The sequence below is a fragment of the Kitasatospora sp. NPDC051705 genome, assembly GCF_044453265.1.
Taxonomy (GTDB): Bacteria; Actinomycetota; Actinomycetes; order Streptomycetales; family Streptomycetaceae; genus Kitasatospora.
This window is the reverse complement of sequence record NZ_JBITCO010000022.1, coordinates 1-111,488: the sequence shown is the minus strand read 5'-3', so window position 1 is coordinate 111,488 and position 111,488 is coordinate 1. Positions and strand designations below refer to the sequence as shown.

Annotated in this window: 103 protein-coding genes (1 of these 103 running past the window's edge); 55 read left to right on the top strand and 48 right to left on the bottom strand. The window is 76.2% G+C overall.

The features are described from left to right. The 4 genes in view from ACIA8Q_RS25110 to ACIA8Q_RS25095 are tightly spaced (at most 14 nt apart) and all read left to right on the top strand, a layout consistent with a single transcriptional unit that may run on beyond the window. On the top strand, positions 1-682 hold the 3' portion of the coding sequence (locus ACIA8Q_RS25110) for a 3-oxoacyl-[acyl-carrier-protein] synthase III C-terminal domain-containing protein (protein WP_387905446.1). Its footprint begins 1,958 nt before the window's first position; only the last 682 of its 2,640 coding nucleotides appear in the window; its start codon lies beyond the left edge, outside the window; it ends in the stop codon at positions 680-682. 14 nt (positions 683-696) lie between these two features. Then, positions 697-2,583 carry an HAD-IIIC family phosphatase gene (locus ACIA8Q_RS25105; RefSeq protein WP_387905448.1) on the top strand — a complete coding sequence of 629 codons (1,887 nt, stop codon included), beginning with the start codon at positions 697-699 and terminating at the stop codon, positions 2,581-2,583. Next, on the top strand, positions 2,576-2,878 hold the full coding sequence (locus tag ACIA8Q_RS25100; RefSeq protein WP_396317712.1) for an acyl carrier protein: 303 nt from the start codon (positions 2,576-2,578) through the stop codon (positions 2,876-2,878). The genes ACIA8Q_RS25105 and ACIA8Q_RS25100 overlap by 8 nt, the downstream gene beginning before the upstream one ends. Next, positions 2,875-3,303: a VOC family protein gene (locus ACIA8Q_RS25095; protein ID WP_396317711.1), complete on the top strand. Its 429-nt coding sequence runs from the start codon at positions 2,875-2,877 to the stop codon at positions 3,301-3,303. The genes ACIA8Q_RS25100 and ACIA8Q_RS25095 overlap by 4 nt, the downstream gene beginning before the upstream one ends. A 9-nt stretch (positions 3,304-3,312) precedes the next feature. On the opposite strand, the gene ACIA8Q_RS25090 is transcribed toward ACIA8Q_RS25095, so the two are convergent. From ACIA8Q_RS25090 to ACIA8Q_RS25080, 3 genes are all read right to left on the bottom strand, one after another. Continuing rightward, entirely contained in the window at positions 3,313-4,917 is a 1,605-nt protein-coding gene (locus ACIA8Q_RS25090) for a phytoene desaturase family protein (protein WP_387905453.1), read from the bottom strand. A gap of 121 nt (positions 4,918-5,038) precedes the next feature. Beyond that, positions 5,039-7,699, bottom strand: a complete 2,661-nt coding sequence (locus ACIA8Q_RS25085) for a TIM-barrel domain-containing protein (protein WP_396317710.1) — start codon at positions 7,697-7,699, stop codon at positions 5,039-5,041. A 176-nt stretch (positions 7,700-7,875) separates the two neighbouring features. Beyond that, positions 7,876-8,511, bottom strand: coding sequence for an NAD(P)-dependent oxidoreductase (locus tag ACIA8Q_RS25080; protein ID WP_396317709.1), 636 nt, complete (start codon positions 8,509-8,511; stop codon positions 7,876-7,878). A 173-nt stretch (positions 8,512-8,684) separates the two neighbouring features. On the opposite strand from ACIA8Q_RS25080, the gene ACIA8Q_RS25075 reads away from it, so the two are divergent. Beyond that, positions 8,685-9,389 (top strand): TetR/AcrR family transcriptional regulator, encoded by a 705-nt coding sequence (locus tag ACIA8Q_RS25075; protein ID WP_360209774.1) that lies wholly within the window; start codon positions 8,685-8,687, stop codon positions 9,387-9,389. A gap of 52 nt (positions 9,390-9,441) precedes the next feature. Here ACIA8Q_RS25075 and ACIA8Q_RS25070 read toward each other — a convergent pair whose 3' ends face one another. Together ACIA8Q_RS25070 and ACIA8Q_RS25065 are read right to left on the bottom strand one after the other, a co-directional pair. After that, entirely contained in the window at positions 9,442-10,341 is a 900-nt protein-coding gene (locus ACIA8Q_RS25070) for a hypothetical protein (RefSeq protein ID WP_360209582.1), read from the bottom strand. Continuing rightward, entirely contained in the window at positions 10,338-11,351 is a 1,014-nt protein-coding gene (locus ACIA8Q_RS25065; protein WP_360209585.1) for an SPFH domain-containing protein, read from the bottom strand. Before ACIA8Q_RS25065 ends, ACIA8Q_RS25070 begins: the two co-directional genes overlap by 4 nt. Before the next feature lie 177 nt (positions 11,352-11,528). On the opposite strand from ACIA8Q_RS25065, the gene ACIA8Q_RS25060 reads away from it, so the two are divergent. The 4 genes from ACIA8Q_RS25060 to ACIA8Q_RS25045 all read left to right on the top strand — a co-directional run bounded on the left by ACIA8Q_RS25060 (position 11,529) and on the right by ACIA8Q_RS25045 (position 17,885). Continuing rightward, the gene (locus ACIA8Q_RS25060) at positions 11,529-14,294 is read left to right on the top strand and encodes an AAA family ATPase (RefSeq protein ID WP_396317708.1); all 2,766 of its coding nucleotides are present in this window, start codon (positions 11,529-11,531) and stop codon (positions 14,292-14,294) included. Positions 14,295-14,433: 139 nt separating this feature from the next. After that, a complete protein-coding gene (locus tag ACIA8Q_RS25055; RefSeq protein WP_396317707.1) occupies positions 14,434-15,399 on the top strand; it encodes a helix-turn-helix domain-containing protein in 966 nt (321 codons plus the stop codon). Between the two features lie 211 nt (positions 15,400-15,610). Next, positions 15,611-16,663 carry an alpha/beta hydrolase gene (locus ACIA8Q_RS25050; protein ID WP_396317706.1) on the top strand — a complete coding sequence of 351 codons (1,053 nt, stop codon included), beginning with the start codon at positions 15,611-15,613 and terminating at the stop codon, positions 16,661-16,663. 196 nt (positions 16,664-16,859) lie between these two features. Further along, positions 16,860-17,885, top strand: coding sequence for a helix-turn-helix domain-containing protein (locus ACIA8Q_RS25045; RefSeq protein ID WP_360209597.1), 1,026 nt, complete (start codon positions 16,860-16,862; stop codon positions 17,883-17,885). Here the strand turns inward: ACIA8Q_RS25045 and ACIA8Q_RS25040 are convergent. The 6 genes from ACIA8Q_RS25040 to ACIA8Q_RS25015 form a co-directional block, all read right to left on the bottom strand. Continuing rightward, positions 17,882-20,167: a helix-turn-helix domain-containing protein gene (locus ACIA8Q_RS25040; RefSeq protein ID WP_360209599.1), complete on the bottom strand. Its 2,286-nt coding sequence runs from the start codon at positions 20,165-20,167 to the stop codon at positions 17,882-17,884. The two genes, ACIA8Q_RS25045 and ACIA8Q_RS25040, sit on opposite strands and share 4 nt — an antisense overlap. A gap of 124 nt (positions 20,168-20,291) precedes the next feature. After that, positions 20,292-21,035: a YoaK family protein gene (locus ACIA8Q_RS25035; protein ID WP_360209602.1), complete on the bottom strand. Its 744-nt coding sequence runs from the start codon at positions 21,033-21,035 to the stop codon at positions 20,292-20,294. After that, positions 21,016-21,540: a DoxX family protein gene (locus ACIA8Q_RS25030; RefSeq protein ID WP_360209604.1), complete on the bottom strand. Its 525-nt coding sequence runs from the start codon at positions 21,538-21,540 to the stop codon at positions 21,016-21,018. Before ACIA8Q_RS25030 ends, ACIA8Q_RS25035 begins: the two co-directional genes overlap by 20 nt. Before the next feature lie 59 nt (positions 21,541-21,599). Further along, on the bottom strand, positions 21,600-22,262 hold the full coding sequence (locus ACIA8Q_RS25025; protein ID WP_396317705.1) for a hydrolase: 663 nt from the start codon (positions 22,260-22,262) through the stop codon (positions 21,600-21,602). An 84-nt stretch (positions 22,263-22,346) separates the two neighbouring features. Next, complete coding sequence (locus tag ACIA8Q_RS25020) at positions 22,347-24,224, bottom strand: amidohydrolase (RefSeq protein ID WP_360209776.1); 1,878 nt, start codon at positions 24,222-24,224, stop codon at positions 22,347-22,349. 374 nt (positions 24,225-24,598) lie between these two features. Next, complete coding sequence (locus tag ACIA8Q_RS25015) at positions 24,599-25,435, bottom strand: alpha/beta hydrolase (RefSeq protein ID WP_360209610.1); 837 nt, start codon at positions 25,433-25,435, stop codon at positions 24,599-24,601. 233 nt (positions 25,436-25,668) lie between these two features. Here ACIA8Q_RS25015 and ACIA8Q_RS25010 point away from each other — a divergent pair, with 233 nt between their 5' ends. Further along, positions 25,669-26,658, top strand: coding sequence for a hypothetical protein (locus ACIA8Q_RS25010; RefSeq protein ID WP_387905474.1), 990 nt, complete (start codon positions 25,669-25,671; stop codon positions 26,656-26,658). 46 nt (positions 26,659-26,704) lie between these two features. On the opposite strand, the gene ACIA8Q_RS25005 is transcribed toward ACIA8Q_RS25010, so the two are convergent. From ACIA8Q_RS25005 to ACIA8Q_RS24995, 3 genes are all read right to left on the bottom strand, one after another. After that, positions 26,705-27,451, bottom strand: coding sequence for an FAD:protein FMN transferase (locus ACIA8Q_RS25005; protein WP_387905651.1), 747 nt, complete (start codon positions 27,449-27,451; stop codon positions 26,705-26,707). A gap of 31 nt (positions 27,452-27,482) precedes the next feature. Continuing rightward, positions 27,483-27,989, bottom strand: coding sequence for an FMN-binding protein (locus ACIA8Q_RS25000; RefSeq protein WP_387905477.1), 507 nt, complete (start codon positions 27,987-27,989; stop codon positions 27,483-27,485). Between the two features lie 147 nt (positions 27,990-28,136). After that, on the bottom strand, positions 28,137-29,492 hold the full coding sequence (locus ACIA8Q_RS24995) for a ferredoxin reductase family protein (RefSeq protein ID WP_360209621.1): 1,356 nt from the start codon (positions 29,490-29,492) through the stop codon (positions 28,137-28,139). A 229-nt stretch (positions 29,493-29,721) separates the two neighbouring features. Between ACIA8Q_RS24995 and ACIA8Q_RS24990 the strand changes: the two genes are divergently transcribed. After that, positions 29,722-30,438 carry a response regulator transcription factor gene (locus ACIA8Q_RS24990; protein WP_360209623.1) on the top strand — a complete coding sequence of 239 codons (717 nt, stop codon included), beginning with the start codon at positions 29,722-29,724 and terminating at the stop codon, positions 30,436-30,438. Then, positions 30,435-31,934, top strand: a complete 1,500-nt coding sequence (locus ACIA8Q_RS24985; RefSeq protein WP_360209625.1) for a HAMP domain-containing sensor histidine kinase — start codon at positions 30,435-30,437, stop codon at positions 31,932-31,934. The genes ACIA8Q_RS24990 and ACIA8Q_RS24985 overlap by 4 nt, the downstream gene beginning before the upstream one ends. Here ACIA8Q_RS24985 and ACIA8Q_RS24980 read toward each other — a convergent pair. Next, entirely contained in the window at positions 31,906-32,931 is a 1,026-nt protein-coding gene (locus ACIA8Q_RS24980) for a GlxA family transcriptional regulator (RefSeq protein WP_396317704.1), read from the bottom strand. The genes ACIA8Q_RS24985 and ACIA8Q_RS24980 overlap by 29 nt on opposite strands. Positions 32,932-33,092: 161 nt before the next feature. Between ACIA8Q_RS24980 and ACIA8Q_RS24975 the strand changes: the two genes are divergently transcribed. The 3 genes from ACIA8Q_RS24975 to ACIA8Q_RS24965 all read left to right on the top strand — a co-directional run bounded on the left by ACIA8Q_RS24975 (position 33,093) and on the right by ACIA8Q_RS24965 (position 34,709). Next, on the top strand, positions 33,093-33,683 hold the full coding sequence (locus tag ACIA8Q_RS24975; RefSeq protein WP_360209629.1) for an isochorismatase family protein: 591 nt from the start codon (positions 33,093-33,095) through the stop codon (positions 33,681-33,683). A 205-nt stretch (positions 33,684-33,888) separates the two neighbouring features. After that, on the top strand, positions 33,889-34,356 hold the full coding sequence (locus ACIA8Q_RS24970; protein WP_360209631.1) for a DUF6325 family protein: 468 nt from the start codon (positions 33,889-33,891) through the stop codon (positions 34,354-34,356). A gap of 74 nt (positions 34,357-34,430) precedes the next feature. Continuing rightward, the gene (locus tag ACIA8Q_RS24965; RefSeq protein WP_387905487.1) at positions 34,431-34,709 is read left to right on the top strand and encodes an SHOCT domain-containing protein; all 279 of its coding nucleotides are present in this window, start codon (positions 34,431-34,433) and stop codon (positions 34,707-34,709) included. An 80-nt stretch (positions 34,710-34,789) separates the two neighbouring features. On the opposite strand, the gene ACIA8Q_RS24960 is transcribed toward ACIA8Q_RS24965, so the two are convergent. Both ACIA8Q_RS24960 and ACIA8Q_RS24955 read right to left on the bottom strand, forming a co-directional pair. Further along, a complete protein-coding gene (locus ACIA8Q_RS24960; protein ID WP_387905490.1) occupies positions 34,790-35,290 on the bottom strand; it encodes a hypothetical protein in 501 nt (166 codons plus the stop codon). An 88-nt stretch (positions 35,291-35,378) separates the two neighbouring features. Further along, complete coding sequence (locus ACIA8Q_RS24955; protein ID WP_360209637.1) at positions 35,379-35,900, bottom strand: hypothetical protein; 522 nt, start codon at positions 35,898-35,900, stop codon at positions 35,379-35,381. 436 nt (positions 35,901-36,336) lie between these two features. Between ACIA8Q_RS24955 and ACIA8Q_RS24950 the strand changes: the two genes are divergently transcribed. Beyond that, complete coding sequence (locus tag ACIA8Q_RS24950) at positions 36,337-39,012, top strand: LuxR C-terminal-related transcriptional regulator (RefSeq protein ID WP_396317703.1); 2,676 nt, start codon at positions 36,337-36,339, stop codon at positions 39,010-39,012. An 87-nt stretch (positions 39,013-39,099) separates the two neighbouring features. On the opposite strand, the gene ACIA8Q_RS24945 is transcribed toward ACIA8Q_RS24950, so the two are convergent. Continuing rightward, positions 39,100-39,300 carry a hypothetical protein gene (locus ACIA8Q_RS24945; RefSeq protein ID WP_387905495.1) on the bottom strand — a complete coding sequence of 67 codons (201 nt, stop codon included), beginning with the start codon at positions 39,298-39,300 and terminating at the stop codon, positions 39,100-39,102. Positions 39,301-39,542: 242 nt separating this feature from the next. Between ACIA8Q_RS24945 and ACIA8Q_RS24940 the strand changes: the two genes are divergently transcribed. The 8 genes from ACIA8Q_RS24940 (at position 39,543) to ACIA8Q_RS24905 (ending at position 48,563) form a co-directional block, all read left to right on the top strand. Further along, on the top strand, positions 39,543-41,372 hold the full coding sequence (locus tag ACIA8Q_RS24940; protein WP_360209643.1) for a glycoside hydrolase family 15 protein: 1,830 nt from the start codon (positions 39,543-39,545) through the stop codon (positions 41,370-41,372). A 7-nt stretch (positions 41,373-41,379) separates the two neighbouring features. Next, entirely contained in the window at positions 41,380-42,804 is a 1,425-nt protein-coding gene (locus ACIA8Q_RS24935; RefSeq protein WP_360209645.1) for an MFS transporter, read from the top strand. A 303-nt stretch (positions 42,805-43,107) separates the two neighbouring features. Continuing rightward, positions 43,108-43,509, top strand: coding sequence for a DoxX-like family protein (locus ACIA8Q_RS24930; protein ID WP_360209647.1), 402 nt, complete (start codon positions 43,108-43,110; stop codon positions 43,507-43,509). Next, positions 43,506-44,468 (top strand): DUF3419 family protein, encoded by a 963-nt coding sequence (locus ACIA8Q_RS24925; RefSeq protein WP_387905498.1) that lies wholly within the window; start codon positions 43,506-43,508, stop codon positions 44,466-44,468. The genes ACIA8Q_RS24930 and ACIA8Q_RS24925 overlap by 4 nt, the downstream gene beginning before the upstream one ends. Positions 44,469-44,581: 113 nt before the next feature. Further along, a complete protein-coding gene (locus ACIA8Q_RS24920) occupies positions 44,582-45,361 on the top strand; it encodes a DUF2071 domain-containing protein (RefSeq protein WP_360209651.1) in 780 nt (259 codons plus the stop codon). After that, positions 45,358-46,122: a class I SAM-dependent methyltransferase gene (locus tag ACIA8Q_RS24915; RefSeq protein WP_360209653.1), complete on the top strand. Its 765-nt coding sequence runs from the start codon at positions 45,358-45,360 to the stop codon at positions 46,120-46,122. The genes ACIA8Q_RS24920 and ACIA8Q_RS24915 overlap by 4 nt, the downstream gene beginning before the upstream one ends. After that, positions 46,119-46,541 (top strand): hypothetical protein, encoded by a 423-nt coding sequence (locus ACIA8Q_RS24910; RefSeq protein ID WP_360209655.1) that lies wholly within the window; start codon positions 46,119-46,121, stop codon positions 46,539-46,541. The genes ACIA8Q_RS24915 and ACIA8Q_RS24910 overlap by 4 nt, the downstream gene beginning before the upstream one ends. Positions 46,542-46,745: 204 nt before the next feature. Further along, positions 46,746-48,563 (top strand): serine/threonine-protein kinase, encoded by a 1,818-nt coding sequence (locus ACIA8Q_RS24905; protein ID WP_396317702.1) that lies wholly within the window; start codon positions 46,746-46,748, stop codon positions 48,561-48,563. 16 nt (positions 48,564-48,579) lie between these two features. On the opposite strand, the gene ACIA8Q_RS24900 is transcribed toward ACIA8Q_RS24905, so the two are convergent. Both ACIA8Q_RS24900 and ACIA8Q_RS24895 read right to left on the bottom strand, forming a co-directional pair. Further along, positions 48,580-49,353 carry an alpha/beta hydrolase gene (locus tag ACIA8Q_RS24900; protein WP_396317701.1) on the bottom strand — a complete coding sequence of 258 codons (774 nt, stop codon included), beginning with the start codon at positions 49,351-49,353 and terminating at the stop codon, positions 48,580-48,582. A gap of 145 nt (positions 49,354-49,498) precedes the next feature. Next, the gene (locus ACIA8Q_RS24895; RefSeq protein ID WP_360209661.1) at positions 49,499-49,852 is read right to left on the bottom strand and encodes a DUF6401 family natural product biosynthesis protein; all 354 of its coding nucleotides are present in this window, start codon (positions 49,850-49,852) and stop codon (positions 49,499-49,501) included. Positions 49,853-49,993: 141 nt separating this feature from the next. Between ACIA8Q_RS24895 and ACIA8Q_RS24890 the strand changes: the two genes are divergently transcribed. The 5 genes from ACIA8Q_RS24890 to ACIA8Q_RS24870 all read left to right on the top strand — a co-directional run bounded on the left by ACIA8Q_RS24890 (position 49,994) and on the right by ACIA8Q_RS24870 (position 54,152). Then, the gene (locus ACIA8Q_RS24890) at positions 49,994-50,920 is read left to right on the top strand and encodes an LLM class F420-dependent oxidoreductase (RefSeq protein WP_387905505.1); all 927 of its coding nucleotides are present in this window, start codon (positions 49,994-49,996) and stop codon (positions 50,918-50,920) included. Positions 50,921-50,991: 71 nt separating this feature from the next. Beyond that, positions 50,992-51,690 (top strand): AAA family ATPase, encoded by a 699-nt coding sequence (locus tag ACIA8Q_RS24885; protein WP_396317700.1) that lies wholly within the window; start codon positions 50,992-50,994, stop codon positions 51,688-51,690. A 70-nt stretch (positions 51,691-51,760) separates the two neighbouring features. After that, positions 51,761-52,732, top strand: coding sequence for a zinc metalloprotease (locus ACIA8Q_RS24880; protein WP_360209667.1), 972 nt, complete (start codon positions 51,761-51,763; stop codon positions 52,730-52,732). Positions 52,733-52,801: 69 nt separating this feature from the next. Continuing rightward, entirely contained in the window at positions 52,802-53,257 is a 456-nt protein-coding gene (locus ACIA8Q_RS24875) for a universal stress protein (protein WP_360209669.1), read from the top strand. A 37-nt stretch (positions 53,258-53,294) separates the two neighbouring features. Then, entirely contained in the window at positions 53,295-54,152 is an 858-nt protein-coding gene (locus tag ACIA8Q_RS24870) for a DNA-formamidopyrimidine glycosylase family protein (protein ID WP_396317699.1), read from the top strand. Here ACIA8Q_RS24870 and ACIA8Q_RS24865 read toward each other — a convergent pair. From ACIA8Q_RS24865 to ACIA8Q_RS24855, 3 genes are all read right to left on the bottom strand, one after another. After that, positions 54,100-54,735, bottom strand: a complete 636-nt coding sequence (locus tag ACIA8Q_RS24865) for a uridine kinase (protein WP_360209673.1) — start codon at positions 54,733-54,735, stop codon at positions 54,100-54,102. The two genes, ACIA8Q_RS24870 and ACIA8Q_RS24865, sit on opposite strands and share 53 nt — an antisense overlap. Positions 54,736-54,764: 29 nt before the next feature. Continuing rightward, complete coding sequence (locus ACIA8Q_RS24860; protein ID WP_360209675.1) at positions 54,765-56,084, bottom strand: PQQ-binding-like beta-propeller repeat protein; 1,320 nt, start codon at positions 56,082-56,084, stop codon at positions 54,765-54,767. 108 nt (positions 56,085-56,192) lie between these two features. Beyond that, positions 56,193-56,513: a DUF4326 domain-containing protein gene (locus tag ACIA8Q_RS24855; protein ID WP_360209677.1), complete on the bottom strand. Its 321-nt coding sequence runs from the start codon at positions 56,511-56,513 to the stop codon at positions 56,193-56,195. An 83-nt stretch (positions 56,514-56,596) separates the two neighbouring features. Between ACIA8Q_RS24855 and ACIA8Q_RS24850 the strand changes: the two genes are divergently transcribed. The 6 genes from ACIA8Q_RS24850 (at position 56,597) to ACIA8Q_RS24825 (ending at position 64,790) form a co-directional block, all read left to right on the top strand. Then, positions 56,597-59,104: a SpoIIE family protein phosphatase gene (locus ACIA8Q_RS24850; protein ID WP_360209679.1), complete on the top strand. Its 2,508-nt coding sequence runs from the start codon at positions 56,597-56,599 to the stop codon at positions 59,102-59,104. Positions 59,105-59,197: 93 nt separating this feature from the next. Next, the gene (locus ACIA8Q_RS24845; protein WP_360209778.1) at positions 59,198-60,844 is read left to right on the top strand and encodes a histidine kinase; all 1,647 of its coding nucleotides are present in this window, start codon (positions 59,198-59,200) and stop codon (positions 60,842-60,844) included. Between the two features lie 72 nt (positions 60,845-60,916). Further along, a complete protein-coding gene (locus ACIA8Q_RS24840; RefSeq protein WP_360209681.1) occupies positions 60,917-61,585 on the top strand; it encodes a response regulator transcription factor in 669 nt (222 codons plus the stop codon). Between the two features lie 554 nt (positions 61,586-62,139). Further along, positions 62,140-62,904, top strand: coding sequence for a transglycosylase family protein (locus ACIA8Q_RS24835; RefSeq protein WP_360209683.1), 765 nt, complete (start codon positions 62,140-62,142; stop codon positions 62,902-62,904). Positions 62,905-63,201: 297 nt separating this feature from the next. Further along, complete coding sequence (locus tag ACIA8Q_RS24830; protein WP_396317698.1) at positions 63,202-63,957, top strand: SDR family NAD(P)-dependent oxidoreductase; 756 nt, start codon at positions 63,202-63,204, stop codon at positions 63,955-63,957. A gap of 236 nt (positions 63,958-64,193) precedes the next feature. Further along, positions 64,194-64,790, top strand: a complete 597-nt coding sequence (locus ACIA8Q_RS24825; RefSeq protein WP_360209685.1) for a TIGR03086 family metal-binding protein — start codon at positions 64,194-64,196, stop codon at positions 64,788-64,790. A gap of 105 nt (positions 64,791-64,895) precedes the next feature. Here the strand turns inward: ACIA8Q_RS24825 and ACIA8Q_RS24820 are convergent, their stop codons facing one another. After that, positions 64,896-66,200 carry a hypothetical protein gene (locus tag ACIA8Q_RS24820; RefSeq protein ID WP_360209687.1) on the bottom strand — a complete coding sequence of 435 codons (1,305 nt, stop codon included), beginning with the start codon at positions 66,198-66,200 and terminating at the stop codon, positions 64,896-64,898. A 268-nt stretch (positions 66,201-66,468) separates the two neighbouring features. Between ACIA8Q_RS24820 and ACIA8Q_RS24815 the strand changes: the two genes are divergently transcribed. Further along, positions 66,469-66,903: a hypothetical protein gene (locus tag ACIA8Q_RS24815; RefSeq protein ID WP_360209689.1), complete on the top strand. Its 435-nt coding sequence runs from the start codon at positions 66,469-66,471 to the stop codon at positions 66,901-66,903. 45 nt (positions 66,904-66,948) lie between these two features. Here the strand turns inward: ACIA8Q_RS24815 and ACIA8Q_RS24810 are convergent, their stop codons facing one another. Then, positions 66,949-67,413: a (2Fe-2S)-binding protein gene (locus tag ACIA8Q_RS24810; RefSeq protein WP_360209691.1), complete on the bottom strand. Its 465-nt coding sequence runs from the start codon at positions 67,411-67,413 to the stop codon at positions 66,949-66,951. 53 nt (positions 67,414-67,466) lie between these two features. Then, entirely contained in the window at positions 67,467-69,902 is a 2,436-nt protein-coding gene (locus ACIA8Q_RS24805) for a molybdopterin cofactor-binding domain-containing protein (protein WP_360209693.1), read from the bottom strand. A 332-nt stretch (positions 69,903-70,234) separates the two neighbouring features. On the opposite strand from ACIA8Q_RS24805, the gene ACIA8Q_RS24800 reads away from it, so the two are divergent. Further along, positions 70,235-71,524: an MFS transporter gene (locus ACIA8Q_RS24800; RefSeq protein ID WP_360209695.1), complete on the top strand. Its 1,290-nt coding sequence runs from the start codon at positions 70,235-70,237 to the stop codon at positions 71,522-71,524. On the opposite strand, the gene ACIA8Q_RS24795 is transcribed toward ACIA8Q_RS24800, so the two are convergent. Beyond that, positions 71,455-71,673 (bottom strand): hypothetical protein, encoded by a 219-nt coding sequence (locus tag ACIA8Q_RS24795; protein WP_360209700.1) that lies wholly within the window; start codon positions 71,671-71,673, stop codon positions 71,455-71,457. The two genes, ACIA8Q_RS24800 and ACIA8Q_RS24795, sit on opposite strands and share 70 nt — an antisense overlap. A 114-nt stretch (positions 71,674-71,787) precedes the next feature. Between ACIA8Q_RS24795 and ACIA8Q_RS24790 the strand changes: the two genes are divergently transcribed. The 3 genes from ACIA8Q_RS24790 (at position 71,788) to ACIA8Q_RS24780 (ending at position 73,711) form a co-directional block, all read left to right on the top strand. Further along, positions 71,788-72,522 (top strand): Mut7-C RNAse domain-containing protein, encoded by a 735-nt coding sequence (locus ACIA8Q_RS24790; RefSeq protein ID WP_360209702.1) that lies wholly within the window; start codon positions 71,788-71,790, stop codon positions 72,520-72,522. A 134-nt stretch (positions 72,523-72,656) separates the two neighbouring features. After that, a complete protein-coding gene (locus ACIA8Q_RS24785) occupies positions 72,657-73,082 on the top strand; it encodes a hypothetical protein (protein WP_360209704.1) in 426 nt (141 codons plus the stop codon). 128 nt (positions 73,083-73,210) lie between these two features. Further along, on the top strand, positions 73,211-73,711 hold the full coding sequence (locus ACIA8Q_RS24780) for an inorganic diphosphatase (protein ID WP_360209782.1): 501 nt from the start codon (positions 73,211-73,213) through the stop codon (positions 73,709-73,711). A 39-nt stretch (positions 73,712-73,750) separates the two neighbouring features. On the opposite strand, the gene ACIA8Q_RS24775 is transcribed toward ACIA8Q_RS24780, so the two are convergent. After that, the gene (locus tag ACIA8Q_RS24775) at positions 73,751-75,010 is read right to left on the bottom strand and encodes a pyroglutamyl peptidase (RefSeq protein WP_360209706.1); all 1,260 of its coding nucleotides are present in this window, start codon (positions 75,008-75,010) and stop codon (positions 73,751-73,753) included. Positions 75,011-75,208: 198 nt separating this feature from the next. Here ACIA8Q_RS24775 and ACIA8Q_RS24770 point away from each other — a divergent pair, with 198 nt between their 5' ends. Next, positions 75,209-76,279, top strand: coding sequence for a TerD family protein (locus ACIA8Q_RS24770; protein ID WP_396317697.1), 1,071 nt, complete (start codon positions 75,209-75,211; stop codon positions 76,277-76,279). A gap of 116 nt (positions 76,280-76,395) precedes the next feature. Here ACIA8Q_RS24770 and ACIA8Q_RS24765 read toward each other — a convergent pair whose 3' ends face one another. After that, on the bottom strand, positions 76,396-77,025 hold the full coding sequence (locus ACIA8Q_RS24765; protein WP_360209710.1) for a TetR/AcrR family transcriptional regulator: 630 nt from the start codon (positions 77,023-77,025) through the stop codon (positions 76,396-76,398). A gap of 124 nt (positions 77,026-77,149) precedes the next feature. Here ACIA8Q_RS24765 and ACIA8Q_RS24760 point away from each other — a divergent pair, with 124 nt between their 5' ends. Then, positions 77,150-78,187, top strand: a complete 1,038-nt coding sequence (locus ACIA8Q_RS24760; protein ID WP_360209784.1) for an aldo/keto reductase — start codon at positions 77,150-77,152, stop codon at positions 78,185-78,187. Between the two features lie 239 nt (positions 78,188-78,426). Here ACIA8Q_RS24760 and ACIA8Q_RS24755 read toward each other — a convergent pair whose 3' ends face one another. From ACIA8Q_RS24755 to ACIA8Q_RS24745, 3 genes are all read right to left on the bottom strand, one after another. After that, positions 78,427-79,137: a phosphatase PAP2 family protein gene (locus tag ACIA8Q_RS24755; protein WP_360209712.1), complete on the bottom strand. Its 711-nt coding sequence runs from the start codon at positions 79,135-79,137 to the stop codon at positions 78,427-78,429. A 46-nt stretch (positions 79,138-79,183) separates the two neighbouring features. Beyond that, on the bottom strand, positions 79,184-79,849 hold the full coding sequence (locus tag ACIA8Q_RS24750; protein ID WP_360209714.1) for a DedA family protein: 666 nt from the start codon (positions 79,847-79,849) through the stop codon (positions 79,184-79,186). Between the two features lie 61 nt (positions 79,850-79,910). Continuing rightward, positions 79,911-80,711, bottom strand: a complete 801-nt coding sequence (locus ACIA8Q_RS24745) for a hypothetical protein (protein ID WP_396317696.1) — start codon at positions 80,709-80,711, stop codon at positions 79,911-79,913. 192 nt (positions 80,712-80,903) lie between these two features. On the opposite strand from ACIA8Q_RS24745, the gene ACIA8Q_RS24740 reads away from it, so the two are divergent. Beyond that, on the top strand, positions 80,904-81,581 hold the full coding sequence (locus ACIA8Q_RS24740) for a response regulator transcription factor (protein ID WP_360209718.1): 678 nt from the start codon (positions 80,904-80,906) through the stop codon (positions 81,579-81,581). Between the two features lie 54 nt (positions 81,582-81,635). Here ACIA8Q_RS24740 and ACIA8Q_RS24735 read toward each other — a convergent pair whose 3' ends face one another. From ACIA8Q_RS24735 to ACIA8Q_RS24725, 3 genes are all read right to left on the bottom strand, one after another. After that, positions 81,636-83,087 (bottom strand): sensor histidine kinase, encoded by a 1,452-nt coding sequence (locus ACIA8Q_RS24735; protein WP_396317695.1) that lies wholly within the window; start codon positions 83,085-83,087, stop codon positions 81,636-81,638. A gap of 121 nt (positions 83,088-83,208) precedes the next feature. Continuing rightward, positions 83,209-83,475: a helix-turn-helix transcriptional regulator gene (locus tag ACIA8Q_RS24730; RefSeq protein ID WP_360209722.1), complete on the bottom strand. Its 267-nt coding sequence runs from the start codon at positions 83,473-83,475 to the stop codon at positions 83,209-83,211. Then, the gene (locus tag ACIA8Q_RS24725) at positions 83,475-83,960 is read right to left on the bottom strand and encodes a DUF2975 domain-containing protein (protein WP_387905656.1); all 486 of its coding nucleotides are present in this window, start codon (positions 83,958-83,960) and stop codon (positions 83,475-83,477) included. The genes ACIA8Q_RS24730 and ACIA8Q_RS24725 overlap by 1 nt, the downstream gene beginning before the upstream one ends. A 180-nt stretch (positions 83,961-84,140) precedes the next feature. Between ACIA8Q_RS24725 and ACIA8Q_RS24720 the strand changes: the two genes are divergently transcribed. Further along, on the top strand, positions 84,141-84,641 hold the full coding sequence (locus tag ACIA8Q_RS24720) for a GNAT family N-acetyltransferase (RefSeq protein WP_396317694.1): 501 nt from the start codon (positions 84,141-84,143) through the stop codon (positions 84,639-84,641). Positions 84,642-84,723: 82 nt separating this feature from the next. On the opposite strand, the gene ACIA8Q_RS24715 is transcribed toward ACIA8Q_RS24720, so the two are convergent. Beyond that, positions 84,724-86,799, bottom strand: a complete 2,076-nt coding sequence (locus ACIA8Q_RS24715; RefSeq protein ID WP_396317693.1) for an MDR family MFS transporter — start codon at positions 86,797-86,799, stop codon at positions 84,724-84,726. A gap of 182 nt (positions 86,800-86,981) precedes the next feature. Between ACIA8Q_RS24715 and ACIA8Q_RS24710 the strand changes: the two genes are divergently transcribed. Continuing rightward, complete coding sequence (locus ACIA8Q_RS24710) at positions 86,982-88,451, top strand: MFS transporter (protein WP_387905554.1); 1,470 nt, start codon at positions 86,982-86,984, stop codon at positions 88,449-88,451. 12 nt (positions 88,452-88,463) lie between these two features. On the opposite strand, the gene ACIA8Q_RS24705 is transcribed toward ACIA8Q_RS24710, so the two are convergent. Both ACIA8Q_RS24705 and ACIA8Q_RS24700 read right to left on the bottom strand, forming a co-directional pair. Continuing rightward, a complete protein-coding gene (locus tag ACIA8Q_RS24705) occupies positions 88,464-89,312 on the bottom strand; it encodes an ABC transporter permease (protein ID WP_360209732.1) in 849 nt (282 codons plus the stop codon). Beyond that, complete coding sequence (locus ACIA8Q_RS24700; RefSeq protein ID WP_396317692.1) at positions 89,312-90,220, bottom strand: ABC transporter ATP-binding protein; 909 nt, start codon at positions 90,218-90,220, stop codon at positions 89,312-89,314. Before ACIA8Q_RS24700 ends, ACIA8Q_RS24705 begins: the two co-directional genes overlap by 1 nt. Before the next feature lie 133 nt (positions 90,221-90,353). Between ACIA8Q_RS24700 and ACIA8Q_RS24695 the strand changes: the two genes are divergently transcribed. Both ACIA8Q_RS24695 and ACIA8Q_RS24690 read left to right on the top strand, forming a co-directional pair. After that, complete coding sequence (locus ACIA8Q_RS24695; protein ID WP_360209736.1) at positions 90,354-91,550, top strand: histidine kinase; 1,197 nt, start codon at positions 90,354-90,356, stop codon at positions 91,548-91,550. Next, on the top strand, positions 91,547-92,257 hold the full coding sequence (locus ACIA8Q_RS24690) for a response regulator transcription factor (RefSeq protein ID WP_360209738.1): 711 nt from the start codon (positions 91,547-91,549) through the stop codon (positions 92,255-92,257). The genes ACIA8Q_RS24695 and ACIA8Q_RS24690 overlap by 4 nt, the downstream gene beginning before the upstream one ends. A gap of 15 nt (positions 92,258-92,272) precedes the next feature. Here ACIA8Q_RS24690 and ACIA8Q_RS24685 read toward each other — a convergent pair whose 3' ends face one another. The 6 genes from ACIA8Q_RS24685 to ACIA8Q_RS24660 form a co-directional block, all read right to left on the bottom strand. Continuing rightward, positions 92,273-93,112, bottom strand: a complete 840-nt coding sequence (locus tag ACIA8Q_RS24685) for an SAM-dependent methyltransferase (RefSeq protein ID WP_396317691.1) — start codon at positions 93,110-93,112, stop codon at positions 92,273-92,275. Positions 93,113-93,301: 189 nt separating this feature from the next. Then, entirely contained in the window at positions 93,302-94,066 is a 765-nt protein-coding gene (locus ACIA8Q_RS24680; protein WP_387905566.1) for a hypothetical protein, read from the bottom strand. Between the two features lie 116 nt (positions 94,067-94,182). Continuing rightward, positions 94,183-94,809, bottom strand: coding sequence for a hypothetical protein (locus ACIA8Q_RS24675; RefSeq protein WP_387905569.1), 627 nt, complete (start codon positions 94,807-94,809; stop codon positions 94,183-94,185). After that, positions 94,806-95,846, bottom strand: coding sequence for a DUF1648 domain-containing protein (locus ACIA8Q_RS24670; protein ID WP_360209746.1), 1,041 nt, complete (start codon positions 95,844-95,846; stop codon positions 94,806-94,808). Before ACIA8Q_RS24670 ends, ACIA8Q_RS24675 begins: the two co-directional genes overlap by 4 nt. Continuing rightward, positions 95,843-96,190 carry a GntR family transcriptional regulator gene (locus tag ACIA8Q_RS24665; RefSeq protein WP_360209748.1) on the bottom strand — a complete coding sequence of 116 codons (348 nt, stop codon included), beginning with the start codon at positions 96,188-96,190 and terminating at the stop codon, positions 95,843-95,845. The genes ACIA8Q_RS24670 and ACIA8Q_RS24665 overlap by 4 nt, the downstream gene beginning before the upstream one ends. Positions 96,191-96,339: 149 nt before the next feature. Further along, on the bottom strand, positions 96,340-97,854 hold the full coding sequence (locus ACIA8Q_RS24660) for a cytosine permease (RefSeq protein WP_360209750.1): 1,515 nt from the start codon (positions 97,852-97,854) through the stop codon (positions 96,340-96,342). Between the two features lie 358 nt (positions 97,855-98,212). Here ACIA8Q_RS24660 and ACIA8Q_RS24655 point away from each other — a divergent pair, with 358 nt between their 5' ends. The 5 genes from ACIA8Q_RS24655 (at position 98,213) to ACIA8Q_RS24635 (ending at position 103,512) form a co-directional block, all read left to right on the top strand. After that, a complete protein-coding gene (locus ACIA8Q_RS24655) occupies positions 98,213-98,767 on the top strand; it encodes a universal stress protein (protein ID WP_360209752.1) in 555 nt (184 codons plus the stop codon). Between the two features lie 179 nt (positions 98,768-98,946). Beyond that, positions 98,947-100,512: an APC family permease gene (locus ACIA8Q_RS24650; protein WP_360209754.1), complete on the top strand. Its 1,566-nt coding sequence runs from the start codon at positions 98,947-98,949 to the stop codon at positions 100,510-100,512. A 147-nt stretch (positions 100,513-100,659) separates the two neighbouring features. Beyond that, complete coding sequence (locus ACIA8Q_RS24645; protein WP_360209756.1) at positions 100,660-101,685, top strand: Clp protease N-terminal domain-containing protein; 1,026 nt, start codon at positions 100,660-100,662, stop codon at positions 101,683-101,685. A 3-nt stretch (positions 101,686-101,688) separates the two neighbouring features. Continuing rightward, a complete protein-coding gene (locus ACIA8Q_RS24640) occupies positions 101,689-102,369 on the top strand; it encodes a GPP34 family phosphoprotein (RefSeq protein ID WP_360209758.1) in 681 nt (226 codons plus the stop codon). 177 nt (positions 102,370-102,546) lie between these two features. Further along, the gene (locus ACIA8Q_RS24635; protein ID WP_387905658.1) at positions 102,547-103,512 is read left to right on the top strand and encodes a right-handed parallel beta-helix repeat-containing protein; all 966 of its coding nucleotides are present in this window, start codon (positions 102,547-102,549) and stop codon (positions 103,510-103,512) included. Positions 103,513-103,533: 21 nt separating this feature from the next. Here the strand turns inward: ACIA8Q_RS24635 and ACIA8Q_RS24630 are convergent, their stop codons facing one another. From ACIA8Q_RS24630 to ACIA8Q_RS24615, 4 genes are all read right to left on the bottom strand, one after another. After that, on the bottom strand, positions 103,534-104,796 hold the full coding sequence (locus tag ACIA8Q_RS24630; protein ID WP_396317690.1) for an NAD(P)/FAD-dependent oxidoreductase: 1,263 nt from the start codon (positions 104,794-104,796) through the stop codon (positions 103,534-103,536). Positions 104,797-104,943: 147 nt separating this feature from the next. Continuing rightward, positions 104,944-105,375: a nuclear transport factor 2 family protein gene (locus tag ACIA8Q_RS24625; protein WP_360209762.1), complete on the bottom strand. Its 432-nt coding sequence runs from the start codon at positions 105,373-105,375 to the stop codon at positions 104,944-104,946. 6 nt (positions 105,376-105,381) lie between these two features. Next, entirely contained in the window at positions 105,382-106,185 is an 804-nt protein-coding gene (locus ACIA8Q_RS24620) for an MBL fold metallo-hydrolase (RefSeq protein WP_396317689.1), read from the bottom strand. 146 nt (positions 106,186-106,331) lie between these two features. After that, the gene (locus ACIA8Q_RS24615) at positions 106,332-107,612 is read right to left on the bottom strand and encodes an MFS transporter (RefSeq protein WP_396317688.1); all 1,281 of its coding nucleotides are present in this window, start codon (positions 107,610-107,612) and stop codon (positions 106,332-106,334) included. A gap of 244 nt (positions 107,613-107,856) precedes the next feature. On the opposite strand from ACIA8Q_RS24615, the gene ACIA8Q_RS24610 reads away from it, so the two are divergent. From ACIA8Q_RS24610 to ACIA8Q_RS24600, 3 genes are all read left to right on the top strand, one after another. Next, positions 107,857-108,954 (top strand): DUF5937 family protein, encoded by a 1,098-nt coding sequence (locus ACIA8Q_RS24610; RefSeq protein WP_360209768.1) that lies wholly within the window; start codon positions 107,857-107,859, stop codon positions 108,952-108,954. A 136-nt stretch (positions 108,955-109,090) separates the two neighbouring features. Next, positions 109,091-109,948, top strand: coding sequence for a PhzF family phenazine biosynthesis protein (locus ACIA8Q_RS24605; RefSeq protein WP_396317687.1), 858 nt, complete (start codon positions 109,091-109,093; stop codon positions 109,946-109,948). A 142-nt stretch (positions 109,949-110,090) separates the two neighbouring features. Beyond that, on the top strand, positions 110,091-111,335 hold the full coding sequence (locus tag ACIA8Q_RS24600) for an aminoglycoside phosphotransferase family protein (protein WP_396317686.1): 1,245 nt from the start codon (positions 110,091-110,093) through the stop codon (positions 111,333-111,335). The last annotated feature ends 153 nt before the right edge of the window (positions 111,336-111,488 follow it).

The window sequence follows — 111,488 nt, the reverse complement described above, 5'->3', positions numbered from 1 at the left end:
CGGCGGCGTCGCCGCCTTCGACCTGGTCGCCGGCCGGTTCGCCGTCCACCCGGACTACCGGACGGCCCTGCTGATCGGCGCCAACCGGGTCTGCGAGCCGTACTGGAACCGGATGGAGATCAACACCAGCGTCTACTCCGACGGCGCGGCCGCGGCCGTGCTCCGCCGCGACCACGGCGGCTGCCGCTGGCTGGCCACCGAGACCATCACCGACGGCGACTACGCGGACTTCATGCGGATGGACGTCGGCGGCGCGGCCGAGCCGTTCCGCGCCGGGGCCGCCGAGCAGCCGGGCGTGCGCAACCCGCAGGACCGGCTGGACGACTTCTTCCGGGGCGACGTGCGCGCCATGTACCGGTTCGTGTCGATGATCCGCAGCCGCGGCCGCGAGGTCGTCGACCGGGCCTGCGCGAGGGCCGGCGTCGACCGCCGGGACCTGCGCCGGGTGATCCACTTCAACGACAACGGCCGGCAGCTCGCCGACCTCGCCAGGGACCTCGGCGTCCCCGTCGAGCGGACCAACGTGGACTCCGCCCTGGACCACGGCCACATCGGCTGCGCCGACCAGCTGGTGACGCTGCGCCGGCTGCTCGCCGCGGGCGAACTCGCCACCGGGGACCTGGTGGCCCTGACCAGCACGAGCAGCGGCATGCACTGGGTGTGCACGCTGCTCCAGGTGTGAGAGACGGAGACGACATGGACACCGACGAGACCGTCCTGGCCCGGATCCGCGCGCTCCGGGACGAGGACGCGCCGCCCGACCCCGGGCTGCCCGCCGCCCTGGCCGCGCTGAGCGCGCCCACGGCACTGCGCGACGCCGGCCGCCTGCTGGCCGGTGTCGCCCCGGAACGGGTCGTGCCGCCCGGCCGGGCGCCACGGCCGCTGCGGATCGCGATCGCCGCCACCTTCACCGCCGAGAACGTCGAACCGCTGCTGCGGGTCGAACTGCTGCGGGCCGGCATCGCGCCGGAGATCCACGTCAGCGGCTACGACCAACTGCTCGTCCAGCTCACCGACCCGGGCTCCGAGCTGGCCCGCTTCGCCCCCGACGTCACCCTGTGCCTGCTGCACGACGAGGCGCTGCTTCCCGCCGACTGGGACCCGTCCGACCTCGCCACGCTGACCGGTCCGGCCGGCGAGCGGCTGGCCATGCTGGAACAGGCGGTGACCGGCTTCGCCGAGTCCTCCGGCGGCGCCGTGGTGCTGCACACCGTGCCCCTCGCCCGCTCCCGGCAGCGGCGCGTGATCGGCTACTCCGCCCGGGCCGGACTGGGCGCGGCCTGGCGGGACGTCAACCGCCGCCTGCTGGAGCTGGCCGGGCGCCACCCGGCCGTCCACGTCCTGGACTTCGAGGCGCTGCTGGTCGACCACCCCGGCCCGGTGCGGGACGAGCGGCTGCACCGCTTCGCCGGCATGGCCTGGACCTTCGGGGTGGAGGCGGAGTACGCCCGGGAGGCCGCCGCGCTGTGCCGGGCGGCGGCCGGCCTCGGCCGCAAGCTGCTCGTGGTCGACCTCGACAACACGCTGTGGGGCGGCGTCCTGGGGGACGACGGCCCCGAGGGCCTGCAGATCGGCGGCGGCTACCCCGGGAACTGCTACACCGAGCTGCAGCGCGGCCTGCTGGCGCTGCGGCGCCAGGGCGTGCTGCTCGCCGTGTGCAGCAAGAACGAGCGGTCCGCGGTGGACGAGGTGCTCGCCACGCACCCCGAACTCCTGCTGCGGCCGGACGACTTCGTGGCCAGGGCCGCCAACTGGGGCCGCAAGGACCACAACATCCGGCAGATCGTGCAGACCCTCAACCTGGGCCTGGACAGCGTCGTCTTCGTCGACGACAGCCCGTTCGAGTGCGACCTCGTCGCCCGGGAGATCCCGGAGGCCCGGGTGGTCCGGCTGGGCGGGGATCCGGCGGGGCACCTCGCGGCCGTCCTGGAGCCGCAGTTCTTCGGCGCGCTGACGACGACCGCGACCGACCGGGAGCGCACCGGCCTGTACCGGGCCCGTGCCGAGCGGGAGGAGTTCGCGGAGTCCTTCGCCTCCGCCCACGACTACCTGGCCGGCCTCGGACTGCGGGTCACCGTCACCCCGGCCGACGAGTTCGACCTGCCCAGGATCATCCAACTCGCCGCCCGGACAAACCAGTTCAACCTCAACCCGGGAGCGCACGGCGAGCGCGGCACCCGGGCGGCGGCCGCCTCGCCCGACCACCTGCTGCTCGGCTTCGAGGTCGCGGACCGGTTCGGCCGCGAGGGGCTGGTCGGCGCGGCCTGGATCGCCACGGGGCCGGACGCCTGGCTCGTCGAGAACTTCGTGATGAGCTGCCGGGTCTTCTCCCGCGGGGTCGAGCACGCCGTCCTCGCCCACCTGGCCGGCCTCGCCCGGGCCGGCGGCGCCACCACCCTGCACGCCGACTACCGCCGCGGCGACCGGAACGGACCGGCCGCCTCGCTGCTGGAGTCCTTCACCCCGATCGGCGGCCCCGCGGCCCCCGGTGACGCGACCCGCTACGCGCTCGACCTCACCGCGGCCGACGTGGCCGCACCCGACTGGATCGTCCTGGACGGAAGGGAGCCCTCCCATGTCTGAAACCACCGGAACCACCGGAACCACCGGCACGGCCGGCAGCACCGCCGGCACCACCCGCACCACCGACGTCACCGGCGCGCTCGTCGGCCTCGTCGAACGGGTCACCGGGCTGCCCGGCCTCTCCCCGGCCTCGCGCTTCCAGCAGCTCGAGAACTGGACCAGCCTGGCCGCACTGCGGCTGCTCACCGACGTCGAGGACGCCTTCGGGGTCCAGCTCGACCTGCGCACCTACTTCGCGGTCGCCGACGTCGCCGGACTCGGGGGCCTCGTGACCGCCGCGCTGGCGGACCGGTGATCCGCCGCATCGACCACGTCGGGATGGTGGCGGCGGACCTCGGGTCCGCGGCCACCGGCCTGCGGATGCTCACCATGAGCCCGGACGCCACCGACGCGGTCGCCACCTACGACGTCACCTGCCAGTTCTGGCGCCGCGCGGGCGACCCGACCGCGATCGAGATCGTCACCCCGTCCGGCCCGGCCAGCCAGGTCACCGGCCACCTGGCCCGTAGCGGGCCGGGCCTGCACCACGTGGCCTTCGAGGTCGACGACATCACCGCCGAACTGGCTGCGCTGAGCGCCCGCGGCGCGGTGCTGGTCGACGACGAGCCCCGCCCGGGCGGCCGGCCCGGGCTGCGCATCGCCTTCGTCCACCTCGGCCCGGCCACCGGCCTGCTGGTCGAGCTGGTGGAGTACGCGGACCGCCGGGAGGTGCGGCCGTAGGGCCCGCCGTCACCGCGAGGGGCGGCCGCCGCCGGCCAGGTCCTCCAGGACGGCCCGGGCCGCGTTGTGGCCCGGGATGCCGCTGACGCCCCCGCCGCGCACCGCCCCCGCCCCGCAGAGCAGCACGTCGGGGCGGGCGGTCGCCACGCCCCAGCGGGCGGCGGCGGTGCCGGCGGTGTCGGCGGTCTCGGTGCGGTACGGGAAGGCGAGGTCCCGGTGGAAGATGTGGCCGCCGGGCAGGCCGAGCTCCCGCTCCAGCTCGGGCGGCGTCCTGGCCTCCAGGCAGGGGCGGCCGGCGGAGTCGGTGGCCAGGCAGTCGGCGAGCGGTTCGGCGAGCACCTCGTCCACCTGGGCCAGCGCGGCGGCCAGGGCACGGTCCTTGGCGGCCGGGTCGGTGAACAGCCGGGCGGGCAGGTGCAGGCCGAACAGGGTCAGGGTGTGCAGGCCCTGGCGGAGCGCCTCGGGGCCGAGGACGGAGGGGTCGGTCAGGGTGTGGCAGTAGATCTCCGAGGGCGGTGCGCCGGGCATCCGGCCGGCCGCCGCCTCGGTGTGGGCGGTCTCCAACTGCCGGTAGCCCTCGGCGATGTGGAAGGTGCCCGCGAAGGCCTCCCGGGGGTCCGCGGCGGGGTCGCGCAGCCGGGGCAGCCGGCGGAGCACCATGTTGACCTTCAGCTGGGCACCCTCGGGGGCGGGCCCGGGGTGTTCGCCGAGCAGCCGGGCGAGCGTCGCCGGGGCGGCGTTGACCAGCACCCGGCGGCCCACCGCGACCGCCTCGCCGCCCTGGTGGCGGTAGCCGACCTCGGCGTCGCCGCGGCCGTCGGTGGCGATGCCGGTGACCTCGCAGCCGGTGCGGATCGTGGCGCCGGCCGCCAGCGCCGCCCCGGCCAGCGCCCCGGTGACGGCGCCCATCCCGCCGACCGGGACGTCCCAGTCGCCGGTCCCGTTGCCGATCACGTGGTAGAGGAAGCACCGGTTCTGGCGCAGTGACGGGTCGTGGGCGTGGGTGAAGGTGCCGATCAGCGCGTCGGTGAGGACGACGCCGCGCACCAGGTCGTCGGCGAAGGTCCGCTCGATCGTCTCGCCGAGCGGCCGTTCGAACACGGAGGTCCAGGCGTCCTCGTCGGCGACCCGCCGGCGCAGTTCGGCGCGGGTGGGCAGCGGCTCGGTGAGGGTGGGGAACACCCGCCGGGCGAGCCGCCCGGTCGTCTCCTGGAAGCGCTGCCAGGCCTCCCACTCCCGGTCCGTGCCGGTCAGGGCCCGGAACGAGTCCCGGGTGCGCCCGGGGTCGGACGCGTCCACCAGCAGCCCGGTGGGCTTGCCGTCCCGGACGGCGGGCGTGTACGAGGAGATCCGCCGCCGCCGCAGCTCCAGCCGCAGCCCCAGGTCGGTGACCACCTTCCGGGGCAGCAGGCTCACCAGGTACGAGTAGCGCGACAAGCGGGCGTCCACGCCCGCGAAGGCGCGGGTGGAGACCGCGGCCCCGCCCACCCGCGGCAGCCGTTCCAGCACGAGCACCCGCAGCCCGGCGCGGGCCAGGTAGGCCGCCGAGACCAGTCCGTTGTGCCCACCGCCGACGATCACGACGTCGTACCGGGGTGACGCGTTCGTGTTCATCCGGCCACGCTACGCCACCCCGGCGGCCGCGGACAGGGTGCCCGGCGACGCGACCGGGCTCCCCCGCGGAGGTGCGCGGGGGAGCCCGGTCGGCGGGGGGAGCCCGGTGCGGGCCGGCCGGTCAGCGGCCGCCGCGGACGATCTCCACCGAGAACCCGCGGTCGGTGGGCAGGGAGGGCGTGCGGATGTGCGTCACCCCGGTCGCCGGGTCGTGGTACCAGCCCGAGGGGGCGGCGTCGAGCGCGGCCGCCGAGTCCAGCCGGGGCAGCGGGCCGCCCCGGGTGACGACCAGGCGCGGGGCGTCCTGGCCGTGCACGGTGAAGCGGTAGGAGCGGGCGGCCGGCTTGCCGGCGTACGTCCCCGTGCTGGCGCCGACCCGGACGCTGGTGACGGCGCGGTCGGCGTGCACGTCGACCCGCTGCGTCGCCGAGGAGCCGGCGGCGAACTGCCGGGTGACGCCGTCGTCCTCGTACAGCGTGTACGAGGAGTCGCCCTTCGGGTAGAGGTCGTAGTCGAGCTCGCCGCGGTCGCGGTCCTGCCAGGAGAGCGTGCCCTTGGGCCACATCGGGACGATGGCGCCCCCGCGGACGAACAGCGGCAGGGTGTCCAGCGGGGCGGCGTAGCCGTCGATCGTGGTGGGGCCCTGGTAGGTGCGTCCGGTCCAGTAGTCGGTCCAGGTGCCCTCGGGCAGGTAGATGCCGTTGCGCACCGAGGTGTCGGAGTAGACCGGGGCGACCAGGAAGTCCGGCCCGGCGAGGAACTCGTAGGTGGCGTTCGGGCCGAGGGCGGCCGGGTCGTGCGGGTACTCGAGGGCGAGCGGGCGCACGGCGCCGACGCCGGTCCGGGTGGCCTCCGCGGACAGGGTGTACATGTAGGGCAGCAGCCGCTCCTTCAGCTGCAGGTACTTGCGGTTGATCGAGGTGTAGGGCTCGCCGTCCAGCCAGGGCTGCTGGTCGCGCTGCTCCTTGCCGGTCATGTCGCGGGCCCAGCCGTCCATGGTCATGACGGTGGGCAGGAAGGCCTTCCACTGCAGGTCGCGGGTGTACATCTGCGGGTCGCGCCGGAAGATGGAGCCGATGTCGCCGGTGTTGTAGGCGATGCCGGACATGGTGGCGCCGGCGTAGGTGGGGATCTGCCAGCGGATGTAGTCCCAGGACAGGCTCTGGTCGCCGCTCCAGAGCACCCCGCAGCGCTGGGCGCCGGCCCAGGAGACCGGCAGCCAGACGAAGCCCCGGGCGTCGCTGCTGTCCTCGATGCCGGCCTTGGCCTGGTCGCAGGCGTTCAGGGCGAAGTCGTAGCCGTTGCCGACCCAGGCGACGTCGAGCTTGCGCACCCGGACGCCGGCCTTGACCTCGGCGGCCTGGTCGGGAAGGCCGTTCTGGGTCCAGAGGCCGAGCTGGGCGTGGTCCTTGCGCAGGCCCTCGCCGGTCCTGGCGAGGTCCTCGTAGCCGCAGCCGTAGCCGTCGTTGACGAGCATCCAGCCGAGCGGCATGCCGTGCTGGACGTAGCCGTCGGCGACCTTGAGCGCGTCCAGGGTGTGGCGCTCGCCGCGGTTGGCGTTGTGCAGGTAGCAGTCGGAGTCGCCGGGTTCCAGGCCGTAGACGGGCGGCATGAAGGGCTTGCCGACGAGGGCGGTGTAGCGGCCGATCACCGACTTGATGTCACCGGTGAAGTAGTAGGCGTCCAGGCGGCGTTCCTGCTGCCCGGTGTGCACGGGGGAGCCGAAGTCGTAGGTGCCGGGGGCGAAGGTGTTGCGGAAGACGCCGTAGCCGGCGGTGGAGACGTAGAACGGCTGGGAGTTGTTGTAGCCGCCCTCGTTCCAGTTCGAGCTGTTGGCGACGTGGATCGTCCGGTCGCGGTGGGAGAAGGAGCCGTTCTGCTCGCCGCCGCCGAAGAACTGCTCGTCGGGGCCGCGGACGAGGCTCTGCCGCAGCCCGCCGGTGCTCCAGCGCAGCGGGGCGGCCTCCTGCCAGAGGGCGGTGCGGTCGTCGGCCTTGTACAGGCCGAAGCGCAGCGGGTGCTTGTAGACCCGCAGCACCAGGCCGGGGGAGCGGATGCCGTAGTACGCGCCGGCGTCGAAGGTGCTCGTGTTCCGCTGGGGTGCGGGCTGGGTGCGGACGATGGTGCGGCCGGCCGGGTCGGTGAGGACGCCGTCGGGGGCGGCCTGCAGCCGGAGCTGGTCGTCGGCGAGGAAGTCCACCCGGGCCCTGAGCGCGCCGGCGGCGATGTCGTAGCCGCCCTGGGAGCCGGTGAGGGAGGTGAGGTCGCCGGCGTCGGCGGTCTGCGGCAGGTAGGCCCGGCCGGTGAAGGAGCCGCCGTGCACGTCGTAGGGGACGACCAGGACGTGGTAGGTGCCGGAGGCCTTCGGGATGACGGTGGCCTCGGGGTCGGCGGTGCCGGCGCTCTGGGCGACCTCCTTGCCGGCGTCGTCGTAGACGTACAGGTCGAAGTCGTCGGTGGGGTTCTGCCACTGCACGGAGACCGGGACGCCGCCCTCCGGGTTGTCGTCCCAGTAGCCGGCGGGGACGGTCACGGTCAGGTCGAAGCGGTCGCAGACGGCCCCGCCCGGGTCCTGGCCGGCGGGCGGGCAGGTGCCCGGGCCGCCGAGCGTCCCCTTGGCGTACTGGGCGCTCTGCCAGGTGACGCTCTGGTGGTCCTGGTCGAGGACGGCGGAGCCGGGGGTCGCGGCGCGGGCCGGCAGGGCGGGCCCGGCCACGGCGGCGATGCTGGTCAGGGCCACGCCGAGGGCGGCCCGGCGTAAGCGCTGGCGAACCTGGCGCACGGTGGGTTCTCCCGTCGATTGCGCAAGAGATGTTCACTTGCTGCGCGAAGTTGCTTGAAAGTAGGCAGTTTCAAGCAGCTTCACAGCTATCGCCGGGACATGTCAATGGCGGCGCCGCCCGTCGGCCCCGGGTCTGACCGGGGTCGGCGGACGGCGTCCGGGGCCGGGCGGGTCCGTCAGGCGCTCACGCCCACGGTGTGGCCGAAGGTCTCCGGGGCGGCGACGAGGTCGAGCATCGCCCGCGCGACGTCGGACCGGCTGACGGAGCTGGTGGGCGGGCCGGAGTCGACGCTCCGGCGGTAGTGGCCCCGGCCGGGTCCGTCGGTCAGTCGCGGCGGCCGGACGGCCGTCCAGTCCAGACCGCTCGCCCGCAGGACGCGCTCCATCGCCTCCAGGTCGGTGTAGACGTCCCGCAGGAACGCCCGGAGCAGTGGCGAGAGGATCCGGCCGGCGAGCACGGACTGGCCGGCCCCGGTGCGGTTGAGCGGCGCCGCGCTCACCGTGAGGATCCGGCGCACCCCGACCTCGGTCATCGCCGCCACCACCGCCCGGGCGGAGGTCGAGGCGGGCTTCAGCGGGTCCGAGCGGCCGTTCGCGCCGATGCCGGAGAGCACCGCGTCGGCCCCCTCGACCACGGGCTTCAGGGACGCGGGGTCGAGGGCGTCCGTCCGGACGACGGTCAGCCGCTCGTGGCGGAGCGGCAGTCGCGCCGGATCGCGGACCGCCGCCACGACCTGGTGCCCGTCGGCCAGGGCGTGGCCGACCAGATGGCGTCCGACGCCTCCGGTGGCGCCGAGAACAGTGAGTCGCATGACTGCTCCCAGGGGGTGAGTGAATGCTTACTTCGATGGTGGGTGAGTGCTCACCCACCTGTCAAGGTAGGCTGGCGCCCGTGAACCGAGACGGCGCGGATCGAGACGGCGGCAAGCGGGGCGACGGGGGCCCGGGCGACGCGGGCCCGGGCGGGCCGGCGGCCGCCGCGCCGCTGACCGGCGGGGCCCTCACCCGGGCGCGGGTGCTCGACGCCGCGGCCCGCCTGATCGCCACCGTGGGGCTCACCCGCACCACCACCAAGGAGATCGCCCGGGCCGCCGGCTGCTCCGAGGCGGCGCTGTACAAGCACTTCCGCGACAAGGAGGAGATCTTCGTCCGGGTGCTGCGCGAGCGCGCCCCGCGCCTCGCCGACGCGGTGGCCGACCTGCCGGGCCGGGCCGGCCTGGGCTCGGTCGGCGAGCACCTGGAGGAGGTGGTCCGGGTCGCCGTCCCGTTCTACCGGCAGTCCTTCCCGATGGCCGGATCGCTGTTCGCGAGCCCCGAGCTGCTCGCCGCCCACCGCGGCAAGCTGGGCGACGCCGGCCCGCACAACGTCAGTGCCCGGCTCGCCGACTACCTGCGCGCCGAACAGCGGCTGGGCCGGGTCTCCTCCGCCGTCGACCCGGACGCCGCCGCCATGCTGCTGATCGGGGCCTGCTTCCACCGGGCCTTCCTGGAGCTCTTCTACGCCGCCGAGGCCCCCGCCGAGGCGCTCCGGCCGGCCGGGGCCGAGGAGTTCGCGAGGGCGACCGTCCGGGCCCTGCTCGGCGGGGTGCTCCCGCCCGGCCCGTCCGGCCTCGCGGACGCGTCCGGCCCGTCCGGCCCGTCCGACCCCGGCGAGGCGCCCGGCCCGTCGGGCGCCTCCGACGCGCCGTAGGCCCTGCGGACCGCCGGCACCCGCCTGTGGGCCGGGATCCGCCGACGGGCCGTCAGACCACCAGCCGCAGCCGGTTCTCCGCCACGCCGACCCGGACGCTCTGCCCCCAGGTCAGCTCTAGGGCGTCCGACTCGACGCCGTCGCCGAAGGCCACCAGCCGGTCCGACTCGACGGTCAGCACCAGCCCGCGGCCGTCGTCGAGCACGCCGTGCACCCGGCTGGTGCCGGTGGTGGGCGAGGGCCAGGCCTCGCGGACGAACCAGGCGAGCGACGGCGCCACCGCCTCCGGCAGCGGCACGGGGCCGCCGCGCTCCAGCCAGGCGGAGCGGCACCAGCCGGTGGCCCCGGTCCCGGTGCCGATCAGGACGCCCGAGGAGGCCTGCGGCTCGGCCTCCTCCCCGTCCACCGCCAGCCGGTACCGCGCGGTCTGGTGGCCGGGCTGACCGAGGTACACCTCGTTGAGCGCGAGCAGCCGCTGGGTGTCGTCCGCGACGGCCTCGACCATGGTGCGCTCCTCGACGTGCCGGTCGCCGCCGCGGGAGACGGCGGCCGCCAGCAGGACGGGCAGTGCGGAGGCGCGGTGGCGGACCAGGATGCCGGGGTTGCGGCCGGGATCGGCGTCGACCCCGATCACCGGCTGCCCGTCGAGGTACTTGGCGGCGTTGGCGACCAGCCCGTCCTGGCCGACCACGACCACCACGTCCCCCGGTTCGAACAGGAAGCGCGGCAGGTCGGCGCGCTCGACCCGGGTGCGCCGCCAGTCCAGCGGGACGGCGGCGGCGGCCCGGGCCAGCGCGGCGGCCTGCCGGTGGTGGCGCTGCTCCACCTCCTCGACCGAGCGGCCGCGGGAGGAGAGGAAGAATGCGGCCTGCCCGGGCGTGCCGTGGTGGGCGAGCAGCTCCTCGTACTCCGTCCGGCGGTGCACCAGCACCGCCCGGGGGGCGAGGCTCACCGGTCCGTCCCGCCCGCGGGGCCGCCGAGCTTGGCCAGCAGCCCGGTCAGCACGTCGGGGGTGAGCGTGATGCTGTCGATCTGCGGCAGGTGCTCGGCCAGCCGCATCAGGGCGAGGGCCCGCAGCACGGCCGGGTCGGCCTGCTGGTGGGCGGTGAGCCAGGCCGCCTCGGCGGCGGCGCGGGCGTCGCCGAGGGCGCGGGCGGCGTCCGCCTCGGCGCCGGCGAGCCGGATGCGGCGTTCGGCCTCGGCGTCGGTGCGGACCCGCCCGGCGACGGCCTCCTCCTCGGCCTGGAGCCGGCTGTTGGCGCCCTGCTGGGCGAGCAGCTGTTCCTCCCGGCGGGCGAGTTCGATCCGGTTGGCGAGCTCGTTCTCGGCGATGCCGCGCTCGTGCTCGACGGCGACGGCGCGCCGTTCGAAGGTGGCCCGGTCGGCCTCCTGCTGGACCAGCTCCCGGGCGGGCGTGCGCAGGGCCCGCTCCACCTCGGGTTCGGGGCGCAGGGCGACGACCCGGACGGCGATCACGGCGAGGCCGGTCTCGGCGATCCGGGGTTCGGCGGCGAGCCCCTCGGCCATCCGGTCCCGCACGGCGCTGACGCCGTCGACCAGGGCGGCGGCGAGGGTGGTGCGGGCGAGCAGTCCGAGCGCGTGCTGCTGGGCGGTCTCGGTGAGCAGGGTGGCGAGCTGGTCGAGCGGGGCGGCGCGCCAGGCGCCGGTGTCCGGGTCGATGCCGAAGTCGACGCGGCTCGCGGCGACGGCGGGTTCGGTGATCCGGTAGGTCAGCGTGGCCTGCACGGTGACGTCCTGGAAGTCGGAGGTGCGGGCGTGGAAGAGCATGGCGAGCTCGCGGTCGTCCACGGGCACCTCGGAGAGGGCGGCGGTGAGCGGCCGGAACCAGAACGCCAGGCCGGTGCCGTCGTGGACGACCTTGCCGCGGTTCAGGTGGCGGATGTGGGCGGTGGGGACGGCGCGCAGGTGGCGCAGTCCGAAGCGTCTGGTGATGTCGGCCATGGGGAGGAGCACCTCTTCTCGTCATGAGGACGATAAAGGTCCCGGGTGCATCTCGTCAAGATGACGAGAAGGGGTGGTGAGGGCCCGTCGCGCACGTCCGCCAGGCCCGCTGACGAGCGATAACCTGGGGAGGCCGGGGCAGCGAGCAGGCCGGCCGACCCGGGAGGAACGAGAGTGGTGGACGAGACGCGGGGCCCCGCCCTGATCGGCCGGCGGCGGGAGACCGGGCTCCTGGAGGCCGCCCTGGTCCGGGCGGCCGGCGGCGCCGGCGGCACCGCCGTGCCGCTGCGCGGCGAGGCCGGGGTCGGCAAGAGCACCCTGCTGGCCTGGACCGAGCGGCAGGCGCGCGGACGCGGCTTCACCGTCCTGCGGGCCGTCGGCGCCGAAGCGGAGACCGACTTCGCGTTCGGCGCGCTGCACCAGGCCGTCTGGGCCCTCCTGCGGCGCTCGGACGGCCTGTCACCCCACCAGCGGGACACCCTGGAGAGCGCGCTCGGCGTCCGGGCCGGCACCCCGAGCGGCTTCGCCGTCGGCGCCGCCACCCTCGCGCTGCTGGGCGACGCGGCGCGCACCGCCCCGGTCCTGCTCCTCCTGGACGACCTGCACTGGGTGGACTCCTCCAGCGCGGCCGTCTTCGCCTTCCTGCGCCGCCGCTGCGCCGAACTGCCCCTGGTGATCGTCGGGGCCGGCCGCCCGGCGGGTTCGGCGGCCTCGAGCTGGTCGGACGAGCCGGTCGACGTGCGCGCGCTCGACCGGGCCGACGCGGCGGCACTGCTGGCCGACCGGCACCCGGGGCTGGCCGCGACCACGGCCGACCGGGTGCTGGCCGAGGCCGTCGGCAACCCGCTGGCACTGGTCGAACTGCCCCGGCAGCTGGCCGGCGCCCAGCAGCGCGGCGCCGCCCCGCTGCCGGACCACCTGCCGCTCGGGCGCACGCTGGAGCGGATGTTCGCCGAGCGGCTCGGCGGGACGACCCCGGAGGCCGGCCGCCTGCTGCTGCTCGGCGCGCTGGCCACCGGCGCGGACGCCGGTAGTGGGTGGCTGAGCGCCCTCGCGGACGAGGACGCCCGCCGCAGCCTGGAGCGGATCGAGGCCGACGGGCTCGCCCGGCTCGACCCGGCCGGCCGGCTGGTGTTCCGCCACCCGCTGGTGCGCAGCGCGGTGGTCGCGGGCGCCTCCGACGCCGACCGGCGCGCGGCCCACCGCACGCTCGCCGCCGCCCTCGCCCCGGACGACCCGCGTCGGCTGGTCCACGAGGCCTCGGCGGCCCTGTTCCCGGACGCCGCCCTCGCCGACCGCCTCCAGGAGGTCGGCCGCCGGCTGGCCCGCCGCGGCGGCGACGCGGAGGGCGCGCTGCTGCTGGAGCGCGCCGCGGCCCTCAGCCCGGACCCGGCCGACCGCGCCCGCAGGCTCACCTGGGCCGCCGTGATGGCGGCCCGCGGCGGGCAGCTGCGGCACAGCGCCGAGCTGGTCGCCGGGCTGTCCGGCGCACCCGTCCCGGCGGACGTCGCCCCGCTGTTCGCCTACGCCCGGGTGTACGTCGACCAGAGCCACCGGGTCGACTTCGCGTCCTCCGCGGCGCTGCTGCCCGCAGCCCTCGACGCGATGACCGCGCCGGGCGCCGACACCTTCGGCGGGCTGGTCGAGCAGGTCTACTTCAAGCTGCTGCTGTCCGCCACCCACACCGACGACCCCTGCGCCTGGCGGGCCCTGGAACGCCACCGGGGGAGCGTCTCCGAGGCGGGCCGGCTCTGCCTGCGGGCCTGGACCGACCCGGACCCGGCGGTGGCCGGGGAACTGCGCGCCGTCGCCGACGGGATGACCGAGGAGCAGGAGGCGGGCGCCTCCTGGCTGCTGCTGTGGACCGCGTCGGCGCTCGACTGCCCCGGCGGCGACCTCTGGCAGCGGCTCACCGGCCTGCACGGCTTCGCCACCCAGGGCTCGGTGGCGAAGGCCAAGTGCCACGAGGACTTCCTGCTCGGCCGCTGGGAGCAGGCCGCCGTCTGCCTGCGCGAGGCGGCGGTCGCGGACGAACTCGGCTACCACGCCAACGCGCTGATGTTCCGCTACTACCACGCCCAGTTCCTGGCCGGCCGCGGTGACGAAGAGGGGCTGCGGGAGGTCGAGCGGGCGATCGGGCCGACCGCCACCCGGGCCAGGATGCGTTTCGTCCTCGACCGGCTCGCCCACCTGCGGGGCCTCGCCGCCCTCGCCCACGGGCGGTACGAGGAGGCGTACGCGCAGCTCGCCCCGGTCGCCCCGGGCTCCGCAGTCCCCCCGGCGGCTCCGGCCGAGCGGCCGCCCGTCGGGCCGCCCTGGCGGCACGCGCTGGTCCTCGACCTGGTGACGGCCGCCGTGCACACCGGCCGCCACGCCCAGGCGCGGGCGCACCTGGCGGCCGCGCGGGCCGTCGGCGCGGCCGGGATCTCCGGCCACCACGCCTTCCTGGTCGCGGCCGCCGCCGCGGTGGCCGCCGACGACGCCGGTGCCGACGAGGCGTACCGGGCGGCCTTCGCCGTACCCGACGCCGAGCGGTGGGTGTTCGACGCCGCCCGGCTGCGGCTCGCGCACGGCTCCTGGCTGCGCCGGCGGCACCGGCCGGGCGCCCGCGAGGTGCTGCGCGCGGCGTACCACGCCTTCCGCCGGCTGCGGGCCGACCCCTGGGCGCGGCGCTGCCAGGAGGAGCTCCGGGCCGCGGGCGAGCAGGTGGCGCCCGAGCCGGGCGGCCCCGCCGCGGCCGCCGAGGAGGGCGCAGGCCCCGCGGCCCTGACCGGGCAGGAGCTGCGGATCGCCCGGCTGGCGGCGACCGGCCTGACCAACAAGGAGATCGGCGGGCTGCTGCAGCTGTCGCCGCGCACCGTCGCCGCGCACCTCTACAAGGTCTTCCCGAAGCTCGGCATCACCTCGCGGGCCGCGCTCGCGCACGCCCTCGGCCCCGGCTGACCGGCCCGGTCCTGTCCTCCCCGTGCACCGTGCCCGGCCCCGGGGCGCACCGCCGCGACGGGGCAGTCAGATGACCTAACCCGGCGTCCGACCCGCGGAGCAGGCTGGCCGCGCAGGGCTTCGGGGAAAGGGCGGCCGGGTGGGCTGGCAGGTGACGACCGCGTCGGTGGCGGACGGTGAGAAGGCGGCGTTCTGGGGCGAGGCGGTGTCACGGACGGTGGTGCCGGTGGAGGTGGTCCCGCTCGCCGCGCGGCCGTTCGACGGCCGTCTGGCGTCGCACCGGCTCGGGTACGTCCGGGTCTCCACGCTGGAGGCGGACGCGGCGCGGGTGTCCCGGACCGCCGGCCTGATCGCCCGGTCGCGGACCGAACCGCAGGTGGGCGTCGGGGTGCAGGTGTCCGGGCGGGCCGTGCTGGAACAGGACGGCCGACGGGCCGAGGTGGCCGGGGGCGGGCTGGTGCTGTACGACACCGCGCGGCCCTACTCGCTCGACTATCCGGAACGCTTCCGCACCCACCTGTTCCACCTGCCGCGCCGGCTGCTGGGGGTGTCGGAGGGGGAGCTGCGGCAGGTGGCGGGCACGGCCGTCACGCCCGGCGAGGGGTGCGGCTCCGTCCTGCTGCCCTTCCTGGGCACGCTGGCGGCGTCCGCCCACTCCTACCCCGCGCCGATCGGCGACCGGCTGGCCGGCAGCGTGGCGGACCTGCTCAGCACGCTCGTCGGGCAGCTGACCGGCCGGGCGGTGGAGGAGCCGGAAGCCCCGAACGACCACCTGGTCCGCCGGATCCGCGCGCACATCGACCGCCACCTGCAGGACCCGGGGCTGTCGCCGGAGAGCGTCGCGGGCGCCCACCACATCTCGGTGCGCTACCTGCACCGGCTCTTCGAGGGCGAGGGGCTGACGGTGAGCAGGTTCGTCCAGCGGCGCCGGCTGGAGGCCTGTGCCGAGGAGCTGGCCCGCCGCGGGCGCACCGCGCCGACCGTCTCCTCCGTGGCCCAGCGCTGGGGCTTCGTCAACCCGGCGCACTTCAGCCGGGCCTTCCGCGCCGCCTACGGGGTGTCGCCGCGCGAGTGGCGGGCGACCGGGGGCGGCACGGCCGGCTGACCGGTCGCACGCCGACGGCCGCCCCCCGGTCCGCCCCGGCGGGAAATCCGTGCGCGGACAGACCAGGCGGGGCGGCCCGCCCGCAGTACGGTCGAGCGGCGCGTCGGCGGCGGGGGCCGCGGGCCGACGCCCCGCCCGGTGCGCACCGGGCTCCGGCCGTGGCGCCCGTCGGGCGCGGCGGCGTCCATCCGTCCACGCCAGGAGATCAGCGTTGTCCGACACCACCACCCCCTCGCACGGCGGCCGACCGGTGCTCGACCGGGCGCTCCAGGAGTTCCTGGACGCCCGGGCCGGGCGCCCGGCGGCGGAGCTCCCGGACCTCGGATTCCTGGCCGTGGCGGACGGCCCGGCCCCGACGCCCGGTCCGACGGCGGGGCCGGCGTCATGGCCGGGGGAGCCGGCCGGGCGGCTGCCGGGGGACGGCGGAGCGGACGACCCGTACGGCACCACCACCCGCTGGTTCGAGCTGCCCTGCGGGCCGACCGGGCGGGTGCGCGTCCAGGTCACCAGACCGGCCGGCACCGTCGAACCGAGCCCGGTGGTGCTCCTCCTGCCCGGCCTCGGCTGGGCGCTCGGGGACGCCGCCTCCTACCGCCGGCTGATCACCGAGTTCGCCCTGGGCGCCGACGCCGCGGTGGTCTACGTCGACTACGCCGCCGCCCCGCTCGCCCGCTACCCGGTGGCCGTCGAGCAGTGCCACGCCGTCGTCCGCTGGATCCACGCGCACGGCGACCTGCTCGGCCTGGACGGGCGGCGGATCGCCGCGGTGGGGGACTCGGCCGGCGCCAACCTGGTGGCGGCGCTGACCCTGCTCGCCCGCCGGCACGGCGACGCCCCGCTGCTGCACCAGGTGCTGGTCTGCCCGGTGACCGACGCCGACCTGGACACCCCGTCCTACCACCGCTACGCGACGGGCTACTTCCTGCACCGCGACCACATGCGCCGCTTCTGGGACGCCTACGTCCCGGAGCCGGAGCGGCGGCTGGAGCCCACCGCCGCCCCGCTGCGGGCCGGGCTGGACCAGCTCGCCGGGCTGCCCCCGGCGCTGGTGCTCACCGCCGAGGCCGACGTCCTGCGGGACGAGGGGGAGGCGTACGCGGCCAGGCTGCGCGCGGCGGGCGTCCCGGTGGTGGCGACCCGCTACCAGGGCGCGGTGCACGGCTTCCTGCTGCTCGCCGGCCACTGCCCCACCGGGACGGCCCGCGCGGCGCTGATCCAGGCCGTCGACACGGTGCACGTCGCCCTGCACCGGCACTCCTGGTGACGACCCGCCGGGCCGGCGGGGGCGTTCCGGTCCGGGCGGCGGGCGAAGTTCCTCCTGTTGTTCCTCCTGGTCCGGGGCACCGCTGCGGGGTGTGATGGAGGAGCCGGCGGGCGCGGTCCCCGCGCCCGCCGCCCTCCCCGCCCGTGCCGCCGGACCGGCTGGTCCGACGTGCCCGACAGCCGTCGTAGGAGCGTTGATGACTGTCGTCCTCGACACCGCCCCGATCCCGCCCGCCGAACGCGCCGAGTACTGGCACGAGGCGGTCTCCCGCACCTTCATCCCGCTGGACGTGTCCCTGCTCGAGGCCGAGCCCGCGGCCGCGACCATCACCAGCCGGCGGCTGGGCGCACTGCAGGTCTCCCGGGTGCGGGGCGGCCCGCAGCGGGTGGTGCGCAGCGCCGGCCTGATCGCCCGGGGCGGTGAGGACCACATCACGCTGGCCCTGCAGCACCGCGGCCGGGCCCGGCTGCTCCAGAACGACCGCCAGGTGCCGCTGGACCCGGGCACCTTCGCGATCTCCGACGCCGGCCGGCCGTTCGTCAAGGAGCTCCCGGAGCACTTCGAGTTCACCGCCTTCCACTGGCCGAGGACGGCGGTCGGCGTCTCCGACGAGGACCTGCGGGTGCTCACCGCGACGGCCTTCGACGGCTCCGCCGGCACCGCCGGGCTGGTGGCCGCCTACCTGGAACGGCTGGCCCGCTCGGCCGGGGAGCTGGAGCCGGCGGTGGCCGGCCGGCTCGCCACCACGGCGCTGGACCTGCTGGCCGTGCTGGCCCAGGAACGCCGCGGCCGGTCGGCCCCGCCGGCCCCGGAGGCGGCGCTGGCCACCCTGGCGCGGATCAAGGACCACATCCTGCGCCACCTGGGGGACCGCGACCTCGGGCCGGAGCGGATCGCGGCCGCCCACCACGTGTCGGTGCGCTACCTGCACAAGCTCTTCCGCTTCGAGGGCGTCACGGTGGTCCGCTGGATCCAGCGCCAGCGGCTCGACATGTGCCGGCGCGACCTGGCCCGCCCGGCCGCGGGGCGGCCCACCGTGGCGGCGGTCGCGGGCCGCTGGGGGTTCGTCAGCGCCAGTCACTTCAGCCGGGCGTTCCGGGCCGCCTACGGCGTCTCGCCGAGCGAGTGGTCGGCGAGTACGGCGGCGGAACCCGCCCTGCGGGCCGGGCTGCCCCGCCCGGTGGCCGGGCCCGGCGCGCCCACCCGCCGGGACGGCGCTTAGGGACGGTCGGTCCAGTCGGCGAGCAGGGCCGTGGCCTCGGCCTGCCGGACGGTGTCGCCGGCGGTTTCCGCGGCCGCCCGGGCCTCGCGCGCCGCGGCGACCGCGCGGTCCCGCTCGCCGAGGGCGTCCAGGGCCCGGGCCTGCCCGACCGCGGCGATGCCGGTCAGCATCGGGACGCCGACGCGGTCGCTCACCCGGCGGGCCTGCGTGAAGGCGGCCTCGGCCTCGGCCGGTCGGTCGAGGCCGAGCAGCGCCCGCCCCTTGCCGATCAGCGCGTTGGCCGTGGTGAAGTCGACGATGTGCGCCGCGCCCGGCGCGGTGGCGGGGTCGGCCAGCAGCCCGAGGATGGTGTCGGCGGTGGCCAGCGAGTCCGCCTCCGCGCCCTGCCGGTGCTGGGCGGCGGAGAGCGCCATCAGCGCCTGCGGGTGGCCCTCGCGGTCGCCGGCCGCGGCGAACAGCTCGGCGGAGTGCCGGGCCCGCCGGACCGCGGTGTCGAGGTCCCCGAGCCGGTTGGCGGCGCTGGCCGCGTAGAAGCGCGCCCAGGCCTGCTGGACGGTGTCCCCCGCCCGGTCGGCGAGGTCCGCGGCCTGGCCGGCGGTGGCGAGCGCCTCGCGGGGGCGGCCCAGGCAGGAGAGTTGCGCCCAGGCGAGGTAGTTGGTGTGGGTCGCCTCCGCGGCGGTGTCGCCGAGCGCGCGGGCGGCGGTGCGGGAGAGACCGAACACCTCGGGCCAGTGCCCCCAGTACGTCCAGCGGTCGGAGAACCAGTGCATGGACTCGGCGGTCCGCACCACCTCGGGGTGCCGGCCCTCCACCGCGGCCCGCCGCAGTGCGGCGAGCCAGTTGGCGCTCTCCGCCTCCAGCCACAGCTGGGCGGCCCGCGGCGTGGCGAAGGCGCTGCCGGGCCGGGGGCCGTCGGGCTGGAAGCACTGGCCCGCGGCGGCGGCGGTGTCGAGCAGCCAGCGGTGCAGGGCGGTGTCGGCGGCCAGGCGCTCCTGCGCGCCCTCCTCCTCGTCGAGCCGCTCGCGCGCGTAGAGGCGGAGGAGGTCGTGGAACAGCATCCGGTCGCCGGCGGTGGTGCCGAGCAGGCCGAGTTCGAGCAGTTCGTCCAGCATCTCCTCCACCGGGCCGGGGCGCAGACCGGTGAGCACGGCGCCGGCGGCGGCGTCGAAGTCCGGGCCGGGGACGAGGGCCAGGCGGCGGAACAGACGGCGCTCGGGCTCCCCGAGCTGCTCGTAGGAGAGCCGGAAGGCGGAGCGGATCCGCAGGTCGCCGGCGGCGAGGCGGTGGAGCCGCAGGTCCTCGTCGTCGAGGCGGTCGGCGAGGTCGCGGGCGTCCCAGGCGGGCCGGCTGAGCAGCCGGTTGCCGGCGATGCGCAGGGCCAGCGGCAGGTGTCCGCACAGGTCGGCGACCCGGGCCAGGGCGGCGGGGTCGGCCGGGTGGCCGCCGCCGGCCGGCCGGTCGTCCCGGGCCGGGTGGTCGTCGCGTTGGGCGAGGATCGCGCCGAGCAGGGTGGTGGCGGACTCGGCGGGCAGCGGCTCCAGGACGAGGCGCCGGGCGTGTTCGATGCCGGTGAGCGAGCGGCGGCTGGTGACCCAGACGGTGCCCCGGCCGGGCCCGGGCAGCAGGGCGCGCAGCTGGCCCTCGTGCGCGGCGTTGTCCAGGACGACGAGGGCGTCCCGCTCCCGCAGCAGGCCGCGGTAGAGCGTCTGGCGTTCGGCGGTGTCGACCGGGAGGTCGCGTTCGCGCACCCCCAGGGCCCGGAGCAGGCTCGCCAGGGCGTCGTGCGGGGGGACCGGGTCGGTGTCCAGTCCGCGCAGGTCGAGGAAGAGGCAGCCGTCGGCGAAGCGCTCGCCGAGGGCCCGGCCGGCGTGCAGGACGAGTGCGGTCTTGCCGAGGCCGGGGGCGCCGGAGACGATCGACACCCGGTGCGCCCGGGGGTCGGTGGTGGTCCGGGCGAGCCAGTCGGTCTCGGTCGCACGGCCGGTGAAGTCGGGTACGGCGGGCGGGAGTTCGCAGGGCCGGGCGGTGACGGCCGGCTGCCGCCGGCGGCCGGAGCGGGCGGCGGCGAGCAGGGCCGCGGCGTCGTCCGGGGGGAGGCCGAGGGCGGTGGCGAGGGCGTCGACGGTGCGGGGCTGGGGGCCCCGGCTGTGGCCGCGTTCCATGTCGCCGATGGCTCGCGCACTGACGCCGGAGCGCTCCGAGAGCTCCTCCAGGGTCAGCGTGGCGGCGTGCCGGTGGGCGCGCAGCAGCGGCCCCAGGGCCTGCGGCGCCTGCTGGTCCATGAACCCCCCAACTGTTGAAAGATCATCATACAGAGGGGTATGGGCGGTTGTGCCGCGGCGACGACGGGGGCACACCGCTGAAGGACCGCCGCCTGGCGGCCCTTCAGCGGTACCGACCCGCGGCTCAGGCCACCGGCGGCGCCCACGGGGCGTCGGGGGCCGAGACTCGGTGGGCCGTCACGGCGGTGGCCAGCAGCAGCGCCGAGGCGAGTCCGAGGGCCGCCACCAGCAGCCCGTGCAGGACGAGGACCCCGCCCGCGACGCCGCCGAGCATCATCGCCAGCGCGGAGAGGATCCGCCGGCCCGGGCGGGGCGCGCCGCCCCCGGCCGGAGCCGAGTCGGCGGCGAGCCCGGTCAGCGTCAGGGTGAGCACCGTGGTCGTCAGGTCGGGCACGCCCAGCCGCCGGGCCACCGCGTTCTGCAGCCCCATGCCCAGCCCCAGCAGCACGATCAGCGCGTACCCGGCGCCGCCGGACGCGGTGGCCCCGGTGCCGGAGGCGGCCGCCGTGGCGGTGGCGGCGGCGGCCAGGACGGCCTGGACGGCGGCGGCCCGGGCCAGCAGGCGCCCGCGGTGCGCCGCCAGCCGGGTGCCGAGCCGGCCGCCGGTGAGCGCACCGGTCAGGAACGCCGCCAGCGAGACCAGCGAGGCCGGGACGGACAGCCCGGAGGCCCCCGCCAGGGCGAACCCCAGGAAGACCACGTTGCCCGTCATGTTCGCCACGAAGACGTGCCCGAGGCCGAGGTAGCTCACCGCGTCGACCAGACCGGTGGCCACCGTCAGCAGCAGCATCAGCGGCGGCAGCGGGCCGTGCCGGTCCGCCCGGGGCGGCCGCACCGTCCGCAGCGCGTCAGCCAGCAGGGCGCGCACCGGCGGCCGCCTCCTCCCCGGTCGGGGGGCGGTGCAGCACAGCCCGGGTCAGCAGGCCGCTGGCGAGGCCGAGGGCGACGGCCAGGGCGGGCAGCCAGAGCGGCCACCCGGGCAGGCCGAGCGCGTGGTCGGCGGACCACCGGCCCGGGCCGGTGAGCGCCAGCGAGCCCGTGACCACGACCAGCACCAGCGGGTACTCGTAGCCGTCGTCCTGCACCCAGAGCCCGTTCGGGCGCTTGACGGTGATCGCCACCGTCATCACGCCGATGGCGACCATGGCCGCCAGGGGCGTGAGCGCCCCCAGGGCCAGGAACAGGCCCGAGCCGATCTGGCCGGCCCCCGCGGCGAGCGCGGTGAGCGGGCCGCCGAGGAAGCCGTCGTGCCGGAACTCCTCCGTCCCGCCCGCCAGGCCGTGGCCGCCGAGGCGGTGGCTCACCTTCTGTACCCCGTGCCCGGCGATGAGCAGGCCCACCACCAGCCGGAGGACCAGCAGTCCGGTATCCATCGTGTCCGCTTCCTGTTCCTGTCCCTGGTTCCTGATCGGGTGTCGCGCGCCGGCGGGGCTCAGCCCGCCGCGTGCGCCCCGATGACGGTCTGCGCGTAGACGACGCCCAGGCCGTACGCGCCGGCGTGCTCCTTGACGACCTCCATGACGGCGCCGTACGTCTCCGCCCGGGCCCAGTCGCGCTGCAGTTCCAGCAGCACCTGCACCCAGGTCACCGGGACGGCGCCGCCCTGCGTCATGCGCTGCACGGCGTGCTCGTGGGCCTGCGGGGAGACGCCGCCCGAGGCGTCGGTGACGACGTACACCTCGTAGCCCTGGGCGAGCATGGAGAGCACCGGCAGCACCAGGCAGACCTCGGTCCACAGGCCGGCGATGACGACCTTCCCGCGGCCGGTGGCCTTGACGGCGTCGACGACGGCCTGGTCCTCCCAGGCGTTCATCGAGGTGCGGTCGAGGACCTCCGCGTCGGGGAAGACGGCGGCCAGCTGCGGCAGCAGCGGGCCGGAGAAGGACTCGGCGGCGACGGTGGTCAGCACCACCGGCACGTCGAAGGCCCTGGCGGCCTTGGCGAGGCCGACCGTGGCGTTGATGATCGCGGTCCGGTCGCCGCTGCCGGTGCCGAAGAACATCTGCGGCTGGTGGTCCACGAAGAGGACGACGGCGTTGTCGGGGGTCAGCAGGTCCGGGCTCGGGGTGGCGCTGACCTGGTTCGCGTCGAACATGGGGGTTTCCCTTCGGTCGGGGGAGCCTCCACGCCGGTGGGGTGGAGGAGGTCGGGGTGGGGCGGTCCGGGGAGCCGGACGGCGTCAGAGCAGGAAGCAGGGGTCGAACGGCTGGGCGTGCTCCGTCAGGTCGCCGCGGTCCGCGCGCCACCGGCGCTGCAGCTCCGACTCGGCGACGACCTGTCCGAGCAGCTCCGCCTGGCGGGCGCCCGCGCCGCTGGTGCCCGGGTGGTGGGCCTGGTAGCCGCCGAAGCGGGCGACCGGGCTCCAGTCGGGGCTGACCGGCGGGAGCTCCTCCGCCATGCCCTCGTACTCGGCGGCGGCGTGGACGATCCGGCCGCCGACGACGGTCAGCACGGACTCGATGTGCGGGATGTCCGGCTCGGGGACGGTGAAGTAGTCCGCGGAGAGCACCGCGAGGTCGGCGTAGCAGCCCTCCCGGAGCACGCCCTTGACGTCCTGCTCGCCGGTCAGTTCGGCGCCGGCCCTGGTGTACAGGGCGAGCGCGGTCGCACGGTCCACCCGGTTCCGCGGCGGGCGCGTCGCCTGCCCGCCGACGGTGCGCCCGGAGACCAGCCAGTGCAGGGCGACCCAGGGGTTGTAGGAGGACACCCGGGTCGCGTCCGTCCCGGCGGCCACGGTCAGGCCGCGCTCCAGCATGGCTCGCAGCGGCGGGGCCCCGGCGGCGGCGTCGGCGCCGTACCGGCGGGCGAACGCCCCGCCCTGGAAGGACAGCCGGTTCTGCACGGAGAGCGAGCCGCCGAGCGCCGCGATGCGGTCGAGGCTGTCCGGGGAGACGGTCTCGGCGTGGTCGAAGAGCCACCGGTTGCCGGCGGGGAAGAGCCCCTCCGCGGCGAGCCGTTCGAACACCGCGAGGTCGCGCCGGATCGTCTCGTCGTAGGTGGCGTGCAGCCGGAAGCCCCAGCCGTGCTCCATGAGCAGGCGGACGGCCTTCTCGAACTCGGCTTCGTAGGGGCCGAGTTCGGGCCGCGGCTCGGCGAAGTTCTCGAAGTCCGCGGCGGCCCAGGTGAGGTTCTCGCCGGCCCCGTTCAGCCGCAGCCAGGCGTCGCCCTCGCCGGGGCGCACGGTCGCGACCCAGCGGGCCAGGTCGTCGAGCTCCTGGCCGGGGGTCTGCGGGAACAGGTGGTAGGCGATGCGCAGCGACAGCAGGCCGTCCCGGGCCAGTTCGGTCACCGTGCCGTAGTTCTCGGGGAAGTTCTGGAAGCCCCCGGCCGCGTCGATCGCCGAGGTCAGCCCGAACCGGTTCAGCTCGCGCAGGAAGTGCCGGGTGGAGGTGCGGCGGTCCTCGCCCTCCAGGGCCGGGGCCTTGGCCAGGGTGGAGTAGAGGACGAGCGCGCTCGGCGCCGCCAGCAGCACGCCGTTGGGCTCGCCGCCCCGGCCGCGGACGATCTGGCCGCCCCTGGGGTCGGGCGTGTCACGGGTGTACCCGACGGCCCGCAGCGCCGCGCGGTTGAGGATCGCCGACTGGTAGAGGTGCAGCACGAACACCGGGGTGTCCGGCGCGGCCTCGTTCAGTTCGGCGGGCGTGGGCAGCCGCTTCTCGGCGAACTGCTCGGCCGACCAGCCGCCGACGACCCGCACCCACTGGCCCGCGGGCGTGCGGGCGGCCTGCTCGCGGAGCATCGCCAGGGCCAGGCGCAGCGAGGGCACGCCGTCCCAGCGCAGTTCCAGGACGTAGTTGAGGCCGCCCCGGATCACGTGCAGGTGGGCGTCGTTGAGGCCGGGCACCACCCGGCGGCCCAGCGCGTCCACCACGACGGTGGACGGCCCGACCACGGCGGCGACGTCGGCGTCCTCGCCCACGACGGTGAACAGCCCGTCGCGGACGGCCAGGGCGCCCGCCTGCGGACGGCGGGCGTCCCCGGTGTGGATCCGCGCGTTGCGGACGACGACGTCCGCGGCGGCCTCGACGGCGCGCGGGACGAGCCCGCTGACCGGCATTGCAGGCACCTCGACTACCTCCTGTGGTGGCTCCGGACCGCCGGCCCGGGCGCGGGCGGCGGTGGTGGCGGCCGGACGGGCCGGGATGTACGGGGGCGGCCCGTCCGGCCGCCTGACTTGACGTTAAGTCGGCTCCGCACAACGGAGTTGGCGCTCCGTGCACCGCCCCCGTCCCCGGAGCGCACCGGTCCCGGCCGGGGTGCGCGGGCCGGCCCGTGGGAGCCCCGGGAACGCGACGGAGCCCCGTACCGGGCGTCCTCGGGGGGACGTCCGGTACGGGGCTCGGGGCTCGGCCGGTCGGGGTGCGGCGGGGGCGGTCGGCGGGCCCGCCCGTGCGGTGACGGGGCCGCGGGGGAGTCACCCCGCCGCGGCGGTCACTTCGCCAGGAAGGCCAGCAGCGCCGCGTTGACCTCCTCGGCGTGGGTCCAGAGCAGGCCGTGCGGCGCGCCCTCGATCTCCACGTACTCGGCGGAGGGGAGCGCCCGGTGGAACGGGCGGCCGGTGTTCTCGACCGGCAGGATGCGGTCGCCGGTGCCGTGCAGGATCAGGGCGGGCACGTCGACGCGCGGGATGTCCGCCCGGAAGTCGGTGTACCAGGTCGAGGGCGCGGCCGAGGCCGCGAAGGAGCCGCCGCTCGCCGCGGTGTTCCAGCTGTTGCGGACGGCCTCCTCGCTGATCCGGCTGCCGAGGTTCTCGTCGAGGTTGAAGAAGTCCTGGAAGAAGTCGCGGTAGTAGGCGTAGCGGTCGGCCTTCACCGCTGCGACGACGCCGTCGAAGAACTCCTTCGGGGCGGCGCCGTCCGGGTTGTCGTCGGTCTTGAGCAGGCAGGGCTCCAGGGAGGCCAGGAAGGCGACCTTGGCGATCCGGTCCGAGCCGTGGGCGGACACGTACCGGGCGACCTCGCCGGTGCCCATCGAGAAGCCGACCAGCACGGCGTCCCGCAGGTCCAGCGTCTCCAGCACGGTGTGCAGGTCGGCGGCGAAGGTGTCGTAGTCGTAGCCGGTGGTCGGCTGGGAGGACCGCCCGAACCCGCGGCGGTCGTAGGTGACGACCCGGTACCCGGCGTCGAGCAGGGCGGCGCTCTGCCGCTCCCAGGAGTGCCCGTCGAGGGGGAAGCCGTGGATGAGGACGACCGGCTGACCGGAGCCGTGGTCCTCGTAGTAGAGCTCGATGGCGGCGGTGTTCTCCTGGCCGACGGTGATGAACGGCATGGTGCGTGCTCCCTCGGGGACGGGGTGGGGTGGTGACGCGCTCCACGCTAGGAGCGGGCGGGCCGGGCGGTTTGCCCCTGAGGGAACGGCCTGTGCTCCCGGAGCGCCGTGCTGCCGGGGCCGCCCGACGCTCCGTCGGCCGGCGTCGGAAACGGGTGTCGCCCGGGGCGCCGGAACTCCAGAATGGGAGTCGGCTTCGAGGCGGGGGGACCTCTGTGGAGTGGTGGTTGGGGATGGGCGGGGCACTGCTGCTCGGGGTGGTGACCAACCTGGTCTACGACTTCGCCAAGTACGGGGGCTCGCGGGTGCCGCTGGCCCGGGTGCGGCGGGCGAGCCTGACACCGGGGGCGCGGGCGCACGACCCGGAGGCCGACGGGCTGGTGCCGCTGATCACCTGGTCGGCGACGCGGCCGCTGTCGCCCGCGACGCTGGTGACGGACTACGGCGGCCGGGTGGAGCGCCCGCACGCGCTGTCCACCCCAGCCTGGCGGGACGAGGTGGACCGGCAGCGCGCCGCCGGGGCGGCCGGGCGGACGGCGTACGTCTCGCGGCTGACGGTCGATCACGGCGAGCACAGCCGGGCCCGGGTGTGCGAGGTGCGGATCGCGGAGAGCGACTACGCGGAGTGCATGGCCACGACCCGGCTCGGCCGGGAGGACGCGGACTCGGCGCGGCGGGTGCGGGAGGCCCTGGAGCTCGGCCTGACCGGGTTCGTGGCCGTCGCCCCGCCGACCATGGTCAGCGCCTGCGTCGCGGTGCGGGACCGCGCGGGCCGGTTGCTGCTGCTGCGGCGCTCGCTGGCGGTGAACACCTTCCCGGCGCAGTGGACGGTCGGCATCAACGAGACGATGAAGTACCGGGACGAGCCCGGTGCGGCGGAGGACTTCTACGGCCTGGTGCACCGCGGGCTGGAGGAGGAGCTGGGGCTGCGCCCGGAGGACGTCGGGCCGCCGGTGATCAGCTGGCTGGGCTGGAGCGCGCCGGCGTCCTGCTTCACCCTGGTCGCCACCGTCCGCTCCGGGCTCGACGCCGCCGAGATCGACCTGCGCCGCGAGGCCTGCCACAGCACCTTCGAGCACGACATGGCGGCCTGGGTGCCGTTCACCCGCAAGGCCGTGTCGGCGCTGGTGGAGGGCGGCGAGTGCCCGGACGGCTCGCGGCGGTGGTCCTACCTGGCGCCGTTGGTCGCCCGGGAGGCGTGGCGGGCCGCGTCGGTCCGCTGAGCGCGGCCGCGGCCCGGGTTCCTCCTCGAACGCAGGCCCGGGCGGCTCAGACCGGCCGGAAGTCGGCGGGGCCGACGGCCGGGAGGTGCCGGGGCAGGCCGGGCGTCCAGCGCTTGGTGCCGTCGGGCAGCACGGCCAGGGCTTCGACGCCGGGGCGTCGCCCGGCCCAGGCGAGGGCGCGGTCGGGGCCCATCGCGAACGCGGCGGTGGCCCAGGCGTCGACGCGGGCGATGCCGGTGCCGGGGGAGCCGACCAGGGTCAGCGAGGCGAGGCCGGTCGCGGGGCGGCCGGTGTGCGGGTCGAGGACGTGCGCGCCGCGTTCGGCGGTGCCGGAGGTGGCCACGGCCAGGCCGTCGCCGGCCAGGACGGCGGCGAGCCGGCCGGTGCGCAGCGGGTGGGCGACGCCGATCCGCCAGGGCCCGCCGGCCGTCTGCACGTCCCCGCCGCCGCTGACGCAGTACTGCCGGGCCCCGGCGTCGCCCAGCATCCCGGCGGCCTCCTCGACGGCCCGGCCCTTGACCCAGCCGCTCGGGTCGAGCCGGCCGCCGGGGCGTTCGGTGAAGTAGCCGTCGGTCTCGTCGGCGACCTCGCGGCAGGCCGCCAGGGCGGCACGGACCTCGGGGTCGCAGTCGTCGACGCCGAGCTCGCCCCGGTCGAGGCGGCTGATCTGGCTGTCCGTCCGGTAGGGCGAGAAGACCGCGTCGATCCGGTGCAGCCGCCGGGCGATCCGGCGCAGCACGTCGGCGGTGTCCGGGCCCGGGTCGCGGACGGCGAAGGAGAAGACGGTGCCCATGACGGGCTCGGCGTGGCGGAGCACGGCGGCCTCACCGCCCGGCGCGGTCGAGCGCGCTCTGCAGGGAGCGGGCGTAGCCGTCGCTGGTGAAGGTGGCGCCGCTGACCACGTCGACGTGCGCGCTCTGGGCGGCCAGCGCCTCCTGGTTGAGCAGCGGCAGCGCGGAGCTGTTGATCTCCCGGTCGCGGCGGTCCTCGGTGGGGTACTCGACCACGTCGACGGCGGTGATCCTGCTCCCGCTGAGGGTGACCGCGACCTGGACCGGCCCGTAGCGGGTGTTCACGGCGTCTCCGGTGACCTTCCGGACGGTACCCGCGCCGCCCGTCCCGCCGGCCCCGGTGGGGGAGGTGGACGGGGCCGGGGTGGCGTCGGAGGCCCCGGCGGCGGACCCGGCCGAGCCGGACGCGGAGCCGTCGGAGCCGGCGGCCCCGCCCGAGCTGATCACCGGGGCGGGCCCGGCGGCGCCGTGCGGTTTGAGGGAGAGCAGCAGGACCACTCCGGCGGCGGTGGCGGCGGTGCTGACGACGGCTCGGCGCATGGGCGGGCCTCCTCGGGGTTCGGTGGTTCGGCGGTTCAGTGGTTCGCCGGGACGACGACGGCCGGGACGCGACGGCCGGGACGACGACGGGCAGGACGGCGACGGGCGGGACGGCGGCGTGGCCGGGCCGGGCCGGTGGGGGCGGGCTCAGAGGGCGAAGGACTCGTGGTGGATCCGCCCCGCCCGCACCCCGGCGGCCCGCAGCGCCCGCACCGCCTCCCCGGTCAGCGCCTCCGGCCCGCACAGGTAGACCTCGTGCTCGGCGAGGTCGGGGACGAGCCGGGCGAGCGCGGCGCCCAGGTCGCCGACCCGTTCCCGCGGGCCGACCAGTTCGTGCACCGTGCCGCCGCGCCGCCGGGCGACCTGCGCCAGCTCCGCCCGGAACAGCAGGTCCTGCGGCCGGGCGGCCCGCTGGACGAGGGTGAGCTCCCCCGGCAGCGTCTCGAACAGTGCCCGCAGCGGGGTGATGCCCACCCCCGCCCCGAACAGCAGCACCCGCTCGCGCCGCTGCAGCCGCCCGGTGAACGCCCCGTACGGGCCCTCGGCGCGCACCGGGGTGCCGGGGCGCAGCGCGGCCACCGCGGCGCTGTGCCCGCCGAGGTCCTTGACGGTGAAGCGCAGGAAGTCCGGGTGCGGCGGTGCGGACAGCGAGTACGGGTTGGCGGCCCAGCGCAGCCCGGGCGCCTGGAACTGCAGCCGGAAGAACTGGCCGGGCTCGGCCCGCAGGAGGTCCAGCCGCCGACCGGTGACGAAGAGCGACACCACGCCGGGGCCCTCCGGCCGGACCTCGGCCACCCGCAGCCGGTGGCGGCGGTCGAGCAGCCACGGTCCGGCCAGCCGGTACCAGCCGATCAGGGCGGCGGTGCCGAGGTAGAGGGCGTACCAGGCGGCGCGGGCCGGGCCGTCGCCGAGGTCGGCCCCGGTGGCCAACTGGTGGCCGAAGGCCAGGGCGACGGCGAGATAGGTCGCCAGGTGCAGGTAGTACCAGGTCTCGTAGGAGAGCCGGCGGCGGGCGGCGCGGGCGGACACCGCGCCGGTGCCCAGCATCAGCAGGGTGGCCAGGGCGGCCTTGAGCATCTCGGGGAAGTGGAGGACGATCTCCACGCCCTCGGCGAGCGGGCCGCGCCCGTCGGTCAGCGCGTAGCCCCAGACGACGGACAGCACGTGCACGGACACCGCGGCCACCAGCCAGCGACCGCCGAAGGCGTGCCAGCGGGCCAGCCGGTCGGCACCGACCCCGCGTTCCAGCGGCGGCAGTCGGGCCATCAGCAGGAGCAGCACCGGGGCCGCGTAGCCGGCGAGCAGGCCGGTGATCCGGCCCGCTCCGGTCAGCCACCCGGCCGGGCCTGCCACCACCGGGGTGTCTGACCACCAGAGCGCGAGGACGCCGAGCGCGCCGGCGGCGACCAGGGCGAGCACCAGGCGGGGCGGGGCGGCCACGGGTGGGCGGCGCGCCGCCCGGTGGGCCGGGCCGGCGGGTCGCGGTGGTGCTGCGGTGGCCATCGGGGATCACTCCTTCCGTCCCGGCGGCGAGCACCGCCGGGGCGCACCACGATCGCACCGCAACCTCTGAGCCGCCTCTGAACCGGGGCCGCTCCCGGCGGCCGCCCGGGCCGCGTTCCCGCAGGTCGGAGCCGGTGCGACGGGGTGCCCACCGGGCCCCGCGGTCTCAGGACTTTCTCATCGCGGGCGGTCAGAATGAACGCCGCCGACCGCGTACCGAGGGAGCACCGTGGACGACACCGCCGAGCGGCAGGAGTGGAGGGTCCTCGTCGTCGACGACGAGCCGGACCTGGTCGAGGTGGTCTGCGGCGCCGTCCGCTACGAGGGCTGGCAGGCGCGCGGCGCGACCACCGGCGGGGCGGCCGTGCGCGCCGCGGCGCTCTGGCGCCCGCACGCCGTGGTCCTGGACATGATGCTGCCCGACCTCGACGGCATGGAGGTGCTGCGCCGGCTGCACGCCGAGCGGCCCGAGGTGCGCGTGCTCTTCCTGACCGCCCGGGACGCCGTCGAGGACCGGATCGCCGGGATCGCGGCGGGCGGCGACGACTACGTGACCAAGCCGTTCAGTCTGGCCGAGGTGGTCGTGCGGCTGCGCGGGCTGCTGCGCCGGGCGGCCCCGCCGGGTGCGGCCGGTCCGCCGCCCGCGCACGCCCTGGTGCTCGGCGACCTGGTGCTCGACGAGCGGGCCCGCGAGGTCACCCGCGGCGGGGAGGCGGTCGACCTCAGCCCGACCGAGTACGCGCTGCTCGTCCACCTGATGCGCCACCCCCGCCAGGTGCTGAGCAAGGCGCAGATCCTGGACGCCGTCTGGTCCTACGACTTCGGCGGGCAGGCGCACGTCGTCGAGCTGTACATCAGCTACCTGCGCAAGAAGCTGGACGCCGGCCGGCCCCCGATGATCCACACCGTGCGCGGTGCCGGGTACCTGATCAAGGCCGCGCCGTGAGCGGCGGGCCCGCCGGTCGCCGGCGCCGCGGTCTGCGCCGCCGGGCCGCCCGGCTGGTGCCGCGGACGCTGCGGGCCCGGCTGATCGCCGGCCTGCTGGTGCTGCTGGTGGTGACCTGCGCGGCGGTGGGCCTGGCCACCACGGCCGCCCTGCGGCACTTCCTGGTGGACCGGCTGGACCAGCAGCTCACCGACTCGGGCGGTCGCTACGCCGCCAGCCTCGAACACGCCGGCCAGGGCGGCGGCGGCACCGACACCCGGGCGCAGACCCCGGGCACCCTGGGCGTGCGGCTGCTGGACGGCCGGGTCACCGCGGCCGGCGTGGTCGACGGCGACGCCGACGACGCGGACGGCCTGGGCGACGACGACAGGGTGGCGCTCTCGCCCGCCGAGCAGCGGGCGCTGGCCGCGCTCCCGGTCGGCGGGTCGGCGGGCACCGTCGACCTGGGCGGGGCGCAGGGGCGCTACCGGGTCCGCGCGGTCGCCGGCCGGGACGGCGACGTGCTGGTCAGCGGGCTGCCGCTGCGCCCGGCGGAGGACACCGTGGACCGGCTGGCGACCCTGGAGCTGACGGTCTTCGCGCTCGCCGTGGCCGGGGCGGGCGCCGCCGGAGCGGTCTGGGTGCGCTGGTCGCTGCGCCCGCTGGACCGGGTGGTGGGCACCGCCGAACGGGTCGCCGGCCTGCCGCTGGCCAGCGGCGCCGTCACCCTGGCGGAGCGGGTGCCGGACGACGACCCGCGCACCGAGGTCGGCCGGGTGGGCACGGCGCTCAACCGGATGCTCGGGCACGTGGGGGACGCCCTGGCCAGCCGGCACGCGGTGGAGGAGCGGCTGCGGGCCTTCGCCGCCGACGCCAGCCACGAGCTGCGCACCCCGGTGGCGGCGGTCCGCGGGCACGCCGAGCTCGCGCTGCGCCACCCCGGTGCGGTGCCGGGGCCGGTGCGGCACTCGCTGGAGCGGATCGACGCCGAGGCGGTGCGGATGGGCGCGATCGTCGAGGACCTGCTGCTGCTCGCGCGCCTGGACGCGGGCCGGCCGCTGGCCGACGCCGAGGTGGACCTCACCCGGGTGGCGCTGAACGCGCTGGCGGACGCGCGGGCGGCCGGGCCGGGGCACCGCTGGCGGCTGGCGCTGCCGGCGGAGCCGGTGCTGGTGCGCGGGGACGAGCACCGGCTGAGCCAGGTGGTGGTCAACCTGCTGGCGAACGCCCGGGCCCACACCCCGGCCGGGACGGGGGTCGAGCTGAGCCTGGAGCGCGCCGGGGCCGAGGTGCGGCTGGCGGTCGTCGACGACGGGCCGGGGATCGCCCCCGAGCTGGCGGAGCGGATGTTCGAGCGTTTCGTCCGGGGCGACCGGGCCCGCTCGCGGTCGACCGGCTCGACCGGGCTGGGCCTGTCGATCGTGCGCGCGGTGGTCCGGGCGCACGGCGGCACGGTGGACGCGGCCAGCGGCCCGGGGCGCACCGCGTTCACCGTGCGGCTGCCGGCCCCTCCGTAGCGGCTCCGGTGCGGAAGCGCTGCCGGTACTCGGTCGGGGTGGTGTCCAGGCGCCGGCGGAAGGCGCGGACCAGGGTGTCGGTGGTGCCGAACCCGCAGTCGGTGGCGATCCGGTCGAGCGTGGCGTCGGTGGACTCGAGGTGCCGGCGGGCGAGTTCGAGCCGGGCGGACTCCACGTAGGCGCTCGGGGTGGTGCCGAGTTCGGTCTTGAAGATCCTCGTCAGCTGCCGTTCGCCGATGTGCGCGTGGGCGGCGAGGTCGGGCACGGTGAGCCGGCCGGGCAGGTTGCGCAGGATGTGGTGGCGCAGCTCCTCGACCCGCCGGGTGGTGGACACCGGCTCCAGCGGGACGCTGAACTGGCTCTGCCCGCCGGGGCGCTTGAGGTACATCACGAGCTGGCGGGCGACCCGCAGCGCGAGGGCCTCGCCGAAGTCGTCGGCGACCAGGGCGAGGGCGAGGTCGAGGCAGGCGCTGATGCCGGCGCCGGTCCAGACCTCGCCCTCGCGGATGAAGATCGGATCGGCGTCCACCTCGATCTGCGGGTACTCGGCGGCGAGCCGCGCGGCCGTCGACCAGTGGGTGGTGGCGCGCCGGCCGTCGAGAAGCCCCGCGGCGGCGAGGATGTGCGCGCCGACGCACACCGAGGCGACCCGGCGCGAGCGCCCGGTGAGCGTGCGCACCCGGTCCACCACGGCCGGGTCGGTGAGCGGGTGGACCCGGCGCAGTTCGTCGACCTCGACCGACCCGGGCACCAGCAGGGTGTCGATGGGGCCCGCGGCGGCGGCCTCGTCGAAGGTGAGGTCGGGCAGGATCCGCACGCCCGCGGCGGTGGTCACCGGGGCCGTGGTCTCGGCGGCGAGGACGACGCGGTAGCCCGTCGCGTCGTCGGTCTCCCGCCGGACCAGCGAGAACACCTCCGGCGGTCCGGTGACGTCGAGCAGGTCGACGCCCTCGAAGAGGACGACGACGATCAGTCGTTGCTGCGTCACGGTGGTCATCTCCGGTCCTGCCCCGGCCGGTTCGGCCGCTCACACGCGATGTCGGAATCTGCATGTTAGGCGACATTGCCGACACCGGAGGGCCGGCCATAGCGTTCCGATGCGGGCCACCGCAGCCGTGGCCGCCCATCCTCCAGACACCCGACCCGAGGCGGTACCCCATGCCCACGACCACCCTGCGCACCCTCGACGGCCTCGACGAGACGCCCGCCGCGCTCGCCGACGCCACCCTGATCCTGATCGACTACCAGAACACCTACGTCGGCGGGGTGATGGAGCTCGACGGCTGGCGCGAGGCGCTGGACGAGGCCGCCGCGCTGCTCGCCCGGGCGCGGGCCGCGGGGGCCACCGTGATCCACGTGGTCAACGACGGCGGGGAGGGCACCCCGTACGACGTCCGCGCCGAGATCGGCCGGATCCACCCCGGCGTGGCGCCGGCGCAGGGCGAGCGGGTCGTGGTCAAGAAGGCCCCGGACGCCTTCGTCGGCACCGGGCTGGGCGAGCTGGTCGACGCCGCCGGGCACCGGGACGTCGTGGTGGCCGGCTTCATGACGCACATGTGCGTGGCCTTCACCACCGCGGGTGCCTTCCTGCGCGGCAACCGGCCCACCGTCGTCGCCCGGGCCTGCGCCACCCGGCCGCTGAGCTCGGGCGGCACCGGGCTGAGCGCCGAGCAGGTCCACCGCGCCGCGCTGGCGACGATCGGCGACCTCTACGGGGTGGTCGTCGAGTCGCCGGCGGACCTGGGCTGACCCGCACCGTGCCGCGGCCCGCCCGTCACGGGGGTCGGGCGGGCCGCGGCGGCACCCGCGCGGTAAGGGCCGCGGCGCCCGGCCGGGGCCTCCGCGTCACCCGGTGCAGGTGATCCCCGGCGGCGCCGGGAGCCGTAGCGTCGACAGCAGAGAACCGGTCCGGCAGCGGAGCGGGCCGGGTGACGACCGCGGAGGGAGCGGTGCGATGTCCGAGGAGCAGGACGAGGAACTCAGGGAGATCGGGCCCATCGACTATCTGGTCGTGGAGTTCCCGGGCAACCGCATGACGGGCGAAGGGCTTCCGCTGCTGGTCGACCTCGTGGACCGGGGCATCATCCGGATCCTCGACTTCGCGTTCGTCCGCAGGGACGAGGACGGCAGCGTCCTGGCGATGGAGCTCACCGACCTGGACGGCGACGGGACCTTCGACCTGGCCGTGTTCGAGGGCGTGTCGTCCGGGATCCTGGACGCCGAGGACCTCGACGAGGCCGCGGCCCTGCTGGCGCCCGGCAACTCCGCCGGGGTGCTGGTGTACGAGAACGCCTGGGCGGGACCGCTCGCCGCCGCCCTGCGCCGGTCCGAGGCGCAGGTCGTCGCCAGCGGCCGGATCCCGGTCCCGCAGCTGCTGCAGTCGCTGGAGGCCCTGGAGGCCCGGGAGCCGTCCGGCGGCTGACACCGCCACGCCCGCGTACGAGCAGGACGCACGCGGACGCGGAGCACGCACACGTACGAGGAAGGAGCTCGGTCATGCCGGGACTGTTGCGCGGAGTCGCGCGTACCGCGGTCGTCGCCGGGACGGCGACCGCCGTGTCCAACCGGGTGTCGCGTCGCCAGGCCGGCCGGTGGGCCGCCCAGGAGGCGCCGCCCGAGCCCGCGCCCGCCGCGCCGCCGCCGCCCGCGGCTGCGCCCCAGCCGGGGATGGACGACAAGATCGGCCAGCTGCAGCAGCTGGCACAGCTGCACGAACAGGGGGTGCTGACCGACGAGGAGTTCGCGGCGCAGAAGCAGCGGGTGCTCGCGGGCTGAGTCGTCGAACGGCGGATGACCGCCCCCGGCCGGACGGGCCGGGGGCGGTCATCCGCACGGGACGCGGAACCCGCGGAACCTCAGACGCCTCCGCCGTCTCCGCGCGGGGCGCCCGCGACGGGCGGCGGCGGCCCGGGGTCGGCCACGGGCGGTGCGACCGGTGCGCCGTGGGCGGTCAGGCCGTAGATGCCCACGACGTCCACGGCGATGATCGTCAGCGACCACAGCGGGTAGGACGGCAGGAAGGCCATCTGGACGAAGGCGTTGACGACCAGGGCCACCACGCCGGTCCAGCGCGCCCACTGCGCCCGCTGGACGAGGATGCCCACCGCGGCGGCGGCCTGGACGGCCGCCACGGCCAGGACGACCCAGCCCCAGATCCGCAGGTCGCCGAAGACGTAGTGGGCGTCGCCGATGAAGACGTGCGAGTTGGCGATGGCGGCGATGCCGTCCAGACCGTTGAACAGGGCCAGCAGCGACAGCAGCACGCCGGCGAAGACCACCAGGCCGGAGCCGGCCAGGTCGGACTCGGAGTAGCTGATCGGGGGACGGGGTCCCCACTTCGGAGCGGTGGCGGCCATGGGTTCCTCCGGGTGTCGAGGGGGGTGCCTGCCGGTTTTCGGTTGTGCGACCGGTCTCCGCCGTCCGGGCCGGACTCCGGTGGGTCGGTCAGTGCCCGACCGCCACCTTCGCGGCGACGATGAGCAGACCGAGGAGGAGGTTGACGAAGCCTTCGGCGACGACCTGGCGCCGGGACGCACCGGCCCGGTGCGCGCCCAGGGTGGCCCAGGCCACCTGCTGGGCCACCGCGACGCCGAGCGCCAGCCAGGCGCTGTCGCCGGAGCCGAGCCAGGGGCTGACCAGCACCGCGAGGGCCGGCAGCGCGGCCGCCTCCACGATGGACCACTCGTGCCGGCCCACCTCGCGGGCGTCCCGCCAGCCCACCGTGCGCCCGGCCTCGCGGTCCCCGGCGAGGCGGGCGTACACGTGGGCCAGCCAGAACACGACACCGGTGACCACCAGCAGCACGATCAGCGAGAGCCGCGGCATCGACGCGTTCACGCCGGAGGCGGCGATCACCGAGGCGGCGAGCAGGGAGCCGTACACGGCACCGGCGTAGTCGGTGCGCTGCGGGCCCCGGGCCCGGTCCCGGGCGGGCGCGCGGGCCGGTGACCGTTCCGAGTGGGTCAAGGTCGCTCTCCTGTTCCGGCGGGTGCTCCGGAGGGCCGGACGGGCGCCGGCGCGGTGCCGATGGTCCGCCGGTGGTCGGTTCTCCCGGCCCGGGTCACCGGCCGGCTGGTCTCCCGGCCCGGGTCACCGGCCGGCCGGTCACCCCGCCCGCGGCCACCCGTTCGGGCGCCGGTGCGACGGGCCCTCTCCCGCGATCATGCGCCGCCGCCGGGCGGGCGGCTTCACCCGGATCAGGTGAGGCCGCCGCCCCGGCGGCCGTCACCGACTGCGATGGCGGTCGGCGGCCCGCCGGGGCTACCGTGGTTCCGGTGGATCTTCGCCGGGCCGGCGGCGGTTCCACCCCGGGCGGCCCCCGCCCCGTCCGTTCCCCGACACCCGCCCCCGGCCGCGGAACCCCCGTGCCGAGGCCGTCAGGCGGTGGCTCCCGATGGTTCACATGCGCAGGACCCCGCTCCCGCCGGTGGAGCTCCCCAACGGCGACCCGGTGCTCGTCACCCGGCTGGAGCCCCCGCTGGCCCCGGCCGCCTTCCTCCGCCGGGACCGCCTCGTCCGGCGGCTCGACGAGGCCGTGCGGCTCCCGGTCACGCTGGTCAACGGACCGGCGGGCGCCGGCAAGACCCTGCTGGTCGCGGACTGGACCGAGCACGGCCGGCCCCCCGGGCGGCCCGCCTGGCTGACGGTGGAGGCCTCCGACGACAGCCCCGGCTGCTTCTGGTCGTACGTGCTCGCGGCCCTGCGCCACGCGGGGCAGCCGCTGCCCGCGCGCATCGGCGCACCGGCCGACGCCGACCGGGTCGAACCCTCCCTGCTGCTCCGCCTCGCCGACTGGATCGGCGGCCGCGACGAACCGGTCGTGCTCGTCCTGGACGAGTTCGAGCAGATCACCGACCCGCGGCCGGCCGAGCAGCTGCACGAACTGGTCCGCCACACCCGCGGCCGCCTGCGCCTCGTCCTGGTCGGTCGCACCGAGCCGCTGCTGCCGCTGCACCGCTACCGCGCCGAGGGCCGGCTCGGCGAGATCCGCGCCGCCGACCTCGCGATGCGGCTGCCCGAGGCCGAGGGCGTCCTGCGCCGCCACGGGCTGGACCTCGGCCCGGACACCGTCGCTGCGGTCCACGAGCGGGTGGCGGGCTGGAGCGCCGGACTGCGCCTGCTGGCCCTGGCCGCCCAGCACGCCGACGACCCCGACACCTACCTGAAGCAGATCGGGGCCGAACACACCGGCGTGCCGGACTTCCTGCTCGCCGAGGTGCTGCGCACCCAGCCGGCGCACACCCAGGACCTGCTGCTGCGCACCAGCCTCTTCCCGCGGCTGCACCCCGGGCTCGCCGACGCGCTCACCGGCCGGCAGGACGGCGGCCGCATCCTGGCCGGCCTGCACCGGGCCAACGCCTTCGTCGACCTGCTTCCCGGCGGCTGGTACCGGTTGCACCCGCTGTTCGCCGAGACGCTCCGGCTGCACCTGCACGCCGCCGACCCGGGCCTGCCGGAGGAGCTGCACCGGCGCGCGGCCCACTGGTTCGACGAGGACGGGCAGCAGCGCGCCGCCCTGGAACACGCCGTCGCGGGCGGGGCCTGGGACTTCGCCGCCCGGCTGCTCATCGACCAGCTGGCCGTCGGCGAACTCTCCGCCGGCCCCTCCGCGGGCCGACTGCGCGCGCTGTTCTCCCGGATGCCGCCCACCGCGCACACCCCGGACGCCGAGCTGGTCCGGGCGGCCGTCCGGCTCTCCGACGAGGACGTGGCCGCCGGTGTCCGGGCGCTGGACCGCGCCGAACCGCGGCTGTCGCCCGAGGACACCACCGCCCGGATCACGGCCGCCGGCCTGCGGGCCGGGGCGGGCCGGCTGCTCGGCTCGGCCGAGCTGGCCGGCGGCGCCGCCCGGCGGGCCCACCGGCTCGGGCGCTCGGCCCCGGCCGGGCCGCTGCACCGGCACCCCGAACTGCTCGGCCAGGCCGACGCCGACCTCGGCTCGGCCCTGCTCTGGGAGGGCCGGTTCGACGAGGCGGGGGAGGCGCTCGCCGCGGCGGCGGCCGCCCCGGCCACCGCCACCACCGCACGGCTGCGCCACGACAGCCAGTGCCGCCTCGCCCTCATCGACTACCTGCGGGGCCGGCCCGGCCGGGCGGAGCGCCGGGTCCGCCGGGCGGACGAGGAGGCGGACCGGTGCGGCCTGCCCGCGGAGGCCCGCACCGACCTCGGCGACGTGGTGCTGGCGGGCGCGGCGCTCGAGCACGACGACGTCGCGGCGGCCCGTGACGCGCTGCGGCACGCGGAGCCGTCCGGCGACCCGGTGCTCGCCGTCGGCCTCGGCCTGGTCCACGCCGACCTGCGGCTCGCCCAGGGGGACCCGGACGCGGCGCTGAGCGAGCTGGAGCGGACCAGGCGGCTCGACCTCGCCGAGCACCCCTCGCCCTGGTGCGCCGAGCGGATCGCCGTCGCCGCCTGCGCCGCGCACCTCGCCGCCGGACGCGTCGAGGCCGCGGTGGACGCGGTCGCCGAGGTGCCCGGGGGCGCCCCGGACTCCGTCCTCGCGTCCTGCAGCGCCCGGCTGGCGGCTGGCCACGACGCGGACGACGCGCTCTCCCGGCTCGACCTGCTGCGCACCGACGCGGCGATCGGCAGCACCACCAGGACCAGGGCCCTGCTGCTGCTCGCCCGGGCCGGCGCCGCCCACACGGACGCCGCCGGGCCGCAGCTGCTGGCCCAGGCGCTCCGGGCCGCCGAACCCGAGCGGCTCCGCCGGCCCTTCCGCGAATGCGGCCCCTGGGTCCGCCACCAGCTGCTGCGCCACCCGGGCCTCGCCGAGGCGCACCCCTGGCTCCCCGACGACCTGCTGCCGCCCGCGGGGCCGGCCCGCACGCGCCGGCAGGCCGTCGGCGAGGCGGCGCCGGGCCCCGCCGGGCCCGTCGACCCGCTGACCGAGCGGGAGCGCGACGTCCTGGCCCGGGTCGGGCGGATGATGTCCACCCAGGAGATCGCCGACGACCTCTTCCTGTCCCCGAACACCGTCAAGACGCACCTGAAGAGCATCAACCGCAAGCTGGCGACCACCACCCGCCGGGAAGCCCTGCGGACGGCCGCCCGGATGCACCTGCTCGACGAGGAGTGACGGCCGCTCGCTCCTGCGGTCGGTCATTCCCGCCGGCGGTCACTCCTGCAGCTGCTCGCTCCCGCGGTCGGTCGTTCCCGCCGCCGGTCACTCCTGCAGCCGGCGGAACTCCGTCACCGTCAGTCCGAGGGCCTGGCAGCGGTTCAGCAGCCCGTACAGGTGGGCCTCGTCGACCACGTCGCCGAAGAGCACCGTCTGGCCGGCGACGACCGTGCTGTCCAGCTCGGGGAACCCCTCGCGCACGGTGATGTCCTGCAGCAGTCCGGCGACACGGATCTCGTAACGCACCGGGCCTCTCCTCCCTCCGGCCGGACCCCGCGGTCGTCCTTCGACCGTCGGACCCAGCCTGCGCCGCCCGGCCCGGGCCCCGCATCACCCCCCCGAGGTGACCGAGGCCCCGGCCCGGCCGGGCGGCGGGCCCGTCCGCCCACCGCCCCCGCCGGTCACCCCCCGGGGGTGATCCGGGCACCCGCGCGCCGCTCCTACCGTGACCGGGCAGGCAGGTCCACGGCCCCGGCCAGGGAGGTCCCATGAGCCACTACCCCCCGATCGCGGAGCACGGCATGGTGGGCGACCTCCAGACGGCCGCCCTGGTGTCCACCGACGGCGACATCGACTGGTGGTGCGCGCCGCGCTTCGACTCGCCCAGCCTGTTCGCCTCCCTGCTGGACCACGCCGGGGGCGGGCGCTGCCGGCTGGCCGTCGACCGGGGCGTGATCACCGACGCCGCGGTGAAGCAGCTCTACCTGCCCGGGACGGCGATCCTGGTGACCAGGTTCCTGTCGGCCGGCGGCGTCGCCGAGGTCGTCGACTTCATGGTCCCCGACACCTCGCGCACGCCGAGCCCGCGGCACCGGATCGTCCGGGTCGCCCGGGTCATCCGCGGCAGCGTGCCCTTCGTGCTGGAGTGCCGGCCGCGCTTCGACTACGGCCGGGCCCGGCACCGGCTCACCCTGACGGACGAGCGCAACGCGGTGCTGCACGGCCCGGACCAGGACCTCTTCCTCCAGACCACCGCCCCGGTCGTGCTGCAGCCGGACGGCGAGGACGTCACCGCCCGGTTCACCCTGGACGCCGGCGGGACGGCGATCGTGGCCCTCACCGCCGCGCCCGCGGGCGACGCCGCGCCCCCGCCGCCCGGCGACGAGCCCACCACCGCCGACTTCGACCGCTGCCGCGACTTCTGGTACGGCTGGCTGGCGCGGTCCCGCTACCAGGGGCGCTGGCACCAGATGGTGGACCGGTCCGCGGTCACCCTCAAGCTCCTGACCTACCACCCCACCGGTGCGCCGATCGCCGCCCTCACCATGGGCCTGCCGGAGCAGGTCGGCGGCGAACGCAACTGGGATTACCGCTACACCTGGATCCGCGACGCCTCGCTGTCCCTGCACGCGCTGACCGGCCTGGGTTTCGAGGAGGAGGCGCTCGCCTTCCGCCGCTGGGTCCGCGAGCGGGTCGAGGCCTCGGCCGGCCGCGCCGGCGAACCGCTGCAGATCATGTACCGGATCGACGGCGACCCCCACCTCACGGAGGAGGTCCTCGGCCACTGGGAGGGCTACCGCGGCTCGGCGCCGGTCCGGGCCGGGAACGCCGCCTCCGACCAGCTCCAGCTCGACATCTACGGGGAGGCCGCCTACGCCTTCGCCACCGACGGCACCATGGGCACCCTGGAGGGCTGGCGCGCCTTCCGCGGCCTGGTCGACTGGCTCACCGAGCACTGGGACCGCCCCGACGAGGGCATCTGGGAGACCCGCGGCGGCCGTCAGGACTTCACCTACAGCCGGCTGATGTGCTGGGTCGCCTTCGACCGGGCCGTCCGGACCGCCCGCACGTTCTCCCGCCCCGCCGACCTGGACCGCTGGGAGGAGACCCGGGACGCCGTCCTGGACCAGATCGTCGACCGCGGCTGGAACGCCGACCGGGCGGCCTTCACCCAGCACTACGCCACCGACGTCCTGGACGCCTCCCTGCTGCTCATGCCCAAGGTGGGCTTCCTCGCCCCGAACGACCCGGCCTGGCTCTCCACGCTCGACGCGATGGACCGCGAGCTCGTCAGCGACAGCCTCGTCTACCGCTACGACCCGGCCGCCTCGCCCGACGGCCTGCGCGGCTCGGAGGGCACCTTCAACCTGTGCAGCTTCCTGTACGTCGAGGCCCTCGCCCGGGCCGGGCGGCTGCAGCAGGCCCGCTACGCCTTCGACAAGATGCTCACCTACGCCAACCACGTCGGCCTCTTCGCCGAGGAGATCGGCCCGTCCGGCGAGCAACTGGGCAACTTCCCGCAGGCGTTCACCCACCTCGCCCTCATCGACGCCGCCATGGCGCTCGACGAGGAGCTCGACCGCCGGCACTCGGCCTGAGGCCGCCGTGGCACCCGCATCCGCACCTGCATCCGTACCCGCCGCGCCCGCCGGGGCGGCCCGCGCGGTCCTGGTGCCGCTGGCCCTGGCCCAGTTCATCTGCAGCTTCGCCGGGTCCAGCATGAACGTGATGATCAACGACATGAGCGAGGACCTCGACACGACGGTCCAGGGCATCCAGGTCGCCATCACGGTGTTCCTGCTGGTGATGGCCGCGCTGATGATCCCCGGCGGCAAGCTCGCCGACCGCTACGGCCGCAAGCGCTGCCTGATGACCGGGCTCGGCGTCTACGGGATCGGCGCGCTGATCAGCGCGCTCACCCCGGGCCTGGCGGGCCTGATCGTCGGCAACTCGATCCTGGAGGGCGTCGGCACCGCCCTGCTCATCCCGCCCGTCTACATCCTGACGACCCTGCTGTTCACCGGGACGGCCGTCCGGGCCCGGGCCTTCGGCGCGATCATGGCCCTCGGCGGGATCGGCGCGGCCGCCGGGCCGCTCATCGGCGGACTGCTGACCACCTGGATCAGCTGGCGCGCCAACTTCGGCTTCCAGGTCCTGGTCATCGTGGTGATCATGTGGCTCAGCCGGAAGCTGAAGGACCCGCGGCCGCCCGATCCGTCCGTCCGCTTCGACGTCGTCGGGGCGGTGCTGTCCGCGGTGGGCCTGGTCCTCGTGGTCACCGGCATCCTCGCCGCCGACACCAACGCCTGGCTGATGATCGCCCTGCTGGTCGCCGGTGCCGCCGTGCTGGCCGGGTTCTTCCTCTGGATCCGCGGCCGGGAACGGGCCGGCCGCGAACCGCTGCTCCCGCTCGCCCTCTTCCGCGACCGCACCGCCAACCTGGGCCTGGTCACCCAGAACGCCCAGTGGCTGGTCCTGATGGGCGCGTCGTTCACCGTCGGCGCCTACCTCCAGGTGGTCCGCGGCTACAGCGCGATCGCCTCCGGCGCCGTCTTCACCGCGGCGACGGTCGGGCTGCTCGCCACCTCCCTCAGCGCCGAGCGGCTGGCCCGGCGCTGGAGCCAGCGCACGCTCATCGTCACGGGGTTCGTCGTCACCGTCGCCGGCATCCTGCTGCTGCTCCTGCTCGTGCGGTCCTTCGACGGGGTGTGGGCGTTCACCCCCGGACTGCTGCTGATCGGCCTGGGGCTGGGCCTGATGCTGACGGCCTCCGTCAACGTGGTGCAGTCGAGCTTCCCTGACAGTCAGCAGGGCGCGATCTCCGGGCTCTCCCGGAGCATCTCCAACCTCGGCTCCTCGCTCGGCACCGCCGTCGCCGGCACCATCCTGGTCGCCGAACTCACCCGCGACAGCTACGGCGCGGCCATGCTGGCGCTCGCGCTGCTGGGCCTGGTCGGGCTCGGCGCCGCCCTGCTGCTGCCGCGCGGCGCCGATCCCGGATCCGGGCCGGCCGGCAGCCGGGAGGGGTGAGCGCCCCGGCCCGGTCGGGGGCGTGCCGGGCGGCGGGCCGGCCCGGGGGTTGGTCCGATGGGGTGAGGCCCCGGCGACCCGCCGGGCACCGGCCGGTGCCGGGCCCGCCGCTGCTGGGAGGGTGACGGGCGGCGACCGGGCTCAGGGGGAGAACCCCGAGTTGAACGCGTTCAAAGGCGTGCGCCATGATGATGCCGAGCGGACGCTCCCGGCCGTGACCGGCGGTGCGGGGCCGTCCCGTGCTGCCCCGCCGCACCCCGGCGCCGTCGCGCCCCGGCGAGGCAGCAGGAGGAAGGGGGAGCCGTGACACCGTGGCAGAACAGGTTCGCCGCCGGGGCGGTGGCGCTGATGTGGGCCTACGAAGGGCTCTGGTGCAAGATCTGGCCGGGCCGGGCGGACCAGCGGGCCATCGTGGAGTCCGTGCCGCTGCTCCCGGGGTGGGCGGTGACACCCCTGCTGCTGGCCATCGGGGCGGCCGAACTCGCCCTCGGCCTCTGGGTGCTGACCGGCCGCCGGGCCCGCCTCGCGGCCCTCGTGCAGACCGCCCTGGTGGTCGCCTTCAACACCGGCGGCCTGCTCTTCGGCTCCGACGAGATCCCCGAACCCGGCCGGCTGATCGTCCAGGACCTCGCCTTCCTCGCGCTGATCTGGACCGTCGCCGCCACCCGGCGCCACCCCGCCCCCCGCGCGGCGGTGACCGCGTGAGCGCCCGGACCCCCTGGGCCGACGGCCGGCTGCTCAGTCTGCAACCCCGCCGGCCCGGCCTGCTGTTCGGCCGGATGTACGAGGACCCCGGCGTCGAACTCGCCGCCTTCCCGGCGCCCGGCGCCCGCGTCCTGTGCATCGCCTCCGCCGGGGACACCGCCGCCGCGCTGGCCGCCGCCGGGCACCGGGTCACCGCGGTGGACCTCAACCCCGCCCAACTCGCCTACGCCCGGGCCAGGCTGACCGCCGGTGCGCCCGCCGCCACCGGCGCTGCGGAACGCCTGCTCGCCCTCGGCCGGGCCGCCGCCGCGACCGCCCTGCCGGCCTGGCGCCCGGCGGCACTGGAACGGTTCCTGCGCCTCGACGACCCGGCGGCGCAGGCCCGCCACTGGCACCGCCACCTCGACGGCCCGGGCCTGCGGCTGCTGCTCGGCGCCGCGCTCCGCCCGGCCGGCGCGCTCGCGGGCGGCCTGCACCCGGCGTTCCGGGCCGTACTGCCGCGCCGCTTCGACACGGTGCTGCGGGCCCGACTGGCCCGCGGCTTCGCCCGCCACCCCAACGCCGACAACCCGTGGGCCTGGCGGCTCCTGCTCGGCCGCGAACTGCCCGTCGGCGGACCGCTCGTCGCCGGACCGCCCGCCGGCGAGCTGCCCGTCGGCGCACCGCCCGGCCACGACCAGGGCGGCGGCGCACCGCCCGTCCGGCTGCTCCGGGGCGACGTCCTCGGCCACCTCGAACGCTCCCCGGCCGGGAGCTACGACGCGGTGACGCTCTCCAACGTCCTGGACGGCCCCGACCAGGCCTTCGCCCGCCGGCTGCGCGCCGCCGTGCGGCACGCCGTCCGGCCCGGTGGCGTCGCGGTGCTGCGCAGCATCCGCGAACCGGGCCCCGCCGGCCCCGGCGCCGCCGCCGAGGACCGCTGCCCGCTGTGGGGCGTCGTCCGGGTCGTCCGCCTCTGAGGTTCCGGCGCAGCCCAGCCCGACACCGGCCGATCCCGGCCCGACACCGGCGCAGCCCACCCCGACACCGGTGCAGCCCGCCCGAACACCGCGACCGACCAACGGAGTCGACCATGCGACACCTCCTCCAGCGCCATCCCGTGCCGATCCGCACCCGCTTCGCGCACTCCCTCGTCCTCACCTACGCGCTGCCGCCCCGGCTGCTGGCCCCGCTGGTGCCGCCCGGGCTCGCCCTGGACACCTACACCGACCCGGCCGGCACCGAGCACGGCTTCGTCGCGGCCGCCGTGGTCGACACCCGCGCGCTGCGCCCGGCCGGGCTGCCGGCCCGGTTCGGCCGCGACTTCATCCTCACCGGCTACCGGGTCTTCACCCGCTTCCCCACCCCCGGCGGGCGGACCATGCGGGGCCTGCGGATCCTGCGCTCCGACACCGACAGCCGGCTGATGACCGTCGGCGGCAACCTCCTCACCCGCTACCACTACCGCCACGCCCGGATCGGCACCCGGGTGGTCGGCGACACCCTGGAGTTCAAGGTCCTCAGCGGCGACGGCCACGCCGACCTGCACGTGCGCGCCGACCTGGGCGGCGCCCCGGCCGCCCTGCCGCCGGGCAGCCCCTTCGCGGACGCCCGGGCCGCCCGCCGGTTCGCCGGCCCGTTGCCCTACACCTTCGAGTACGAGCCGCAGACCCGGTCGGTGATCGTGGTCAAGGCCACCCGCACCGCCTGGCAGCCCGTCCCGGTGAGCGTCGAGGTGCCGCGGCTGACCTTCTTCGACCACGGCCCGCTGGCCGGGAGCCGCCCGGTGCTCGCCAACGCCTTCCACGTCGCCGACCTCGACTACGGCTGGGAGCGCGGCAGCCGCCGCACCCTCGAGGGGGCGGCCCGGTGACCGCCGCCCCGCCGGCACGGCGCCCCTCCGGCGTCCGCGAGGTGATCCGCTACAACTGGCCGCTGTACACGGCCGGCGTCCTGACCGCGGCCGGCGGCTGGGCGGCGGCCCGCCGCCTGCCGGGGCCGGCCGCCGCGCTCGCCCGGGCCGGTGCCGCCACCGCGGCGGCCCACCTCCTCGTCAGCACCCTCGCCACCTGGTGCGTCTACGACCGCTCCGAGCTGCACACCTACGACTGGCTGCCCGCGCTGCTGCCCGACGGCCCCGGCACCCACCTGGTGGTCTCCGCCGGGCTCGACGAGGTGAGCCGCCCGATCGCCGCCCGCCACCCCGCCGCGCACCAGCGCGTCGCCGACCTCTACGACCCGGCGCTGACCACCGAGGGCTCGATCCGGCGGGCCCGCCGGCACGTGCCGCCCGCCCCCGGCACCGTGCCCGCCCGCCCGGGCGAGCTGCCCGCCGCGACCGACTCGCTGGACACCGTGTTCGCCGTCTTCGCCGCCCACGAGCTGCGCCGCCCCGCGGACCGCCGCGCGCTGTTCGCCGAGGTCGCCAGGGCGCTGCGGCCGGGCGGCACGCTGTTGCTGGTCGAGCACCTGCGCGACGCCGCCAACATCGCCGCCTACGGCCCCGGGGCCTGGCACTTCCTGCCCCGGTCGGTGTGGCTGGGGCACGCCGCCGAGGCCGGGCTGCGGCCCGCCGCCGAACGCCGGATCGCCGGGCTGGTCGCCGCCGTCGCCTTCCGGAGCGCCGAGGGATGAGCGAACTCCTGACCGTGGAAGGCCAGTTGCGCCTGGTCGGGCTGGTCCTGGTCGGGCTCGGGGTGGGCCACGCGGTGCTGCCCTGGGCGGTCGGCTGGCCCGCCGACCTGGCCGGCACCACCCTGCTGACCCGCCAGGTCTCCTACGTCCACGTCTTCTTCATCGGCCTGGTCTGCGCCCTGTTCGGCCTGCTGCCGCTCTGCCTCGCCCCCGACCTGCTGGCCGGCGGCCGGCTGGGCACCGTGCTGCTGGCCGGTCAGACCGTGTTCTGGGGGCTGCGCTGGCTCTTCGAGTTCGTGGTGTTCTCCCCGAAGCTGTGGCGCGGCGACGCCCTGCGCACCGCCGCGCACGTCGCGCTGTCCGTGCTCTGGACGTGGGTGACGGCGGTCTTCGCGGCCGCCCTCTGGCAGGTGTGGTGAGCGGCGCCGGGGCACCCCGGCCCGGACCGGACGGTGTACGACCGGTCCGGTGACCGCCGCCCGTCCGCACCCGGGGCCAGGGCCCGTCCGCAGCTGCGGCGCCGACGGCCGCACCGGTGCGGCGACGGCATCGTGCGTACCCGGCCGCGTCGCTGGCCCCCGCCGCCGTCCGCGCGGTCGGTGGCGCCTCCTACGATGGCCGCCATGAACACAGCTGGGGCGGAACAGCGCCTCGTCGACGGCCGCTTCGAACTGCTCCAGCAGCTCGGTGGCGGCGGCATGGGCGTGGTCTGGCGGGCCCGCGACAACGCGCTGCACCGCGAGGTGGTGCTCAAGGAGGTCCGCCCGCCCGACCCGGCGATGGCCGCCGCCGACCCGGACGCCGCCCGCGAGCTGCGCGAGCGGGTGCTGCGCGAGGCGCGGGCGCTCGCCCGCCTCCAGCACCCGAACGTGGTGGTCATCCACCACATCGTCGACACCCCGGAACACCCGCACCCCTGGCTGGTGATGGAGCTGGTCAGCGGCGGCAGCCTCGCCGACCGGCTGGCGCACGGCCCGCTCGGCACCGCGGAGGCGGCCCGGATCGGGCGCGGCGTGCTGTCCGCGCTGCGGGCCGCCCACGCCGTCGGCATCCAGCACCGGGACGTCAAGCCCGCCAACGTGCTGCTGCGCCCGGACGGCACCCCGGTGCTCGCGGACTTCGGCATCGCCGCGATCCAGGACGCCACCGCCCTCACCGCGACGGGTGCGCTGATCGGCTCGCCCGAGTACATCGCGCCGGAGCGCATCCGCGGCCAGGAGGGCAACCCGTCCTCCGACCTGTGGTCCCTCGGCATGCTGCTGTACGTCGCGGTCGAGGGGAGCCACCCGCTGCGCCGGGCGACCACCCTGGCCACCCTGGCCGCCGTCCTGGACGAGCCGCTGCCGCCGCCGGTCCGGGCCGGGCGGCTCGGGCCGCTGCTGTCCGCGCTGCTGGGCAAGGACCCGGCGCTGCGGCCGGACGCCGAGCAGCTCGACCGGGCCCTCGCGGCGGCCGAGTACGAGGCGGCCCACGGGGCGGGGGAGGGCGCGCCGTACCCGACCGGCACCGTGCGGCTCGGCGCCGGGCAGCCCGCGCCCCCCGCCACCGGCCCGTTCGCCACCGGTCCGATCACCGGGCCGTCCGCCGGCGGGTCCTTCGCCACGGGGTCGTTCGCCGGAGGTCCCTCCGACAGCGGGTCGTTCGCCGGCGGTCCGTTCGCGCCGCCGGCGGACCGGGTGCCGACCGGCTTCCAGGCCCCCGCGACGCTCCCGACCGGCCCCGGCCACCCCGAGCCGGCGGGCACCCGGAAGGCCCGGCGGAGGGTGCTCGCCCTCACGGCCGCCGCAGTGCTGCTCGCCGGCGGCGGCAGCGCGCTCTACCTCAGCCAGGGCGACGCGTCCACCGGCCGGACCCCGACCGCCGGGACCACCCCCTCGGCCACCGCCGCGGCCCCGCCCGCCTCCGCGGCGCCCGCCTCGACGACGGCCCCCGGGGCGGCGCCGGACCAGACGGCCCCGGCCTCCACCGCCGCGACCCCGGCCGCCCAGCCCTCGGGCAAGGTCAACCTGCTGACCCCGGACGGCGTGCGCCGGACGGTCGCCGCGCTGCAGCCCTACGCCGCCGGCGGCAAGGTGTACAAGCTCGTCGTCTACCCCGAGTACGCCACCGCCGAGGTCGCCGCCGCGGCCGGCGGAAAGCTCTACGACGACATCACCATCCGGGACGGCAAGGCGACCCGCTCCCCGGGCGGCACGCTGATCGGCGACACCAAGCCGGTCGACCTCGGGCTCTACAACTGGGACGTGATCCCCACGCTGCTCCAGCGCGCCCAGGACACCCTGAACGTCCCGAAGCCGACCATGCGGTACCTGATGATCGACCCCGACATGTTCGACGGCACCCCCAGCATCAAGGTCTACCTGGCCGACGACTACGGCACCGGCTACCTGGAGACCGACCCCAAGGGCGTCAACCGGCGCAGCTACCCGCGCGCCGGCTGACCGGGCCGGGGCCCCGTCAGCCGCGCGGCTGACGGGGCAGCGGGAGGGTGAGGGCCTCCGGCGAGGCGGCCGGCAGCGCGAGGGCGGCGGCGGTCTCGGCGGGCAGCGGGCGCAGCCCGAGCACCGCGGTGGCCAGCCGGGTGGTGGCCCGGTGCCAGTCGGGGATCCGCTGGAGCATCGCGTGGCCGCTGCCGGTGACGCTGTAGCCGCAGACCCGGGCGCCGGCGGCCCGGCTGCGGGCGGCGAAGGCCCGGGTCTCGGCGGGCGGGGTGATGCGGTCCCGGTCGCCGTGCAGGAGCAGCACGTCGCGCCCGGCGAGCTGCTCGCAGGGGTCCTCGGGCGGGCACCAGGGGGCGAGGGCGACCAGGCCGGTGACGCTGGGGTGCCCGCCGGCCTGCAGGGCGGCCCGCCCGCCCATCGAGTGCCCGATCAGGACGGTCGGCACCTCGCCCAGCTCCCGGGCCAGCTCGTCCAGTGCGGCCAGGGCGTCCCGGGCGGCGTCGGCGCGCCCGCCGTTCCAGCCCCGGTGGCGGTAGCGGACGGTGACGACGGCCACCCCGGCCCCGGCGGTCTCCCGGGCCAGGGACCGCAGGAAGCCGTGCATCCGCAGCAGCGGCAGGTTGACCGGGCCGGGCCGGGAGAGGTTGTGCTCCTCGCCGCCGTGCAGCACGACGACCGCGGCGCTCGGGGCCGCCGGCCGGATCCGCCACTGCAGCGGCCGGTGCAGTGGCACGCCGCCGGCCGTCGTGCCGCCGCCCACCGTCCGGCCGCCCATCGTGTCGCTGCTCATGGCCGCACCCTCCCGTCCTGCCGTCCGTCCCCGACCGTCACTGTACGCGTCGGCTCCGGCCCGCCGGTCGGGCCGTTCAACCGAGGAGGCCGGGCCGCGGTGCGGGGGTGCCGGGTGCGGTGAGGTGGTGCCGGGTGCGGGCCGGTCAGGCCTCCAGCAGGCGCTGCTCGCGCACCAGCCAGCAGATCGCCGTCAGCCGGTGCACCGCGTAGTCGTACCCCACCGGCTCCCGCCAGCCGATCTCGGCGAGCGCGTCCAGGAAGCCCACCGCGTAGTCCGAGAGCTCCGCGCGCTCCAGCCGCTGCGGCGCCAGCTCCGGCCCCTGCGCGTACAGCAGCTCGCGCAGCATCGCGACGTGCTGGTCGACCGCCGCGACCAGGGCGGGCTCGAAGGCGAGCTCGGCCAGCCGGGGCGTGAAGGCGGCGACGATGCCGGGCAGCGGGCAGGCCGCCGGCTCGTCGGGGGAGCGCCGGAAGGACTCGTCGGGGTGGGCGAACATCCGTCCACGGTAGGGGAGCCGGGTGGCGGATCGGCGCCCCGTGACGGTTCCGTGCTGAGAGCTTGGCCACCTTCCGGACGTTCCGTGACATGGCCGGTTCTCTGTGCTGAGCGGCGGGTGGTCCGTACCAGAATGGTCCCCATGGATCTTCGCATCTTCACCGAACCGCAGCAGGGCGCGAGCTACGAGACCCTCCTGACGGTCGCCCGGACCGCCGAGGACCTCGGCGTCTTCAGCGCCTTCTTCCGCTCCGACCACTACCTCAGGATGGGGGACGCCTCCGGACTGCCCGGGCCGACCGACGCCTGGATCACCCTGGCCGGCCTCGCCCGCGACACCCGCACCATCCGCCTCGGCACCCTGATGACCGCCGCCACCTTCCGGCTGCCGGGGGTCACCGCGATCCAGGTCGCCCAGGTGGACGCGATGAGCGGCGGGCGGGTCGAGTTCGGCCTCGGCGCCGGCTGGTACGGGGAGGAGCACACCGCGTACGGCATCCCCTTCCCCAAGGAGCGGTTCGGGCGGCTGGAGGAACAGCTCGCGATCATCACCGGCCTGTGGAACACCAAGCTCGGCGACACCTTCGACTTCGCCGGGCAGTACTACACCCTGACCGACTCCCCGGCGCTGCCCAAGCCCGCCCAGGAGCGCATCCCGGTGCTGGTCGGCGGGCACGGGCCCAGCCGGACCCCGGCGCTGGCCGCCCGGTTCGCCGACGAGTTCAACCTGCCCTTCGCGTCGGTGGAGGACACCGCCGCCCAGTTCGGCCGGGTCCGGGCCGCGGTCGAGCGGGCCGGGCGCCCGGGCGACGCGCTGGTGTACTCCAACGCCCTGGTCGCCTGCGTCGGCCGGGACGACGCCGAGGTGGCCCGCCGGGCCGCCGCGATCGGCCGGGACGCCGACGAGCTGAGGGCCAACGGCCTGGCCGGCACCCCGGACGAGGTGGTCGAGAAGATCGGACGCTACGCCGCCGTCGGCAGCGCGCGGATCTACCTGCAGATCCTCGACCTGGACGACCTCGACCACCTGGAGCTGATCGCCGCCCGGGTCGCCCCGCAGCTCGGCTGAACCGTTCCGGCCCGGCCGGGCCCGGGCCGTCCGTACCCGCCCCGACCTCCGGCCTTTACTCGCCCTTGGGAATGCGTAATGCTCCAGGGGGAGGAACGGCGGGGGGAGGCCCGGTGACCAGGACGAGAACGGCGGAGGCGGCGGCGCCCCGGGTGCCGCCGCCGCGCGCCCCCGCCCACCGGGCGGTCCGGGTGCCGCCCGGTCTGCACGACCTGCGCCGCGGCCCCGGCCCGGCGGCGCTGCACTACCCCGCCGGGGACCTGCTGGTCGTCTCCGGGCTGCCCGGCAGCGGCAAGAGCACCCTGATGCGCCGCTGCGCGCGCGTCCCGCTGGTCGACTCCCAGCTGGTCCGCGAGGAGTACGCGGCCCGGCTGCCCGCCGGCCTCCCGTACGCCCTCTACCGCCCGCTGGTGCGCATCGCGCACTACCGGCGGCTGCGCCGCGCGGTGCTGGCCGGCGGGCCCCTGGTGGTGCACGACTGCGGCACCCAGCCCTGGGTGCGGGGCTGGCTGGTGCGCGCCGCCGCCCGGCAGGGCCGCCGGGTGCACCTGCTGCTGCTGGACGTCGGGCCGGCCGAGGCGCGGGACGGCCAGCAGCACCGGGGGCAGGGGGTCTCCCGCTACGCCTTCGCCCGGCACCGGGCGGCCGTCGGACGGCTGCGGAGCCGGCTCACCGGTTCGGGCCGGCCGCCGGCCGGGTGTGCGTCGACCGTGGTACTCGACCGCGCCGCCGCGCGCGCCCTGCGGGAGATCGACTTCCCGGCGTCGTAGTCTCGGCGGGTCCGCGCCGGGCGGGTCCGGGGCGCGGCCGCCCCCCGTCGACTCCCCGTCAGGAGCGCTGATGCGCCGTACTGTCCGGGTGCGCTCGCGTGCCCCCCGCCTGTTCCCCTGTGCCGCCGCGCTGGTGGCGGCCGCCGGCCTCGGCCAGCTCGCCGCCCCGGCCCCGCACCCGCACGCCACCGCCGCACCGGCCGCCTGCGCGGGCGCCGCCGTCGATGCCGACGCCGCGGCCCGCAAGCCGGCCGGCAGCCAGGCGGGCGGCGACCCGAACGCCGTCACCCACGCCGAGGCCCGGGCCATGCAGGCCGACCTGGAGAACAGGCTCGCCCAGCTCGGCCACCGCCCGCTGATCGGCTCCACCACCACCATCCCGGTCTACGTGCACGTCATCCACTCCGGTGCCGCCGGCAACCTCGACGGCGGCACCGTCGCCGCCCAGATCGACCACCTCAACGCCACCTACGGAGGCCAGGGCAGCGGCAACACCCCGACCCAGTTCCACTTCGAGCTGGCCGGAACCGACTACACCGACAACGCCTCCTGGTACACCGGCATGACCCCGGGCTCCGCCGCCGAGAAGGCGATGAAGAAGGCGCTGCGCAAGGGCGACCAGGGCACGCTCAACCTCTACACCGCCAAGCTCGGCCAGTCGCTGCTCGGCTGGGCGACCTTCCCGAACGCCTACCGCTCCGACCCCGTGGACGACGGGGTCGTGGTGCTCGACGCCTCGCTGCCCGGCGGCTCCGCCACCCACTACAACCTGGGCAGCACCGCCACCCACGAGACCGGCCACTGGATGGGCCTCTTCCACACCTTCCAGGGCGGCTGCCTGCCCCCCGGCGACTACGTCGACGACACCCCGCCCGAGCGCAGCGCGGCCTACGGATGCCCCGACGGCCGGGACACCTGCCCGCTCGGCGGCCAGGACCCGATCCACAACTTCATGGACTACAGCTACGACGACTGCATGGACCAGTTCACCCCCGGCCAGGCCCGGCGGATGGCCGACTCCTGGGCCGCGTACCGGAGCTGAGCCCCCGGCCGACCGGCCACCCGGGTCCGGGGCACCGGGCCGGAACACCGAGCAGAGCGGAGCAACGCGATGAGCAGCAAGCCCCGGATCGTCGTCGGCGTGGACGGCTCGCCCGCCTCGGAGCAGGCGCTGCGCTGGGCGGTCGACTACGCAAAGGCCGTCGGCGGGACGGTCAGCGCCGTCACCACCTGGGAGTACCCGGCGTTCTACGGCTGGGTCGGGACGTCCGTGCCGCCCACCGAGAGCTTCAACCCCGAGGAGCTGGCCGGCCGGACCCTCTCGCAGACCGTCGTCCGGGTGGTCGGCGACGACCCCGCCGTCCCGATCAGCGAGAGCGTGATGCCGGGCAGCGCCGCCCGGGCCCTGCTGGAGGCCGCCAAGGGCGCCGCGCTGCTCGTCGTCGGCAGCCGCGGCCTCGGCGGCTTCTCCGGCGTGCTGCTCGGCTCGGTCAGCCGCCACCTCACCGAGCACGCGCCCTGCCCCGTGGTCGTGGTGCGCGAGCCCCGGGACGAAGACGCCCGATGACGCCCGGCCGGGCCGCCGCGTGGAGGAGGATGGAGACATGCCGGAAGGTGACACCGTCTACCGCGCGGCGGCCGGGCTGCACGACACCCTCGCCGGGCAGCTGCTGACCAGCGCCGACCTGCGGGTGCCCGCGCACGCCACCGCCGGGCTGGCCGGCTGCCGGGTGCTGGAGGTCGTCCCGCGCGGCAAGCACCTGCTCACCCGCCTCGAAGGCGCCCTCACCCTGCACACCCACCTGCGGATGGAAGGCCGCTGGGAGGTCTACCGCCCCGGCGAGCGCTGGACCGGCGGCCCCGCCTGGCAGATCCGCGCCGTCCTGGGCACCGAGCGCGGCACCGCCGTCGGCTACCGGCTGCCCGTCGTCGAACTGCTGCGCACCGCCGACGAGCAGCGCGCCGTCGGCCACCTCGGGCCCGACCTGCTCGGCCCCGACTGGGACCCGGTCGAGGCCGTCCGCCGGCTGCTCGCCCGCCCCGCCCGGCCGCTCGCCGAAGCCCTGCTCGACCAGCGCAACCTGGCCGGGATCGGCAACGTCTACGCCGCGGAACTCTGCTACCTCGCCGGGGTCACCCCGTGGACCGAGATCGGCGAACTCCGCAACCCCGACCGGCTGGTGACACGGGCCCGGGACCTCCTGGACGCCAACAAGCTGCGCCCCGGGCACGTCACCACCGGCGACACCCGGCGCGGCCACCAGCACTGGGTCTACGGCCGGGCCGGCCGCCCCTGCCCCCGCTGCGGCACGCTCGTCCTGACCTCCCGCCAGGGCGCCCCGCCGCAGGACCGGGTGGCCTACTGGTGCCCGTTCTGCCAGCGCGGGCCGGCCCCGGCCGGGTCGGCCGTCAGGGCCGCTCGATCAGGGCGGGGTGGCGCGGGTCGTCCACCCGTACGGTGAGGTCGGCGGCGTCGGCGGGCCCGGTCTCCGCCTCGTAGCGGGCGAAGGCGGGCAGTGTCCACCGCTGGTCGGCGGGCGTGCGGCGGGCCAGCGCGGCGGGGGAGAGCGCCAGGTGGACGGTCAGCTCCAGCGGCAGCCAGCGGCCGAGCAGCAGCGGCCCGTCCAGCAGCAGCACCCCGCCGGGCGGCAGCTCGGTGTACGGCGCGCGGGTCGAACGGTCCGTCACCGGGTCGCGCAGCGAGGGCAGCACCCGGCCGCTGCCGCCGGGCTCCAGCGGATCCAGCACCTCGCGCAGCAGGGCGTTGTCGTCCAGCCACAGGTCGTGGAAGGCGTCCGCGTCCTGGTGCCCGTACTCCAGGCGGACCGAGGCCGGGCGCAGGAAGCCCGCCGCCGACACCCGCAGGGCCGGGCGACCGAGCAGCCGCAGCGGCTCCACCAGCGCGTCGGCGAGCAGGTCGGGGCGGGCCGCCGCGGCGCCGTCCACGGCCACCCGCAGCCACCGCTCGCCGGCGCCGGGCAGGGCGGTGATGCGCTCGGCGAGCAGCTCGGCCAGTCGGTCGGGGGAGATCGGTCGTACCTGCATCCGCCCATCCTGCCCCGGCGCGTCCCGGGTCAGTGCAGGGGGAGGGCGTGCAGGACGTCGTCGTGCCCGGCGTAGAGGCGGTCGGCGTCGGCGGCCAGGGTCCAGACGTCCTTGCCCGGGCCGGAGTCGCGGAAGGTCCAGAGCAGCCGGCCGGTGGCGGTGTCGACCGCACAGACCCCGCCCACGGCGGGGCCGGGGACGAACAGGGTGGTGCCGGCGAGCACCGGGTGGCTGCGGCGGTCCAGCAGGAACGGCAGGCGGCAGGTCCACTGCACCGCGCCGGTCGCCGCCTCGTGGCCGGTGACGAGGCCGTCGTCGCGCGGGACGTACACCCGCGGGCCGTCCGGGACGGGCGGCATCGCGCGCCAGGACTCGCCCCGGGCGGGGGAGTGCGTCCAGGCCCGCCCGCCGTCGGAGCCCAGCGCGCGGACACCGCCGCCGCCGTCGGGGACGTAGACGTGGTCGGGTCCGGCGGTGCACCAGCGCAGGTCCTCGTCGCCGGGGCCGGTCCACAGCTCCCGGCCGTCGGCGGCGTCCCGCACGACCAGCTCGGCGCGGTTGCCGAGGCTGCGCACGCAGGCCACCCGGCCGCCCGCCACGGCGGGCGCGACGGGCTGCTCGATCCGCCCGCTGCGGACGCTCCACAGCAGGGAGCGGTCCGCGACCCGCAGGGCGAAGAGCCGGCTCTCGATCTGGCCGTCCTCGCGGTAGCCGCCCCAGCTGAAGCCGTAGAGGACGCCGTCCGCGTACCCGGTCAGCTCGGGGCCGGGCTGCAGCCCGTCGGGCAGCGGCAGGCTCCAGTCGGCCGACGGGTCGGTGAGGTGGCGGGCGTCGAGGTGCCCCTCGAAGGCGGTGGTGAAGGCGTGCTCGGGGCCGAGCAGCACCTTGCTGCGGGTGCTGAGGTCGCTCGGCCAGCTCCGGCTCTCCGGCGGGTCCACGACGACCAGCCGGGACGCGCTGCCGGTGGCCGGGTCCACGACCTGGAGCCCGGCCCTGGAGAGGAACACCGGGCGCTTCGCCGGGGCGACCAGCCGCTCCGGCGTCATCGGCTCCGGGCCGCGGTACGTCCACACCGGCTGCGGGCCGGACAGCGCGGTGGGCGGCGGCCCCGGCGGCCGGGACGGGCCGGGGGAGGGAGTCGTCCGGTCGGCGCCCGTTCGGCCGAACGCCCACGCCGCGCCGCCGGCCGCCAGCACCCCTGCCCCGATCAGCAGCCGGCGCCGGCTCGGCCGGGGGCCGTCGCCGCCACCGCCGATCACGTCCGCGGCCTCCTGCGCGCCGCCGTCGGCCTCGCCGTCCCACTGCCACGCGCTCTGCCGCGCGGGCTCCTCGGTCGACGGTGACTGCATGGACCCGGCCCCCCATCCCCCCGGGGCGCCCGGTGCGCCGCCGTTCGCCCGGAGGATATCGAACGAGCGCGAACCGTCCGGCGCGCACCGCGCGAGCGTCAGGGCCCGTCAGCCGGGCCCGTGGTCGGCGAGGTCGGCGAGCACGTCCGCGTGGCAGGGCAGCGGCGCGCACCAGCAGCCCAGCCGCCGGCCGCGCAGCGGCGGCACCAGCGCGAGCAGGTCGGGGCGGTCGAGTAGGTACGCGCGGTACTCGACGAGCATCCGTTCCCGGGTGAGGCCGGGGCCGGGGCGGAACGGGCAGTGCAACGGGGACCCGGGCAGGTGCCAGCCGCCGCGGTGCATCGCGCGGCCCACGTAGACGACGTCCGTGAAGTCCGGGTCGTCGCGGTGGCCCTTGAGGTTGACGACGGTGGTGCGGCCGGTCGGCATGGCGTCCATGCTGGCGCAAGCGGTGGCCCCGGGCACCCCGGGCTCGCCTTGACACGCCCCTGGGCCCGGCGTAGCAAAAGAGCATGCGCCATCCGCACGCGGCCGGGCGTGCCCGGGCGGAGGGGCCCGACCCGCACCCGCCGCAGCCGCCCGACGCGCCCGCACCGGCCCACCCGACGGGCCACCGGCGGGACGAGCTGCTGAGCAGCGCCGTCCGCCGGGTGCTGCACGACACCGGGGCGTACGGCGCGATGGTGTACCTGCGCTCGCCGGACCGCCGGTCGCTGGTGCTCTGCACGATCGCGGGCGTGCCGCTGTCGATCATGAGCCCGTTCCGGCGGATCCCCGCGGCGGGCCCGCTGCCCGTCGCGGTCAGCTTCCGCACCGGCGGGACCATCACCCTCGCCGGCACCGAGGACACCATGCGGCGCTTCCCGCAGCTCGCCGTCGGCATGCCCTACGACTTCGCGTCCGCCTGCGTGCCGGTGGCCGGCGGCGAGGAGCGGTACGGGGTGCTCAGCGTGCTCTGGCCGGCCTCGGACGAAGGCGTGCCGGAGGACGCCCCGGAGGTCCTGACCGAGGTCGCCGGCCGGCTGGCCGCCGGGCTCGCGGGCCTGGAGGCGGCCGGGCACCCGGCGGAGGCGGACGGCGGCGCCGCCGTGGTGGAGATCCCTGCCGAGTCCGCACCGGCCACCCGGGTCGGCCTCTTCGACTGGAACACGGCCACCGGCGCGCTGGCCGCCGACGAGCACTTCCTGGCGATCTTCGGGTTCCGGCCCGGCGAGTTCGACGGCACGGTGGCCGCCCTCGGCCGCCGGATCGCCCCCGGCGACCTCGCCGCGTTCCGGGCCGCCGCCCGCACCGCCCTGCAGAAGGGCGAGGTGCTGGCCGCCCGGGTGCGGGTGCTCGGACCGCACGGCCACCCGTACCCCGTGGAGCTCTGGGCCAGGGTGCCCTCGGCCATCGTCGACGGCCGCACCCACCTGGTCGGCGCCGTCCTGGACGCCGGGACCCTCACCGCCGCCGCGGCCGCGGTCGAGCGGCTGCGCGACGGCGTGTTCTCGCTCGACCCGGACGGCCGGATCACCTACGCCAACCGGGGCATCGAGCCGCTGCTGCAGGCCCGTCGCGAGGAGCTGATCGGCCACCACCCGTGGGACGTGCTGCCCTGGCTCGCCGACCCCTTCTACGAGGGCCGCTACCGGGCCGCCCTGCTCTCCCAGCGGCCGACCGCCTTCCTCGCCGCCCGCCCGGACGGCTGGCTGGCCTTCTCCCTCTACCCCGACGTGCACGGCGTCACCGGCCGGGTCGTCGCCGCCGAGCCGCCGCCGGGCGCGGCCGAGCCGCCGGCCGCCACCCCGCCGATCATCCGCACCGGCGTCGGGGGCACCTACCACCTGCTGCAGCTCGCCAGCGCGCTCACCGAGGCGGTCAGCGTCCGCGACGTCTGCCGCGCGGTGGCCGACGAGATCCTGCCGGCCTTCGGCGGCCAGGAGCTGGCGATCTACACGGTGCGCGACAAGCACCTCAACCTGGTCTCGCAGAGCGGCTACCCGGACGGCTTCCTGGACCGCTTCGAGGGCACCCCGATCAGCGCCCGCATCCCCGGCGCGGAGGCCCTGAGCACCGGCACGCCGATCTTCTTCGAGTCCGTCCACGAGCTCGCCGCCGCCTACCCGGGCATCGAGCTCGACGAGATGGGCGCCTGGGCCTTCCTGCCGCTGATCGCCTCCGGCCATCCCGTCGGCAGCTGCATCCTGGGCTTCGACCGGGCGCGGCCCTTCACCCTCGAGGAACGCGGCCTGCTCACCGCGCTCGGCGGCTTCATCGCCCAGGCCCTGGAACGCGCCCGGCTGTACGACGCCGAGTTCGCGCTGGCCCGGGGCCTGCAGCAGGCGCTGCTGCCGCACCGGCTGCCGCAGGTCCCCGGCATCGCGATCGCCGCCCGCTACCTGCCCGGCACCCAGGGCATGGAGATCGGCGGCGACTGGTACGACGGGATCGTCACCGGATCGGACCTCACCCTGGTGATCGGCGACGTGGAGGGACACAGCGTGGGCGCTGCGGCCACCATGGGCCAGCTGCGCAGTGCCGTCCGCGCCTTCGCGACCGGCGGCGACCCGCCCGGCCAGGTGCTCGCCCGCACCAACCGGCTGCACCTCGACCTCGACCCGGGCCTGCTCGCCAGCTGCTGCCTGGTCCGGCTCGGCCCCGCCGAGGGCGGCGCCCGGACCGCCCGGATCGCCCGGGCCGGGCACCTGCCGCCGGTGCTGTGCCGCCCGGACGGCCGCACCGAGGCGCTGTACGTGCCGGGCGGGCCGCTGCTGGGGGTGGACGACCGGGCCGAGTACCCGGTGAGCGAAGTGCTGCTGGAACCCGGCGCTGTCCTCGCGCTGTACACGGACGGGCTGGTCGAGGACCCTGCGGTGTCGATCGACCAGGGGGTGGACCGGCTGGCGGCCGCGCTCGGACGCGGCCGCCGGCCGGTGGGCCCGGAGGACCTGGAGGGGCTCGCGGAGCGGCTGCTGCGGGAGGTCGGCTCCTCGCACCGGGTGGACGACGTGGCGCTGCTGCTCACCGCCCTCGGCTGACCGGCCCGGGCCGCGACTTTCGTCGGCGCGGGCGGCGACGAACGGTGGCGGCCGCGGCGCCCGGCGGCCCGGTAGCCTCCACGGGTGGATGCGATGGCACGGGCCTGGAGCAAGGCGGTACGGACGGCGTTCCCGGGGCCCTGGCCGGCCCGCCGGGTGGTGGGCCAGGGGGCCCTGGCGCTGCTGATGGGCGCGGTCGCCGCCCTGCTGGAGCTGGCCTCCGGCGAGGGCACCGGGACGGCGGTGGGGGCCGGCCTCGCCGTCGCGGTGCTCTGGGCGCTGCGGCCGGCCTTCCCGGCGACGGTGCTGGTGCTGACCGCGGCCGCCACCGGCTGGTCCGTCGGGCCGGTGGTGCTGCTGGTCTGCGCGGGCTGGTCGGCCGGGGCGCGGATCCGCCGGGTCGGCCGGCTGATCGGCGCCTTCCTGCTCGGCTGGGTGCTGTTCACCGTCACCGGGGTCTTCAAGGACGCCGCGGTCTCGCCCAAGCTGATCTTCGGCTTCTCGCTGGGCGGCTTCCTGCTGTTCGCCGTGCTGCCCGCGCTCTGGGGCCGCTACCGGGCGCAGCGCCGGGCGCTGCTGGACGCGCTGCGCGAGCGCAACGACCAGCTGCTGCGCGAACGGGTCATGGTGGTGCACCAGGCGCGGCTGCGCGAGCGGCACCGGATCGCCCAGGACATGCACGACAGCCTCGGCCACCAGCTCGCGCTGATCTCCGTCCACTCGGGGGCGCTCGAGGTGGACCGCACCCTCACCGACCGGCAGCGGGAGGCGGTCGGGGTGCTGCGGCAGGCGGCGGTCGCGGCGATGCGCGAGCTGCGCGAGGTGGTCGGGGTGCTGCACGACGAGTCGACGGCGGGGGCTCCGGCGCCCGGCGCGGCGCCGGGCCGCGGCGGGGTGGACGGCATCGGGGAACTGGTGGAGTCCTCGCGGGCGGCCGGGGCGGAGGTCTCCTTCTCCCGGGAGGGCGACGAGCGCCCGCTGGCGGCCGCGGTCGACCACGCGGCGTACCGGATCGTCCAGGAGGCGCTCACCAACGCGCACAAGCACGCCCCCGGCGCACCGATCGCCGTCGCGCTCCGGTACGAGCCGGACGCCCTGGTGGTGGAGGTGGTCAACCCGCGCGCCCCGGAGCTCGTCGGCGCGCGGGCCGGCGCGGGCCCCGCCGTCAGCGGTGGACAGGGGCTGACCGGGCTGCGCGAGCGCGCCCGGCTGGTCGGCGGCATGGTGCACGCGGGGCCGACCCCGGAACAGGGGTTCCGGCTGGCCGGCGTGCTGCCCTACGAGGGGGCGGAGGGCACCGGGGACGGGGCCGACGCCGGGGTCGAGGACTGGCTGCTGGAGGGCCTGCCGCCGGCCGACGGGGCGGAGCGCGGCCGGCGCAGCCCGGCGCTCGGCTGCGCCGTCGGGGTGGCCGTGGTCGGGGTGACGGTGCTGGGCCTGCTGATCTGGGGCGTGGTGGCCTTCGTCCAGGGCACGGACGACGCGACGGTGAAGAAGTCGGTCTACGACGAGCTGCAGGTCGGCACCCCGGAGCCGGACGTGCTGCGCCTGCTGCCCCGGGGCAACGACTTCTTCACCGAGGACTACAAGAAGACCGGGCCGACCCCACCGGAGGGCGCGCACTGCCGCTGGTACCTCTCCGGTGACCTCAGCGAGGTCTGGGGCGAGGACAACGTGGTCCGGTTCTGCTTCAGGGACGGCGTGCTGGTGGACAAGCAGCACTACCGCGCGAAGAACTGACGCGGGCCCCCTCCCCGGGAGGTGTGAGGATGGTGTTCCAGCCGGAAGACCGTTCGAGGGGAATGACCAGCCGTGATCCGAGTCCTCGTCGCCGACGACGAGCCGCTCATCCGCGCCGGGATCAGGATGATCCTGGGCTCCGCCGCCGACATCGAGGTGGTCGCGGAGGCCGCCGACGGCCGGGAGGCGCTGGAACTGGCCCGGGCGCACCGGGTCGACGTCCTGCTGCTGGACATCCAGATGCCGGTGATGGACGGGCTGACGGCGCTCGGGGAGCTGTCGAGGGCCGCCCCCGGCGCGCGGGCGCTGATCCTCACCACCTTCGGGGAGCGCGAGAACGTCCTGCGCGCCGTGACGGAGGGGGGCGCGGGCTTCCTGCTCAAGGACACCGCTCCGGAGGAGCTGATCCAGGCCGTGCGCGCGGCCGCCAGCGGGAACGCCTTCCTCTCCCCGGCCGCGACCCGGCACATCGTGGACTCGCTGGCGACCGGGCGCAGCGCCTCGGTGGCGGCCCGCGGCGCGGCGGCCAGGCGCCGCCTGGAGGTGCTCACGGGGCGCGAGCTGGAGGTGCTGGCCCTGCTCGGCGAGGGGCTGTCCAACGCGGACGCCGGGGCCCGGATCCACATGAGCGAGGCGACGGTGAAGACGTACGTCAGCCGGATCCTCGCCAAGTTGGGCTGTGAGAACCGGGTCCAGGCGGCCTTGCTGGCGCGTGACGCGGAGCTCGGCGGCCGGGACTGAGGGCAGCCGTCCGGTCGCGGAGCGTCGCGGATGTGGCGCACGCCACTCGCTGGGTGCGCGGAGCCGGGAACTCCGGCTATGGCGGTCACCCTCCGTCGATGATCCGTGACCCTTCGTCGATGGTGTGCTCGGTGTCACGGATGGACAGATGTGAGCGCGGGCACGGAAATTGACCGTTTGATCTTGAAAATGTGGTCAAACCTGGTCGAACTGGACGGCCTTCCTTGATCGATACCGCCGGTAACAGTCAACTGAGCTGCGGGGACCAAGAATTGCTTGCTGCGCCGCTGGACGGCCCGTAGCTTCTTTCGCGGTGCAACGAGCACCACCCGGGTTCACCCCGACGCACGGCCCGCCGACTGACCACCGGCGCGAGGGCCGTGCCCGCCGACGCGACCGGCTCGAACAGGCCGTCGGCGAGCGGAGGTGGCCGGGGCGGCACGGCACGTCCGACACGTGCGCGGCCGCCCGTCGAGCGAGGTGAGCGCGATCGAGCCGGCCCTGTCCCGGGTCTGGTTCCGCACGCCCGCCCGGGGCTTGTCGAGAGGACCTTCATGACTCACCGTCACGAGACCGCCGCTGCCACCCAGACCGCCGTCACCAAGCGCAACCGCGTGCGGATGGCGGTCGTCGCGGGCGCCGCCGTCGCGGCCCTGCCGGTGGCCGGCCTCGTCACGGCCACCTCGGCCTCCGCCGCCACCCCCTCGACCTGGGACTCCGTCGCCCAGTGCGAGAGCGGTGGGAACTGGAGCATCAGCACCGGGAACGGCTTCTCCGGCGGACTGCAGTTCACCCCCTCCACCTGGGCCGCGTACGGCGGGACCGCCTACGCCCCCCAGGCCCACCAGGCGACGAAGGGTCAGCAGATCGCCGTCGCCGAGAAGGTGCTCGCCTCGCAGGGGCCCGGCGCCTGGCCGGTCTGCTCGGCGAAGGCGGGTCTCAGCAAGGGCGGCGCCCCCGCCGCCGTCGACACCTCGGAGGCGGCGCCCGCCAAGCCCGCCCCGAAGCCCGACTCCAAGCCCGCTGCGAAGCCGGCCGCCAAGCCCGCTGCCAAGACCCCGCAGCAGGCCCAGGCGCCGAAGCCCCAGCAGGCGCCCAAGGGCCAGCCGTCGGCAAAGCCGGCCCAGTCGGCCCCGTCCACCGAGAAGAACACCGCCCAGAGCGGCTCCCACGGCGGCTACACCGTCAGGAGCGGCGACACGCTGAGCGGCATCGCGGCCAAGTTCGGCATCGACACGGACAGCCTGTACGGCAAGAACGCCCGCACCATCGGCGGTAACCCGGACCTCATCTTCCCGGGTCAGACGCTGGCCGTCTGACGCCTCCCCGCACCCGCGCCGAGCGGTCGCCCCTCCGGGCGGCCGCTCGGCGCGGTGCGTCGGTCGCGCTCCGGATGCCGGTGGTGATGGGTCCGACGGCAGTGGGCTCGACGGTGGCGGGTGGTGTGCGTCGGGTCGTGCGCGTCGGGTGGTGCGCGGGCCGGCGTGCAGGGGCGCGGGCGGGCGCCCGGGTGGTAGTTGAAGATTGAACGCGACGTCTGAATACCGCCGGAGCTTCCGGCCGCCGGCGCGCAGGATCGAGTCATGTCCGAGATCGGAACGAGGAGTTCTGGAGATATGACGATGAACGGTGTGGCGGAGCTCGACGGCACGGTGGCCCTGGTGACCGGCGGCAGCCGGGGCATCGGGGCGGCGATCGCGCTGCGACTGGCCGAGGACGGCGCCGACGTCGCCCTCACCTACCGCGACGGCGGGCAGCAGGCCGAGGAGGTCGTCGGGAAGATCACCGCGATGGGGCGCCGGGGCTGGGCGGTCTGGGCGGACGGCGCCGACCCGCGCGCGGTGCGCGAGGCGGTGGCGGCCGTCGTCGAGCGCTTCGGGCGGCTCGACGTCCTGGTGAACAACGCGGGCGTCGGCGTCCTCGGCCCGATCGGCGAGCTGGCGCCGGCCGACGTCGACCGGGTGCTGGAGGTGAACGTCCGGGCGCCCTTCCTGTTCGCCCAGGCCGCCTCCGAACACCTGGCCGACGGCGGACGGATCGTCACCATCGGCAGCTGCATCGCCAAGCGGGTCGCCTTCCCCGGCGCCACCCTCTACGCGACCAGCAAGGCGGCGCTGATCGGACTGACCAAGGCGCTGGCCCGCGAGCTCGGCCCGCGGGGGATCACGGCGAACGTCGTCCACCCCGGCCCGATCGACACCGACCTCAACCCGGCCGACGGCCCGTCCGCCGGGTTCCAGAGCGGGCTGACCGCACTCGGCCGGTTCGGGGCGGGCGCGGACGTCGCGGCGGCCGTCGCCTACCTGGTGGGCGGCGACGGCCGGTACGTCACCGGTGCCGAGCTGGCGGTGGACGGGGGCTTCGCGGCCTGACGGTGTGAGGGCTCGAGGGTTCGCCGGCCTTGGCGCTCGAGTGCTTGAGTGCTTGGCTGCCTGGCTGCCTGACGGCTCGTGGGCCCGCGGGCTCGCGCGGCGCGGGAGCTGGGCGTGGTGCCGGTCCGGTGGTGCGACCACCGGGTCGGTGTCGCGCCGGGCGGTTGTCGGTGGCGCCGTTTACGATCACCCGGTCCGACCCGTGATCCCGACCTCCGCCGACCGAGAGGCGCGCCATGACCGCCACGGAAGACCCGATCGTGCTGCTCGCCCGGGCCCTCGCACAGACCGCCGGGCTGATCGACGGCACCGGCGTCGAGCTGGCCGGCCACCCGACCGCCTGCCGCTCCTGGGACGTCGGGGACCTCGTCAGCCACCTGCTCTTCGACCTGCGGCAGTTCACCGTCCGGGCCCAGGGCGGGCAGCCGGACTGGTCGCAGTCCTTCGAGCGGGTCGAGGAGGACTGGCTGCACGCCTTCGAGGCCGGTGCCGAGGGCCTCGTCGACGCCTGGCGGGCGGCCGGCGACCTCTCGGGCACGGTGGACGTCCCCGGGTTCGGCACCCTGCCGGCCCGCTTCCCGGTGGACCAGCAGATCGCCGAATTCGCCGTGCACGGCTGGGATTTGGCCCGGGCCACCGGCCAGTCCACGGACGGGCTGGACCACGAGGTGGCGCTGGCCGCCCTCGCCTGGGCCCATGGCGCCCTCAAACCCGAGTACCGCGGCGGCGAGGAGGACCACCACGCCTTCGGGCCGGAGGTCACCGCGCCCGAGGGCGCCCCGCCCTACGACCGGCTCGCCGCCTTCTTCGGTCGCGACCCGGCCACCGCGTAGCCGGTTCCGGCGCGGGTGGTCGGGGATCGCCCGGCGGATCCCGCCGGGCGCACGACGGCGGACCGGTCCGCCGTCGTGCGCCCGGCAAGATCCGAAACAGCGGGCCTACCGCAGGACGGCGAGGACGGCCCCCCACTGGGAGGTGGTGCGTCCGGCCGCGGCGCAGTGGTCCGGGTCGGTGGCGATCTTGTGGGCGGTGGTGAGGCGGTAGGAGGAGAGGGCGAGCGCGGGCAGGGCCGTCCAGCCGCTGCCGAAGGCCGGCGCCGTCCCGGTGTTGCTGCCGACCGCGCCCACCAGGAGGTCGCCCGGCCGGCAGGCGACGGAGCCGGAGTCGGTGGTGAAGGTCGTCCCGCCGGCGTCCCCGGAGGCGCGGGCGGCGGACCGGGCGGTGGTGACGCCGCGGAACTCGTCGACGGCGATGTGGAACTTGCTCGCCCGCGGGTAGTCGGCGCGGACCGTGTCGGCGGTGGTCAGGCCGGCGGCCCGGAAGGCGGCGAGCACGAGTACGCGGTGGCGCAGCGAGTCGGTCACGTCCCCGAGGACCTGGAAGCGGTCCTGCCCGGTGTCGGTGACCGAGACGGCGCCGGGGCAGGTGCTGGTCAGCATCATCGTGACGACTAGGGCGTCCCCCCGGCCGACGGGGGAGCGCACCGGGAGGTCGGCCCCGGTGCTGGACACGGCCTCCTGGTCGGCGGCGGTGCGGGCGACCCAGGCCGGGCCGGTGGTGCCCGCGGCCCCGGCCGGATCCTCCGCCGGAGCCCCGGTCGGAGCCCCGGTCGGACCCTCGCCCGGGCGTTCCGTCGCGGACGGCCGGTCGGAGGCGGCCGGTCCGGAGGCCCCGGCGGGGCAGCCGTGCGCGTCGGGCGGTGCGGCGGCCGGGGTGTCGTGCCCGGTCACGGCGAGTGTGCCGCCGCTGCCGAGCGCGATGCCGACCAGCAGACTGATCGCATGGGTCCAGATCCGGCGGCGGCGTGGGCGCGGCGTGGCCGACTGCCCGCCAGGCTGCCCGCCCGACTGCCCGCCCGGCTGTCCGCCCGGCGCCGGACCGGCGGCCGCGGCCGGTGCGGAGGCCGGTGGGGCCGTCGGGGCCGGGGTTGCGGCCGGGGCCGGTGGGGTGGCGCCGGGCTGCTCGGCGCCGACGGCGGCGGTCCACCGGGCGTGCCACTGCGCCTCGTCGCCGCCGCAGGCCCGGACGAACGCCCTGGTGGTGGGCCAGGACGGGACCCGGGCGCCGGACGCCGCTTCGTAGAGCGTGGTGTGCGAGATCGACCCGGCCGTCTTTGCCATCGTGCGGAAGGACGGCTTCCCGGCGTCCAGGCGCAGGCGGCACAGGTCGGCCGCCAGACTCTCGGCGGGGGTGGGCGCCGGCGCCGGCGCCTCCTGCCCCGGTTTGGACTTCTGCTCCGCCACGACGACCCCCGTTGTCAGATGTCGGATCCCTCGGTGCCGTTGCTCGATTGTCGGGTACGGATCATAGCCCTGTGTGACGGCGGTGTTCAGTCCTCCGTCGAAACCCCTTGGGGGGAAGGCGTGTTCGGCCTGTTCGGCGCGTGGTGTCAGGTGTTGTCAGTTTCCGTCAGGTGCTACCGAACAGCCCGTGTCGTCCGGTCAGCTGTGTCCCGCCGCCGGGGTTGTCCGGGCGGCACGTCAACGGTTCACACCGAACAGGGGAGTTGACATGGGCAAGGGCATTCTCAAGAGGATCGGGCGACGCGGCGCGACCGCGGCGGCCGTGGTCGCGCTGGCGGCCGGCGGGGTCGGTCTGTCCGCCGGCAACGCGAACGCCGACGGGTGGTACTACCTCACCAGCCACGTCTCCAGCGGACACGGCGTGGGCCTGTACTCCATGCCCCAGTCGTACTGGCCGTCCTACAAGCCGTGGGTCTACGACCTCTCCGGTGTCGGCCACACCGGGGACAAGATCGCCCCCGACTGCTGGACGAGGGGCGAGGACATCAACAACCAGGGCAATGTCTGGTACCGGATCCACGCCGCTCACCTGGGCGCCAACGGCGCGGAGTACTGGGACACCGCGTACGTCTACGGGGCTTACGCGGACAGCAACTGGTACTTCCACTTCGCCTGGCAGAACGGCTCGATCGGCGGTTGCTGACAGTGCCCGACCCCGCCCCCGCCCGTCCGCCGGGCGGGGGCGGGATCAGCTGTGCGCCTGCTGCGCGGCCGCCCGCTTGATCGCCTCGCGGATGCGCGGGTAGCTGCCGCAGCGGCAGATGTTCTGGATCTGGTCGATGTCCGCGTCCGTCGGGGCCGGGGTCCGGCGCAGCAGGGCGACGGCGGTCATGATCTGACCGGGCTGGCAGAAGCCGCACTGGGCGACGTCGCAGTCGAGCCAGGCCTCCTGGACGGGGTGCAGCGTGTCGCCGTCGGCCAGGCCCTCGATGGTGGTGACGCTGTGGCCCTCGCAGTCCCGGACCGATCGGGTGCAGGGCTGGAACTCCTGGCCGTCCAGGTGGCTGGTGCAGGCGCGGCAGACGCCCACCCCGCAGCCGTACTTGGGGCCGGTGACGCCGAGCTTGTCGCGCAGCACCCAGAGCAGCGGCATGTCGTCCGGGGCCTCGACGGTGACGGGCTGCCCGTTGAGGACGAAGGTGTGGGTGGGCATGGCGTGGTGGGGTTCCTTGGCTGGGGGAGTCGGGCGGCGGGTCAAGCGGTGGGTCAGAAGGTGACGGGGAAGGAGCGGGGGCTGGTGCCGGTGGCGCGCGCGTAGGCGTTGGCGACCGCGGCGGAGGCCGCCGGAACGCCCAACTCGCCCGCACCACCCGGGGATCCGCTCGGCGGCATGAGGTGGATCTCGACCACCGGCGGGCTGTTCCGCTGCCGCGCGTACCGGAAGTCGGCGTAACTGCCCTCCCGGACGGCGCCGTTGTCGATGTGGTTGCCGGCCTGCAGGATCACCGAGATGCCGTCGATCAGCGCGCCGGTCAACTGGGCTTCCAGGCCACGGGGGTTGATCACCCGGCCGAGGTCGGCGGCGATGACGGCCCTGGTGACCCGGGGGCCGGCCGCGTCGGTGGCGTCGAGTTCGACCAGGTAGGCGGTGCACCCGCCGTTCTCGTCGTGGTAGCCGATGCCCTGGGCCTGCCCCGGAGGCATCGGCCGGCCCCAGGACCCCTCCCGGGCGACGGTGTCGAGGACGGCGCGCCCCGCGGCACTGCGCAGTCGGGCCCGGCGGAAGGCGACGGCGTCCTGGCCCATCCGGCGGGCGAGTTCGTCCATCATGATCTCGTCGGCGACCCGGACGGTGCCGGAGTAGACCGAGCGCCAGCTGCCGGTGTGCATGTCCAGCGGCACCTCGGCGAGGAGCTGGGTGGGCAGCCCGACGTCGTACGGGTTCTTCTCGCTGAGCAGGAAGAAGGCCTGGGCGAGGCTGAGTCCGGCCAGCGAGAGGTTGAAGCCGGCGGCGGTGAGGCTCTCGCCGAGCCCGTGCCGGAAGTCGGTCTTGACGGTCGCGGCACGGTGTTCGTAGCTGAGGACCTGGCCGAGTGCGTACGTCGCCCGGATCCGGTGGTGGCTGGCGGGGCGCATCCGGCCGTGGCGCATGTCGTCGTTGCGGGTCCACATCAGCTTGACCGGGCGGCCGGCGGCCCGGGAGATCTGCGCGGCCTCCAGCGCGGCGTCGAAGAACAGCCGGCGCCCGAACGAGCCGCCGCCGCGCACCACGTGGACGGTGACGGCGTCCTGGGGGAGGCCGAGTTCGGCGGCGATGGTCTGCTGGGCGACGATCGGCGTCTGTGCGGCGAACCAGAGTTCGGCGCGGTTGGGCCGTACGTCGGCGACGGCCGTCAGCACCTCCATCGGGGCGTGGTTGACGAAGGCGAAGTCGAACTCGCCGTCCACGTACCGGGTGAGCAGTGGCGGGACGAGGAACGGCGCGTGGGCGGCGCGCAGCCGGGTACGGATGTCGGGGTCGGAGAGCCCGGCCAGCGGCCCCGGGTTCCACGCGGTGCGCAGGGCGTCGCGGGCCTTGAGGGCCTGGTCGAAGGTCTCGGCGAGGACGGCGACTCCGCTGGGGATCTGCACCACGCCGAGCACGCCGGGCATCGCGCGGGCGGCGGAGGCGTCCAGGGACCGCAGGGTGCCGTTGATCGTGGTGGGGCGGGCGACCACCGTCGGCACGGCGCCGGGGACGGCGAGGTCGCCGGCGTACACGGCGCGGCCGGTGACGATGTCGCGGGCGTCGATCCGGCCGGTGGGCGTGCCGACCAGGCGCTGCCGCTCGGGCGGCTTGGGGGCGGCGGAGACGGCCGGGGCGGCGACGGAGGCGGCCTCGGCGGCGAGTTCGCCGTAGCCGGCCCGGCGGCCGTCGGGGGCGAGGACGGCGGAGTCGGCGGTGGTCAGGGTGTCCGCCGGAACGTTCCAGCGCCGGGCGGCGGCGGTCACCAGCCGGGCGCGGGCGGCGGCGGCCGCGGCGCGCACCGGGTCGTACAGCGAGCGCACCGAGTTGGAGGCCCCGGTCAGCTGGTTGAAGAGCAGTTCGGGGCGGCCGTCGGAGAGCGGGACGTCCACGTCGGCGAGCCGGGCGTCGAGTTCCTCGGCGACCAGCATCGCGATGGCGGTGGTGAGGCCCTGGCCGACCTCCAGCCGGGGCAGGTGCAGCACCGCGCGCCCGGCGGCGGTGAGTTCGAGCACCAGCAGGTGCGAGGTCGGCAGGCCGGCGAGGATCAGTGCGTCGCCGAGGTCGAGGATGTCCGGGATGCCGGGCAGGCCGATCAACTGCGAGGGGGCGGCGGCCTCCTGGGTGGCCGCGGCGGCGCGGACGGCGGCCCGCGCGGTGGCGGGCGCGGCGGCGTCGAGGCCGAGCCGGGCGCCGACGGTGAGGGTCGGCGCGGCCAGCAGGTAGGTGAGGAAGCGGCGGCGGCCGGTTCCGCTGGCGGCCGGTTCGTCGCCGGGGTGGCCGGTGTCGGTGGTGGACGGGGCGTCGCCGGAGTGGCCGGTGCCGGTGGCGGCCGGTTCGCCGTCCGGGTGGTCGGTGTCGCCCGAGGGGGCGAGGGAGGTGGTGATGGGAGGAGTCCTTCGAGCCGTGACGGCGCCGGGAACGGGCGGGCACGGCGGCCCCGGCCCCGGTGCCGGATCGCGAACGCCGTTGAGCATAGGAGGGCGTTACTGACGGGTCAACACGGCCAACATTGGCCCCCGGGTGGGCTCGTCGGGCTCCGGCGGCGGGCCGGCCGGGCGGATTCGGGGCGGGTACGGACGGCGTCGTGACCACGCGGGCGGGGCGCCCCCGGGGGTGCGGGGAACGGGCAACCGGCCACCCTCGCACGGGGGTTCAGCGATCGCCCGCCGGTGCGGCGGCGCCCCGGCCAAGTGGCCCAGGGAATTCCTTGATCACTGGACCTTCCGGGCGGACCGGTTCCTTCCTAGGCTGAGCGGCGAACCGTTGCGAACCGCCGGCCCGCGCGCCGCCCCACGCCAGGAGAGAAGTGCCGACCAGCAGCGCCCCAGCCACCAGACTCCTGCCGCCGGCCGGACCCCAGCGCACCCTCGCCGCCGCCCAGTTGGCGAGCGCCGTCGGCGACGGCGCCTACTTCACCTGCTCCGCGCTCTACTTCACCCACGTCGTCGGCATGTCGGCGACCGCGCTCGGCGCCGGCCTCGCCGTCGCCTGGGCGCTCGGCTCCCTGGCCGGGGTGCCGCTCGGCGCCCTCGCCGACCGCCGCGGGCCGCGCCGCACCGCGGTGGCGCTCGCCCTCGCCACCGCGGTCGTGGTCGCCGCCTTCCTGGTGATCCGCGACTACGGGCCGTTCCTGGTCGCGGTCTGCGTCTACGCGACCACGCAGTCCGGGCTCACCGCCGCCCGGCAGGCGCTGGTCGCCGGCCTGGTGCCGCCCGCCGAGCGCACCGGACTGCTCGCCCACCTGCAGTCGACCCTCAACGGCGGGCTGGCCGTCGGCGCGGCCATCGGCGGCGTCGCGCTGACCATCGGCACCCGGGCGGCGTTCCTCGGCGCCTTCGTCGTCACCGCGCTCGGGTTCCTGGCCGGCGCACTGGTCCTGCTGCGGCTGCCCGAAGTCCCGCCCGCGCCCGCCCGGCCGGACGCCGGACCGCGCCTGGCCGTCCTGCGGGACCGCCGCTACGCGGCCGTCGCCCTGGTCAACACCGTTCTGCTGCTGCGGATGCCCCTGCTCAGCCTGATCCTGCCGCTCTGGATCGCCGACCGCGCACCCGGGATCGGCTGGCTCAGCTCGGCCCTGTTCGTCCTCAACACCCTGGGCGTACTGGCCTTCCAGGTGCGGGCGGCGCGCGACGTCACCGGACTGGCCTCGGCCACCCGCGCGGTCCGCTCCTCCGGGCTGCTGCTGCTCGCCTGCTGCGCCGTCTTCGGCCTCTCCGCCCTGGACGTGCCGCTGTGGGGCCTCGCCGCGCTGCTGGTGGCCGCCTCGGTGCTGCTGCTGGTCGGCGAGATGCGGCAGTCGGCCGGCTCCTGGCAGATCAGCTTCGACCTGGCCCCGCCGGACCGGATCGGGCAGTACCAGGGCTTCTTCGGCACCGGCGTGGCCGTCGCCCGCACCCTCGGCCCGCTGCTGCTCACCGCCCTGCTGCTGGACGGCGGCCTGGTCGGCTGGCTCGTCCTGGGCGTCCTCTTCCTGGCGGCCGGCCACGCGATGGGGCCGGTCGTGCGCTGGGCCGACCGCGACCGCGACTACCCGTCGCCCGCCGGGCCCTCCCGACCGTCCTCCGCCGTCGGGGCCACGGCCGCCGAGAAGCCGTAGAGGTCGTCGTCACCGCCGTAGCGGTCCTCGTCCCCCGGTGGCGCCGGCCGCGCCCGGTGGGCCCGCCCGGCGAACAGGTCGTCGGGCGCGGTCTCGGCCAGGTCGGCCAACGGGTCGACCGCCGGGCGCGTCCGCTTCTCCCCGGTCATCGCATGCTCCAACCGCCGCTGTTCCGGATACGCCCGATGCTACTCCGCACGCCGCTCCGGGCGGGGCCCGGAAAACGGTGGCCACCGGCCGCCGCCCGCTGGCATGCTGACCGCGTGGACCGACCCCAGATCTGGCTCGACTTCGCCCCGGAGCTGCACCTCTTCGTCTCCGCGCCCCGCCGGGCCGGCCGCTCCTCGCTGCGCACCGACGGCACCTCGACGCTCGGCCACCTCGTGGAGTCCCTCGGGGTCCCGCTCACCGAGGTCGGCGCGCTGCTGGTGGACGGCCGCCCGGTGCCGGACGCGCACGTCCCGGCCGACGGCGAACAGGTGACGGTGGAGGCCGTCGCCAGGCCGCAGCCCTCCGCCGTCCCGCCGCGCTTCCTGCTCGACGTCCACCTCGGCACCCTCACCCGGCGCCTGCGGCTGCTCGGTGTCGACGCCGCCTACGAGAACCCGGACATCGGCGACGCCGCGCTCGCCGCCCGCTCCGCCGCCGAGCAGCGCATCCTGCTCTCGCGCGACCGCGGCCTGCTGCGCCGCCGCGAACTGTGGGCCGGCGCCTACGTCTACAGCCACCGCCCGGCCGAGCAGCTGCGCGACGTGCTCTCCCGCTTCGCGCCGCCGCTCGCCCCGTGGACCCGCTGCACCACCTGCAACGGCACGCTGCGCGACGCCGACAAGACCTCTGTGCTGGAGCAGCTCCGGGACGGCACCGAGCGCTCCTACGACGCCTTCGCCCAGTGCGTCGACTGCGGACAGGCCTACTGGCGCGGCGCCCACCACGCCCGGCTGGACGCGATCGTCGGCGACGCCCTGCGCGAGTTCGGCACGCCCGCGGGCGGCTGAGACCGGCCCGATCGGACGGTCCTTCGCGGCCTCGGCCGCCGGCCGCCGCGGGGTGGTGCCCGTTCCGGGGGCCGTGGTCTCATCGGTGGTGGGTGCGGGGCGAGGTGCTCCACCAGGCGAGAGGGGCCGGGCCGATGAGCGGTCAGCCGGTGCGTGAGCCGTTCGGGACGGCGGACGTCGGAGACGTCCCGCTGGTGACCGCCCCGGACGGGGCCGTGGTCCGGCCGCTGCTGGTGCTCGACGGGGGCGGCAGCCTCGCGGAGTTCGAGCTCACCCCCGGGCAGGTCACCCGCGCGGTCTCGCACGCGACGGTGCAGGAGCTGTGGCAGGTCACCGCCGGCGCCGGACGGCTCTGGCGGCGCCAGGACGGGCGGGAGGAGACCGTGCGGCTCGCACCCGGCACGGCGGTCTCGATACCGCTGGGCACCGCGTTCCAGTTCCGGGCCGACGAGGACGCGCCCGGGCCGCTGCGGATCGTCGCCGTCACCATGCCGCCGTGGCCCGGGACGGACGACGAGGCGCGGCCCGAGGACGGCCCCTGGGAGCCGACCGCCGGCTGAGCGGGGCGGGCTGAGCGGGCGCCGCACCTGCGCGCCGGGCCGCCGATCCGCGGGATCCGGCGCGCCGACCGGGTGCCCGGCGGGTGGCGTCGGCGGAGAATCTCCCCAGGAGCCAGGAGGAGGCCGTGGTGGAGTTCGAGGTGATGATCGAGATCCCGCAGGGGTCCCGGAACAAGTACGTGATGGACTTCGTCGCGGGCCGGATCCGCCTCGACCGCACCCTGTTCACCGCCACCCGATACCCCGCCGACTACGGCTACGTCGAGGGCACCCTCGGCGGCGACGGCGAGCCGCTGGACGCCCTGGTGCTGGGCGGCGAACCGGCCGTGCCGGGATGCGTCCTGACCTGCCGGGCCGTCGGCATGTGGGTGATGCGCGACGAGCGGGGGCCGGACCAGAAGGTGCTCTGCGTCCCGGCCCGCGACCCGCGCTACGCGGAGCTGCGCGACATCGGGGACCTGCGGGAGTTCGACCTGCTGGAGATCACCCACTTCTTCCAGGTCTACAAGGACCTGGAGCGCGGCAAGTCGGTGGAGGGCTCGCACTGGGCGGACCGCTCCGCCGCGTACGCCGAGATCGCCGAGTCCCGCGCCCGCGCCGCCGGCACCCGCTGGGCCCACCCGGCCTGACCCGGACCCGGTGGGGGCGGGCAGGCCGGGTGGGGTGGGTCAGAGGTGGGCGGCGTGCAGGATGGCGCGGACCTGGCCGGAGATGGCGGCTTCGTTGCGCTCGAACTCCGGGCTGGTGAGGCGGTCCCGGTCGGCGGGCAGGCCGGTGAGCACGGGGGTGTGGAGGTGGCCGCCGGGCAGGTCGGGGGCGAGGTCCAGACGCAGCCGGTTGGAGCGGTAGGCGACCTCGTTGGAGAGGTACCCGCCGCCGCCTCCGGCGACCGCGCGGGAGCCGGGGGTCGGTCCGTCCTCGCGGTCGACGGGTGAGGCACCGCCCTCGGGGATCTCGGTGACGGAGGTGTTGAGGAGGACGGGGTAGGGCTGCTGGGCGGCCGTCATGGTGTCGGTCGGCAGGGTGGTGCGGATGAACTCGGGCCCGTCGCCGAGCCCCGGGGCGGTGGCCGGGTGTTCGCGGGTGCCGCCGGACAGGGTGCCGGTGTTGTCGGTGGCGGGGTCGGCGGAGCGGGCGCGCCCGGCCCAGGCCTCCAGGGTGAAGAGGCCCGGGTAGCCCTGGCTGATGCTGGTGATCAGGTCGGCGGCCTGTCGGCCGGGTGTCAGGTGGGGGCCGAAGGCGCGCTCGACGATGCCTTCGTCGAAGTCGCCGTAGCGGACCGGGAGGACGACGGCGCGGATCTCGGCGGTGCTGCCGTCGGCGAGGGTGATCCGCCGGCCGTGCAGTTCCAGGACGGCCGCGCCGGAGGGGTTGGCGCGGCGCGGCTCGGTGTCCAGGCCGAACGGGTCGAAGCCGCTGACGAAGATCCGCCGGACGCCGGGCCGACCGCTGAAGCCGTCGTCGAGGCCCCGGGAGGCGTCCTCGAAGCGGGCCCGGAGTCCGGCCCGGTCGATCTCGAACCCGGGCTGCCACTGGGCGAGTTGGACGGTCATGGCGAGCCTGGTCCAGTACAGCGGGCGGTCGTCGCGGGCGGGCAGTTCGCCGTGCGCCCGCCGGCCCTGGGAGCGGTCCACCCCGGCCTGCCACAGGGCCTGGCCCCAGGCGTCGACCAGCTGTTCGGCCTGCTCGGCGTCCCCGGCGGTGCACAGTGCGGCGGGGAAGCGGTGGACGAAGGAGTCCAGGCCGGAGCGCTCGGTGAAGGCCGCGGTCCGCGGGTCCCGCAGTCGGGCCTGTTCGGTGTCCACGGGGGCCGTGGTGACGGTCGGGCAGCCGGCCTGGTCGGCCCGGGCGGTGGCGGGGGCCAGCAGGGCGGCGAGCGTGCCGACGAGGGTGGCGGCCAGGGTGGTGGCGCGACGGAGAGATGTCATGCCACCGACAATAGGTGGGGGGTCGACGGCCCGCCAGGGCGCCTCCGGCGGGGTTCCGGGCGCCGCCGGAGGGGTCCGCGAAGGGCCGCGGACGGGTGGGAACCGCCGCGGACGGGCGGGAACCGCCGCGAGTTCTACAGCGTTGTCGTAGTCGAACGGAAGAACAGCGGTAGATCGGACGGTTGTGGAGGAAGTCCCATGAGTGTGGCCCTGACGAAGGGCGGCAACGTCTCCCTGGGGAAGCAGGCCCCCGGGCTGCGGACCGTACGGATCGGCCTCGGCTGGACGGCCGGCGCCGGGTACGACCTGGACGCCAGCGCCCTGCTCTGCGGCCCCTCCGGGAAGGTCGTCTCCGACCGGCACTTCGTCTTCTTCAACAACCTGCAGAGCCCGGACGGCGCGGTCCGCCACCAGGGCGGCACCGGCGACGGCACGGGTGGCGACCGGGAGCGGATCGAGGTCCGGCTCGCGGACGTCGACGCCGGGGTCGAGCGGATCGTCGTCGCCGTCGCGATCTACGACGCGGCGCAGCGGCGGCAGAGCTTCGGTCAGGTCCGCGGCGCGTACGTGCGGATCGCCGACCCGGACGGCGGCGCCGAGCTGGCCAGGTACGAGGTCGCGCCCGAGGCCGGCAGCGAGACCGCGATGGTGTTCGGGGAGCTCTACCGCAACGGTGCGGACTGGAAGTTCCGGGCCGTCGGGCAGGGGTACGCGGCGGGCCTCGCCGGCATCGCCGCGGACTTCGGCGTGGACGTCCTGCAGCCCGCTCCCGCAGCGCCGGCCGCCCCCGCTCCGGCGGCCTCCGTGCCGACCGTCCCCCCGCCACCGCCGGCGCCGCCCGCGCTGCCCGCCGCCGCGCCGCTCGCCCCCGTGACCCAGTCGACCGCAGGGAGTCTCCCCGTGACCTGTTTCTTCGATCCCTCGCACGGCCCCGGTTCCGCGGTGGTGTCGTGGTCGCCGCAGTGGGGCGTGCCGCGCCCGGTCGAGGCCTGCGCTGCCTGCGCCCAGCGGGTGCAGACCACCGTGCCGCCGTTCTACACCCCGCCGCAGGCCGGCTACCCGCAGCCGGTCCAGCAGGGCTACCCGCAGGTGCCCGCTCAGGCCCAGGGGCAACCGGCCCAGGGCGGGCGGCGGTTCGGGACGGGCGCGATGATCGGTGCGGGCGCGGCGGGCCTGGTCGGCGGCGTGCTCCTCAACGAGGCGTTGAGCGACGACGGCCCGGAGGTGGTCGTGAACAACTACTACGAGGATGACGAGGGGTTCTTCTAGACCGGCCCGGTCCGGTCCGGGGCCCACTCCCGACGGCCGCACGGCGCACCCGCGCCGTGCGGCCGTCGGCGTCCCGGGGGGAGCCTTCTCCGACGGCGCTGCTCCGGCGCTGGTGCTCAGGCGTCCTGGCGCCGGTGGGCGCCGGCCCGGGCGGCGGCCTCGGCGGCGGCCGCGGCGCGGTCGGCGGCGCGCTCGTCGAGCGCGTCGGCGGTGGTCAGCATCCGGTAGTAGAGCGGTGCGGAGACGGCCCGGATCACCTCGGACTCGTCGGTGTCCGTGGGGAGTTCGCCGCGTTCGACGGCCTCGGTGACGCACGGCGCCCACTCCTCGACCCGGCGTCGGTAGAACAGCCGGAGCGCCTCGGCGGCCTCCGCGTCGCAGGCCGCGGCGACGATCACCGCCCGGAACAGGGCGCCCTGCCGGGGGTCGGCCAGGGTGCGCTGGACGAGCCGGGCGTTGGCCCGGAGGTCCTCGGCGAGGGAGCCGCTGCGGGAGCGCGGCAGCGACTGCTCGGCCATGTCGGCCAGCAGGTCGGCGACCAGGGCGCTGGTGGTGCCCCAGCGGCGGTAGACGGTGGTGCGGCCGACCTCGGCCCGCTGGGCGACGTCGCCGAGGTCGAGGCCGCCGAAGCCGCGTTCGACCAGGGCGTCCTCGGCGGCCCGCAGGACGGCGGCGCGGACCCGGGCGGTGCGGCCGCCGGGGCGGACCGTCCCGGGGGTGGGGGAGTCGTGGTTCTCGACGGCCATTAACGGGATTCCTGTTCCATTAGTTCGGGTTGGCCTGCTAGGGTCGAACCATCCTAACGGCATGGGAGTCCCGTTAAGGGCTTTCGAGGGGAGAACCGTCATGACCTCCGCCACCGGCACCGCGATGGAGTACCGCAGGCTCGGCAACTCCGGCCTCAAGGTCCCCGCGCTCAGCCTCGGCACCGGCACCTTCGGCGGCCGCGGGCCGCTGTTCGGCGCCTGGGGCACCACCGACGTCCAGGAGGCCCGGCGCCTGCTCGACATCGCCGTCGACGCCGGCGTCACCCTCTTCGACACCGCCGACGTCTACTCCGACGGCGCCTCCGAGGAGGTCCTCGGCCGCGCCGTCCGCGGCCGCCGCGACCAGGTGCTCATCTCCACCAAGGCCGGCCTGCCGCTGGGCGACGGGCCGAACGACGCCGGCACCTCCAGGGTCCGCCTCACCAGGGCCGTCGACGCCGCGCTGCGCCGCCTCGACACCGACTACCTGGACCTCTTCCAGCTGCACGCCTACGACGCCGGCACCCCGGTCGAGGAGGTGCTGGCCACCCTGGAGGACCTGGTCCGGGCCGGCAAGATCCGCTACACCGGCGTCTCCAACTTCTCCGGCTGGCAGCTGATGAAGTCCCTGGCCGCCGCCGACCGCCACGGCCGCCCCCGCTACGCGGCCCACCAGGTCTACTACTCCCTGGTCGGCCGCGACTACGAGTGGGAACTGATGCCGCTGGCCCGCGAGGAGGGCGTCGGCGCCCTGGTCTGGAGCCCGCTGGGCTGGGGCCGCCTCACCGGCCGGATCCGGCGCGGCCGGCCCCTGCCGGCCGGCAGCCGCCTGCACGACACCGCCGACTACGGCCCGCCGGTCGAGGACGAGCTGCTGTACCGGGTGGTCGACGCGCTCGACGAGGTCGCCCAGGAGACCGGCCGCAGCATCCCGCAGGTCGCGATCAACTGGCTGCTGCGCCGTCCGACCGTCTCCTCCGTCATCATCGGTGCCCGCAACGAGGAGCAGCTGCGGCAGAACCTCGGCGCGGTCGGCTGGGCGCTGACCGAGGAGCAGGCCGCCCGACTGGACGCCGCGAGCGACCGCACCGCGCCCTACCCGTACTTCCCGTACCACCGTCAGGAGGCCTTCGCCCGGCTGAACCCGCCGCTGGCGGGCTGACCCGATGTGTTGTCGGTGCGGCTGATCGGGGGCCTGCGAGTGCGTGCGACCGCGGTGGACTGGTCCGCCCGGCCGGTCGCGTCAGCCGTCCGCCCCGTCAGTCCCGGTGGCCTCGACGTCCTCGTTCGCCGGGGACGAGGTCCGCCGGGGCCGGCCGCGGCCGGCGACCGGAGCCCGCCCGCCGCCGGTGTGACGGTCATGGGGACCGCCTGTGTGACTCAGGTGTGCCTCAGCTGACCCTACGGGGCGGTACTCCCGGGCGCCCGGTCACCGCCGGACGGCGGGCGCGGAGCGCGGGTCCACCGCAGGACGCGGTCGAGGAGGAGGGCGCCGCCGGCCAGCCAGGCCGCGGCGAGGAGCCAGCCGCCGAGCACGTCGAGGGGCCAGTGGACGCCCAGGTAGACGCGGCTGAGGCCGATCGCGGCCGCGAACACCGCCGCGCAGGCCACCGCCCACCGCGCCAGGCCGGGCCGGGCCCGGGCGACCGCCAGCGCGAGCAGCCCGGCGCACACCGCCGAGGTGAACGTGTGCCCCGAGGGGAAGGAGAAGCCCGACGCGGAGACCGCCCGGTAGCCGGCGGGCGGGCGGGGGCGGCCGAAGCCGTGCATCAGGCCCTGGCGCACCAGCTGCCCGAGGGCCAGCCACAGCAGCGGCGCCAGTGCCAGCGCGACGGCGCGCCGCCGCTCCCTCGGCCGGGGCACCGCGCCGAGGAGCACGGCACCGGCCGCGAGCGCCATGACGTACGGGGCGACGCCGGTGCCGAACCACGTCACCGCGACGGCCGCCTCCCGGGTCGCGGCCGGTCGGTGGGCGGCGCTGCGGGCGAGCGCCCAGGTCTCGAACCCGAACGGGGCCCACCCACGGGTCGCCAGCCCGACGGCGAGCACGACGAACAGACCGGCCGCCACCGCGGCGGTGGTGCGGGCGCGGCGCGGGCTCGGCCGGCTCATGAGGCGGCCTCCTGGCGCAGCGGCCCCCGCACGCCGGGGCGGGCCGTCACCGGGTGCCCGCCTTCCGGCGCGAGCGCATCAGCTCCAGCCCGAGCGGCAGCAGCGACACCACGACCACCGCGGCGACCACCGGCAGCAGGTAGTGGTCGACGTTCGGCACGGAGGAGCCGAGCGCGTAGCCGGCGAGGACCAGGCCGAACGTCCAGACCAGGCCGCCGACGACCTGCCAGAGGGTGAAGGTCCGGGCGTCGACGCCGAGCGCGCCCGCCAGCGGGTTGAGGACGGTGCGCACCACCGGGACGAAGCGGGCCAGGACGACGGCTTTGGCGTGCCCGTAGCGCTGCAGGATCTCCTCGGCCCGCGCCGCCCCGTCGTGCAGGCGCTTGTTGCGGGAGCGGGTGAGCAGCGTCCGGCCGCCGCGGCGCCCCAGCAGGTAGCCGACCTGGGCCCCGGTCAGGGCACCGACCGCGGCGGCGGCGAGCACCTGGGCGAGGTCCAGGTGCGGTCCGCCGTGGGCGCTCGTGGTGCAGAGCAGGCCCGCCGTGAAGAGCAGCGAGTCGCCCGGCAGGAAGAAGCCGACCAGCAGGCCGGTCTCCGCGAACAGCACCACGGCGATCCCCAGCGCGCCGAACGCGCCGAGCAGCGATCCGGCGTCCAGCGGGTTGACGGCCAGCGGGTTGACGGCCAGCAGGCCCGACGACAGGTTCACCATGATCTGCTTCCCTCCTCGGGGAGCGGGTTCGGTCGGCTACGGCCGGAGGGCCGTGGTCGCGTCAGGCCAGGGCCCGGGGGGTGCGCCGCTCGGTGGTCGCCAGCCACGCCACGGCCACCACGATGACGGCGGCGAGGGCCAGGCTCACCGGCCCGGTGCCCAGGTCCAGGCCGCCGCGCTCCCGGCTGACCCCGGCCCAGTCGGCGAAGCAGGCGCCCAGCGGGCGGGTGAGCACGTAGGCCCACCAGAACGTGAGCACCGGCGAGAGGCCGGACAGCCGGTGCGCGAGCGCCGGCACGGCGATCAGTGCGGCGAACAGCAGCCCGGAGGGCAGGTAGCCCCAGCCCAGGGTGGCGGCGGTCAGGTCACCGACGGCGGTGCCGAGCGCGAACGTGGCCATCACCGCGCACCAGTAGAAGACCTCGCGCCGGCCGCCGGCGACGGTCTCCACCGCGAGCGTGCCCTCGGTGCGGCGCCACAGGGCGAACACCAGGGCGAGGGCGCCGGCGAACGCCACCGTGGAGACGGCGTACGGCACGCCCAGGGCGACGTGCGCGACGTCGGCGGCCATGGTCCCGAAGACGCTCACCATGACGACCGCGGCCCAGTACACGACGGGGACGTAGCGGCGGGTGCGGGCCTGTGCGAACAGCGCGGCGGCCAGCAGCAGCGCCGCCGAGCCGACCGCCGGCACCGGGCCCAGGACGCGGGCCAGGTAGTCGGAGGTGGTCTCGCCCATGCCGGTGGTGAGGATCTTGACGGCCCAGAACACGGCGGTGACCTGCGGGACCTTGCTCCAGGTGGGCCCTGCGGAGAGGTCCTGGCGTCGGTGGGTCCGCTGGGGGGTAGTCGTGGCGCCCACGAGGACGGCGCTCCTTCCATGATGCGCGGCGCGGGCCGCGCCGACGAGACGAGGGGGTCGGCCGCCGATCCTCGACGGGCCCGGGGCCTTTCCCGGGCGGTACCGCCAGCATGTCCGGGTGTTGCTGAAGATCGGCTGAAGACCTGAAGACGCCTTCAGCTTCCGGTCGGGGGACCTGCCACCCTGGTGGGTATGCGCGTACTGGTGGTGGAGGACGAACGCCGGCTGGCCCAGACGGTCCAGCTCGGACTGACCGCGGAGGGGTTCACCGTGGACGTGGCCCACGACGGGCTGTCCGGCCTGGCCAGGGCCATGGACCACGCCTACGACGTGATCGTCCTCGACATCATGCTGCCCGGCCTCAACGGCTACCGGGTCTGCTCACGGCTGCGGGCCGCCGGCAGCGACGTCGGCATCCTGATGCTCACCGCCAAGGACGGCGAGTGGGACGAGGCCGAGGCGCTCGACACCGGTGCCGACGACTACCTGTCCAAGCCCTTCTCCTTCGTCGTCCTCACCGCACGGCTCCGGGCGCTCGCCCGCCGGATCGGCAGCCGGGCGCCCCGGCGCACCGTCCTGGGCGACCTCGTCGTCGACTCCGCCGCCCGCACCTGCTCCCGGGGCGGTGCCGCCGTCGCGCTGACGCCGCGCGAGTTCGCCGTGCTGGACCACCTCGCCCGCCGGGCCGGTGAGGTCGTGTCGAAGCGGGAGATCCTGGACGCGGTGTGGGACACCGCCCTCGACAGTGACCCCAACACCGTCGAGGTCCACGTCAGCGCCCTCCGCCGCAAGATCGACGCGCCCTTCGGCCGGGCCGCGGTGCAGACCGTCCGCGGCGCCGGCTACCGCCTGGCGTCCGACGGCGGCTGACCGGCTGACGGCGGCTGACCGGCTCGGGGCCGTGCCGGGCCGGGGGAGCGGGGCTCAGCCCCGGGTGACCGGCAGACGGGCGCGGAAGGTGGTGCCGTCCGGCGCGTCCTGGACGGTGAGGGTGCCGCCGTGGATGGTGGCGATGTCACGGGCGATGGACAGGCCCAGACCGCTGCCGCCGTCGTCGCGGCTGCGGGCCTCGTCGAGGCGGGTGAACCGTTCGAAGATCCGCTCCCGGTCGGCCGGATCGATCGGGGTGCCGTCGTTGGCCACGTCGAGGACGGCCTGCCCGCCGGTGTCGTCCCCGGACAGCCGGACGGTGACGTGCCGGCGGGCGTGGCGCTGGGCGTTGTCGAGGAGGTTGGTCAGCAGCCGTCCGAGCCACAGCGGGTTGCCGGTGACGGTGATCCCCTCCTGGGCGTGCAGGTCGACGGGGTGGGGCTGCGGGCCGCGGCCCGCCACGGTGGCGCGGACGAGTTCGGTGAGGTCGACCTGTTCGTGCGGGCGGTCGCTGCCGGTGGCGTCGAGGCGGGCGAGGAGCAGCAGGTCGGTGGCGAGGGACTGGAGGCGTTCGGTGTCCTCCAGGGCTCCGGCGACGAGACCGGTGCGCACCTGGGCGTCGGGGTGGGTGAGGGCGATCTCCAGCTGGGCGCGCAGGCCGGTGAGGGGGCTGCGCAGTTCGTGGGAGGCGTCGGCGATGAACCGGCGCTGGCGGGTGCCGGCGGTCTCCAGGCGGTCGAGCATGGCGTTCATCGTGCCGGCGAGGCGGGCGATCTCGTCGTCGCTGCGGGGTTCGGGCACCCGCCGGTCGAGGTCGCGGTCGCCGATGGCGGCGACCTCGGCGCGGATCGCCTCCACCGGGCGCAGCGCACGGCCGGTCGCGCGCCAGGTGAGGGTGGCGACGGTGACCAGCAGGACGGCGCTGAGGCCGGCCAGTGCGGCGGTGGTGAGGTCCTCCGCGGTGTCGGCGGTGCGCAGGGAGGCGCCGACGCGGATGGTGACGGGGCCGGCGGGGGTGTCGGCGGTGAGGGTGGTGACGCGCTGGTGGTGCTCGTCGCCGAGGGCGCGCAGGTCGTAGCTGGTGTGGCCGTCCTCGGTCGTGGTGGGGGTGAGGGCGGGGTGTCCGGTGAGGTTCTGGCTCGCGGCGACGACCTTCCCCGCCGCGTCGGTGACCTGGATGAAGTCGGTGCCGTGGTCGAGGGGGAGCGGTGTGGCGAGGTGGCCGTCGGCGGCGAGCCGGGCGACGGCCTGGGCCTGTTCGCGGGCGCCCGTCTCGACGGTGCGCTCCAGGTTGGCGCGCAGCAGCAGGAGGACGGCGGCGGACGCGGCGAGCATGACGACGGCCACGCTGGCGCAGGCGGCGAGGGTGGTGCGGGTGCGGACGGACCGCGGTGCGAGGCGAGCGACCAGGGGAGCGACGCGGGGGTGCCCGGCGAGCCGGTGCAGTGCGGCCGTGGCGCGGCGGCGGCCCGCCCGGGGAGCGGAAGGGCGGGTCCGGTCAGCCACCTGCGGCCACCCCGCGGAAGCCGGCCCCGCCCCGGGGCCCTGCCGGCCGCCCGTCGTTCTCCACCAGTACGCGCATGCCCCCAGGGTGGCAGGTCGCCGGGCCGGGCGGCTGAAGGTGCCTTCAGGTCTTCAGCGTTCCTTCAGCAACGCCGCCGGTGCCGCCCGTGGCGTCGCCCGTGTCGTCCTCGCCCTCCCAGCGCAGCAGGTCGCCCGGCTGGCACTCGAGCACCTCGCAGAGCGCGGCGAGGGTGGCGAACCGCACCGCCTTGGCCCGGCCGTTCTTGAGGACCGCGAGGTTGGCGGGGGTGATGCCCACGCGGTCCGCGAGCTCGCCCACGGACATCTTGCGCCTGGCCAGCATCACGTCGATGTCGACGGCGATCGGCATCAGATCACCTCGTCCAGCTCGGCCTGCAGCTGGGTGGCCTCGACGTCGCGCGCGACGGCCTGGGCGAGCAGCATCCGCAGCACCAGCACGATGAGCGCGACGCCCAGGATGGCCAGGCCGATGCCGCCCATGATGACGGTGACCCCCGGGTCCTCGCGCTGGCCGGGCGCGTTGACGGCGGTGACCGAGAACCAGACGAGGGAGGCCGCCACGATGGCGCCGATCACGCCGTCCACGTACCGGAAGGCGGCCGGGGAGAACACCGTCCCGCGCCGGACCATCGCCACGAGCCGCCACACGCAGACCAGGGCGACCTGGGCCGACGCCAGCCCCAGGATCGTCAGCAGGCGCATCGCGGTCAGCGGCAGCGTCCCGTCCTCCGGGTCGGTGGCCAGCGCCCACACCAGCCCGGCCTGTACGAGCACGGTGCCGGCGAGCACCACCAGGAGCACGGCGCGCAGCGCGCGCACGGTCAGATTTCCCACGGTCATCCCTCCATCGAATGACGATGGGAATCTATCGAATCTCGATAGGCGGGGCAAGGTGCGGGGGAGCGCCGGGAACGGTGGAGGGCTCCGCGGCTCCCGGCGTGCCACCCCGACGGACCAGTCGGCCGCCCGGTAATCCGGTTGCCCCGCCGACCGGGGTGCGGCAAGGTCCGCACCATGCTTGAACTGCGAGTACTCTCCTCCGACGACTGGCCGCTCTGGCGCGAGCTGCGCCTGGCCGCCCTCACCGAGGCGCCGTACGCCTTCGGGTCCGTGCTCGCCGACTGGCAGGGCGACGGGGACCGCGAGGCCCGCTGGCGATCCCGGCTGGAGATCCCCGGCGCCCTCGACCTGGTGGCCGTCCTGGACGGCACCCCGGTCGCGATGGCCAGCGGCGTGCCCGCCGACGGGGACGCCGCGGCCGCCGAGCTGATCTCGATGTGGGTCGGCCCGGCCGCCCGCGGCCGCGGGGTGGCCGGCGAGCTGATCGACGGGATCGCCCGCTGGGCCGCCGAGCAGGGCCGCACCACCCTGAAGCTGGCCGTGATGCCCGACAACGACGCCGCGATCGCCCTCTACCGCCGGCACGGCTTCGCCGACACCGACGAACCCGGTGACCTCCTCGACGACGGGCTGCGCCGCGAGCTGGTGCTGGCGAAGCGGCTCGAGGCGGCGTAGCTCCCGCCCGGCGGGGGCCACCCGGCGTAGCTCCTGCCCGGCGCGGCCCACCCGGCGGGTCACGTCCGGACGGGCCCCGCGGTCACTCCACCCCGGCCCTCGCCCGCGCCTTGGCCTTGGCGTGGGCCGGGAGCCCGTTGGCGAGGTCCTCGACCAGCAGGCGCCAGGCGACGGCGTCCGCGGCGGTGCGCAGCTGCGGGCTGCGGGGGCGGCCGGCGTCGGCGTCCAGCCGGGCGTTGAGCCAGTCCGACCAGGCGCGGGCGAGGGCGCGGACCTCGCGGGTGCCGGCCTCCGTGTGGGTGAGGCGGTCGCCGTCGCGCGTCAGGTAGCCCTCGACGGTCATCCGGTCGAAGACCGGCTCCAGCACCTCGGGCGGCACGCGCTTGCGGGCGGCGATCAGGCCCAGCGAGGCCTCGCCGAGCGCCTTGTCGTGCCCGGCGACCTCCATCAGCGCCCAGGCGCCGGCGAGGTCGACCGGGGTGTCGGCGTCGGTGACGATCGAGCGGACGGTGTCCAGGTCGACGCCGCGGACGATCTTGCAGACCGCCAGTTCCAGGTGCGGGTCGGGGTCGCTGCTGTTCGGCTGGGCGAAGCCCTCGCCGAGGTCGGTCGAGCCGGCCCGGGCGGTGTCGCGCAGCGGCACCTGCTTGAGGAACAGGGCCACCACGAAGCCGATCAGCGCGACCGGAACCGTCCACAGGAAGACGGTGTGCAGGGCGTCCGCGTACGCCTGGACGATCGGCGCCGCCCGCGCGGGCGGCAGCCGGTGCAGCCCCTGCGGGCTCTCCGCGGCGCGGGCCAGCAGCGCCGGGTCGGCGCCGGTGAGCCGAGCGGACACGGCCACGCCCCTGGCCAGTTCGGTGCTGAGGCTGTTGGCGTAGATGGTGCCGAACACGGCGGTGCCGAAGGAACTGCCGATGGTGCGGAAGAAGGTGACCCCGGAGGTGGCGGTGCCGAGGTCCGCGTAGTCGACGGTGTTCTGCACGGCGATGGTGAGCACCTGCATGCTCAGCCCGATGCCGACGCCGAGGACGAACATGTAGAAGGAGGCCAGCGCGGTGCCCGTGCCCGGTTCCAGGCGGGAGAGCAGGTAGAGGCCGACGGCCATCACCAGGGTGCCGGCGATCGGGAACATCCGGTACCTGCCGGTCTTGCTGACGACGTTGCCGCTGGCGACCGAGGCGATCAGCAGGCCGATCACCATCGGCAGCATCCGCACGCCGGAGACGGTCGCCGAGTCGCCGTCGACGTACTGCAGGAACGTCGGCAGGAAGGTCAGTGCGCCGAGCATGGCGAAGCCGACGATGAAGCTGAGCACCGAGCAGACCGCGAACACCGGGTTGCGGAACAGCCGCATCGGCAGCATCGGTTGGACGGCCCGGGTCTCCGCCCGGCAGAACAGGCCGAGTGCCAGGACGCCGCCGGCGAACAGGGCGATGATCACCGGCGAGCCCCAGGCGTACTGGTTGCCGCCCCAACTGGTCGCCAGGATCAGGGCGCTGGCGCCGACCGAGACCAGGGCGATGCCCAGGTAGTCGATGACCGGCCGCACCGCCGAGCGGACCGCCGGAATGGTCCGGGCAGCCGCGATCACCACGACGACGGCGATCGGCACGTTGACGTAGAACGCCCAGCGCCAGGACAGGTGGTCGGTGAACAGCCCGCCCAGCAGCGGGCCGATCACCGTGGCCACGCCGAACACCGCGCCGATCGCGCCCTGGTACTTGCCGCGCTCGCGCAGCGGGATGACGTCGGCGATCAGCGCCATGGCGGTGACCATCAGGCCGCCCGCGCCGACGCCCTGGAGCGCCCGCCAGGCGATCAGCAGCGTCATGTCGGTCGCCAGGCCGCACAGGAACGAGCCGGTGATGAAGACGATCGCGGACACCTGGAACAGCAGCTTGCGCCCGTACAGGTCGCCGAACTTCCCGGCCAGGACGGTCGCCACCGTCTCCGCCAGCAGGTAGGAGGTCACCACCCAGGACATGTGGGCGGCACCGCCGAGGTCGGCCACGATGGTGGGCAGCGCGGTGCCGACGATGGTCTGGTCGAGGGCGGCCAGCAGCATGCCCAGCACGATGGTGCCGAAGACGACGTTCCGCTGCCGGACGTCCAGCACCGGTGGGGCGGCGGGCGGGGTTTCGGTCGCGGCGTTCATGCCCTCAGCCTCGGGCCCGGCCGCGGGCCGCCGCGATCCGGCTCGCCCGTCCGGGTGAGCGGGGACGGGCCGCGTGGCGCGGTGGGGTGGTCCGGGCGACGATGGCCGGGCAGCGCCCGTCCGTCGACCGGAGCCGACCGGGGCCCGTACGAGGACGCCCCGGACACCGGGAAGAGGCTCCCATGACCGCCCACCCCTCCCGCAGCGCGGTGGACCCCCCGCCGCCCGGCGCGTCCGGCGTCGGCGGGCCGGCCGCCGCGCGGCGCTGGCGGGCGCTCGCGGTCTGCCTGGTCGCCGGGTTCATGACGCTGCTGGACGTCAGCATCGTCAACGTCGCGCTGCCGACCGTCCGGGCCGGGCTGCACATGTCGGAGAGCGGGCTGCAGTGGGTGCTGAGCGGCTACGCGCTGGCCTTCGGCCTGGTGCTGGTCCCGGCCGGGCGGCTCGGGGACGCGCGCAGCAGACGGGCCGTCTTCCTCACCGGGCTGGCCCTGTTCACCCTGGCCAGTGCCCTGGCGGGGGCGGCCCGGAGCCAGGAGTGGCTGGTGCTGGCCAGGTTGTTCCAGGGCGCGGCCGGCGGGGTGCTCGTCCCGCAGGTCTCCGGCTTCATCCAGACGCTGTTCCAGGGGGCCGAGCGCGGCCGGGCCTTCGGCGCGCTCGGCGCGACCATCGGCCTGTCCACCGCCGTCGGCCCGCTGCTGGGCGGCCTGCTGATCCACCTGTTCGGGCCTCAGGACGGCTGGCGCTGGGTGTTCCTGGTGAACCTGCCGATCGGGGCGGCGGCCCTGCCGCTCGCCCGCCGGCTGCTCCCGCCGCCCGCGCCGGCCGCCGAGCGGGCCGGGCACCGCGACTTCGACCCGGTCGGGGTGCTGCTGCTCGGTGCCGGCACGGTGGCGCTGCTGCTGCCGTTCGTCCAGGAGCAGCAGTGGCACAGCGCGGCGCGCTGGCTGCTGCTGCCGCTGGCGGCCGCGCTGCTCGGCGCCTTCGTCGGCTGGGAGCGGTACTACGCGCGGCGGCGGGAGCCGCTGGTCAACATGGCGCTGTTCGCGGTGCGCCCGTACGCGGCGGGCGTGGCGCTGTCGCTGGTGTACTTCGCCGGGTTCACCGCCATCTTCTTCATCTTCACGCTGTACCTGCAGGCGGGCCTGCACTACTCGGCGCTGTCGGCCGGTCTGGCGATCACCCCGTTCGCGCTCGGCTCGGCCGGTGCGGCGGCGGTGGGCGGGCGGCTGGTCGCCCGGCTGGGGCGGCGGCTGGTGGTGGCCGGGCTGCTGCTGGTGCTGTGCGGTCTGGTGGCCTCGGCGGGGGCGGTGCGGCTCTGGTCGGGGGCGGCGACGGGCTGGGCGACGGCGCTGCCGCTGCTGGTGGCGGGGGCGGGCAGCGGGCTGGTGATCGCGCCGAACCAGACGCTGACCCTCCAGCGGGTGCCGGTGGCCCGGGCGGGCAGCGCGGGCGGGGTGCTGCAGACCGCCCAGCGGGTGGGTTCGGCGGTCGGCATCGCGATCGTCGGCTCGGTGTTCTTCGCCCACGCCCGCGGCCGGCACCCGGACTGGGCGCTGGCCTTCCAACTGGGCGTGGCGGTGGCGGCGGGCCTGGTGCTGGTGGCCCTGGTGGTGGCGGTGGCGGACGTCGCGGCCGGTGACACCCCGTAGGGCGGGTCCCGCTCAGTGGTCGCGGCGCCGGATGACGAGGACGGCGAGCAGCAGCGAGGCGAGCGCCCAGAGCGCGAGGGCGGTCCAGGAGCCGGCCACGGTGGCCGGGTGGTCGGAGGGCCTCGCGTGGGCCAGGCTGAGGGTGGCCAGCCGGCGCCAGGCGGTGAACGGCAGGGCGTGCGAGACGTCGGCCGTCCACCGGTAGGTGTCGGTGAAGAGGGAGGGCAGGAAGAAGAGCACCAGGATCGTGCCGACCACGCTCGCGGCGCTGTGCCGGACGAGCACGCCGACGGCCAGCCCGACGAGGGCGCAGACCATTGCGAGCAGCACCGCCGCGGCGAGGAAGCGCAGGGCGCCCGGGTCGGCGACCGACAGGCCGATGCCCCGGTCGGACAGCAACGCCTGGTCGACGCCGAAGGCGGTGCCGACGGCGGCGGCGGCCCAGGCGAACAGGACGCCGGTGAGCACCAGGGCCTTGGCGAGCAGCAGGGCGCACCGGTCGGGGACGGCGGCCAGACTGGTGCGGATCCGTCCGCTGGCGTACTCGCCGGCCAGGACGAGGGCGCCGAGGCCGCCCGCCACGAGCAGCACCACGTCGGCGCCGACCATGCTGAACGAGCTGTCGAGCGCGACCTGTCGCATGGTGTCCGGCCGGCCGGTGCCGGGGACGTAGTGGTCGAGGGTGTCGCGGGCGTTCCGGACGGCGGTGGCGACGATCACCGCGGCGCCGAGGAGCAGCACCGCCGGTGTCGAGCGCAGCGACCAGAAGGTGATCCACTCCGCGGCGAGCAGGTCGCGGAAGCGGGCGCGCGGCTCGGCGGCGTCACCCGGGACGGACGCGGCGCGGGCGGGGGCGGTCATCAGGTCCCTCCGGAGGGGTGGTCGAGGCTGTCGGCGGTCAGTTCCATGAACGCCTCCTCCAGGGAGGCGGTCCGGGCGGTCAGGCCCTGCAGCGGGAGGCCCGCGGCCAGCGCGAGTTCGCCGATCCGGCCGGCGTCCAGGCCGGTCACGGCGAGCGAACCGCCCTGGCCCGGGAGGGCGGTGGCGCCCGCGGCCCGCAACACGGCGGCCAGCCGGCCGGGTTCGGCCGTCCGGACGGTGACGCCGGCCCGGCCGGCCCGGGCCGCGAACTCGCCGAGGCCCTCGTCGGCGATCAGCCGGCCGCGGCCGATCACGACCAGGTGGTCGGCGGTGTGCTCCATCTCGGCCATCATGTGGCTGGAGACGAAGACCGTCCGCCCCTCGGCGGCCAGCCGCCGGAACAGGCCGCGGACCCAGCGCACGCCCTCCGGGTCCAGGCCGTTGAGCGGTTCGTCGAAGAGCAGCACCGGCGGGTCGCCGAGCAGGGCGGCGGCGATGCCGAGCCGTTGTCGCATGCCGAGCGAGTACCCGCCGATCCGGCGCCCGGCGGCCGTGCCGAGCCCGACCTCGGCGAGCACCCGCTCGACCCGGTCGAACGGGACGGCGTTGCCGCGGGCCAGCGCCCGCAGGTGGGCGCGGCCGGTGCGCCCGCCGTGAACGTCGCCCGCGTCGAGCAGCGCGCCGACGTGGCGCAGTCCGCGCGGCCGGGAGCGGAAGGGGCGCCCCCCGACGGTGGCGGTGCCGCCGGTGGGTTCCTGGAGGCCGAGCACCATCCGCAGGGTGGTGGACTTGCCGGCTCCGTTCGGGCCGAGGAAGCCGGTGACGCGGCCGGGGCGGACGGTGAAGGAGAGGCGGTCGACGGCGGTGGTGGCGCCGTAGCGCTTGGTCAACCCGGTGACTTCGATCATGGGGTCCACGGTGCCCGGGCGGGCCGGGCCGCCGCATCCGTCCTGGGAGGACACCGGGCGGCGGCGGGTGTCCTCCCAGGCCTTACGACCACGGTCCGATGACGGCTCCTCAGCTCGTCGATACGATCTTCGGATGCTCCCTTCACCCGCTCCGCCGCTGCTCCGGCGCATCCCGCCCGAGGCCTGGGTCGGGCTCGCCTGGTGCGTGGCCGCGGCCTACCCGGCCGTCCTGCTCGGCGGCTCCGCCCGCTACCACGGCGGCGCCGCCGCGCACGGCGGGCTGGCCTTCACCCTGGCCGACACCGCGGTGGCCTTCACCGGCGCCGCGCTGGTGCGCCGGCTGCCGGTGCTCTCGGTCGCGCTGCTGCTCGTCGCCGCCTACACCGAGACCGACGGCTGGGCCGCGAACACCCAGGTGCCCCCGGCCGCACTGCTGGCCGTCTACACGGCGCTCGGCGTGATCACCGCGACCCGGCCGCGCCGCAGCTCCCGCGCCGCGTTCGCGCTGGTGGCGGCCTTCCTGGTGCTGCACATCGGCCTGGTGAACGGCGCCACCGTGGGCATCTTCACCGGGACCCACCTCGGCTCCGCGGACGGCGCCGCCCTGCTCGCCCTACTGGCCTGGCTCGTCGGCCGCTCGCTGCGGCAGGGCCGGGAACACGCCCGGGCGTTGAGCGCCCGGGCGGCCGCCGAGGCGGTCACCGCCGAGCGGCTGCGGATCGCCCGCGAGATGCACGACACCGTCGCGCACACCATCGGCATCGTCGCCCTGCAGGCGGGCGCCGCCCGCCGGGTCATCGACAGCCGGCCGGAGCGGGCCCGGCAGGCGCTGGGCGAGATCGAGGCCGCCGGCCGGGAGACCTTGGCCGGGCTGCGCCGGATGCTCGTCGCCCTGCGGCAGGCGGACGGCGGAGCCCCGGACGTGCTGCCGCAGGGCCTGGCCGACCTCGACCGGCTGGCCGGGGCGACCACCGCGGCCGGTGTCCGGGTGGAGGTCCGGCGCCGGGGTGAGCAGGGGCCGCTGCCGCCGGAGATCGACCTCTCGGCCTACCGGATCATCCAGGAGTCGGTGACCAACGTGCTGCGGCACGCGGACGTCCGCGACTGCGTGGTCTCCGTCGACCGCAGGACGGCGGGCGAGGTGTCCGTGGAGATCACCGACCGGGGCCGGGGCCGGGGCGGCGGCGCCGACCGGGGTGCCGGCTTCGGTCTGGCCGGGCTGCGTGAGCGGGTCGCCCTGCTGCACGGCGAGTTCACCGCCGGCCCGCTCTCCGGGGGCGGCTTCCGGGTCGCCGCACGGCTGCCGATCCCGGTGGGGGTGGACGGATGATCCGGGTCCTGCTGGTCGACGACCAGCCGCTGGTGCGGGCCGCGCTGGAGATGGTCATCGCGGAGACCGCCGACGTCGAGGTGGTCGGCGAGGCCGGCACCGGCGCGGAGGCCGTCCGGCTGGCCGCCGAACTGCGCCCGGACGTGGTCGTGATGGACCTGCGGATGCCCGGCATGGACGGCATCGAGGCCACCCGCCGGGTGACGGCCGGCGGCGGGCCCGGCCGGGTGCTGGTGCTGACCACCTTCGACGACGACGACCACGTGTACGGGGCGCTGCGCGCCGGGGCGTCCGGCTTCCTGGTGAAGGACATGGCGCTGGACGACATCCTCGCAGCCGTCCGGGTGGTGGCCGCCGGGGACGCCCTGATCGCGCCGAGCGTCACCCGCCGGCTGATCTCCTCCTTCGCGAGCCGGGCCCCGGATCCCGCCGCGGCAGCCGGCGCCTCCGGTCCGGCTGCGGCGGGCGTGGCGGGCGTGTCGGCCGTGGCGGCCCGGCGGCTGGAGGCGATCACCGGCCGGGAGCGGGAGATCCTCACCCTGGTCGGCCGGGGCCTGTCCAACCCGGAGATCGCCGCCGAACTGGTCCTCAGCACGGCCACGGTGAAGACCTACATGAGCCGGCTGCTGGCCAAGCTGGACGCCCGCGACCGGGTGCAGCTGGTCATCCTCGCCTACGAGGCGGGCCTGGTGTCCGTCCCGGGGTGACGGCGGCCCGGGGGCTCAGCGCTTGACCGCCACGCCCGCGTACATCGCGATGTCCTGGTCGCGGACGGGCTCGGCGTCCGGGTCCGGGTGCCAGCGGTGGACCAGGGCGACCCCGGGTTCGAGCAGCTCGTAGCCGTCGAAGAAGGCCTCCGTCTCGGCCTTGTCGCGGATCTGCAGCGGAATGCCGCGCGCGTTGTACTCCCGGCCGACGCCGCCCACGCCGACCGGGTCGGTGTCGCCGGTGAAGACGGTCAGCACCAGCATGCTGCCGGGGGCCAGGGCGTCCATGAAGCGGCGCACGATGCCCTGCGGGTCGTCGGCGTCCAGCACGCAGTGCACGATGGCGACCAGCGAGAGCGCCACCGGCCGGGACAGGTCGAGGACCTCGCGCAGCCGCGGGTCGTCGAGGATCGACGCCGGGTCGCGGAAGTCGGCGTCCACGTAGCAGGTGCGGCCCTCCGCGGTGCTGGACATCAGGGCCCTCGCGTGGGTGAGCACGATCGGGTCGTTGTCGACGTACGCGACCCGCGCGTCCGGGGCGACGGCCTGGGCGATCTCGTGCACGTTGGGGGAGGTGGGGATGCCGGTGCCGATGTCGAGGAACTGGCGGATGCCGTGCTCCTCGGCGAGCCGGCGCACCGCCCGCTGCATGAAGTCGCGGGTGGTGCGCATGGAGACCGGCAGGGCCGGCCAGGCCTCCACCGAGGCGTGCGCGGCCACCCGGTCCGCCTCGAAGTTGGTCTTGCCGCCGATGAGGTAGTCGTAGACCCGGGCCGAGTGCGGGACGTCCATCCGCAGGTCCACCGACGGGTATTCCTGCTGCGCGCCGCGCTGCGCCCGGACCTCGTTCGACATGCTCGTCCTCCCGTTGACTGGTGCTCCGTCACCGGCCGCCGCGGTGGCGGACCATGGTGCGCATGGTAACGGTGCTCCGGTATGACGAGATGACGATCCCTCGGCCGTCGGCTCAGGGGACGCCCGACGGCCGGGGGCACGGGGCCGGCTCGTGACACCCCCGGGCCGCCGGCCTACCGGCCTACCGGCCTACCGGGGTTGGGGCTCCGCGCCGTCCGCCGCGGCGGAGGACTGCCGGGGCAGCGCCGTCGCGCGGGTGAACGCGCCGCCCGCCGAGGCGAGTTCGAGCGCCGCGCCGATCCAGGCGGCACCGAAGGCCCAGGTCGCGAGCCACTCGCACAGGTAGACCGGCCGGACGGACCAGTCGTCGCCGAAGCCCGTCACCGCCGCGAGGACGGAGCACAGCAGCGCGACCGGGATCACCACCCCGGCCGCCAGGTAGCCCGCACCGACCCAGGACGCCTGGCTGGAGCGGGGGTTGCGGAAGGAGAAGAGGCAGAACATCGCCAACATGGCGAACAGCAGCCCCGCGAAGACGAGGTGCAGCACGCCGACCGTGGTCTGGAAGGCGGTCGGGTGGTCCGGGGTGGTGGGGCACAGCGCGACCCCGAGGGCGAACACGCCGGCCGCGGTGCTCCAGCGGTCGTCCCGCCGGTCGAAGCGGTAGCAGATCAGGAACACCCCGAGTGCGCACAGGCCGCCGACGAAGAGGTTGCGGGTGCTGGTGTAGTACGAGCCGCTCATCGACACCGGCCAGAAGCCGGCCGTGCTGCGCCCCGTCAGTTCGGCGAACAGCCAGTTGCCCGCGGGCAGGGCCGGTGGCAACAGCACGCCGATCAGGCCGACGCCGAGGCGCAGCGAGCCGACCGTCCGTTCGTCCTGGATGCCCCTGCCGTTCCGGGTGTCGAGCGAGTCCTGTCGAAGGGTTCTCTCCGCACGCCAGTCATGGGTCACGGCCGCCTCCTTGCTTCCGAGAGCCGCTGTCACCTGGTGTACCCGCTCAACTACCCCGCGCCACACCGCGGGGCCGGGCGGTTTCCGGCTGCCCGGCCCCGCGGTGTGGCGCTCCGTCAGGCCTTGAGCGGGTTGGCGGTGAGGTCCACCACGGCCTTGCGGGGGTCGGCGGTGCTGTAGGTGTTGAAGTGGGCGACGCAGGCCAGCACGAGGAGGCGGGAGATCCGCGGGTCGTGGATCCGGACGCCGTAGGTGGCCCGGACGCCCGCGTGGCGGGTGAGTTCGAAGCCCGCCGACTCCGCGGAGCGGTAGTGCACCCGGAAGGCCAGGGCGGTGTCGACCACGCCGCGGTCGAGCAGCGGCAGGCTGCGGCGGGCCCGGTTGGCGAGGCCGACCGGCTCGCCCTCCAGGGCGGCCAGGCCGTGCTGTTCGAAGGTCCACAGGTCGGGCCGCCAGGACCGGGAGCGGTGGTCGACCCGGCCGATCGGGGAACGGTCGGCGGCGGCCGCGGAGAAGTTGTCGACGTGGCCGAGCAGCTGGTCGAGCCGGGGCCCGCCGAACACCCGGTAGGCGGCGCTGTGGTCGTAGGCCGCGTCCTTGTGCATCCGGGCCACCGGCTCGCGGGAGCCGTCCGCGTGCACCAGGAAGGTGGTGTGGGCGCGGCCGTAGTCCACGGCGACGGTGAGCTCGGTGAGCTCGGTGAGGGCGGCGAGGGCGCCGAGGTCGGCGTGGGAATCGGTCATCGGTGATCGTCTCCGTGCGTCACGGCCGTCCGGTCGGACCGGGCGATCAGGGAGTTGAGCAGGGCCGCGCCGCGCTCGGCGTCGTCGAGGCTGACCGCGAACTCGGCGCCGCGCCGGTTGCGGACGACCAGGCACGTCCCGCGCCGCAGCATCACGGTGGTGCCCAGGCCGTTGATCCGGTAGCCCCAGCCGCCGGCCTGGGCGGGGCCGCGCTGCTCGGCGCGGGCCGACTCGAGGTCGGCGGGGGACCAGCGCCGGGCGGGCCAGCCGAACGGGCCGAAGCCGAGGTGCAGCCCGCGGGCGGTCACCCGGGCCCGGACCGAGGAGCAGGCGAGGACGATCACCGAGGTGGAGGCGAAGGGGACGACCAGCGACCAGTTGAGCGCGATCAGCCCGCTGGCCGGCGCGAGCAGCCCGCCCATCGCGCAGACGCCCAGCACGGCGGCCGTCAGCTGCAGCCACGGGTTGACGACCCGGGAGAGCCAGACCACCTGCTCGCCCGGTGGGACGGCCATCACCGGGGCCCCGGGCGTCGGGCGCGGCCCGGCCGGGGTGGCGCCGCGCGGACGGGCGGCCAGCCAGGTGAGCAGGCCGGCGAGCGCGCTCGCCGCGACGACCGCCGCCACCGCGGTGCCGACCGGATCGGCGTCCTGCCAGCGGGCGTGGTCAAGGTTGGCGTGCACGATGGAGGCCTGGGCCCCCGTCAGCAGCACGCCGCCGGCGGCCAGCGCGGCCCCGGTGGCGCCGCGCGCCCGGCCGGTGGCCGCCCGGCGCCCGAAGCGGTGCAGGGCGGCGGTGGCCAGCACCAGCACCAGCCATGTCCCGGCCGGGAACAGTGCGGCCCCGGTCGCCGTCATCGAGCCGTCCGGGTCGTGGCCGCCCCAGTGGGTGGCGAGCGGGTCGGGCAGCCGGTGCCGGGCCGCCCACGGCAGGGCGACCAGCAGCACCAGCACGCCGGCCGACCAGGCCGCCGCTCCCCAGACCGCGCCCCGGTGCGGTGCCCCGCGCTCCTCGGGTATCGGTTCCCCGTCCGTCACGACATCCCCCTGATCATGTCCACGAGATCGTTGCCGCTGTAGCCCGCCCGGGCCGCGTCGGCGACCAGCCGGCGGACCCGCTCGACCAGTTCGGAGCGGGTGTCGGCGTCCGCCGCGACGGTGATGCCGCGGCCCCGCCGGAACTCCAGCACGCCCTCGTCCCGCAGCGTGCGCAGCCCGCGCAGGACGGTGTTGGTGTTCACCCCGAGCGCCCGGGACAGGTCCCGGGCGGGTGGCAGCCTGTCCCCGGGGGCGCACTCGCCCTCGGCGACGGCTCGACGGATGGCGCCCGCCACCTGCTCGTGCAGGGGGCGGGCGTCGCCGGTGTCGAGCTTCAGCAACATGGTGCCAATGACGATAGCACCATTCGATTGTCGTCGATCATCGCGGACGGGGTCGGGCCCCTCCGCCGGGCCCGTCCGCCGGGCCCGTCCGCCGGGCCCTCCGCCGGGCGCCTCCGCCGGGCCCGTCCTGCGGGCCTCGCCGCGGAGCCTCAGACCGCAGGGTCCCGGACCGCGGCGCCGCGCCGGTCGCCCGGCACCGGCACCGGCTCCGCGGCGGAGCGCTTCGGCGCCCGGCCGCGTGCCCCGCGGGAGAGCAGCAGGTACAGCGCGGCGGCCAGCGCCCCCGAGAACAGGAAGCTGAGGTCGATCCCGCCGGTCAGCGACAGCAGCGGCCCCCGGTAGGCCGGGGTGTCCACGGCGGCCAGCCCCAGCACGCTGCCGGCCGCCCAGGCGGTCGTCGCCGGGACGTTCCAGCCCGCGCGGTACCAGTAGACGCCGCCCCGGGTGCGCTGGTTGAGCACCTGCAGCGAGTGCCGGTCGTAGTCCCCGCGGAACCGCCGGTGACCGATCAGGGTGATCACCGCCCACGGGGTGCCGATCGCCGTCAGCACCAGCACGAACGAGGTGACGGCGTCCTGGGCGTTCCAGACGAAGTGGCCGAGGAAGACCAGCACCGCCGCCAGGGCCGCCACCACGTAGGTGGCCTGCAGCCGGGTGGCGCGCGGCAGGATGGCGTCCAGGTCCAGGCCCATGCTGTAGAGCATCAGGCCGGTGTTGCCGGCACTGCCCAGCAGGCCGTTGAGCAGCAGCGGCAGCAGGAACCAGGCCGGTGCGCCGGCGATCAGGCCGTGCACGTAGTCGTTGCCGGCGCCGGTGGCCACCGCGGTGAAGGTGCCGAACACCTGGGGGATCAGCAGGCCCAGGAACAGCCCCAGGCAGGTCGACCGGAGCACCTTGCGCCCGGAGTGCCGGGCGGGGGAGACGTACCGGGTGTAGTCGCCGAGCAGGGTGATGAAGGCGATCGGGCCGCTCAGCCCGGCCGCGACCACCGCCAGCAGCCAGGTCGGCCAGAACCCGCCGAGCAGGTAGGCGCCGTGCGCGGAGCCGTCGAAGTGCGGGGCGAAGGCGAACAGCCCGGCCAGCAGCAGTGCGCCCATGGCCCACATCAGCACCCGCTCCAGCTTCAGCAGCAGCCGGTAGCCGAAGACGGCGGCGGTGGCGCTCAGCACGGCCAGCACGGTGTACGTCGCCACGTACGCCACGCCGTCCGCGGGCAGACCGAGCATCCGGTTGAGCGCGCCCACCACCACGTCGCCGCCCACCCAGAGCGACAGCGCCGTGTAGCCGAGGGACAGCAGCAGCCCGACCACCGAGCCGATCAGCCGGCCCCGCACGCCGAAGAACGCGCCGGAGCTGGTGGACAGGTTGGTCGCGGTGCGCAGCGAGACCAGGGCCAGCGGTGCGGTCAGGGCGATCCCGGCGACGGTGCCGACCAGCAGGGCGGCGATGCTGCTCCAGAAGGACAGCCCGAAGGAGACCGGCAGCCAGCCGAAGACGACGACGCCGAACGCGAGGTTGGAGCCGATGAGGATGCTGGCCACGTCGCGGGGGGTGCTGGTCCGCTCGGCGTGGGGGATGGTGTCCACCCCGTGCTGCTCGACGAGTCCGGAGTGCCCGGCCCGGGCGCCCTGATCGTGGGCGGTCTGCGGCACGGTGTTCGGCATGAGGGAGGCCTTCTGGTGCAGGGATCCGCCCGGAGTCGGTCCCTCCGGACGGCCTGGCAATCCTTCGCCGCGCGGGCCGGGCGGAACAAGGGCGATCCGGACGAACTGTCACGTCCGGAATCCGGAGCCCGCTTGTCGTTTTCCACAAGGCCGCAGGTCGGACGGTGTGGGGCGGGCCGCGCGCGGAGCGGCCCGGCCGCCGGTGGACGGCCGGCGTACGGAACGCGTTCGGAACGGGCCCCCGGGCGTCAGGAGTCCGTCAGGGCCGGCCGGCGGCGGGCCCGGGCGCGGTTGGCTGGAGGCCGGCACACCGGGCCCGGCAGGGCGGCACCGGGACGCGACGAGCGAGGACGGGACCATGGACGGCGACGGGCGGCACCAGGACGGCGGCACGGGCAGGGTGGTGGTCGGGGTGAGCGGCTCGCCGGGCAGCCTGGCCGCCCTGCACCTCGGCGTGGCCGAGGCCCGCCGCCGGGGCGCCGTGCTGGTGCCGGTGCTGGCCTGGGAGCCGCCGGGCGGCGAGTACGGCTACCGGCGCTCGCCGTGCCCGCCGCTGCTCTCGGCGGCGCGCGAGGCCGCCGGGCAGCGGCTGCGGGACGCCCTGGACGCCGCGTTCGGCGGGGCCGACCCGGGCGTGCCGCTGCACCCGACGGTGTTCCGCGGCGAGCCCGGGCCCGCCCTGGTCGCGGCTGCCGACCGGCCGGCCGACCTGCTGGTCCTCGGCCGCAGCGGGGGGTTGCTGCGGCGGGGCTTCCGGCGTCCGGTCGCCGCGTACTGCGCGGGCCGGGCCGGCTGCCCGGTGCTGGCCGCCCCGGTGCCCGGGCTGCTGCACGACCTGGAGGCCCTGCACCGGCGCACCCGGTGGCACCTGCCGGTCGGCCCGGTGCCCGGGCTCCTCGGCCCGAGGGGCTGAGCGCGCCGACGCCCGGCCCGGGCGGTCCGCCGCCGGTCACGGCGCCCGCCCGGCCGCGCCCGGCCGGGGCTCCCGCCCGGTCGGCGTACTCGCCCGGCCGTCGCGCGGCACCGGGGTTACGCTGAGACGGCCAGATCGGCCCTCGTGGCCCCCGCTGCGTACACAAGGGGGTGGGATCCGTGTCGGTCTCCCCGACCAGCCCCCCAACCGGCGTTCCCACCGGCTCCGGTGCGGGCGAGAAGGGGCTGAAGACCGGCGCCCTGGGCCTGTTGTCCTCGGTGTGCATCGGTCTCGCCTCGACCGCTCCCGCCTACAGCCTGGCCGCCACGCTGGGCATCATCGTGGTCGGTGTGGGGCTCCAGGCGCCGATCATCACCATCCTGGCGTTCGTCCCGATGCTGCTGATCGCGTACGCCTACAAGGAACTCAACGCGACCGACCCGGACTGCGGCACCACCTTCACCTGGGCCGCCCGCGCCTTCGGCCCGCGCACCGGGTGGATGGGCGGCTGGGGGATCGTCGTCGCCGACATCATCGTGATGGCCAACCTGGCCCAGATCGCCGGGGTGTACGGCTTCCGGCTGATCGGCCTCGACTCGTTCGCGGACAGCAAGGTGTGGACGACCGCGGCCGGGGTGCTGTGGATCGTGGTGATGACGGCGATCTGCTACATCGGCATCGAACTGTCGGCCGCCCTGCAGCGCTGGCTGCTGGCCGTCGAGGTGGTCATGCTGGTGGTCTTCTCGGTGACGGCGCTCGTCAAGTCGTACGGCTCGGGCGCGCCCGCGACGGCCATCCCGGTGGCCGCCTCCTGGTTCAACCCGTTCAACATCCCGTCGACCTCGGCGTTCACCGCGGGCATGCTGGCCGCGGTCTTCATCTACTGGGGCTGGGACACCGCCGTCTCCGTCAACGAGGAGACCGCGGACTCGAAGCGGACGCCGGGCCGGGCGGCGGTCATCTCCACCGTGCTGCTGCTGCTCATCTACGCCCTGGTGTCCACGGCCGCGCAGTCCTTCGCCGGGGTCGGGACGGACGGCATCGGGCTCGGCAACCCGGACCACTCGGGGGACGTGCTCTCCGGCCTGGGCGACGCCGTGTTCGGCACCACCGGCTTCGGAGCGGTGCTCAGCCGGCTGCTCATCCTGATGGTGCTGACCTCGGCCGCCGCCTCCACCCAGACCACGATCCTGCCCACCGCCCGCACCACCTTCTCGATGGCCAGTCACAAGGCCATCCCGACCGGCTTCGCCAAGGTGCACCCGCGGCACCTGACCCCGACCTGGTCGACGGTCGCGATGGGCCTGGTCTCGATCGCCTTCTACGTGCTGCTCACCGTGATCAGCGACAACGTGCTGGCCGACTCGATCGCCTCGGTCGGCCTCGGCATCGCCTTCTACTACGGGCTGACCGGCTTCGCCTGCGTCTGGTACTACCGCCGGGTGCTCACCCGCAGCGTCCGGGACTTCGTGTTCAAGGGCGTCCTGCCGTTCGCGGGCGGCCTGATGCTGCTGTACTTCTTCGCCTACGGCGCCTTCGACGTGTACGCCGACCCGGACTACGGCGCGACCTCGATCGACCTGCCGGTCATCGGGAGGGTCGGCGGGGTCACCGTGATCGGGCTGGGCGCGCTGCTGCTGGGCGCGGTGCTGATGCTGGTGCAGTGGGCCGTCCAGGGGTCCTGGTTCCGCCGCCCGGACGTCCCGGTCGGCGTCGCGGACCGGGAGACCGCGCCGCCGTCCTGACGGCGCGTCCGCCGGTACCGCCGGCCGTTCTGCCGACCGTCCCACCATGGTGCCGCCGTACCACCGCAGCCCGGATCCGGGAACCACGTGTAAAGCCATCGCAAAGTGGAAGTATGGTTCCGGCAAAGGATTGTGGTGGGAGGGGCGATGGAGACGACGCTGGAACCGGACTGGCGCACGCTCGGCGTCCTGGGCGCGGCCCGGGACGCGCGCGGCGCGCAGGGGACGCGGCTGGGGACGGAACACCTGCTGGCCGCCGTCGCCGCGGCGAAGGGCCCGGCCGGCGAGGCCCTGGCCGCCGCCGGAGCGGACACCCCGGTGCTGCTCGCGGCCCTGCGCGCGCGCCGGGGCGCGGCCGGCTGGGCCGAGGGCGACGACGCGGGGGCCAGCGTGCCCGCCCGGGAGGTCCTCGGCGCCACCGGCGAACGCGGGGACCTGCTCAGCGGCGCCGCCGCCCGCGCCCTGGCCGGCGCCATGGAACGGGCCAGACTGGACGGTGCCCGCAAGTTCACCGCGGAACACTTGCTGCGCGCCCTGCTCGCCGACGGCCGGGCCACCCGCGCCACCGAACTGCTGCACGCGGTCGGCGCCGCGCCGCGGGCGGTGCTGGAACGCCTGGACGCCGCCGAGCCGCGCGCCGTGCCGCCGGGCCCGGGCGCCGCGCCCGGCCCCGCCACCGGCCTCGACCCCCTGCTGCGCCCGACCCGGGACGCCCTCCTCGCCCGCGCGGCGCACCCCGTCCCGCGCTGGCGGCGGCTGCTGACGCCCGGTGCGCCGGGCGCGGCGGCTCCGGCCGGGCTCCTCCGGGCGGAGGCTGACGCACAGGCCGAGCGCCTCGGGCGCCGCGCACCGGGCACCGAGCACGTCCTGCTCGCGCTCCTGGCGGTCCATGAGGTCACCCGCCGGCAACCGGAACTGGCGGCCCCGCAGCCCGCCGACGACGGCGCGGCGGTGGCCGGGCTCGGCGTCGACTACGCCCGGGTGCACGCCGCCCTGACGGCCGGACAGGTGCCGCTCGCGGCCGACCCGAGGTCCGTCGAGGCGTACCTCTCCGAGGCCGGGCGCGGCCGGGGAACGAATGCGCTGGTACGGGCGTTGCTGGCCGAGGACACCCGGGCGCGGCGACTGGTCGAGGCGCTGGGGGGTGGCCGGTCCGTACAGGGAAAGGAATAGCACATGCACGTCACCCTCGCCGAGGAGCTGATGCTGCTCTCGCTGGACGACGAGTCCGGTGTGGCGAAGGACGGTTCGAGCGCCGGATGGGCGGTGGCGGGCGGCCTCCTGGCCGATCTCGCACTGGCCGGGAGGATCGCCGTGGAGGAGGGCCGGATCACCGTCACCGACCCCACCCCGACCGGCGAACCGCTGCTCGACGAGCGCCTGGAGCGGCTCGCCGAATGGGTCGGGCGCAAGGCCCCCGGCAAGGCGAAGGCGACGGACTGGCTGACCAAGGACCACCTGACGGCGGTCCGGGCCACCGTGCAGCGGCTGTGCGAGCGCGGCCTGGTCGTCGAGGAGCGCCACCGCGTCCTCGGCCTCTTCCCGGTCCGCCGCTACCCGGAGGCGGACGGCTCCGTCGAGCGCGAACTGCGGGCGCGACTGGCCGACGTGATCCGCCACCACGTGACGCCGGACGTGCGCACCGCGACCCTGATAGCCCTGCTGCACTCGGCCCGGCTGCACGGCCTGGCCTTCCCGGACCTGCCCCGCAAGCGGGTCGAGCCGCGCTTCGCGGAGATCGCCGCGGGCGACTGGGCGGGGGACTCCGTCGGCCAGGCGATCCGCAACATGCAGGCGGCCGTCGCGGCCATCGCCGTGGTGACCGCGGCCACGGCCGCCACCACCGTCGTCACCTGACGGGCGGTGCCGCCGGGCCCGCCCTCCGCACGGCGGGCCCGGCGGGCGGCTCGGCTCGGCGGACGGGCGCAGGGCCCTCTTGACGCTCCGGATTGGTCCAGTCCATGGTGAGCGGCGGCCAGTTCGCCCCCACCGCAAGGAGCGCCGCCCGTGACCTCCCGCCTCCCCGCCCTCGCCGTGCTGACCGCCCTCACCCTGGCCTGCGTGCCCCCGGCCACCGCCGCGGGGCCCGGGTGGGCCGTGGACACCGCCGCGCCGGGCGGCACCGTCGTCACGGTGAGCACCGCCAAGCAACTCCAGGCCGCGCTCGCGGCCGCGGTGCCGGGCCGGACCATCCGGCTCGCCGACGGCACCTACCGCGGCACCTTCCGGGCCGCCGCCCCGGGCACCGCGGCGGCCCGGATCACCCTCACCGGCTCGGCCGCGGCCGTCCTCACCACCCCGACCGGCGGCGGCTACGGCCTCCACCTGGACGGCGCGAGCTACTGGACCGTCCAGGGCCTGACCGTCACCGGCGCCCAGAAGGGCATCATGGTCGACGCCGCGACCCACGTCGTCCTCGACGGCGTGACGGTGCACCACACCACGATGGAGGGCGTGCACTTCCGCAACTCCAGCAGCGACGGCACGCTGCGCGACTCGCGGATCCACGACACCGGCCTCGACCGGGACGGCCTGGGCGAGGGCGTCTACGTCGGCACCGCCAACACGCTCTCCGACCACAGCGACCGGGTGCGGATCACCGGCAACACCTTCGGCCCGAACATCGGCGCCGAGAACGTCGACCTCAAGGAGGGCACCACCGGAGGCCTGGTCTCCGGCAACACCTTCGACGGCGACGGCCTCACCGGGCGCAACTACGACGACTCCTGGGTCGACGTGAAGGGCAACGGCTACGTCGTCGAGAACAACACCGGCGTGCGCACCACCGACGACGGCTACCAGACCCACAGCGTCCAGCCCGGCTGGGGCTGCGGCACGGTGTTCCGGGGGAACCGCTCCGACCTCACGGGCGCCACCGGCCCGGACCGCTACGCGATCGACGTCACCGACTACTCCGCCGCCTGCCCGGTGACCATCGGCCCCGGCAACACCGTCACCGGGGGCCGGGGCCTGGTGAACCCCGGCGTCCCGGTCGGCTGACCCGCGCAGGCGGCCGCCGCCTCAGAGCTCCCCGAGCGGGGCGCCCGGGTCGGCCAGGGCCTTCGGGTCCACCGTGCGCCCGGAGCGGACGAGTTCGCGGACCGGGTCGGTGACGTCCCAGACGTTGACGTTCATGCCGGCGAGGACGCGGCCGTCCTTGAGCCAGAAGGCGAGGAACTCCCGGGTGGCCGGGTCGCCGCGGAAGACCACCCGGTCGTAGCCGCCGGGCTCGACGTAGCCGACGTACTCCATGCCCAGGTCGTACTGGTCGGTGAAGAAGTACGGCACCCGGTCGTACACCGCGTCCGGCTGCCCGAGCATCGCGCGGGCGGCGGTCTGCGGCTGGTTGACGGCGTTCGCCCAGTGCTCGACGCGGATGTGCCGGTTGAACAGGGGGTGGAAGGCGTTGGCGACGTCGCCGGCCGCGTGGACGTCCGGAGCCGAGGTGCGCAGGTGCTGGTCGGTCTTGACGCCGTTGTCGACCTCCAGGCCGGCCGCCTCGGCCAGGCCGGTCGCCGGGCTGATGCCGATGCCGACGACCACCGCGTCGGCCGCCACCGTACTGCCGTCGCCGAGCCGGACGCCGTCCACCGTGCCGCCGCTGCCGGTCAGTTCGGTGACCTGCGCGCCGAAGCGCAGGTCCACGCCGTGGTCGCGGTGCAGGTCGGCGAAGACCTGGGCGACCTCCCGGCCGAGCACCCGCAGCAGCGGCAGTTCGGCCGCCTCCAGCACCGTCACCTCGGCGCCCGCCGCCCGGCCCGCGGCCGCCACCTCCAGACCGATCCAGCCCGCGCCGATCACCACCAGCCGGGCGCCCGGCCGCAGCGCCGCCCTGATCCGGTCGCTGTCCTCGACCCGGCGCAGGTAGAGCACGCCGTCCTGGTCCGCGCCCGGGACCGGCAGCCGGCGCGGCACCGAGCCGGTGGTGAGCAGCAGTTTGTGGTAGCCGATCCGGCCGTCGTCGGCGAGCGTCACGGTGTGCGCGGCCGGGTCGATCGCCGCGACGGCCGTGCCCAGCCGCAGCGTGACGTCGTGCTCGGCGTACCACTGCGGCGGGTGGACGTGGATCTTCTCCCGGGGCGTCTTGCCGAGCAGGTAGCCCTTCGACAGCGGCGGCCGCTCGTACGGGCGCTCGTGCTCGTCGCCGATCAGGACGATGCCGCCGTCGTAGCCGGCCTCGCGCAGTGCCTCGGCGGCCTTCGCGCCGCCGAGGGACGCCCCGACGATCACGATCGGCAGCTCGCGCCCGCCGCCCCCGGCCGTCCCCGCGGTTCCCGTGCCCATGCTGAACTCCTCGCTCTCCGCCGGAAATCAGCCGCCAGCCTGCCGCCGTCCGGGTGGCCTGTCGAGGGCGCGGCGGGCGCGCCGCGCCGTGCTCCCCCGTTCGGGTGAACGGGGCCGGGCGGGGGGACGGGCCGCGGGAGCGCCCGGTCACGGCGTCATGGCGTCCCTGACCAGCGCGGTGTCGGTGAACTGCTCGAAGCGGACGATCCGGCCGCCGCGGACGGTGAAGCGGTGGGCGGTCCGCACCGCGAGCGGCCTTCCGGTGGCCCTGTGCACGGCGGTGTAGCGGCCCAGCACCACCACGTCCTCGCCGTCGACCACGTAGGCGTCGTCGTGCGCCGTCCAGTTCTCCCACTCGGCGGCCAGGCGCTCCATGACGTTGGCGGTGACGCCCTTCGGCGTCCGGTAGGTGCCGGCCAGCGGGAAGCCGGCCATCTCGGTCCACTCCACGTCGTCGGCGAGGGTGGCGCGCAGCGCGGCCAGGTCGCCGCGGGCCGAGGCCAGGTACTGCCGGCGGACCACGTCGGCCGGGGCGCCGGACTCGGCGAAGGAGGCGGTGTCCCGCGGGATCTCGATCATCGTCGATCAGCCCCAGGCCAGCTCGCCCTTGGCGACCTTCGTCCCGAGGTCGACCGCGATCCGCAGCCCCAGCCCGGGGAAGCGGCCCTCCAGCGCGCTCCGCGCGGCGGCCGCGTCGGGGGAGCGGCCGATCTCGGTCTCGAAGGCCCGCAGGTAGTCCCGGGTGTGCCGGATCGCGCTCTGGTCGGCGGGCGCGCCCGCGGTCCGGTGGCCGGCCGCCACGAACTGCGGCTGCAGCGCCTCCATGCCGTCCAACAGGTCGATCCAGGCGGCCCGTTGGGAGGACGTCGGGGTGTCGGCGGTCCACACGTGCAGGCCCTCGAAGAGCAGCACGCCGCCGAGCACCGCCTGGTGGTGGTGCTGCCAGAGGTAGTGCCGGTCGGGCAGGTGGAAGTCGGCGCCGCGCAGTTCGAACCGGTGCCCCTCGAAGACGAGTTCGTCCCCGTGCAGCACCTCGGGCCGGACCAGCCGGGTCGGCAGCTCGGGGCCGAGGTGGGCCCAGGCCCGCAGCTTGTCCTCGTAGGTCTCCTGGATGTGCTCGACGGTCGTGGCGGTGGCGAGGAAGGCGGCCTGCGGGAAGGCGTCCTGGACCTCCTGGGCGCCGAAGTAGAAGTCCGGGTCGCCGTGGCTGACGAAGACGGTGGTCAGCCGCCTGCCGGTGGCGCGGATCCGCTCGACCAGGCGCCGGCCGTCGGAGCGCGTGAACCCGGCGTCCACCAGCAGGGCGTCCCGCGGCCCGGTGACCAGCACGGAGGTCTTGTTGAGCGAGCTGTCGGGGCTGTCGATGATCTCGAAGTCGAGTGCGCTCATGCGGGGGGCATCCTTCCTCGGGCCGGGCACGCCTCGCGGCCAGCATCGGTGCTGGGCGCGCCGTCCGCATCCGGAGTCGGACGCCCCCACCTGCTCGTCGTGCACGCCCCCGGCCGGCCGGGCGGGAGTGGCGGCGGCCGGCCCGCTCACTCCGCGGGGGCGAGCCGCAGCACCCCCACCACCCCCAGCAGGGTGGCCACCGCCAGCACCGGCCACAGCACCCCCGGACCGGCCGCCAGCAGCGCCGTCAGCACCGCCGGCGCCGCCGCCCGGCCCACCCCCGTGGACAGCTCCCAGCGCGCCAGCGCCCGCCCCAGCAGGTGCGGCGGGGCCGCCGCCGTCACCAGCGCGGTGCCCGAGCCGGTGTAGAGGATCTCGCCGAGCGTGAACAGCACCGAGACCGCCGCGATGCCCGCCGCCCCCGCCGTGCCGCCCAGCGAGCCGACCGCCCAGTAGCCCAGGTAGGACAGCGCCAGCGCCACCCCCGAGGCGGCCAGCACGGCCCTGCGCGAGCGGTCCGCCAGCCGCAGGACCAGCGCCAGCTGCAGGGTGATCACCAGCACCGTGTTGCCCACGAACACCCCCGAGGACCAGGCCGGCGAGGCCTGCAGGTGCAGCACCAGCAGCGCCGGCAGCGCCACCTCCAGCACGTCGAAGCAGAACGCGAACGGCAGGTTGGCCACGCTCAGCACGGTGATCCGCCGCAGCGACCCGGCGTCCGCCCGCGGCTCCGCCGCACCGGCCGCCACCGCCTGCGGCGCCCGCACCCGCAGCGACAGCACCAGGACGGCCGCACCCAGGCAGGCCGCGCCCGTCACCCCGGCCAGCGCCCGGATCGCCCCGGCCCCGCCCGTCACCACCAGCGTGGCCAGCAGCGCCCCCGTGCCCAGGCCCGCGTTGCGCAGCGACCGCCCCGCGGCCAGCGCGGCGTCCCGCAGCCGCCCCGCGGTCAGCGTGCTCACCACCGCCGCGTGCGTGGTCGGCCAGGACTGGCTGCCCACCCCGATCAGCACCGCCGCCGCCGTGAACCCCGGCAGGCCGTCCGCGACCAGCAGGGTCAGCGCACCGACCGCCCGCACCGCGAGCGTCGCCGCGGCCGGCAGGGTGCGGGCGCCGCGGTCGATCCACCGGCCGGTCAGCGGCACCACCAGCAGGCCCGCGACCATCCCGGCCGACATCGCCAGCCCCGCCGCGCCCGCGCCCAGCCGCAGCACCCCGATCCCGTACAGCAGCAGGAACGGGCGCAGCAGGCCGGTGCCCACCGCGTCCACCAGCAGGGCGGCCGCGTACCGGGGGCCGCCCGCGGCGGTCAGCAGGCCCAGCAGCGCGGACGGGCCCCGGCGGCCGGCACCCACCGGCGGGGCGGGCGGCTCGGCGGTGCGGACGGCGGCGTGGTCATGGACGGACTTCTCCTGGATCAGGCTCATGACCGGTACCGTCCGCCCCGCCGGGCCGTGCGGGCACGCGGATTGACGGTTCCCGTCAATCGACGCGGAGGCCGGTCCCGGCGGGTGGCAGGATCTCGACCGTGACAGAGCGAAGCGAACGGACCGGCGGAACGCGCAAACCGGAGGCCGACCGCACCGGACGGAACGGCGGAGGGCCGGCGCGGGCCGGTGGCCGGGTCGATGCCAGGGTCGGTGGCCGGGTCGGGCAGGGCGGGGCCGGCGCATGAGCGTGACCATCGACATCACCGGCCTGCCCGAGGAGCGGCTGCTCTTCACCCCGTCGCCGCTGGGCGAGCTGAACGCCATGCTGCACGTCCTCGCCGAGCCCGCGCACCACCCCGAACTGCACGGCTGGGCCGCCTCCACCGCCGCGACCGTCCCGCCCGAGCTGTCCGAACGGCTGCTGGAGGCCGACTTCCTCTGGCGCTCCTCCCGCGCCGACTTCCTCGTCCCCGGCCTGCCCGGCGCCACCCTCGCCGCCGAACTCGACGCCGTCGACCGGATCGAGGACGAGCAGTACGTCGCCGCGGCGCTGATCACCACCTGCGGCTCCTCCCGGCTCACCCACCGGATGGCCTCCCCGCTCACCGACCCGGCCGCCAACGAGCGCGCCCGCGAGCTCGCCCTCGCCCGCGGCCCCCGGCAGGCCGCCTTCGCCGACCGGCTGCTCGCCGACCCGCCCGCCGTGCGGGCGCTCGTCCGGCGGATGCTGGAGGACTGCGAGGCCGCCTTCTTCGCCGACGCCTGGCGGCGCGTCCTGCCCGACCTCGCCGCCGACGCCCGCCGCAAGATCGACCTGCTCGCCCGCCGCGGCGCCGCCGAGGCCCTGGCCGACGTCTCACCCTCCGTCACCCTCGAACAGGGCGGGGACGGGCGGCGGCGGATCGTCATCGACAAGCTTCAGGACAACGCCACCAGCGGCACCGACAGCAGCGGGGTCACCTTCATCCCCACCGCCTTCGGGCGCCCCCACCTGCTCGTCGTGCACGCCCCCGGCTGGCGGCCCGTCCTGCAGTACCCCGTCGCCGAGGCCGGCGTCCCCGAGCCCGTCTCGCTCGCCCTCGTCCAGCAGCGGCTGGAGGCCCTCGCCCACCCCGTCCGGCTGCGCCTCGCCCGCACCATGGCCCGCGGCCCGCACACCACCGGCGAACTCGCCGCGGCCTGGCAGCTCAGCGCCCCCGAGGTCTCCCGCCACCTGGCCGTGCTGCGCAAGGCCGGCCTGCTCACCACCCAGCGGCGCGGGCGGTACATGCTCTACCAGCTCGACCTCTCCGGCAGCGCCCGGCTCGGCTCCGACTTCCTGGAGGCGGTGCTGCGGTGACCGGGCCCGCGGCGGCGAGCGGTGGCACCCGGCCCGCCGGGGGCGGGCGGTGCGGGCGGCGGCACTCGGCCCGCCGGGGGTGGGCCGCCGTGGGGGCGGCGGGAACAGCGGCGCGGCGCAACACGTTCGTCCGGGCATGACCGACGACGCCACGCCCGCCATCCTGCGCTACGCCGCCTTCACCACCCGCCCCGAGGGCGGCAACCCGGCGGGGGTGGTCCTCGACGCCGAGGGGCTGACCGACCACCGGATGCTCGCCGTCGCCGCCGGGCTCGGCTACTCCGAGACGGCCTTCCTGACCGCCGGCGCGGCCGGGGGCGCCTACCGCGTCCGGTACTTCAGCCCGCTCGCCGAGGTGCCGTTCTGCGGCCACGCCACGGTCGCCGCGGCCGTCGCCCTCGCCGAGCGCACCGGCCCCGGGCGGTTCGTGTTCGGCACGGCGGCGGGCGAGGTGCCCGTCGAGGTCGACCGGGGCGCGGACGGCGTGCTGCGCGCGACCCTGACCAGCGTCGAGCCCCGGGTGGAGGAGGTGTCCGAGGCCGACGTCGACGAGGCGCTCGCGCTGCTCGGCTGGGCCCGTACCGACCTCGACCCGCAGCTGCCGCCCCGCGTCGCCTACGCCGGCGCCCGCCACCTCGTCCTGGCCGCGGCCACCCGGGACCGGCTGGCCCGCCTCGACTACGACTTCGACGGGCTCGCCGACCACATGCGCGCCCGCGACCTGACCACCCTCCAGCTCGTCTGGCGGGAGGCCGCCGAGGTGTTCCACGTCCGCGACCCCTTCCCGGTCGGCGGTGTCGTCGAGGACCCGGCGACCGGCGCCGCCGCGGCCGCCTTCGGTGCCTACCTGCGCGAGCAGGGTGCGGTGACGGCCCCGGCGGTGCTCACCCTCCACCAGGGCGAGGACCTGGGCCGCCCGGGCGTGCTGCGGGTCGAACTGCGGGCGGAGGACCGGCGGATCCGGGTGTCCGGCGCGGCGGTGCCCATCCCGTAGGGCCCGGGACGGGGCGCGGCGGCACCTGCCTGCTCATCGACGGGGACGCGGCCCGGCTGCGCTACTCCGTACCCGGCGGGCACTGACGCTCCGGCGGGAAATTCGCTCGCGAAGGGCACGTCAGGTGGGCGAGGCTGCCCGGATGCAGCGAGCCGCCGAACGCACCGTCACCGTCCACCTCACCCACGAGGGCGAGTACTTCGGGCCGCTCGGCCCGTTCGAGGCCGAGGGCGGGTGGTGGTCGTCCGTGGCCCCGGTGGTGGAGCGGGCGTCGGAACTGGCGGGGGTGCCGGTGCTGGTGACCCGGCTGGTCGAGGGGCGGAGCGCGAACGGCGGGCACGGCGGCCGGGTGGACTACCACGCCGAGGCGCTGGCACGGCCGGCCGGGCTCGCCGCCCGGCCCCCGGAGGAGCGCACCGCCGCCCTGCTGGGCCCCGCCGAGCGGCGGGCGGCCTGGGCGACCCCGGCCGGGCTGCGGGACGCCCTGGACTGGGCGCGGGACCGGCTCGCCCTGGCAGGGCGCCCGGCGACCGGGCCCGCCCGGCAGATCCGCACCTGGAACCTGTCAGCCCTGTTCCGGATCCCGACCACCCGCGGCGACGCCTGGCTGAAGACCACGACGCCCGCCTTCAACGCCCACGAGGGCGAGGTGATCGCGCTGCTCGGCGGCGTCGACCCGTCGCTCGTCCCGCCGGTGCTGGCCGCCGACGCGGCGGCGGGCCGGCTGCTGCTGGACCACGTGCCGGGCGAGGACTGCTGGGGCCCGTCCGCCGACACCGTCGCCGAGGTGGTGCCCCGGCTGGTCGCCGCCCAGGCGGCGCTGGCCGCCGACGGCCGGGCCGCCTCGGCCGGGCTGCGCGACCGTACCCCGCACACCCTCCTCGCCCAGGCCGGGGCGCTGCTGGAACGCCTCCCCGGCGTCACCGACCTGACGCCCGGGGAGCTGGCCGCCGTGCGCCGGCTCGTCGAGGAACTGCCCGGACGGCTGGACGAGTTGGCGCGCTGCGGATTCCCCGAGACCTTGGTGCACGGGGACTTCCACCCCGGCAACTGGCGCTCGGACGGCGAGCACGCGGTCGTGGTCGACTTCGCCGACTCCTGCCTCGGCCACCCCGCCCTGGACGGCCTTCGCCCGCGTGCCTACCTGGTGCCGGAGCGCTGGGAGCAGTTCGTCGGGGTGTGGGGGCGGGCCTGGCGGGAGCACGTCCCGGAGGTGCGGCCGGAGCGGGCGCTGGAGCTGGCCGAGCCGCTCTACCACCTGTCCTACGCGGTGCGGTACCAGGAGTTCCTGGACCACATCGAGGCGAGCGAACGCCCCTACCACGAGGGGGATCCGGCCGCCGAGCTGCGCGCCGCGCTGGCCTGCGCCGCCCCGGGCCGGGGGTGACGGGGGCCGGTGTGAAGGCGCCCGGGCGCTCCGGACGTGCCGGCGGGGGGGGGGGCCCCCCCCCCGGGGGGGGCCCCCCCCGCCGCCGCCGGGGGGGGCGGGGCGGCGGGGCCGGGGGGCGGCGGGGGGGGGGGGGGGCCGGGCGCCCCCCCC

Coding starts and splice junctions, on each gene's coding strand:
- ACIA8Q_RS25105 (WP_387905448.1), top strand. CDS start 697: ATGGACACCGACGAGACCGTCCTGGCCCGGATCCGCGCGCTCCGGGAC.
- ACIA8Q_RS25100 (WP_396317712.1), top strand. CDS start 2,576: ATGTCTGAAACCACCGGAACCACCGGAACCACCGGCACGGCCGGCAGC.
- ACIA8Q_RS25090 (WP_387905453.1), bottom strand. CDS start 4,917: ATGAACACGAACGCGTCACCCCGGTACGACGTCGTGATCGTCGGCGGT.
- ACIA8Q_RS25080 (WP_396317709.1), bottom strand. CDS start 8,511: ATGCGACTCACTGTTCTCGGCGCCACCGGAGGCGTCGGACGCCATCTG.
- ACIA8Q_RS25065 (WP_360209585.1), bottom strand. CDS start 11,351: ATGGCCGACATCACCAGACGCTTCGGACTGCGCCACCTGCGCGCCGTC.
- ACIA8Q_RS25045 (WP_360209597.1), top strand. CDS start 16,860: ATGACTGTCGTCCTCGACACCGCCCCGATCCCGCCCGCCGAACGCGCC.
- ACIA8Q_RS25040 (WP_360209599.1), bottom strand. CDS start 20,167: ATGGACCAGCAGGCGCCGCAGGCCCTGGGGCCGCTGCTGCGCGCCCAC.
- ACIA8Q_RS25030 (WP_360209604.1), bottom strand. CDS start 21,540: ATGGATACCGGACTGCTGGTCCTCCGGCTGGTGGTGGGCCTGCTCATC.
- ACIA8Q_RS25025 (WP_396317705.1), bottom strand. CDS start 22,262: ATGTTCGACGCGAACCAGGTCAGCGCCACCCCGAGCCCGGACCTGCTG.
- ACIA8Q_RS25020 (WP_360209776.1), bottom strand. CDS start 24,224: ATGCCGGTCAGCGGGCTCGTCCCGCGCGCCGTCGAGGCCGCCGCGGAC.
- ACIA8Q_RS25015 (WP_360209610.1), bottom strand. CDS start 25,435: ATGCCGTTCATCACCGTCGGCCAGGAGAACACCGCCGCCATCGAGCTC.
- ACIA8Q_RS25010 (WP_387905474.1), top strand. CDS start 25,669: ATGGGCGGGGCACTGCTGCTCGGGGTGGTGACCAACCTGGTCTACGAC.
- ACIA8Q_RS25005 (WP_387905651.1), bottom strand. CDS start 27,451: ATGGGCACCGTCTTCTCCTTCGCCGTCCGCGACCCGGGCCCGGACACC.
- ACIA8Q_RS25000 (WP_387905477.1), bottom strand. CDS start 27,989: ATGCGCCGAGCCGTCGTCAGCACCGCCGCCACCGCCGCCGGAGTGGTC.
- ACIA8Q_RS24995 (WP_360209621.1), bottom strand. CDS start 29,492: ATGGCCACCGCAGCACCACCGCGACCCGCCGGCCCGGCCCACCGGGCG.
- ACIA8Q_RS24980 (WP_396317704.1), bottom strand. CDS start 32,931: ATGACCACCGTGACGCAGCAACGACTGATCGTCGTCGTCCTCTTCGAG.
- ACIA8Q_RS24975 (WP_360209629.1), top strand. CDS start 33,093: ATGCCCACGACCACCCTGCGCACCCTCGACGGCCTCGACGAGACGCCC.
- ACIA8Q_RS24970 (WP_360209631.1), top strand. CDS start 33,889: ATGTCCGAGGAGCAGGACGAGGAACTCAGGGAGATCGGGCCCATCGAC.
- ACIA8Q_RS24965 (WP_387905487.1), top strand. CDS start 34,431: ATGCCGGGACTGTTGCGCGGAGTCGCGCGTACCGCGGTCGTCGCCGGG.
- ACIA8Q_RS24960 (WP_387905490.1), bottom strand. CDS start 35,290: ATGGCCGCCACCGCTCCGAAGTGGGGACCCCGTCCCCCGATCAGCTAC.
- ACIA8Q_RS24950 (WP_396317703.1), top strand. CDS start 36,337: ATGCGCAGGACCCCGCTCCCGCCGGTGGAGCTCCCCAACGGCGACCCG.
- ACIA8Q_RS24940 (WP_360209643.1), top strand. CDS start 39,543: ATGAGCCACTACCCCCCGATCGCGGAGCACGGCATGGTGGGCGACCTC.
- ACIA8Q_RS24920 (WP_360209651.1), top strand. CDS start 44,582: ATGCGACACCTCCTCCAGCGCCATCCCGTGCCGATCCGCACCCGCTTC.
- ACIA8Q_RS24910 (WP_360209655.1), top strand. CDS start 46,119: ATGAGCGAACTCCTGACCGTGGAAGGCCAGTTGCGCCTGGTCGGGCTG.
- ACIA8Q_RS24905 (WP_396317702.1), top strand. CDS start 46,746: ATGAACACAGCTGGGGCGGAACAGCGCCTCGTCGACGGCCGCTTCGAA.
- ACIA8Q_RS24900 (WP_396317701.1), bottom strand. CDS start 49,353: ATGAGCAGCGACACGATGGGCGGCCGGACGGTGGGCGGCGGCACGACG.
- ACIA8Q_RS24895 (WP_360209661.1), bottom strand. CDS start 49,852: ATGTTCGCCCACCCCGACGAGTCCTTCCGGCGCTCCCCCGACGAGCCG.
- ACIA8Q_RS24890 (WP_387905505.1), top strand. CDS start 49,994: ATGGATCTTCGCATCTTCACCGAACCGCAGCAGGGCGCGAGCTACGAG.
- ACIA8Q_RS24885 (WP_396317700.1), top strand. CDS start 50,992: ATGCGTAATGCTCCAGGGGGAGGAACGGCGGGGGGAGGCCCGGTGACC.
- ACIA8Q_RS24880 (WP_360209667.1), top strand. CDS start 51,761: ATGCGCCGTACTGTCCGGGTGCGCTCGCGTGCCCCCCGCCTGTTCCCC.
- ACIA8Q_RS24875 (WP_360209669.1), top strand. CDS start 52,802: ATGAGCAGCAAGCCCCGGATCGTCGTCGGCGTGGACGGCTCGCCCGCC.
- ACIA8Q_RS24870 (WP_396317699.1), top strand. CDS start 53,295: ATGCCGGAAGGTGACACCGTCTACCGCGCGGCGGCCGGGCTGCACGAC.
- ACIA8Q_RS24865 (WP_360209673.1), bottom strand. CDS start 54,735: ATGCAGGTACGACCGATCTCCCCCGACCGACTGGCCGAGCTGCTCGCC.
- ACIA8Q_RS24860 (WP_360209675.1), bottom strand. CDS start 56,084: ATGCAGTCACCGTCGACCGAGGAGCCCGCGCGGCAGAGCGCGTGGCAG.
- ACIA8Q_RS24855 (WP_360209677.1), bottom strand. CDS start 56,513: ATGCCGACCGGCCGCACCACCGTCGTCAACCTCAAGGGCCACCGCGAC.
- ACIA8Q_RS24850 (WP_360209679.1), top strand. CDS start 56,597: ATGCGCCATCCGCACGCGGCCGGGCGTGCCCGGGCGGAGGGGCCCGAC.
- ACIA8Q_RS24845 (WP_360209778.1), top strand. CDS start 59,198: ATGGCACGGGCCTGGAGCAAGGCGGTACGGACGGCGTTCCCGGGGCCC.
- ACIA8Q_RS24835 (WP_360209683.1), top strand. CDS start 62,140: ATGACTCACCGTCACGAGACCGCCGCTGCCACCCAGACCGCCGTCACC.
- ACIA8Q_RS24830 (WP_396317698.1), top strand. CDS start 63,202: ATGACGATGAACGGTGTGGCGGAGCTCGACGGCACGGTGGCCCTGGTG.
- ACIA8Q_RS24825 (WP_360209685.1), top strand. CDS start 64,194: ATGACCGCCACGGAAGACCCGATCGTGCTGCTCGCCCGGGCCCTCGCA.
- ACIA8Q_RS24815 (WP_360209689.1), top strand. CDS start 66,469: ATGGGCAAGGGCATTCTCAAGAGGATCGGGCGACGCGGCGCGACCGCG.
- ACIA8Q_RS24810 (WP_360209691.1), bottom strand. CDS start 67,413: ATGCCCACCCACACCTTCGTCCTCAACGGGCAGCCCGTCACCGTCGAG.
- ACIA8Q_RS24805 (WP_360209693.1), bottom strand. CDS start 69,902: ATGCTCAACGGCGTTCGCGATCCGGCACCGGGGCCGGGGCCGCCGTGC.
- ACIA8Q_RS24795 (WP_360209700.1), bottom strand. CDS start 71,673: ATGACCGGGGAGAAGCGGACGCGCCCGGCGGTCGACCCGTTGGCCGAC.
- ACIA8Q_RS24785 (WP_360209704.1), top strand. CDS start 72,657: ATGAGCGGTCAGCCGGTGCGTGAGCCGTTCGGGACGGCGGACGTCGGA.
- ACIA8Q_RS24775 (WP_360209706.1), bottom strand. CDS start 75,010: ATGACATCTCTCCGTCGCGCCACCACCCTGGCCGCCACCCTCGTCGGC.
- ACIA8Q_RS24770 (WP_396317697.1), top strand. CDS start 75,209: ATGAGTGTGGCCCTGACGAAGGGCGGCAACGTCTCCCTGGGGAAGCAG.
- ACIA8Q_RS24765 (WP_360209710.1), bottom strand. CDS start 77,025: ATGGCCGTCGAGAACCACGACTCCCCCACCCCCGGGACGGTCCGCCCC.
- ACIA8Q_RS24760 (WP_360209784.1), top strand. CDS start 77,150: ATGGAGTACCGCAGGCTCGGCAACTCCGGCCTCAAGGTCCCCGCGCTC.
- ACIA8Q_RS24755 (WP_360209712.1), bottom strand. CDS start 79,137: ATGAGCCGGCCGAGCCCGCGCCGCGCCCGCACCACCGCCGCGGTGGCG.
- ACIA8Q_RS24750 (WP_360209714.1), bottom strand. CDS start 79,849: ATGGTGAACCTGTCGTCGGGCCTGCTGGCCGTCAACCCGCTGGCCGTC.
- ACIA8Q_RS24740 (WP_360209718.1), top strand. CDS start 80,904: ATGCGCGTACTGGTGGTGGAGGACGAACGCCGGCTGGCCCAGACGGTC.
- ACIA8Q_RS24730 (WP_360209722.1), bottom strand. CDS start 83,475: ATGCCGATCGCCGTCGACATCGACGTGATGCTGGCCAGGCGCAAGATG.
- ACIA8Q_RS24720 (WP_396317694.1), top strand. CDS start 84,141: ATGCTTGAACTGCGAGTACTCTCCTCCGACGACTGGCCGCTCTGGCGC.
- ACIA8Q_RS24715 (WP_396317693.1), bottom strand. CDS start 86,799: ATGAACGCCGCGACCGAAACCCCGCCCGCCGCCCCACCGGTGCTGGAC.
- ACIA8Q_RS24710 (WP_387905554.1), top strand. CDS start 86,982: ATGACCGCCCACCCCTCCCGCAGCGCGGTGGACCCCCCGCCGCCCGGC.
- ACIA8Q_RS24705 (WP_360209732.1), bottom strand. CDS start 89,312: ATGACCGCCCCCGCCCGCGCCGCGTCCGTCCCGGGTGACGCCGCCGAG.
- ACIA8Q_RS24700 (WP_396317692.1), bottom strand. CDS start 90,220: ATGATCGAAGTCACCGGGTTGACCAAGCGCTACGGCGCCACCACCGCC.
- ACIA8Q_RS24695 (WP_360209736.1), top strand. CDS start 90,354: ATGCTCCCTTCACCCGCTCCGCCGCTGCTCCGGCGCATCCCGCCCGAG.
- ACIA8Q_RS24690 (WP_360209738.1), top strand. CDS start 91,547: ATGATCCGGGTCCTGCTGGTCGACGACCAGCCGCTGGTGCGGGCCGCG.
- ACIA8Q_RS24685 (WP_396317691.1), bottom strand. CDS start 93,112: ATGTCGAACGAGGTCCGGGCGCAGCGCGGCGCGCAGCAGGAATACCCG.
- ACIA8Q_RS24675 (WP_387905569.1), bottom strand. CDS start 94,809: ATGACCGATTCCCACGCCGACCTCGGCGCCCTCGCCGCCCTCACCGAG.
- ACIA8Q_RS24665 (WP_360209748.1), bottom strand. CDS start 96,190: ATGTTGCTGAAGCTCGACACCGGCGACGCCCGCCCCCTGCACGAGCAG.
- ACIA8Q_RS24660 (WP_360209750.1), bottom strand. CDS start 97,854: ATGCCGAACACCGTGCCGCAGACCGCCCACGATCAGGGCGCCCGGGCC.
- ACIA8Q_RS24655 (WP_360209752.1), top strand. CDS start 98,213: ATGGACGGCGACGGGCGGCACCAGGACGGCGGCACGGGCAGGGTGGTG.
- ACIA8Q_RS24645 (WP_360209756.1), top strand. CDS start 100,660: ATGGAGACGACGCTGGAACCGGACTGGCGCACGCTCGGCGTCCTGGGC.
- ACIA8Q_RS24640 (WP_360209758.1), top strand. CDS start 101,689: ATGCACGTCACCCTCGCCGAGGAGCTGATGCTGCTCTCGCTGGACGAC.
- ACIA8Q_RS24630 (WP_396317690.1), bottom strand. CDS start 104,796: ATGGGCACGGGAACCGCGGGGACGGCCGGGGGCGGCGGGCGCGAGCTG.
- ACIA8Q_RS24625 (WP_360209762.1), bottom strand. CDS start 105,375: ATGATCGAGATCCCGCGGGACACCGCCTCCTTCGCCGAGTCCGGCGCC.
- ACIA8Q_RS24620 (WP_396317689.1), bottom strand. CDS start 106,185: ATGAGCGCACTCGACTTCGAGATCATCGACAGCCCCGACAGCTCGCTC.
- ACIA8Q_RS24615 (WP_396317688.1), bottom strand. CDS start 107,612: ATGAGCCTGATCCAGGAGAAGTCCGTCCATGACCACGCCGCCGTCCGC.
- ACIA8Q_RS24610 (WP_360209768.1), top strand. CDS start 107,857: ATGAGCGTGACCATCGACATCACCGGCCTGCCCGAGGAGCGGCTGCTC.
- ACIA8Q_RS24605 (WP_396317687.1), top strand. CDS start 109,091: ATGACCGACGACGCCACGCCCGCCATCCTGCGCTACGCCGCCTTCACC.
- ACIA8Q_RS24600 (WP_396317686.1), top strand. CDS start 110,091: ATGCAGCGAGCCGCCGAACGCACCGTCACCGTCCACCTCACCCACGAG.